Raw genomic sequence first — 114,285 nt, 5'->3', positions numbered from 1 at the left:
CCTGATCACGCCTTTGCTGCTGGCCGACGGTTTGCAGCAAGGCGAGGGTGGCTGGTTGCTGTTCGAATTTATCGAGGGTGCCGAAAGCCTGGCCGATGCCTGGCAGGCGGTCCAAGGTTTGCCGCCCTTGGCTGATGAGCAAACGGCGGTGCTCGCCGAAGCACTGGGCGCGATTGCGCAAATGCACGCCAAAGGCTTGTGGCAGGAAGACCTGCACCTGGACAACCTGCTGCGCAAGGACGGCAAGCTGTACCTGATCGATGGCGCCGGAATTCGCGTCGAAGAAGCCGGCAAGCCGCTGTCGCGCAACCGGGTGCTGGAAAACCTCGGGGTGTTTTTTGCGCAATTGCCGAAGAATCTTGAGCCGTTTACCGAAGAGTTGCTGGTGTATTACCTGCTGAGCAACAGCGAACATGCCTTGCCCCTGGAAGCCCTGGAAAAACAAGTACGCAAGGTCAGTGCCTGGCGTTTGAAGGACTTTCTGGAAAAGGTCGGCCGCGAATGCACGCTGTTCAGTGTCGTGCGCGGTGCTTTTGCCTTGCGCGCGATCAGGCGCGAGGAAGTGCCCGCAATGCTGCCGGTGCTGGAGCAGGCCGATGTGTTGCTGGACCAGGGCCATTTGTACAAGACCGGCGGTGCGGCCAGTGTGGCCAAAGTCGAGGTGGCCGGTCGGCCGCTGGTGATCAAGCGTTACAACATCAAGGGCTTCGCCCATTGGCTCAAGCGTTTTTGGCGCCCGAGCCGCGCCTGGCATTCCTGGCGCGAAGGCAATCGCTTGGCCTTCCTCGGCATCGCCACGCCCAAGCCGTTGGCGGTATTGGAGAAGCGTTTTCTCTGGCTGCGCAGCCGTGCGTACCTGATCACCGAATACCTGCCGGGCCCAGACATCATCGAGCGTTTCGCGCCCTACGTTGAACACGGCGACGCGCCGGAAAACGAGCTGCAGGCGCTGGATCATTTATTCGCCGAGCTGATCCGCGAGCGCATCAGCCACGGGGATTTCAAGGGCCATAACCTGTTTTGGCACGAAGACCGTTGGGCCCTGATCGATCTCGATGCGATGTGCCAGCACCGCAGTCTCGCCAGCTTCGCCCCGGCCTACGCCAAGGACCGCGCGCGGTTTATGCGCAACTGGCCGCAGGACAGTGCGTTATATCAACTGATCGACCAGCGGTTGCCCAAGCAACCCACCTGATCGCTCTGACCATCAGAATGGAGGCTCGGCGTCGGCAGTCGCGCCGGTTTTTGCTCAACCCGTCGCTGCCCGCCAGGGTGGCAGCGCCAGGGTTAAGCGGGTGAGGCCGCTCATCGAACAGTCGTAAATCAGTGGCGTTTTGGAAGTGAGCGCACAAAGGGGCGCGACTTTAGTGAACCGGGCGATTTCTTTCATTCGGGAATCTTCCTACGCGGCTAATCGACGCGTCCGTACTGGGACTTCATGGCGGGCGGTGCTAGCGTGGCCGTTCCTGAGTAAATGGACCAAAGGAGCGGACATGCGGCATTTATCGAGGGTCATCTGGCTGGTTGGGATACTGGCATTGGTCGGTTGCGGCACGATCAACACCGTGTTTCGCCCGGACGCCGTGACCAGCCAGAATCTCAAGGACTCGCGCAGCCATTGCGAAAACGTGCCGCGCATCTACAGCGGCGTGCTGTACGGGTTTTGTACGCTCAACGGTGAACCCAAGCCTGAAAGAAGCCTGAACGATCCAAGCCTGTCGAACAGTACCGGCAACGCTCTACCGATCATCGCCATCGAATTCCTGGGGTCCGGCGTGCTGGATACCCTGGTCCTGCCTTATACGATCTACCGCCAGAACAAAGACGGCAGCATCGAGATCTACCGCTAGGCCCACTTGCCGCTTGCCGCTAACAGCTTCCCACTGCTTTTAAGCTATAATCCCGCCCTTTAGCTGTTTCCCGCCCGCGCGGGAGGCACACTTTTTTCAGGCGCGACCCGCCTGCATGCAGACTAAAAGAGGCTAGACCCCTGTGGCATTGACGATTCTTGGCCTGTCCGGCGCCCTTAGCCATGATCCTTCCGCAGCCCTGTATATCGACGGCAAGCTGATTGCGGCCGCCGAAGAAGAGCGCTTCGTACGCGACAAACATGCAAAGAACCGCATGCCCTACGAATCGGCGAAGTTCTGCCTGGAACAGGCCGGCATCAAGCCTTCCGACGTTGACGTGGTGGCGATCCCATTCGCCCCGATCAGCCTGTTCGGCGAGGCGCGCTGGCACTACGCCAAGCGTTACTGGTACGCCCCGGACCGCGCCCTCGACGCGATCCTGATGGGCAACCGCCGCTACAAGCGCTACCGCAACAAGATCGTGTGGTGCCTGGAGCAACTGGGCTTCGATCCGAAGAAGATCAAGATCGAGCCGGTTGAGCACCACCTGGCCCACGCCTCCAGTGCCTACCACTGCTCGGGCTTCCAGGAAAAAACCGCGATCCTTGGCATCGACGGCAAGGGTGAGTACGCCACCACGTTCTTCGGCTACGGCGAGAACGGCAAGATCCACAAAATCAAAGAATTCTACGACCCGGATTCCCTCGGCGGCCTGTACGGCGCGATCACCGAGTTTCTCGGTTTCGAGATGCTCGACGGCGAGTTCAAGGTCATGGGCATGGCGCCCTATGGCGATGCCAGCAAATACGATTTCTCGCGTTTGGCTTCCTTTGAAAACGGCGAGCTGGTGATCAACACCGATTACGCCAACGTCATCGGCCTGCGTCGCTACAAAGAGAAGGGCAAGGGCTTCTACTTCTCGCCGAAACTGATCGAGTGGCTGGGCCCCAAGCGCGAAGGCGACATCGCCGACGAGCCGTACATCCACTACGCCGCCAGCATGCAGGCGCTGTTCGAGAAGCTGGCCCTGCAGATGATCGACCATTACCTGGGCGACATCCTCAAGGACACCGGCAAGCTGGCCTTCGCCGGCGGTTGCGCGCTGAACGTCAAACTGAACCAGAAAATCATCGCCCGTGACGACGTGAAAGAGCTGTTCGTGCAGCCTGCGTCCGGCGATGCCGGTACCGCCGTCGGTGCGGCCGCCTATGTATCCCACGCTCGTGGTGTGCCGGTGGAGAAGATGGAACACGTCTACCTCGGCCCGTCCTACAGCAACGAAGATGTGATTGCCGCGTGCGCCAAGCACGAGAGCAAGCCGAACTGGCGCAAGATCGAAAACATGCCGCAGCGCATCGCCAAGATCATGGTCGACGGCAACCCGGTGGCCTGGTTCCAGGGCCGCATGGAGTTTGGCCCGCGTGCGCTGGGCGGTCGTTCGATCATCGGTTGCCCGAGCGCCACCGGCGTGGCCGACCGCATCAACCACCAGATCAAATTCCGCGAGCGTTGGAGGCCTTTCTGCCCGTCGATGCTCGACACCGTGGCCCCGCAAATGATCAAGGTCGATCACCCGGCGCCGTTCATGACCTTCACCTTCGAAGTGGCTGAAGAGTGGAAGACCCGCGTGCCGGAAGTAGTCCATGAAGATGGCACCTCCCGCGCCCAGGTGCTCAAGCGCGAATACAACCCGCGCTACTACGACATGATGAAAGAGCTGGAAGTACTGACCGGCAACGGCGTGTCCCTGAACACCTCGCTCAACCGCCGTGGCGAAGCGATGATCTGCTCGCCGACCGACGCGCTGAACATGTTCTTCGGCTCCGACCTGCAATACCTGATCATGGAAGACATCCTCGTGGTCAAGGACGGTGTGGACCCTTATGACGCGCTCGGCTGATCGCCACGTCCTACAGTTCTGCCATGGCTATGACGGGCCTTTCCTCGATTGTGCGCGACAGTACGCCAGTTTGTTTGCAGGCTCCGGCTATAAGGTGACCACGGTGTTTCTCACCGGGGTCCCCGACCCTGCCGTGGCCGCGGCGTGTGCCAGCGATGAAGTGCTGTTCATGGCGTTCAGTTCCAAGGCTATCCGTGGCCTGAAGCTGTCGGCCATCGCGCAGTTGCGCAAAATTGCCGCGTCGCGCCATTTCAGTTTTTGTATCGCCCACCGATTCAAGCCGATCTATATCGCCTTGCTGGGCAGCCGTTTGCCCGTGATCGGTGTGCATCACGCCTTCGGCGACTACCAGCGCCGCAGCCGCAAGCTGTTCGCCGGGATTTTCCGTAAACGCCTGAGTTTGCTGGGTGTGTCCGATGCGGTGCGCGACGATATGCGGCGTTGCCTGCCCGACTGGCCCAGCGAGCGTATCCAGACCTTGTACAACCGCGTTGATGTCGACGCGTTGCAGGCCAGCCAGGTCTCGGTAGGCGAGGCGCGCGATGCCTTGGGGCTGTCGCCGGATGCGTGGGTGGTCGGCAATGTCGGCCGCCTGCACCCGGACAAGGACCAGGCCACGCTCCTCAAGGGCTTCGCCCTCGCGTTGCCGCACCTGCCGGCCGCAAGCCGTCTGGCGATTCTTGGCAAAGGGCGCCTGGAGCAAAGCCTCAAGCACCTGGCACAGGAGTTGGGTATTGCCGACCAGGTGTTGTTCCTCGGTCAGGTGCCGGATGCGCGTCGATATTTCCGTGCGTTCGATGCCTTTGCCCTGAGTTCCGATCACGAACCCTTCGGCATGGTGCTGCTCGAAGCGATGGCGGCGGGCGTGCCGCTGCTGGCTACGGCGTGCGGCGGGGCGCGGGAAGTGGTCGAAGGCGTGGGCGTCCTGTTTCCCTTCGGCGATGCCGAACATCTCGCTCAGGGGCTGCGGCACTTGGCTGCGATGGATCAGCAACAGCAGCGGCAGTGTGCCCAAATGATGCTGGAGCGCCTGCGCACGCGTTTCTCGGATCGGGCGGTACGCGATACTTTCTGGCAATTGCCGCACGTTATTGAACTGACCGCGGGGGCTTGATGCTCAATCGATTCCAAGGCTGGCGCGAGCGCGGCTGGTCCGTCGTCGACGCCCCTGTCTACAGCGAGGCCTGGGGGCGTTTTGGTGGCAGTGTCGCCACTCATCCGCAAATCGTTGAGCGCCTGGCGGGGCTGGCGGATATCCCGGTGCGTTATCTGGCATGGGAGCAAGGCGGTGAGCTGCAAGCTTGCATCGCGACCTGGGGGCGGGATTTGGCACTGTCCAAAGACGTCCTCAAGCAGCGGGGTAAAAAGGGGCTGTTCGACCTGGGCAACGCTGAATTGATCCTACCGGCCTGCGCCCAGGCACAGGCACCGTTAAGGCACCGGGCGCGCTACCTTTCAGCCCTCAATGAAGGTCGTTTCAGCGGTCTCAAGCTACAGGCCGAACAACTGGCCATGGCACGGCCCCCGGAAGAGCTATCGAAAAAATTCCGCTACAACCAGCGCCGCGAACTGCGTCTGCTGGAGGAAGCTGGTGGCTCGGTACGGCCGGTGAGTGAGTTTTCCAGCACCGAACTTGGCGCGATGTACTGCGATTTATTTTTACGCCGCTGGGGCTTTGTCGCTACGGGCGCCGAGCGCATGGCCGAGGTGATCGAGTTACTGCGCGAGTGGTTGATCGGCTCGGTGATTTTTCTCAACGATGCTCCTGTTGCCATCCAGTTGGTATACCGGGTCGAGTCACCCGAGTGGATCAGTGTGGAATACGTCAACGGTGGCGTCGATCCCGAAACCCGGGCATTCAGCCCAGGCAGCGTGCTCAGTTTCCTCAACACTCAAAGTGCTTGGGAGCAGGCTCGTGAGGTCGGCAAACCCTTGCGTTTTTCCTTTGGGCGTGCGGATCGGGAGTACAAGGATCGCTGGTGCAATCCCGTGCCGGTGTACACCGTATGAGCCAATCCCAGAACCGTAAGCAGGCACTGCTCAAGCGTCATCGCCGTAATAAGCGGCTGGGGCTGGTGGTTGCGTTGTTGCTGTTGGTCGTGGTGGGAGTAACGGTGGCGTGGTGGCTGCCGCTTTTATTAGCGGTCTTGGCGTGGGTTGCCCATGAGGCCTGGTTTGCCGACCATCTCTTCTACTCGCCCAAGGACGACTATCGGTATCAGTTCGCAGCCGATGCCGAGCAGCCCTCCGTCATTCTGGACAAGGGGCGGCTGATGCTCTGCGAGCCGCTGGCGTTGTCGGGGGATGAGACCCTGATCCTGGCGCTGCGCATCAAAAGCAGCCTGGCAGGGCGTTTTATCGACCCCTTCATTGCTCTGTCGACGGATGATCGCCAAACGTTCGAGCGGGGCGTGGACGGCCTGCGTTATCTGAACCTCACGGGTCAGGCGCACGCGTTGCTTGAGGGCGGTCTGGCGCTAAAAGGGCGATGGTGCCGGGTACTGGGTGAGCCTGTGCTTTCGGTATGGCGCCAGCCTGATGTGCGACAGCAGCGAGTAATGGTCATTGCGCCCCATGCCGACGATGCCGAACTTGCCGCGTTTGGTTTGTACAGCCAGGCGACCCAGCCGTGGATCGTCACATTGACCGCTGGCGAGATCGAAGCCGAGCATTATCAGCGAATGGGCCTGACCACACGGGATGCAGCACGGCTCAAGGGCCGCTTGCGTGCCTGGGACAGCGTTGCCGTACCTCGTTGGGCAGGTGTGCCCCAGGAAAACTGCGTGCAGCTTGGGTATTTCTGCCTGCAATTGGCGGCAATGCAGGCCGAGCCTGATCTGGCAGTGGGCTCCCGGGAGGCAGAATTGAGTGATATCCGCCCGTTTCGCCAGTTCAACCCCTTCCCGCTACCGGCTGATGGGGATGGGCGGCCAACCTGGAACAATCTGTTGGCCGACTTACGCGCGGTGTTGTTGAAGGCGCGTCCTGAGGTCATCGTGCTGCCCCATCCGGTGCTCGATCCCCATCCTGACCACGTCTGCGCGCAGGAGGCGGTTTTGCAAGCTTTGCAGGGACTGGAGTGGCAACCCACCACATTGCTGGGCTATGCCAATCACCTGCACGACAACGATCGCTGGCCGATGGGGGACTCTGGAAATGGTGTCGCTTTGCCACCATCCTTTGATCCGGCTTACACTCTGCGGCCCTACTGCTTGTCGCTACCCGCAGAGATTCAACGTGACAAGGCTATGTCGCTGGGGATGATGCATGACCTGCAGCCGAAGATGCCGTTGAAACGGCGCGTGCGACGCGTCATACAGTGTTTGTTGGCCGGTAGGAAGGTGTCTCCCTGGGGGGAAAACGAGTTTTTCCGCAAAGCCGTTCGGCGCCATGAACTCTTCTGGGTCATAAAACCCAAGTAACGTTACGCAACGTGAGGGGCGCAGAGTGCCCCCGTTAATATGACAGTGAGTCCGTTTTGAATAATCCGTGCCCCAGCATTCTCTTTCTTATTCCGTATTTTGGCCGCTGGCCATTCTGGATGCCTTTCTTTCTGGAAAGCTGTCGGCGCAACCCGGATATTGACTGGCTATTATTCAGCGACTGCCCTATTCCGGAAAACGTCCCGGAGAATGTCAGGATCGAAAGCACGACATTTGACGAATACTGCGCGTTGGTATCCCAACGCTTGAGCATCCGCTTCGGGCCTCAGGCGCCTTACAAACTGTGCGACATCAAACCCGCGCTGGGGTACATCCATGCGGATCGCCTCACGGGTTATGATTTTTGGGCATTTGGTGACCTGGACCTTATCTACGGCAACCTGCGTCGCTATTTCACTGCCGAGCGGTTGGCCGGCTATGACCTGTTCTCTACCCATGAACGGCGGGTCGCTGGCCATTTGTGCCTGATTCGCAACACCGCTGAGATGCAGCGTGTTTTTATGCGGATCAAGGATTGGGAGGCGCGCTTTGCTGATGAAGCGCATCATGCGCTGGATGAAGGTGCCTTCAGCCGAATTTTTCTGTGGCGTAAGAATTTCCCGAAGCCGCTGTTTGAGTTGGTGGGAAAGTTCAACCCCTGGCGTCGACGTAGCGATTTCACTGAAGCGTTCAGCACACCGGGTGGCGTGATCAAGTGGCACGACGGCAGTGATCGCTTTCCCCATCAGTGGTTCTGGAAGGACGGTCGCTTGACCAACGACAGGGACGGCGAGCAGGAATTTCCCTATTTCCATTTCGTGTGTTGGAAACGAAATCAGTGGCCGTTGTTGCCAGAGTCGAGCGCGGAGTACATCCAGGCGCTGGCTGCTGAGCCATCCTGGGTCGTTGATGCCACCGGTTTCCATCGAGGAGAGTTATGAGTCGGCGTTTCAAGGTCCTGCAATTACAGCCTGACTACAATGTCAAATCCCATGATTTTGCCGACCTGGCTGAGCAGATCGTCAAGGCATTGCCCGCAGAGCGCTATACAGTCACGGCGGCATTCCTGCGCGGCCGTCCTGGGCCGACGGACCCGGTCAGTCGCGCCGAAACGTCCGTTTATTTCGAGTTTTCCGACAAGTCCCTTAAAGGGATGAGGCTGCGCGCGATGTGGCGGCTCTATCAATTCTGCCGCAAGGAAAAGTTTGATGCCGTCGTGTGCAACCGCTTCAAGCCGGTCAACATGATGTTGCAGTTGAACCGCTGGTTGAAAATTCCTCTGTGTATCGGCATTTCCCACGGCTTTGGTGAATATGATCGTCTGTACCGGCGCAAGCAGGCCTCGCGCTGGATCGACGAACACTGGCGGTTTGTCGGAGTTTCGCCTGCGGTCAAACAGTACCTGCTGGATTGCCAGTGCGGATTTACCGACCAGAACACCTACGCCATTACCAATGCTATCGATATCGAACAGGCCGAAGCCTTGCAGCATCCGCGGGAGCGCGCGCGTCAGTTGTTGGGCATCGACCCTTCGGTGCGCTTGATCGGTGCCTTGGGGCGTCTGGTCCCCGTGAAGGGCCATACCTATTTGTTGCAGGCATTCGCGGCGCTTAAAGATAAATACCCTAATGCGCAGCTCGCCATTATTGGTGCGGGACGTGAGCAGTCCAACCTCGCGGCCCAAATCCAGAGCCTTGGCCTGGCAGGCCGAGTCCATTTGCTGGGATTCAAGGAGAACGCACTGCAATATGTGCGGGCCTTCGATATCTGGGCAATGCCCTCGCTGGCAGAAGGTCTCGGACTGGCCTTGCTGGAAGGCATGAGCGGCCGCTTGCCGGTGATCGCCTCCAGCGTGCCGGCCATGCTTCCGCTGATCGAAGGCGCGGGTGGCCTGGCGGTGGAACCGGCCAATGTGCCCGACCTGACACAGGCGCTGGATACCTACTTGGCGTTGCCCGATGAAGCCCTCGCTCAAAAAGGCGAGCAGGCTTACCAGTACCTCCAAGCGCAACACGATATTGAAGTGTTTCGCCAGCAATACCTGAAGTTGATTGATTCAGGCTTGGCTCAAGTAGACAGGAACAACGTATGAACCAGAGTCAGCCCTTGGTCACTGTGATCATTGCGTCTTACAACCACGCTCCCTATATCGAGCAGAGCATTCTCAGCGTCCTGAATCAGACCTACTCCAATATCGAGTTGCTGGTGATTGATGACGGTTCGACCGACGACAGCGTAGAGCGTATTCGTCGCTTGCAGGAGCGTTACTCGTTCGACTTTCGTGTCCAACAGAATCAAGGTCTTACCAACACGCTCAATGGCGCTGTGGCACGGTCCCAGGGGCCGTTGGTTGTGCCGTTCGGTTCTGATGACATCATGTTGCCGGAGCGCATAGCCACCCAAGTCGCCTATATGGACGGTAAGCCCGAAGTCGGTATCTGTGCCGGCAATATAGAGCTGATCGATTCGAACGGCGAACTGTTCCCAGAGAAACGCCAGCGCCGGGATGTACCCTTCCGGCGGCTTGATTTCGATGACATGTTTCTGGAGCGCAAACCTTATCCGCCAGCGCCCACGCTGATGATTCGGCGCGAGGCGCTGGAAAAGGTCGGCGGGTTCGACCCCGAGATCCGTCTGGAAGATTTGTTGATCGAGCTGAAGATCACCCGCGCCGGGTACTTCATCGATGGCCTGAATGTGCTGATGGCTCGCTACCGCAAACACGCCACTAACTCATACAAGAATCATCGATTCATGATCGACAACATCCTGCGCTCATACGCGCTGTTCAGCGATCATCCTCGCTATGACGAGGTGCGTTACAAGTTTCTCAGCTCGATGTTCCTCAAAACCGCCAACCGCGATCGCACATTGGCGCGTGAGCTGCTCGCGCAGATTCCGTTCCGCGCGTGGAACAAGAAAACCTGGCGTGGTTTGAGCCGGCTGTATCTTTCTCCATTGGAAAAAGACTGACATCGCTGCCCGGCGCCCCAGCTTCGAGGCGCCTCTTGCTAGGGCCTCAAGTCGCGGGGCGAGTGAGCGTCAGCACCTGTTCGCGGATTTTGCCAGTGGCGTGTGCCGATGCAACCGATGCGTAGCCGCTGACCAATGGTTCGAAGTGCGTGTCGAATAGCCAGTTACGGTCCTGCGGATAGCGTTGCATGTGCTTCAAGTTACGCTGTCGCAGGGCGCTGCGAAGCGCTGACGGGTAGATGCGCATGTCGGCCAGGTCTATAAGCCCGAACTCACCGTCCTCCAAGAGCAATACATTGCCCAAATGCAGGGAGCGGAAATAAACGCCGCGCTCATGCAACACGGCCATGAATCGGCCTAGTCGCTCCACCAGCGCTTCTCGAACGCCGCTGTCGAGGCTTTGCAGGGCCTGGCGTACCGTCAAGCCGGTCAGGGGCTGATAGCGCACAGCACTGCTGCCATCGCGCAAGCTATACACATCGAGAATGCGTGGCGCAGCAATGCCCAGTTGCTGCAGATGTTGGCTGTTGGTGGCGAAGCGCTGGGAGTAGGGGTTGAACCCGCCGGAGGTATACCAGCGCCGAGCCCTGAACAGTTTGAGGAAACTGCCGTCCTCCAGGCGCAATACTTTGGGGCCGAGACCGTCCTCTTCTATCACCTGCGCGCCTTTGGATAGCGCTTCGAACGCCTGTGGGGCAGGTGTCTGCACCGCCATACCCAGCAGACTGCGACGGCGCTGTGCAATGCTCAGGCCGGCGATCAGCGCCAGGGGGATCCACAGCAGGAACCAGTGTTCCTTAGGGCGCGACAGGATGCCGCCACCTTCGGTCAAGCCGGCGCCGATGCCGTACGCCAATAGGGCCGATGTCAGCAGGAACAGCGGTTGTGCGCGTTCCTTGAAGCCTATGTACAGCCCCCAGCCCAGCATGAAGATCCATGGGATGAACCCGATGATGCCGACGTAATAGAGCACGCCGAGGGCAAAACTGTGAGGTTCGTACAGCTCGTAAGCGTCCACGACCAGCGACAGATCCGAGTTGAAACTGTGGCCGATCCACGGGTGTTCCGCGATGCGGTGTAGCGTCATGCTCCACAATTCAAGACGGTACGAACTGCCTCGTTCGGTAATCGCCTCGGGATAAAACAGCAAAAGCGCCGCAGCGCCCAGTACCAGCGTGGCGATCATCATTGCCGAACGGCGATTACGTCGCACGAAGGCGATCCAGAAGGCTGCCAATGTCAGGGCAACCAGCGGGGTGCGTGAGCCGGTCGCCAATACCGCGAGCGTCATCACCGCCAGCGCGGGAGCGCTGAACCACAGTACTCGCAACCGCTGGGCGGTTATGCAGATGTACAGCCAGTAGATGCAGAAGAAGCCGAATACGTGGGAGCTGAGCAGCGGGTTATCGAGGGCGCCGCGACCGCCGATCATGCGCATGCTCGGCTCGAAGCCTTTGGCGAACGCAATCAGGTTGGCCAGGCAGACGATCAGCGCAATTACCGCCGCACTGAAGAAGATCGGTTTGAACATGTCGTTGCGGTAATGCAGCAGCAGCCCACAGCCGGCAAACAGCATGAATGTGTGCAGCGGTCGCTTGAACAGGTCGGAATCCACCGTGGGTTGCGGGCTCCAGAGCAGCGTGGTCAACGCCCACGCACAAAACACCAGAAACGCGATCACCAGCGGCTCGCGCAACAGCTCCTTGATTTCCCTGGGGCGCAGGCACAGCAACAGCAAGGTCGGCGCGCTGAAAAGTCCGTAGTAGAACTTGTGCAGCACATTGCGGTTGGTCACGAAGAACAGCGAACTTAAAAGCAGTAATAAACCTATGGGTAGAATCCATAGAACCAGGAAGTCGAAAACGCGATTTGCGCCATAGCTGAGGCGGTTGGAGTGCATACAGAAAGCCATTCCAGAAAGAGAAAGCCGACCATCTTAAAGTAGTGGCTATATAATGTCGCCGATTGAGGCCGGCCGGGTGTTGGGTCATGCCGGGTGCAAGTACAACAGAGAAGCTGTGCTAAAGTCAGCCTCCTTTTTTAAAACGCCGCGTGATATGACCGACTCCAGTCCGAGCGCAAGCCCTTCGAGCTTGAAAATATATTTCCGCCTGCTCAGTTACGTGAGGCCCTACGCGGGCTTGTTCGCGTTGAGTATCGTCGGATTTCTGATTTTCGCGTCGACCCAGCCGATGCTGGGTTACATCCTTAAATATTTTGTCGACGGCCTCTCCAACCCAGAAGCGGTGCTGTTCCCAACAGTGCCATACCTGCGTGACCTGCAATTGCTGCAGGCTGTGCCGCTGTTGATCATTTTGATCGCGGCCTGGCAGGGCCTGGGGTCTTTCCTGGGTAACTACCTGTTGGCCAAGGTCTCTCTGGGGCTGGTTCACGACCTGCGGGTGCAGTTGTTCAACAACCTGTTGACGCTGCCCAACCGCTACTTCGACAACCACAACTCCGGGCACCTGATCTCTCGCATCACCTTTAACGTGACCATGGTCACCGGTGCGGCGACAGACGCGATCAAGGTGGTAATCCGCGAAGGCATGACAGTGATCTTCCTGTTCGCCTCCCTGCTGTTCATGAACTGGCGCCTGACATTGGTGATGATCGCCATCCTGCCGTTGATCGCGGTGATGGTCAGCACGGCCAGCAAGAAATTCCGCAAGCAGAGCAAGAAGATCCAAGTCGCCATGGGCGATGTGACCCATGTGGCTTCGGAGACCATCCAGGGCTATCGCGTCGTGCGCAGCTTCGGCGGCGAAGTCTACGAGGAGAAGCGTTTCCTCAAGGCCAGCCAGAGCAATACCGACAAGCAACTGCGCATGACCCGCACCGGAGCCATCTATACACCGGCGCTGCAACTGGTGATCTACACCGCCATGGCCGTGTTGATGTTCCTGGTGCTGTACCTGCGTGGCGATGCGTCGGCGGGCGATATGGTGGCTTACATCACCTTGGCCGGTCTGTTGCCCAAGCCGATCCGCCAGCTGTCGGAAGTCAGCTCGACCATCCAGAAAGGCGTGGCCGGTGCCGAAAGTATTTTCGAACAGCTCGACGAAACACCGGAAGTCGACCGCGGTACTGTCGAGCGTGACAAGGTCAGCGGCCGCCTGGAAGTGCGTCAGCTGAACTTCACTTACCCAGGCACCGATCGCCATGTGCTCAAGGACATCAGCTTTACCGCCGAGCCTGGGCAGATGATCGCCCTGGTGGGGCGTTCCGGCAGCGGCAAATCGACGCTGGCCAGCCTGATCCCGCGTTTCTATCACCATGAAAGCGGTGAAATCCTGCTCGACGGCGTAGAGATCGAAGATTACAAACTGCTCAACCTGCGCAAGCACATCGCCCAGGTGACCCAGCACGTAACCCTGTTCAGCGACACCGTCACCAACAACATCGCCTACGGCGATCTGGCCGGCGCGCCCCGGGCCGATGTTGAAGCGGCGGCGGCGGACGCCTATGCCAAGGACTTCATCGATCAGTTGCCCAAAGGCTTTGATACCCAGGTGGGTGAAAACGGTGTGCTGCTGTCAGGCGGCCAGCGCCAGCGTCTGGCAATTGCCCGTGCCTTGTTGAAGAACGCGCCGCTGCTGATTCTGGACGAGGCCACATCGGCCCTCGACACCGAATCGGAACGGCATATCCAGGGCGCGCTGGATAAAGTCATGCAGGGCCGCACCACCCTGGTGATCGCCCATCGTCTGTCCACCATCGAGAAGGCCGACTTGATTCTGGTGATGGACGACGGTCGGATCGTCGAGCGTGGCACCCATGCCGAGTTGCTGGCCCAGAACGGCTATTACGCCCGTCTGCATGCCATGGGCCTGGATGCCCCGGTCTCGGCGGATATCACTTAAGCCCGCCTGCGCTACGGCTGACGATGGCGGGGGAGTGCGCTCCCTCGCCATACCATCTTCTGTCACACCCCCCACAAGCCTGCTGTAACCCTGTGCTAATATCGCGCCCCTGTTCATTTTGTATGTGGGTTGCTCCATGAAGTTGTCCATGCCGCGATTCGATCAAGCCCCTGTCTTGGTGGTCGGCGATGTCATGCTCGACCGTTACTGGCATGGTGGTACCTCACGGATTTCCCCTGAGGCACCGGTACCGGTAGTCAAGGTCGAGCAAATCGAAGACCGTCCAGGTGGCGCTGCCAACGTTGCCCTCAATATTGCCGCCCTCGGCGCTCCGGCCTCGCTGGTCGGTGTGACCGGCGACGATGAAGCCGCCGACAGCCTGGCCAACAGCCTGCGCGGTGCCGGCGTGCGTGCGCTGTTCCAGCGCATCGCCCATCAGCCGACCATCGTCAAGCTGCGGGTCATGAGCCGTCACCAGCAGTTGCTGCGAATCGATTTCGAAGAGCCCTTCGCCACCGACGCCCTGGCCCTCAGCGGTCAGGTCGACGAACTGCTCGAAGGCATCAAGGTGCTGGTGCTGTCCGACTACGGCAAAGGCGCGTTGAAGAACCACCAAATGCTGATCCAGGCCGCCAAAGCCAAGGGCATCCCCGTATTGGCCGATCCCAAGGGCAAGGACTTCTCGATTTATCGAGGTGCCAGCCTGATCACGCCGAATCTCAGCGAGTTCGAAGCTATCGTCGGCGGTTGTGCCGATGAGCACGACTTGGTGAGCAAGGGCGCCACGCTGATGGCCGACCTTGATCTGGGCGCCTTGCTGGTCACCCGTGGCGAGCACGGCATGACCCTGCTGCGCCCCGGCCACCCGGCGATGCACCTGCCGGCGCGGGCCCGTGAAGTGTTCGATGTCACCGGCGCCGGCGACACAGTGATTTCCACCCTGGCCGCGTCCATCGCCGCTGGCGAAGAACTGCCCCACGCGGTGGCCCTGGCCAATCTGGCGGCGGGCATCGTGGTCGGCAAGTTGGGCACCGCGGCCATCAGTGCTCCGGAATTGCGTCGCGCGATCCAGCGTTCCGAAGGCTCGGAGCGAGGTGTGCTGAGCATCGAGCAATTGTTGCTGGCGATTGATGACGCCCGTGCCCACAACGAAAGCATTGTGTTCACCAACGGCTGCTTCGACATCCTCCACGCTGGTCATGTGACGTACCTGGAGCAAGCCCGCGCCCAAGGCGATCGTCTGATCGTCGCGGTCAATGACGATGCGTCGGTCAGCCGTCTGAAGGGCCCCGGCCGTCCGATCAATAGCGTCGACCGGCGCATGGCGGTCCTGGCCGGTTTGGGCGCGGTGGACTGGGTGATCAGCTTCCCTGAAGCGACCCCTGAAAATCTGTTGGCCCAGGTCAAACCCGATGTGCTGGTCAAGGGCGGCGACTACTCCGTCGACCAGGTGGTCGGCGCCGATATCGTCAGCGCCTACGGCGGTACGGTCAAAGTGCTGGGCCTGGTGGAGAACAGCTCGACCACGGCAATCGTCGAGAAGATCCGCAACAATGAATAAGGCTGAACCGTTGGTTTTGATCACCGGGGGCGCGGGCTTTATCGGCTCGCACCTGGTCGATGCACTGCTTGCCAAAGGCTATGCCGTGCGGGTGCTGGATAATCTGTCCACCGGCAAACGCAGCAACCTGCCCCTGCACAATCCGCGCGTGGAGCTGCTCGAAGGCGATGTGGCCGACGCCGAACTGGTGGGTCAGGCTGCCCTCGGCGCGACGGCGGTCGTACACCTGGCCGCCGTGGCCTCGGTGCAGGCCTCGGTGGACGACCCGGTCAGCACGCACCAGAGCAATTTCGTCGGCACCTTGAATGTGTGCGAAGCCATGCGCAAGGCCGGGGTCAAACGCGTGGTGTTTGCGTCCAGCGCGGCGGTGTATGGCAACAATGGCGAAGGGGCCTCGATCGACGAAGAGACCACCAAGGCGCCGCTGACGCCCTACGCGTCCGACAAGTTGGCCGGCGAATACTACTTTGATTTCTACCGTCGCCAGCATGGTCTGGAGCCGGTGATGTTCCGTTTCTTCAATATCTTCGGGCCGCGTCAGGACCCGTCCTCGCCGTACTCCGGTGTAATCAGCATCTTCTGCGAACGTGCCCAGCAGGGCCTGCCCATCAGCGTGTTCGGTGATGGCGAGCAGACTCGCGATTTCATGTACGTGGAAGACCTGGTGGACGTATTGGTGCAGGCCATCGAAGCGCCGGATGCGCCGCTGGGTGCGATCAACGTGGGCTGGAACCGCACCACCACCCTCAAGCAGGTCTTGCAGGCATTGGAAGAAGCGGTGGGCTCGTTGCCCGCCGTGACTTACGGGCCGGCGCGTTCGGGAGATATCCGACATTCGCGGGCGAACAACCAGCGGTTGCTGGCCAGCTTCACCCTGCCTGAACCCACGCCGTTGAAGGTCGGTTTGCAGCGCCTGCTTAACGGCTGAATCCTGTGGCCAGTACGCTAATTGCTTGATTAGCGGCTGGCCTTTTTCCTCGGCACAATCTTGCCCAGCATCCGCCGCGCTTTGCCGGTCAGGCGTTTGAGTTTCGATTCTTTCTCCGGCTGCGCCAGCCCCTGCTGGCGCAGCCAATCCTTCCAGCGAATCCGCTCTTCTCGCACCACCCAGCCGTCCTGCTGGGCGAAGCTCTCCGCCAGGAACAGGCCCCGTGTGCTGGCCGGGTGCAGTTGGTCTTTCTTGACTGTGTACAGCTCGGCCAAGGGCTGGCCGTCCTTGAGCGGCATCAGGTACAGGTCAGGGCGTTGTCGGTTAAGGCGCGCCACCAGCTGGTCGCCTTCCAGGCGCTCATCCACATGGAACAGGCTCAGGGACTTGGCTTCCTTGGGCACTTCCAGGCGCAGGTCGTAAATCAATTGCAGCGAGGCGGTGGGCAGGTGCACATAGGCCCGTGGGCGTTCGATCAACTGGGTGGTGGCGCAGCGGACCGGGCGCGCGGCGCCGGACAATGGGCTGAGGCGAAACGGCAGCGCCTCGCGGTAATGCAGGGCGGCGGAGTAGGGCGCCGGCAGCCAGGTATCGTTGAAGCGCCCGCCGAGCCAGCCTTCGGGGGTTTCCAGTAGGCACTCTTCGGCGATTTCCTGGATGGCGGTGTGCAGCGGCAGGTTCAATTCGTGAGCCGGGACGTAGCCGGAAATCAGCTTGAGCACCACGTCGCCCCGGTCCTGGCGGCGCTGGCGCACCAGCACCCAATAATCGCGGTTCTGCCAGTGCAAGGTCAGACGCACCGAGACCCCAAGGTTGGCCAGCTCCACCGCGAAGCGCTCGGCGTCCGGCACATCCACCGGTTTGCGCCGTTGCAGGGTCTGGGCGAAATTGAGCGGCATGCCGACGCTCTGGTAACTCAGGCCTTCGGGGGTGGCTTCAACGTGCAGCGGCAGTGTCTTGAAGTTGCTGGGGTTTTTTCTTATGAGCGTGCGCGGCATGTCGGCTCCTTCTTGCGACGGGGTCGGCCGCGTGGGCGGCATCAGCGTTGACGAATGACCTGGGCAGCGGTCGCCACGTTATGGGCCAGGTGCAGCGGGTTAATGGTCCCGACAATAGCACTGGCGACGCCCGTTTGCGCAAACAACAACGTGAAACTGGCGCGTATTGGATCCATTCCGGGTTCCAGGCAGACATGGCCGCTGGCCAAGGCTTTTTTGACCAGGATGCCCTTGCCGTGGGTCGCTGCATAATCAATGACGGCTTTCTCTGCCTGTTCGTTCAGATTGTAGGTGACCATCGCGCAGTCGCCTTGCTCCAGGGCCTTCAAGCCGCCTTCGACGGTTTTGCCGGAGAAACCGAAACCGCGAATCTTGCCCTCTTGCTTGAGCTGCGCCAGGGTCTGGTACACCTCGCAGTCGTTGAGGATCTGCAAGTCGTTGCCGTCGGAATGCACCAGTACCAGGTCGATAAAATCCGTTTCAAGTCGTTTCAAGCTGCGTTCTATCGACATGCGCGTATGCGCTGCACTGAAATCGTGACGGGAGACACCCGCTTCGAACTCTTCACCCACCTTGCTGACGATCACCCAGTCCTGGCGCTGACCACGCAACATCGGCCCCAGGCGTTCTTCACTCATGCCATAGGCCGGCGCGGTGTCGATCAGGTTGATCCCCAGCTCGCGAGCCTGGCGCAACAGCATGCGCGCCTCGTCATCCCCTGGAATCTGAAAGCCGTTGGGGTATTTCACCCCTTGATCGCGCCCCAGTTTGACGGTGCCCAGGCCCAGCGGCGAAACAAGCAGGCCGGTGTTGCCCAGCGGGCGATGCAGGTCGTGCAGGGTCGGCAGGCTCATGGCAACAGGGTCTCCCAGACGGGTACGCCGAGGGCGGGTTTGGGCAACTCCGGCAGCGGTTGCGTGGGGCCTGGCTGGATGCCATCGCGTTCCAGGCTGTGCAGCACGCGGTCGGCGAAATCTGGCGCCAGGGCCAATTTGGTCGGCCAGCCCACCAGCAGGCGGCCCTGTTCGGCGAGGAAAGCGTTATCGGGACGGCTCAGGCCCGACTGCAGCGGCTCCGCACGGTCGACTCGCAGGGTGGCCCAGCGGGTCTGGTGCATGTCGATCCACGGCAGCAAATGCGCCAGCTCTTTCTGTGCTGTGGCGATTTGTGCTTCCGGTGTGCGCGCCACGCCATCGGCCTCGGCGATGTCGCCGCCCATGTACCACACCCATTCGCCATTGGCGGCCGGGTGCGTGGTGATGGTCAGGCGCGGCTTGGTGCCGCCGCCCAGGCAATGGGCATACAGCGGCTTCAGGCCGGGGCCCTTGGCGAGGATCATATGCAGTGGCCGCGTCTGCATGGCCGGCTGGCTCAAGCCCAGGGCACTGAGCAAGTCGGCAGTGCCGGCGCCCGCGCTCAATACGATGCGTTGGGCGCGAATCTCGCGGCCGTCCACCTTCAGGCCCACCAAGGTGCCACCGTCCTGCAGCGGTTCGATGTGCTGCCCGGCGAGCAGGCTGTCACCGCCCAGTTGTGCCAGGCGCTCGATCACACTGGGCACGTCCACCACCAGTTCGGCCAGGCGATAGACCTTGCCTTTGAAGCGCTTGTCTTGCAGAGCCGGCGGCAAATCGTCGCCTTTGACCTGATCCACACGGCCACGCACAGCCTTGCTGGCGAAGAAGCTGGTGAGATTGCCGGCGAGGGTGCCGGGGGACCACAGGTAGTGCGCCTGGGACAGTACGCGCACCCCGGACAGGTCCAGCTCGCCGCTGCCGGCCAGGGCCTCGCGCCAGCGGCGCGGCATGTCGGCGATGGCTTCGGAGGCGCCGGTGAGGGCGCCGTGCAGGGCGTATTTAGCGCCGCCGTGAATGATCCCCTGGGACTTCACACTTTGTCCGCCGCCGAGGGTGGCGCTTTCCACCAGCACCGTGGAAAACCCCTGGCGGCGCAGGCGCGCGTTGAGCCAGAGGCCGGCAACCCCGGCGCCGACAATCAGAACGTCGGTGGAAATAGGCATGCGCGCGGGACCTCTGCGTTGGAAATGGGCGCCTAGTATAGCGCGCTGCGCTGCCTCATCAGTGCGACACGTTGGCCGCGACTCAATGCCCAGCCGTTTTCGAGAACAGCTGAATCACCACCACCCCCAGCACAATCAGGCCCATGCCCAGCATCGCAGGCAGGTCGAGCTTCTGCCCGTAGATAAACAGCGCCGCAACGCTGACCATCACGATCCCCATCCCGGCCCACACGGCATAGGCCACGCCCACCGGCACCGTGCGCACCACCAGGGTCAGCATCCAGAACGCCACGCCGTAGCCGACAATCACCAACAGCAGTGGGATCGGCGTGCTCCAGCCCTTAATGGCTTTCATGGATACCGTAGCGATCACTTCCGAGCAGATGGCGATGGCCAGGTAGCAGTAGGCGGCATTCATAGGTCAATCCTCGGCGTAGGGCGGGTCAATAGGCCGGCATTTTAGCGGCTGCTTAGATGGGGTAAAGTCATTACCTATCAGTATGAGAGATAGGTTGCTCCATGAGCGTTCAATGGAATCTGGAACAAATGCGCCTATTTGTGAACGTTGCCGAGCAGCGTTCTTTTTCGGCGGTGGCGCGGGGGCAGCGCAAGGCGCAGTCGGCGGTCAGCAGTGGGATTGCAATGCTGGAGGCTGACCTGGGCGTGAGCTTGTTCGAGCGCAGCAGCGGCCGCCAGCCGCGGCTGACCGAAGCCGGCGCTGTGTTGCTCGAAGAGGCCCGGGAAGTGTTGCGCCAGTGCGAACGCCTTAACGGTCGTGCCTTGTCATTGATGCGCGGCGAAGAAGCCTGCCTGCGCCTGGCTCAGGACGAGGCCATGCTGTACCAGCCAGTGCTCGACAGCCTGGACGCCTTGGCCGGGCAATTTCCCAATCTGGAAGTGCAGCTTTCCAGTGCAGCCCAGGGCGATGTCGCACGCAAATTGGTGGAGCGCAAGGCTGACCTGGGCATGCTGTTCTATCACGATCAAATCCCCGAAGCGCTGGAGCGCCGCGTGGTGGGCAGTGTGGAGATGGTCACGGTCTGCGGGCGCCACCACCCGCTGGCGGCGCAGAATCGTGTGGATTGTCAGGGCCTGGCGCAATACCGTCAGTTGCTGATGTCGACCCAGACCAGTGTCTACCCCGGCAGTGAAGCCGCCAGCCCGCAGGTCTGGCGGGCCGACAGCTTCTACGTGCTGGCCGAATGGCTGATCCGTGGCCTGGGTTGGGCCTGGCTGCCCCGGCACGTGGTGCAATACCCCGCGTATCAGAACCTGATGGTCGAACTCGACAGTGAATGGACTCCGCCGGCGCTGGTGGTGGAGCTGGTCTGGCGGCGCGATGAACCCCTGGGGCCCGCCGCGAGATTTCTCGCTGAACGTTTTGCCGAGTGCCTGCGGGCGATTGACTGAAAAAGCCGATAAACTCCGCCGCCATGAATAGAACTCTCTACACCTGCCTGTTTTACCTGGCGCTGCCATTGGTGGCTTTACGTCTGTGGCTGCGCGCACGCAAGGCGCCGGCCTATGCCCAGCGCGTGGGCGAGCGGTTTTCCTACGGTTTGCCGGCGATGCAGCCGGACGGGATCTGGGTGCACGCCGTCTCGGTGGGCGAAAGCATCGCGGCTGCGCCCATGGTGCGCGGGTTGCTGGCGCGTTATCCGGACTTGCCGATCACGCTCACCTGCATGACGCCCACCGGCTCCGAGCGTATCCAGGCCCTGTTCGCCAACGAGCCGCGCATCCAGCACTGCTATTTGCCCTATGACGTGCCGTGCGCGGCCAAGCGTTTTCTGAATCGCGTGCAGCCGAAACTGGCGGTGATCATGGAAACCGAGCTGTGGCCCAACCATATTCACGCCTGCGCCCAGCGCGGCATTCCGGTGGCGCTGGCCAATGCGCGGCTGTCGGCGCGTTCGGCCAAGGGCTATGGGCGCTTCGCCAAGTTGACCGCACCGATGTTGTCCGAGATGAGCCTGCTTGCGGTGCAGACGCAGGCCGAGGCCCAGCGTTTCCTGAGCCTGGGCGCACGCCCCGAGACCGTGGAAGTGACCGGTTCGATCAAGTTCGACCTGACCATCGACCCGCAGTTGCCGGCCCGCGCCGCCGCGCTGCGTGCGCAATGGGGTGCCACTGAGCGGCCGGTGTGGATCGCCGCCAGCACCCACGCCGGCGAAGATGAAGTGGTACTTGCCGCCCATCGTCAACTGCTCGACAGCTACCCCAATGCGCTGTTGATCCTGGTGCCGCGCCATCAGGAACGCTTCGGGCCGATGTTCGATCTATGCCAGCAGCAAGGCTTCGCCACGGTTCGGCGCTCCAGCGGCGAGCCCGTCACGGCGCAGACGTCGGTGCTGCTGGGCGACACCATGGGGGAGTTGCTGTTTCTGTACGCCCTGGCCGACAGTGCTTTCGTCGGCGGTAGCCTGGTGGCGACCGGAGGGCACAACCCATTGGAGCCGGCAGCGTTGGCGCTGCCGGTGATCATGGGGCCGCATGTGTTCAACTTCCTGGAAATCACCGCGATGATGCGCGAAGCCGGTGCGTTGCGCGAAGTGGATGACGCCGAAGGGTTGGCCGAAGCCGTGCGGCAGTTGTTCGAGCTACCCCAGGATGCCCGCAAGATGGCGCAGGCGGGGCTCAAGGTGATGCAGGCCAACCAGGGCGCGCTTGAGCGCTTGCTCAATGGTCTGGGCCGATTGATCGCGATTTAAAGGGCGAAAGGGGATTGCCCTTGATGACGATCTGTCAGGCCAAATAGTGTTGGCTGTCTTGCGCTATCGGGGGCAAGTCGAATCGTTGCACCGCCCCTCCCGCATGATCAAGCCCCTCACACATGATTTAGCAGCGTGATTAATTATTCGGGCGGGCCTTGAGCTGTTCGGCGGCGGCCTTGGCCAGGTCCGGCGGCAGGAAGTCGCGGTCCGGGTTGTAGTCAGCCTTGAGGTAGCGCGCCAGGTCCTGCAGATCCCCAGGGTTCAACGTGCCCGCGGCCTGCTTCAAACGCAGGTTGTCGAGGATGTAGTCGTAGCGGCTGTTGTTGTAGTTGCGTACGGAGGCATAGAGCTGGCGCTGGGCGTCGAGCACGTCGACGATATTGCGCGTACCCACCTGATAGCCGATTTCCGTGGCTTCCACCGCGCTCTGGTTGGAGATGATCGACTGGCGGCGCGCCTGTACCTGTTCCACATCAGTGTTAACCGCGCGGTGCAGGTTGCGTGTGTTTTCCACCACCTGGCGGCGCAAGCCTTCGCGTTGCTGCTCGGTCTGGCCCAGGCGCGAGTACGACTCGCGGACCTGCGAGCTGGTCAGGCCGCCGCTGTAGATCGGGATATTCAGGCGCAGGCCGATGGTGCGTTGTTCCACATCGCCGCGATAGGGCGTGCCGAAGGCATTCGGGTTGCTGAACCCCAGCGCATCGTTATCGCCTTTTTCGTATTGCGCCACCGCGTCCAAGGTTGGCGCGTGACCGGCCTTGCGCTGCTTGAGGACTTCCTCGGCGGCGGTGACAGCATAGTTGCTGGCCAGCAGGTTGAGGTTCTGGCGCCCAGCGGTCTCGACCCAGGCCTTGGCGTCGTTCGGCAGCGGCGGCAACACCGGCAGCGTGTGGACAATGCCCTGGATCGAGTTGTACTGACGGTTGGTCAGGGTGATCAATGCTTCAAACGCATCTTCTACCTGACGCTGCGCCAGAATCCGGTTGGCCCGCGCGGTGTCGTAGCTGGCTTGGGATTGCAGCACGTCGGTCTTGTCCGACAGGCCCACGTCGAAGCGCTCGTTTGACTGATCAAGTTGGCGTTTGAAGGCGTTCTCTTCGGCCTTGGTCGAGGCCAGGTTGTCCTGGGCGCGCAGCACGGCGAAGTAGTTCTCTGCGCTCTGCAGAATCAGGTTCTGTTCGGTGGCCGACAGTTGCAGCGCTGCCTGTTCATTGGTGGCTTCAGCCGCCTGCAACTGGAACCAACGGTCGGCGCGGAACAGCGGCTGGCTGAGGGTCGCGCGCCAGGAGTGGGCATCGCGGTTGGCGGTGGCGGCCGGTGTGTCGATCTGGGTGCGTACATTGTTGATGTCGGCGCCGCCGGAGAGGTTCGGCAGCAAGCCGGCGCGGGCCTGAGGCACCACTTCTTTTTGCGCGCCGTATTGGGCGCGGGCGGCGGCCAGGTCGGCGTTGTTATCCACCGCTTCCTGATAGACGCTGACCAGGTCGGTTCTGGCGGACAAGGGCGCTTCAGCTGCCCAGACCATTCCGTTGGTCGCACAAGACACGGCAATAGCCAGTGAGAGTTTGCGCAGCATGAGGCGATCCCTGAATAAATATTACGGTGATAATTCGACGGCCAAGGCTACGGCGGCTGTTTCAGAGCGTCAAGCCTTGGGCAGTAGCCGAGTGTAGTGGCGCCGACCCGACGCAACAATCCTGCAATCATGCCATTCATCACGCTGAAAGCAGCACCATTGGCAATTTGCCCATTCCATGGTCTAGACTGGCCGCGTTCTTGTCGGGGTGCCTTGTTGGAAGGCTGAGATCGGTAAATACCGGATCCCGTTGAACCTGATCAGGTTAGCGCCTGCGTAGGGAACAAGATTTCTCGTCACCCGGCGAGTCCTCTTGTGCTTCGTCCGGGATGTTGTTCGTTTACCGAGCAGCCCTCGTGCGCCAAGCACAGCACTGGTTCCAGTGCGTCCATCCGTCACAGGTTCGCTCCGACAAACATCCACCGCCTGGATAAGTTGGAGAGCCCGTGATGACTACAAAACTAAAAAATACCGTGCATTTGAGTGAATCGGCCAAGGTCGACTCTGGCTCCGTGCAGCCGTTTACCCGCTCGCAAAAAATCTACGTGCAGGGCACTCGCCCGGATATCCGCGTCCCCATGCGCGAAATCAGCCTGGACGTGACCCCCACCGATTTCGGCGGTGAAATGAACGCCCCTGTCACCGTGTACGACACCTCGGGCCCCTACACCGACCCTAATGTGATCATCGATGTGCGCAAAGGCTTGGCCGATGTGCGTTCGCCGTGGATCGAATCCCGTGGCGACACCGAACGGCTGGCCGGCCTGACCTCGCATTTCGGCCAGCAGCGCCTGAGCGATGCCGAGCTGACCGCCCTGCGTTTTGCCCATGTGAAGAACCCGCGCCGCGCCAAGGCCGGTGCCAACGTCACCCAGATGCACTACGCGCGCAAAGGCATCATCACCGCCGAGATGGAATACGTCGCCATCCGCGAGAACATGAAGCTCGAAGAAGCCCGGGCCAGTGGCTTGCTCGACCAGCAGCACGCCGGCCACAGCTTCGGCGCCAGCGTGCCGAAGATCATCACCCCGGAATTCGTGCGCGAAGAAATTGCCCGTGGCCGCGCAATCATCCCGGCCAACATCAACCACACCGAACTGGAACCGATGATCATCGGCCGTAACTTCCTAGTGAAGATCAACGGCAATATCGGCAACAGCGCCCTGGGGTCGTCCATCGAAGAAGAAGTGGCAAAACTCACCTGGGGCATCCGCTGGGGCTCGGACACGGTGATGGACTTGTCCACCGGCAAACACATCCATGAAACCCGCGAGTGGATCATCCGCAACTCGCCGGTGCCGATCGGTACCGTGCCGATCTACCAGGCCCTGGAAAAAGTCGGCGGCGCCGCCGAAGACCTGACCTGGGAGCTGTTCCGCGACACCCTGATCGAACAGGCCGAGCAGGGCGTCGATTACTTCACCATCCACGCCGGCGTGCTGCTGCGCTACGTGCCGCTGACCGCCAAGCGCGTCACTGGCATTGTGTCCCGTGGCGGTTCGATCATGGCCAAGTGGTGCCTGGCGCACCATAAAGAGAATTTCACCTACACGCATTTCGACGAAATCTGCGAAATCATGAAGGCCTATGACGTCAGCTTCTCCCTGGGCGACGGCCTGCGCCCCGGTTCGATTGCCGACGCCAACGACGCCGCGCAGTTCGGCGAGTTGGAAACCCTCGGCGAACTGACCAAGACCGCCTGGAAGCACGACGTGCAAACCATGATCGAAGGTCCCGGCCATGTGCCGATGCAGTTGATCAAGGAGAACATGGACAAGCAGCTCGAATGCTGCGACGAAGCGCCGTTCTACACCCTCGGCCCGCTGACCACCGACATTGCGCCTGGCTACGACCACATCACCTCCGGCATCGGTGCGGCGATGATCGGCTGGTTCGGTTGCGCCATGCTCTGCTACGTCACGCCCAAGGAGCACCTGGGCCTGCCGAACAAGGATGACGTAAAGACCGGCATTATCACCTACAAGATCGCCGCCCACGCGGCCGATCTGGCCAAGGGGCATCCGGGCGCGCAGATCCGCGATAACGCCTTGAGCAAGGCGCGATTCGAGTTCCGCTGGGAAGACCAGTTCAACCTCGGCCTGGACCCGGACACCGCGCGCTCCTATCACGACGAAACCCTGCCTAAGGACTCGGCCAAAGTCGCGCATTTCTGCTCGATGTGCGGGCCGAAGTTTTGCTCGATGAAAATCACCCAGGAAGTGCGTGAGTACGCGGCCAACCAGCGCATTGACGCGGTGGATGTGGACGTGGCCAAGGGCCTGGCGGAGCAGGCAGAGCGGTTCAGACAGGAAGGCAGCCAGTTGTACAAGAAGGTCTGATCCAGAGACGGCGGTGCCTGTACCGCCGTTATCGGGGGCAAGCCCCCTCCCACACCTGAATGTGGGAGGGGGCTTGCCCCCGATTGCAATCTCCCCAACAAAAAAGTCCCCAAGAGATACCCACCTTGAGCATTCAACCGAGTACCTATTCTCCTGACATCGCGGTGCCTGCTGACAAAAGAGTCTTCGGCGCCCGCGACCTGTTTTCCCTGTGGTTCTCCCTCGGCATCGGCCTGATGGTCCTGCAGACCGGCGCATTACTCGCGCCGGGCCTGGGCTTGTCGGGTGCCTTGCTGGCGATTTTCCTCGGCACTCTGGTCGGCGTGCTGTTGCTGGCCGCTGCCGGTGTGATCGGTAGCGACACCGGCTTGTCCGCCATGGCTGCGCTCAAGCTCAGCCTTGGGGCCAAGGGCGCCAGCCTGCCCGCGCTGCTCAACTTGTTGCAGTTGATCGGCTGGGGCTCGTTCGAAATCATCGTGATGCGTGATGCCGCCAGTCTATTGGGCACGCGGGCGTTCGGCGAGGGCAGCCTGTTGGTCAGCCCGCTATTGTGGACGCTGTTTTTCGGTGGTCTGGCAACCTTGCTGGCAGTCAGCGGGCCGCTGACGTTCGTGCGCCAGATCCTGCGTAAATGGGGCATCTGGCTGCTTTTGGCGGCCTGCCTGTGGCTGACCTGGAACCTGTTCGCCAAGGCCGACCTAGGCGCACTCTGGGCCCAGGCCGGTGACGGTTCGATGCCCTTTGCGGTGGGGTTTGATATCGCCATCGCCATGCCGCTGTCCTGGCTGCCGCTGATCGCCGATTACTCGCGCTTCGGCAAACGCGCCAAAAGCGTATTCGGCGGTACCGCGCTGGGCTTTTTTACCGGTAATTTCTGGCTGATGAGCCTGGGCGTGGCCTACACCCTGGCGTTCGCGCCGAGCGGTGAAGTAAATGCGCTGCTGCTGGCATTGGCTGGGGCTGGACTGGGGGTTCCGCTGCTATTGATCCTGTTGGATGAATCGGAAAACGCCTTTGCCGATATCCACTCGGCGGCGGTGTCCAGCGGGATGTTGCTGCGTTTGAAAGTCGAGCACCTGGCATTGGCTATCGGCGTGATCTGTACTCTGATCGCCTGCCTGGCGCCGCTGGCGCAGTACCAGAATTTCCTGCTGTTGATCGGTTCGGTGTTCGCGCCGCTGTTCGGCGTGGTGCTGGTGGCTCATTTTGCCCTGCGCCGTCGTGGCCAGGGCGTACCGACTGCTCTGCGCTGGCCGGCGCTGTTGGCCTGGTTGGGTGGGGTTGGCACCTATCACCTGCTGGCCAATCTCTACCCGGATATCGGCGCGACCCTGCCGGCGCTGGTGCTGGCAGGGTTGCTGCAGTTCATGCTCGGGCGGGCCTTCAGCGGCGCGCGGGCACCAGTTCGGGCTTAAGGATGCCTTCCAGGCGTGAGTAGGGGATCTGCAACTCGACGTGGCCCAGGGCGTACGGCGCGATGGTCGAGGTCGGGTATTTGAGGATCACGCCGCCGTAGGTCAGCGCCACGTTCGGGGTTTTCTGGAAGGGGTAGGTCTTCACGAACTCCTGCTCCAGGCTCAGACGGGTGCTGATCAACCAGCTATTGTGGGCGACCTGGGCGGCTTTCCAGAATGCGTCTTCCTTGCCCGGCAGCAGCATGTCGGTCAGGGACAGGGCTTTTTGCTGCTGGCGCGAATAGTTGATGAACGCGCGGCCCGGCTCGCCATGGGTGGCGCCTTGGTCCAGATAGCTGGACAGTTCGATGATCACCAAGCCGTCATGCTGCTCGCGTACCTTGGCTTGCAAATACATGCTGTTGCGCGGCGCGGCGGTTTTCAGGAACTGCTCGCGGTACGTTTCCAGGCTTGTGGGCAAGGGCTCGTTCGGGGTGGTGCGGGTCATGTCCAGCAGGCGCTGCTCGATCAAGGCGTCGAGCTTGGGCTCTTTGGCAAAGTGCACGGTGTCGATGTTCACCAGTGGGCAGTCGGCGCTGGCGCAGCCCGGCTTGCTCTGCTCGGTGGCGTCGCGAGTGGCTTCCAGCGGGGTGCGATAGCTCGGTTGGAACAGGCTTTGGCAGGCACCGAGGGTCAATGCGATGCAGGCCACGGAGGCAATCTTTAAGAGCGACATGGATGTCCTTCGTCTAACGATAAGAGCGAAATTTGTGGTGCTTCGACTGCCAGCGAGGCAGTCAGTTCGCCACTAAGCTATTTAGAGTGAGTTTGACGTCCGCCGTCTATCCCGGCAACCGGAAAGGGGCTGCACCAAGGGGCGCGAGCGCGTTAGGATGGCGCGAATCGCCCAGGCATAACGAGGAAGGGATATGACGGACACTGCAAAATCGACGCCGAGTACGATTGAAATCGTTAAGCGCGACAATGCCTACAAGGGCTTCTACCAACTCGATCGCGTGCAACTGCGCCACGAGAAATTCGATGGCGGCATGAGTCGGGTGATCAACCGCGAAGTCTTCGTCCGTCACGACGCCGTGTGTGTATTGCCCTACGATCCGCAGCGCGACGAGGTGGTCTTGATCGAGCAGTTTCGCGTAGGCGCCATGGGCCGCGCGAGCAACCCGTGGCTGGTGGAGATGGTCGCCGGCTTGATCGATAAGGATGAGCAACCGGAGGAGGTTGCCCACCGTGAAGCCGAGGAGGAAGCTGGGCTGACCTTCTCCGCGTTGTGGCCGATCACCAAGTATTTCCCGTCGCCCGGCGGCAGCACCGAATTCGTCCACTTGTACCTGGGCCGTTGCGACAGCACGGGCGCAGGCGGCGTTCACGGCCTGGAAGAAGAAGCAGAAGACATCCGCGTCACCACCTGGGCCTTCGAAGACGCCCTGCAAGCGGTGCGCGACGGCAGAATTTCCAACGCAGCCAGCATTATCGCCCTGCAATGGCTAGCGCTTAACCGCGCGGAAGTGAGGGGGTTATGGCAGTAAAGGCACGGGAACGTTATCGGGTCGACCTGATCGGGCTGCAAGCGGCCTGCGAGGCCAACTATGCGCGGCTGATGCGCTTGCTCCCCGACATGCGCCACGCCCCCGAGGCGCGGCGCATCGGCGTGACCCATGGCGACCAGATGCTCGGCGTACTGGCCCTGGAAGTCATCGTCAATTGCCCGTACACCACCACCCTGCGCGTGCGCCAGGAACACAGCCTGCCATGGTTGCCGGTACCGCAACTGGAAGTGCAGGTGTACCACGATGCACGCATGGCCGAAGTGATCAGCGCCGAACATGCGCGCCGCTTTCGCAGCATCTATCCTTACCCGAATGTGTTCATGCATCAGCCCGATGAAAAAGCCCAGCTCAATGTGTTCCTCGGTGAATGGCTGAGCCATTGCCTGGCACTGGGGCACGAGTTCGAAGTCGTGCGGTAGATGTGAACTGCGTCTGCTTCCTTAGGTTTCCTCTTTGTGTCCTGCCCAGCATAATCGCGCCAACCGTCCATTTCTGTGATTGCCTTGGGAGAGCGCCTTGCCGAGCGTATCCACCGTGAGCCCCGACGCTTCGGCGTTGCTGGTGCAACTGTCCGACAGCCACCTGTTTGCCGAGGGCGACGCCACGTTGCTGGGCATGAATACCCGCGAGAGCCTGCAACGGGTGGTCGAATTAGTGTGCGAGCAACAGCCGTCTATCGACCTGATGTTGGCCACGGGGGATCTGTCCCAGGACGGTACGCTTGAGTCGTATCAGCAGTTTCGCGCTATGACCGCGGCCATCGACGCTCCCGCGCGCTGGATCCCCGGTAATCACGACGAACCGCTCCTCATGGCCCAAGCCGCCGAGCACAGTGATTTGCTGGAACCGGTGGTCGATATCGGCCACTGGCGCATTACCCTGCTGGACTCCGCCGTACCTGGCTCCGTGCCGGGTTATCTGGAGGACCAGCAGCTGCAATTGCTCGCTCAATCCTTGAGCGAGGCGCCGGATCGTCATCACCTGGTGTGCTTCCACCACCATCCGGTGTCGTTCGGCTGCGCATGGATGGAGCCCATCGGCTTGCGCAACCCCGAGGCCCTGTTTGCCGTGCTGGACCGCTTTCCCCAGGTAAAGGCCGTGCTCTGGGGCCACGTGCACCAGGAGATCGACCGCGAGCGCAATGGCGTGCGCCTGCTGGCGTCGCCGTCCACCTGCATCCAGTTCGCGCCGGGCAGCGAGGATTTCAAGGTCAGCGAGCAGGCACCGGGCTATCGCTGGTTGCGTTTGCATGCCGATGGGAGTTTGGAGACCGGGGTGGAGCGGCTCAAAGATTTCGCCTTTACCGTCGATTACGGCAGCAACGGCTATTAAAGACCGCAAACACTCCTCATAACGGTGGGAGATAGCTTGCGCCCAGTTGGATCATCGGCTGCTCACGCCACCTCGATCCCTGTAAACTGCGCCTTTTTCGCGTAAGCATGGAGAGCCCGGCATGTCGGCTTCGATCCTGTATATCCACGGCTTCAACAGCGCGCCGGCGTCCAACAAGGCCAGCCAGTTGATGGGTGTCATGGACGCTCTGGGCCTGGCCGATCAGTTGCGCGTGCCGGCCCTGCATCACCATCCACGTCAGGCAATTCCTCAATTGGAACAAGCCATTGCCCAGTTGGGGCGGCCGCTGCTGGTCGGCAGCTCCCTCGGCGGCTACTATGCAACCCATCTTGCCGAGCGCCATGGCCTAAAGGCGCTGCTGGTCAACCCGGCGGTCAGCCCCCATCGGATGTTCGACGGTTACCTGGGCACCCAGAAGAACCTCTACACCGATGAAACCTGGGAACTGACCCAGGACCATGTGACGGCGCTGGCCGAGCTGGAAGTGCCGGCTCCCCAGGATGCCGCGCGTTATCAAGTGTGGTTGCAGACCGGCGATGAAACACTGGATTATCGCCTCGCCCAGCAGTATTACCGGGCCTGTGCCTTACGCATCCAGGCCGGTGGCGATCATGGTTACCAGGGGTTTGCCCGGCAACTGCCGGCGCTGCTCAGTTTTGCCGGCATTGGCGCAGATCAGTATCAATCCTTCGATTTCTCGGCACTGTAATTGCCTTGCAAACCGCAGGTTACTTTTTAATCGAACGACTCACGATGAGACCCCATGGCCACTCCCAGCGCTAGCTCTTATAACGCCGACGCCATCGAAGTCCTCTCGGGCCTCGACCCGGTGCGCAAACGCCCCGGCATGTACACCGACACCAGTCGGCCGAACCACCTTGCCCAGGAAGTCATCGACAACAGCGTCGACGAAGCCTTGGCCGGGCACGCCAAATCGGTGCACGTCATTCTTCATGCAGACCATTCCCTGGAAGTGTCCGACGATGGTCGCGGCATGCCCGTGGACATCCACCCAGAAGAAGGCGTGCCGGGCGTCGAGCTGATCCTTACCAAGCTGCACGCCGGCGGCAAGTTCTCCAACAAGAACTACCAGTTTTCCGGCGGTTTGCACGGTGTGGGTATTTCCGTGGTCAACGCCTTGTCCACTCTGGTGCGGGTCAAGGTCAAGCGCGATGGCAACGAGTACCAGATGACCTTCGCCGATGGCTACAAAGCCACCGACCTGGAAGTGATCGGCACTGTCGGCAAGCGCAACACCGGCACCAGCGTGTACTTCGCGCCGGACCCGAAATACTTCGATTCGCCGAAATTCTCCATCAGCCGCCTCAAGCACGTGCTCAAGGCCAAGGCCGTGTTGTGCCCGGGGCTGCTGGTCACCTTTGAAGACAAAGGCACCGGCGAGAAGGTCGAGTGGCATTACGAAGACGGCCTGCGTTCCTATTTGGAAGACTCGGTCAGCGACTTCGAACGCCTGCCCAACGAGCCGTTCTGCGGCAGCCTGGCGGGTAACAAGGAAGCCGTCGACTGGGCTCTGCTGTGGTTGCCCGAGGGCGGCGACAGCGTGCAGGAAAGCTACGTCAACCTGATCCCGACCGCCCAGGGCGGTACTCACGTCAACGGTCTGCGTCAGGGCTTGCTGGATGCCATGCGCGAATTCTGCGAATACCGCAGCCTGCTGCCGCGCGGCGTGAAGCTGGCGCCGGAAGACGTGTGGGAGCGCATCGCGTTCGTGCTCTCGATGAAGATGCAGGAGCCGCAGTTCTCCGGGCAGACCAAGGAGCGCCTGTCGTCCCGTGAAGCGGCGGCGTTTGTCTCCGGGGTGGTCAAGGATGCCTTCAGCCTTTGGCTCAACGAGCATCCGGAACTGGGCCTGGCCCTGGCCGAGCTGGCGATCAACAACGCCGGGCGTCGCCTCAAGGCCAGCAAGAAAGTCGAGCGCAAGCGCATCACCCAGGGCCCAGCGCTGCCGGGCAAACTGGCCGATTGCGCCGGGCAGGATCCGATGCGCTCGGAACTGTTCCTGGTCGAAGGTGATTCCGCCGGCGGCTCCGCCAAACAAGCGCGGGACAAGGAATACCAGGCGATCCTGCCGTTGCGCGGCAAGATCCTTAACACCTGGGAAGTCGACGGCAGCGAAGTCCTGGCCAGCCAAGAAGTGCACAACATTGCCGTGGCGATCGGTGTCGACCCCGGAGCGGCCGACATGAGCCAGTTGCGCTACGGCAAGATCTGCATTCTCGCCGACGCCGACTCCGACGGCCTGCACATCGCCACCTTGCTCTGCGCGCTGTTCGTGCAGCACTTCCGCCCGCTGGTGGATGCCGGCCACGTCTACGTCGCCATGCCGCCGTTGTACCGGATCGACCTGGGCAAGGAGATCTTCTACGCCCTGGACGAAGCCGAGCGCGATGGCATCCTCGACCGTCTGGTAGCCGAAAAGAAACGCGGCAAGCCCCAGGTCACCCGATTCAAGGGCCTGGGCGAGATGAACCCGCCGCAACTGCGTGAAACCACCATGGACCCGAACACCCGGCGCCTGGTGCAGTTGACCCTGGACGATTTCGCCGCCACCAGTGAAATGATGGACATGCTGCTGGCGAAGAAGCGCGCCGGGGACCGCAAATCCTGGCTGGAATCCAAGGGCAACCTGGCCGAGGTTCTGGGCTGATGCGCACAGGCTTCGCCCTGGCGATCCTGATGTTGAGCGGGCTGGCAGCGACCACCGTCGCCGCCGCGCCCGTGGCGGAACTCAAACTGGTGTCCGAACACCCGGTGGACGGCATGCGCGGCGGCAACCTGTCGGGGCTGGCGCAGTGCGGTAACGAACTGTTTACGGTGTCCGATCGTGATGACGATCAGATCTATCGCCTGGATACCAGTGCGCCCACTTGGCAGGCCGAAGCGGTAAAGATCGAGGTGCCGCCGGTGCCGGACTCCGGCTTGCCCTGGGGGCTGCGCTCGCGTACCAAGGCCGCTTCGTTCATTCGCGGCGGTGACTTGGACTTTGAAGGCATCAGCTGTGATGGCATGGGTAATCAGTACATTGTCAGCGAAGCCCATGCCGCGGTGCTGAAGGTGCCAGTGAGCGGCGCGCCGCAATGGCTGAAAATCGCCCCGAGCATGGTGCGAGAGGCCCGCGCCAGCGGCATGTTGCTGCACTTCAATGCGTTATTTGAAGGATTGGCGATCAACCCGGAAGGCAACCAGCTCTGGCTGGCGGCCGAGCGCGAGCGGCGCGGGCTGATCTCCATCAAGCGTGCGCAAAGCCTCTGGGATTGCGATGGCCCGTGCGTTCTGCTGAGCGAGGCCGGCCAGGAAGTGCAGCCGGCCAAGTTCACCGATGCCAAGGCGGTGTCCAAGGATTTTTCCGACCTGGCGCTGTACAACGGCAAATTGTTTACCCTGGAGCGTAATGCGTTCCAGATTTGCCGGCGCGATGCGGTCACGGCCAAGGTCGAGCTGTGCTGGTCGTTCGCCGACGAAACCCTGACCCCCGAACGCCGCTACGCCCAGCCCTATGGCTTGGCCGAGGCGCTGGTCATTGACGACAGCGGGGCCTGGCTGGGCATCGACAATAATTTCGGCCCCCGGGCCGATGGTGAAAAACGCCCCATGGTCTATCGTTTCGCCGCCCCGGCCGGCGGCTGGAGCGCCCAGCCATGAATCGGCCCCTTTTTGAATCGAATCAGCGCAGCGGCCGTTCCGCTGCGCCTTACCCACTATTGATGAGGCCCGCATGAGTGACATCCTCGCAGACAGCTTAGATGGCGTAGAACGCCGGTCGCTGGCTGACTTCACCGAAAATGCCTACCTCAACTACTCCATGTACGTGATCATGGACCGTGCCTTGCCGCATATCGGCGACGGCCTGAAGCCTGTGCAACGGCGCATCATCTACGCCATGAGTGAGTTGGGCCTGGATGCCGACTCCAAGCACAAGAAGTCCGCGCGTACCGTCGGTGACGTGCTCGGCAAATTCCACCCCCACGGCGACTCGGCTTGCTACGAAGCCATGGTGCTGATGGCGCAGCCGTTCAGCTATCGCTACACACTGGTAGACGGCCAGGGTAACTGGGGTGCGCCGGACGATCCCAAGTCCTTTGCCGCCATGCGTTACACCGAAGCCCGCCTGTCGCGTTACTCCGAAGTGCTGCTCAGCGAGCTGGGCCAGGGCACGGCGGATTGGGGGCCGAACTTCGACGGCACCCTCGACGAACCCTTGGTATTACCGGCACGTTTGCCGAATATCCTGCTCAATGGCACCACCGGTATTGCGGTGGGCATGGCCACTGACGTGCCTCCGCACAACCTGCGCGAAGTGGCCACCGCCTGCGTGCGCCTGCTGGATGAGCCGAAGGCCACCGTGGAGCAGCTCTGCGAGCATATCCAGGGGCCGGACTACCCGACCGAAGCGGAAATCATCACGCCGCGCGCCGATCTGCTGAAAATGTACGAAACCGGCAAGGGCTCGGTGCGTATGCGCGCCGTGTACCACGTCGAGGATGGCGACATTATCGTCACCGCGCTGCCGCACCAGGTGTCCGGCGCCAAGGTGCTGGAGCAGATCGCCGCGCTGATGCAGGCCAAACCGTCGAAACTGCCGCAGGTCGCCGACTTGCGTGACGAGTCCGACCATGAAAACCCGTGCCGCATCGTGATTATCCCGACCAATAGCCGGGTCGATCATGAAGTGCTGATGCAGCACTTGTTTGCCAGCACCGATCTGGAGTCCAGCTACCGGGTCAACGTCAACATCATTGGTCTGGACGGCAAGCCGCAGTTGAAGAACCTGCGCAACCTGCTGGTGGAGTGGCTGGAGTTCCGGATACAAACCGTTCGGCGCCGCCTGCAGTTCCGTCTGGACAAGGTCGAGCGCCGTCTGCATCTGTTGGACGGTTTGTTGATCGCTTACCTCAACCTGGATGAAGTGATTCATATCATCCGCACCGCCGAGCATCCGAAGGCCGAACTGATCGCCCGTTTCGAGCTGAGCGAGATTCAGGCGGACTACATCCTCGACACCCGCCTGCGGCAGCTGGCGCGTCTGGAAGAGATGAAGTTGCGTGATGAGCAGGATGCCTTGCTCAAGGAACAAGCCAAACTGCAAGCCCTGCTGGGTAGCGAAGCCAAGCTGAAAAAGCTGGTGCGTAGCGAACTGATCAAAGACGCCGAAACTTACGGCGATGACCGCCGCTCGCCCATCGTCGAGCGCGCCGAAGCGAAAGCTCTGACAGAAACCGAGCTACTGCCCAACGAGAAAATTACCGTCGTTCTGTCGGAAAAGGGTTGGGTTCGCTCCGCCAAAGGGCATGATATTGACGCCACTGGCCTGTCGTACAAGGCCGGTGACGGGTTCAAGACCGCAGCCGCTGGGCGTTCCAACCAGTTTGCGGTGTTTATCGACTCCACCGGGCGCAGTTACTCGGTGCCGGCCCATACCTTGCCGTCGGCACGGGGGCAGGGCGAGCCGCTGACCGGGCGTCTGACACCGCCACCGGGGGCAAATTTCGAGTGTGTGCTGCTACCGGACGATGACGCGCTGTACGTGATTGCGTCCGATGCGGGATATGGCTTCGTGGTCAAGGGGGAAGACCTGCAAGCCAAGAACAAGGCGGGCAAGGCGCTGTTGAGTCTGCCCAACAACGCCAAAGTGATCCTGCCGCGGCCGGTGCACGACCGTGAGAACAACTGGCTGGCGTCGGTCACTACCGAAGGGCGTCTGCTGGTGTTCAAGATCAGCGACCTGCCGCAATTGGGCAAAGGCAAAGGCAACAAGATTATTGGAATCCCCGGGGAGCGGGTGGCCAGTCGCGAAGAGTACGTGACCGACATCGCCGTGATTCCGGAGGGCGCCACCCTGGTGCTCCAGGCGGGTAAGCGCACTTTGTCGCTGCGCCCTGACGACCTTGAGCACTACAAGGGCGAGCGTGGCCGCCGGGGTAATAAATTGCCTCGTGGCTTCCAGCGGGTGGATGCTTTGTTGGTTGAAACGCCCGTTTAAGGCGTTTTAGAGCCCTCGATCTACGATTTAACCCGTAGATCGACGCTTTGGCGCTGGAGTCATGGCGCATATTCACGGATGATATGGCCTCTTCAGCGCCGGCGTGGCCGAGCGTGTACAGGTTATTTTTTAGTATTACATTGTGGTTCGCCTTGTGGCAGCCACCTGGATGGGATGATGACTGCTCCACGCCTTCCTTTTATTTTTATGCTCGCTGGCCTTTTGGGGCTGGCGGGTTGCAGCACACATCAACCGGTGTCGCTGTACCAGCTGGACAGCGGAAGTCCGGCTCAGCCAGCTCAAACCGCCGGCATGGCGGTGTTGCTGGGGCCGGTAATCGTCGCCGACTACCTGCAACGCGAGACCCTGCTGCAACGTCAGAACGACGGCAGCCTGCAAGGTTCCACCGATGGTCGTTGGGCGGGCAGTTTATCGTCCGACATCAACCAGCTGATGCTGCGCCAGGTGGCCGGTCAGTTGGACAGCCAACGTGTGGTCCTGGCCCCCGCGCCTGTCGGCTTTACGCCGGACGTGCAGGTGCTGTTGACCATCACCCGATTGGACTCGGGTGCTTCGCAACCGGCAATTCTCGATGCGCAGTGGCGCTTGATCGATCGCCGTGGCCAGGTGCGTGACAACCGTATCGTGCACTTGCAGGAACAGCACACCGGCACCACCGCGTCCCAGGTCCAGGCCCAGGGCGTGCTGTTGCAGCATTTGGCGCAGCAACTGTCGGTGGCGCTCAAGCCATTGGCCAACCAGCCACCGATTGCCGCCGAGGCCCCGCGCAAACAAGCGCCGGCCCAGGCCAAGCCGGTTGCTCCGGAAAAGCCCAAGATGCCGATGGCCACGCCGATTCGTACCGATATGGAAGTGTTCCGGTTTTGATCTGAATGCCACGCAAACAAAAGGCCCGCTGATTCAGCGGGCCTTTTGTTTGCGTGCGATTTACTTGAAGTTTTTAGGGATCCAAATGTGGGAGAGGGCTTGCCCCCGATAGCAGTGGGTCAGTCAGCCCAGCTGTCACTGACACATCGCCATCAGGGGCAAGCCCCTCCCACACTGATTTTGCGGTTTGCTTCAAGGCTTGGTACGGGTCTCGTGCATCCGCGCTAACTGACGCTCCAGCATCGACGGATACGGTTCCATCAAACGTTCCACACAGCTTGCGCCTTCGGGGCTGGCAATCGGGCGGATACGGGCGCGCTGGCGAATCAGCGGGTCTTCGCTGATCTTGCGCTCCACCAGCAGCAGGTTGCGGCTGTGTTGGGACAAGGCCAGCGCGTCCTGGGCGATTTCGGTGAGCAGCAGGTCGATCTGGCTCATGCCGAACAGATCGTCGCCCACTGTCAGGCCCAGTTGCAGTTGCAGGGTGATGCCACTGTCCGCCACTTCGATCTGCAGGGCATGGCCCAAGGCGCGCAGCAGCTCGCCGCAGCAGATGGCGTTGGTCAGGTAGTCTTCACCGCTGTCTTCGCTGTGGAACAGCATCAAGGTGCTGCCATCGTTGAGGGTGTGCAGTTCGCTCTGGTACAGCGAAGCGGCCTGGTCGAGGCAGTCGCGGTAGCGCTCCAGCAATTCCGTCAGGCGTGCGCGGGGCAAGCGACGCAGTTGGTCCTGGGCGCCGAGTTGTACGGCCAGTACCGCGCTGTGCTGAGGCTCGGCGTTTTTCGCCGGCACCGCTTTGGGCGCGACGGCCGGGCTGCTGGCCGCGGTATCGCGCAGATCAGCGAACGGGTCTTCGTCGTCCAACTCATCCTCTTCGGCGATAAGTGCCCTGCGTGTCGCCGGCTTGAGGCCCGCCACCGGCGGCTTTTCGTCGAAGCCCGGATCGCGCAGGTCGCGCACCTCGAACTCGGGTTCGTCGTCGTAATCGGTGTCGTCGAATTCGGGTTCCGGTTCAACTTCGCGAACCACCGGCTCCGGGGCGAAGCTGGCGTGGAGTTGGCGGGCAAGGTCGCCGATTTCATCCTGGCGGTCGGTGGCCGGGGTGTGTTCGTCGATATCCCGCAGCCAGATGCGCAGTTGCATCAGCGGTGTCGAGATATGCCGACCCAGGCGCAGGCTCAAGGCCAGGGCCAGGGCCAGCAGAATCGCGCTCAGGATGCCCATGCTTTGCAGGCTGATGGTCATCGGCTGCTGGAATTGCTGCATATCCAGGCTGATGCGCAACTGGCCGGCCTTCACGTCCTGAAAGGTGATATTGCTTTGATACAGGCCTTCGGCCTCACCCAACAAGCCGTTCTTCGGGCGCTGGCCGGCTTCGGCCATGATCCGGTTGTCGACGCTGTAGATGGCGGCGTGAGCCACCAGCGGGTTCTTGGTGAGGTTATTGAGCAGCACGTTGAGACTGAGGATGTCGTTGGACACCAGCAGCTCGGTCGCCGAGGTGGCGGTCTGGGTGGTCAAGCTTTCGCCCAGGGCGTCGGCTTGCTCGTGCATGGCCTGTTTGAACTGCAAACCCATTACGCAGGCGTAGATCACCAGGGCCAGGGCGACCAGGATCACGTTATGGCTGGCGATGCGTAATGCGATCGGTACACGGCGGTGGCGCAGTGCCCGGAAGATCAGCAGGAAGAAGTTGTCGGTTTTTACTGGCGTGGGCCGGTTCACTTGAGCTCGGCTCTTGGTCCGTGAAGTTGACGCGCAGTATAGCGACAGGCCCATGACCGGCAAAGCGCTGGCTGTGCCCGATGGTCACTGAAAGTGGGTAGAATGCGGTTTTTTTCCAGCCTGGGGGTGCGCCTTGCGCGAAATTGTCCTGATTAACATCACTGGGGAAGACCGCCCGGGTCTTACCGCTGCCATTACCGGTGTGCTGGCCCAGGGTGGTGTGAACATTCTCGACATCGGCCAGGCCGTGATCCACGACACCCTGTCGTTCGGCATCCTGGTGGAAATTCCCAGCAACGAGCAGTCATCGTCCGTGCTCAAGGACATCCTGTTTACCGCGTACAAGCTGGATCAACAGGTGCGTTTCACTCCGGTATCCGAAGCGGACTACCAGCATTGGGTGGCCGGCCAAGGCAAGAAACGCCATATCGTCACATTGTTGACTCGCAAGGTCACCGCAGAACAACTGCAGCGCGTCAGCTCCATCACCGCGCAGTACGGCTTGAATATCGACCACATCGACCGTCTGTCGGGGCGCATGCCATTGGACACGCCGGCCGACCAGGGCAAAGGCTGCATCGAGTTTTCCGTGCGTGGCGAGCCGGCTGACCCGCAGGCCCTGCGCGCGGAATTCCTCAGCGTCGCCCAGGAGTTGAATGTCGATATCGCCTTCCAGGAAGATTCGCTGTTCCGCCGCAACCGCCGCCTGGCGGTGTTCGATATGGACTCCACCTTGATCGAAGCCGAAGTCATCGACGAACTGGCCAAGGCTGCCGGTGTGGGCGATCAAGTCAGCGCCATCACTGAGCGTGCCATGGCCGGCGAGCTGGACTTCCGCGCCAGCTTCAAGGAGCGCTTGGCACTGCTCAAAGGCCTGGATGTGAGCGTGCTGGATTCCATTGGCGCTTCCCTGCGCCTGACCGAAGGCGCCGAAACCCTGTTCGCCGAACTCAAGCGCCTGGGTTACAAAACCGCGATCTTGTCCGGCGGCTTTACCTACTTCGCCAAGCAATTACAGGCCAAACTGGGCATCGATTACGTATTCGCCAATGAGTTGGAAGTGGTCGACGGCAAAGTGACCGGCGTGGCGGTCGAGCCGATTGTCGACGCGCAACGCAAGGCCGACCTGCTCAAGGAGCTGGCGCACAAGGAAGGGTTGCGTCTGGAGCAGACCATCGCGGTAGGCGACGGTGCCAACGATTTGCCGATGCTGGCGATTGCCGGGTTGGGCGTAGCGTTCCGGGCCAAGCCGCTGGTCAAACAGTCGGCCAAGCAGGCCATTTCGACCCTGGGGTTGGACGGTGTGCTGTATCTGTTGGGCTTTCGCGACCGCGATGGCCAGCTCTGACTGACTCAATACGGTCAGAAAATGTGGGAGGGGGCTTGCCCCCGATAGCAGTAGATCAGTCACTTTGATGTTGACTGACACTCAGCTATCGGGGGCAAGCCCCCTCTCACATTGGGTCTCTGCAAATATTGGATCAGGCTTTCGGCAGGCCGATCCCTTGACCCATCTGCACCGGCGAACCGGCCAGCAGCGCTTCTGACCACTGCACTTGATCCGGCCCGAACAGCACGATCGCGGTGGAACCCAACTTGAAACGTCCCAGCTCCGCACCTTTTTCCAGGTGGATCGGCGCGCGGGCGGCTTCGTCATAGCGGAAGGTTTTCAGCTCGCGCTTGGGTGGCGTAACCAGGCCGGCCCACACGGTTTCAATCGACGCCACGATCATTGCGCCCACCAGCACCACAGCCATCGGGCCGCGTTCGGTGTCGAACAGGCAGACCACCCGCTCGTTGCGCGCAAACAGCTCCGGCACGTTTTCGGCGGTGGTCTGGTTGACCGAGAAAATCCGCCCAGGCACATAGACCATCTCGCGCAGCGTGCCGGCCAGCGGCATGTGCACGCGGTGATAGTCCTTCGGCGACAGGTAAATAGTGGCGAAATCGCCGCCCATGAAAGGCGCCGCCATGGCTGCATCGCCGCCCAGTAATTCCAATACGCTGAAGCTATGGCCTTTGGCCTGGAACACACGGCCATGCTCGATCGGGCCCAGTTGGCTGACTGCGCCGTCGGCGGGGCTCAGCACGGCGCCGGGGGTGGGGTCGAGTGGGCGCGCGCCGTCTTTCAAGGCACGGGTGAAGAACGCGTTGAAGTGCTCATAAGCGGTCACGTCCTCCACCAGTGCCTGGGACATATCCACTTGATAGCGCTTGGCGAACCATGTGGTGAAGGCATTTTTGAACCAGCGCACGCGGCACTCGGCCACGCAACCGGCCAGACGCGACAGTAAGTGGTGCGGCAGCAAGTACTGGCTGAGGATAAACAACTGCTTTTTCATAACTGTCCTTAAACCTTAAGTCTTTTCAACGGGCGTGTCGGGGTGATTACCCCATTCGCCCCAGGAACCGGCATAACCTTTGACTCGCGGATAACCGAGCGCCTTGGCCACCAGGTAGGTGAAGCCAGAGCGATGGTGAGTCTGGCAATGGGTGATGATTTCTTTGTCGGGCGTCAGGCCCAGGTTTTCAAGAATCTGTGGCATGTCGCGGCGGATGCGCAGGTTGCGCGCCTTATCCATGCCTTCAGTCCATTCGAAGTTGACCGCACCGGGGATATGCCCGCCCTTGGCCGCGAGCACCTTCTCGCCGGAATACTCCAGCGGGCCGCGCGCGTCCCAGATGCCCAGGTCGGCAGCGCCAAGACGGCTTTGCAGGTATTCGCGGGTGGCGGTGGGGCCATCGTGCAACGTGACGCTGACCGGGCCGCCGGCCGACGGGGGGACGTCGGTGGAGACGGGCTGGCCGTCTGCCAACCATGCCAGCAGGCCGCCGTCGAGATAGTGGTATTTCTGATGGCCGATCACGTCGAGCAACCAGATAAAACGCCCGGCCCAGCCGCCGCCTTCGTCGTCGTAGACCACGTAGGTCGCATCCGGCGTGTGGCCGAGTTCGCCAAACAGCTTTTCCAGGTCGGCCTTGTTCGGCAGCAGGCCCGGAGCCGGCGGTTGGCCCAGTTGGGTGCGTTTGGGGTCAACGAAGTGCGCGCCGGGGATATGCCCTTCGGCGTAGCGGGCGGCGCTGGTGAGGTCCACCACAATCAGGTGTTCGGCACCCAGGCGACTTTGCAGGTCGGCGGATTCGATCACCAGCGGCAAGCCAGAGAAGTCAGGCATGTGAGGTCTCCTGGGCATAAAAGTTGGCGATAAAGGATGGCGATTGTAGCGCAAGCATCAGGCGCCGCGGTTGGTAAAGCAGTGCAGGGCCTTTTCGATGCATTGAGCGGTTTTGCCGAACGCCTGCACGGTGGTTTCCGAGAACGGACCGCCGCCCTGGTCGGCCACCATCAGCATCACGACTTTGCCGTTGCAGCTCAGGGAGCGCAGCAGCAAGTGTTCGCCATTGAACAGGCGGCGCAGGATCGGCGGCAGCAGCGCGGAGAACTGCGCGTGGTTGTCCGGTGTGAAGCGCACCTGGGCGGATTTCTCCAGCAGACGCTGGAGCATTGTGCTGTGGACCACATCCAGGCTCAGGTTGGCGGCATCCTTGGGTAGGCCGTCGACCTGATGCACGCGCAGGGTGCTTTGGGCGCGGTCGGTCATCAGCAGCATCACCCGTTGCATGCCGCTGGCGACCAGCGCCTCTTTGGCACAGGTGGTCAGGTGCATGGCGTTGGCAAAGCGGCTCGGTTCCATCAGCAGTTCGGTGCAGCGGCTGCGCCACACGGCCAGCGCCTCGGCGGTGGGCGGCGGGGCGGGCAGCAAACCACGGTGGATCTTCTGCACATGCCACGGCCAGATCAACGACAGCGCCGGGTGCCAAAGGTCGGGCATCAGCGTGGTGCGGGCGCTGGTCACTGCCTGTTGATGGACTTGCTGCTGCACTTCGGCCAAGGGTTGTTGCAGGTACAGAGCGGTGAGGAATTGCCAGCGCTGCGTGTGCGGGCAGGTCCAGGATTCTTGGGCGGACATCGCTAGGCCATTGGCCAGCAGTACGGTGTTGGCCGGCTGGTTCAGCCAGCGGCGCAGATGGGGGGCGGCGTCCAGCAATTGCTGTTGGTGCAGTGGGTCTTCGTCACGGGCGATACGCAGCGCTTTGACCAACATGCGTTGCTCATTCAGCAGCAGGGTATAACCCTGGGATACCCACATCGGCAGGTGCCAGGCTTCGGTCAGGCCGATGCACAAGTCCAGCAGGCGTACGCCGAATAACTGCTGTTCAACCACGCGCGCCGACTCACCCTTGTGGATAACCCGCAGCTCCCATTCTTCCAGCAGCTTGGGATAAGCCACCGCCATCGGCCACAGCGGCGACAAAAACAGCAGGCTGCCCCAATGAATGTCTTGCCACAGTCGCGCCAATCGGCTGCCAAACAGACCGTTGGCTTGCTGCGAGGCGTGCTGACTGACCAACAATAGCTGGCGCAACGCCACGGGAATGTCTTGGTCGGGCACCGACGGCAAGCGTGCCAGCAGTTCCTCGGCGCGCTTGAGGCCCAGGCGGTTGAGCGCCACTTCGAGGTTTTCCGCCGGTTCGGCTAGGCTGCCATGGGTATGGCTGTTGGCCTCGCGCATCACGCTGAGCACCAGCGCCGGGCTGTTTTGCATCAGCTCGGCAATATCTCGCAACGAACTGCGGTTGTCGCGGATGGCTTTGCACACACGGTCGTGGCTGGTCTGTGGAACGGGCAGGCGCACCTCGTCCAGACGCTTGATCCAGTCGGGGAGGGAAGCAGGTTTTGCAGTTGGGTCGATTTTTTGTTTGGCCATGGTAGGGGCGCGATCATCACTTGCGGTCAACACGCCCAGAGCGGGCCGAACTGGCTTTTCGCCTTAACGGGCTATAGTCTGGCGCAGTTTTGCCGATAAGTAGAACAAGAGTTTTTCAGTTCCCCCAAATATGTCCATGAACCTGACGGCGCAAGTACTCATCTCCTATGGCTAAAATTATCGGCATCATCGTCGTCCTCGCGAGCGTGCTCGGCGGTTACGTCCTTTCCCACGGTAAGATCGCCGCGCTGATCCAACCTTTCGAAGTGATGATCATCGGCGGGGCGGCATTTGGTGCATTCCTGCAAGCCAACCCTGGGTACATGACCATGCACGTGGTCAAGAAGTCCCTGAGCATGTTCGGCTCGCGCTTCTCCCACACGTTCTATCTGGAAGTGCTGGGCCTGGTCTACGAGATCCTCAACAAGAGCCGCCGCGAAGGCATGATGGCCATCGAGGCCGACATCGAAGACGCCGCCGCCAGCCCGATTTTCGCCAAGTACCCGGCCGTGCTCAAAGACGAGCGCATGACCGCCTATATCTGTGATTACCTGCGCATCATGTCCTCCGGCAACATGGCCCCCCATGAGCTGGAAGGGTTGTTCGACATGGAACTGTTCAGCCTCAAAGAAGAACTGGAGCACCCGTCTCACGCGGTGACCGGCATCGCCGACGGCATGCCCGGCTTCGGTATCGTGGCGGCGGTACTCGGTATCGTGGTGACCATGGCCTCGCTGGGCGAGGGTGATCAGGCGGCCATCGGTATGCACGTAGGTGCGGCCCTGGTGGGTACCTTCTTCGGTATTCTCGCGGCTTACGGGTTCTTCGGTCCGCTGGCGACCTCCCTGGCCCACGACGCCAAGGAAGAGATCAACCTGTACGAATCGATCAAGGCCAGCCTGGTGGCGTCCGCTTCCGGCATGCCGCCTTCGCTGGCGGTGGAGTTCGGTCGCAAGGTGCTGTACCCCAAGCATCGCCCAAGCTTCGCCGAGCTGGAACAAGCGGTTCGCGGTCGCTAAGCCATGGAAAACAACCAGCCGATAATCATCAAGCGCGTCAAGCGCTTCGCTGCGGGGCACCATGGTGGTGCCTGGAAAATCGCCTTCGCCGACTTTGCGACGGCGATGATGGCGTTCTTTCTGGTGCTGTGGCTGATGTCTACCGCCACGCCTGAGCAGAAGATCGCCATCGCCGGCTACTTCAAAGACCCCATCGGTTTCTCGGAAAGCGGCACGCCCTTTGTGATCGACCTGGGCGGCTCGCCTCAACTGGCGCCTGAACGCACCATCAACCCGGAAGTGAAGACCGAGGCGCCTCAGGAGAAAATCCCGATTGAGCGCGATACGGTCGAGTCCATGGCCGAACAGGTCGAGCAGGAGCGTCTTGAGCTACTGCTGCAGGAGTTGCAGAACAAGGTTGAGGAAAACCCGCAACTGCTGAAGTTCAAGGACCAGATTTCTTTCGAGATCACCCCCGAGGGTTTGCGCATCCAGATCACCGACGCCGCCAACCGGCCGATGTTCGATTCCGGCAGTGCGCGTTTGAAGCCGTACTTCGAGGACATCCTGCTGGCCATGGCCGACACCATCAAAGCGGTGCCGAACAAGATCAGCATCAGCGGCCATACCGATGCCAAGCCTTACGCGGGCCAGGGCGACTTTGGCAACTGGGAGCTTTCGGCCAACCGCGCCAACGCGGCCCGTCGTGCCCTGGTGGCCGGCAGCTACCCGGATGCGCAAGTGGCGCGAGTGGTGGGTTTTGCCTCTTCGCAACTGTTTGATGCGAAGGATCCGTACAACCCGGTCAACCGGCGTATCGACATTGTCGTGCTGACCAAAAAGGCTCAGCGTGCGATCGAAGGCGATCAACCGCCTGCGACGCCGGCTCCAGGCGCCGGCGCGCCAGGTGAAGTGCCCACTGACCCGAACGCTATCCCGCCAGGGCAGGAGCCGTTGCCGGCCCATGAACTGCGGCAGAAGTTGAATTTGTTCGATGACGGTGGGGTGAAAGACCCGACGGTGCCCAAAGCGGGCTCATAAGCTGTATATAAAAGGCCGCGATCATCGCGGCCTTTTCACGTCTGCTTCGCAGGGCAAGAAACCGGTCAGTAGCTGCTCTCAGGCAAGCTCGCAATGATCGACCGATAGCTATTCATCCGCTGCTGTTGCACGCGGCCATCTTCCAGGGCCTTGAGCAGGGCGCAGCCCGGTTCGCGGTCGTGCTTGCAGTCACGGAAGCGGCAGGTGCCGATCAGGTCGTTGAACTCGATAAAGCCGGCTTCCACATCGCTGCGGCTGACGTGGCCGAGGCCGAATTCGCGGATACCCGGGGAGTCGATCAGCTCGCCGCCGCCGGGGAAGTGAAACAGTCGCGCGGTGGTGGTGGTGTGGGTTCCCTGGCCGGACAGCTCCGACAGCGGCCCCACTCGGGTGTCGACTTCCGGCAGCAGGCTATTGACCAGCGACGACTTGCCGACGCCGGACTGGCCTACGAACACGCTGATGCGCCCGTCCAACTGTTGTTGCAGTTGTTCCATGCCATTGCCGTGATGGGCCGAGACTTCCAGCACCGGGTAGCCCAGGGTGCGGTAGACCGCCAGCAACGCATTGAGCGCCGGAGCATTCTGTTCGTCGATCAGGTCGAATTTGTTCAACAGCAGCAGTGGGCGAATGCCGGCGTGCTCGGCGGCCACCAGGTAGCGGTCGATCAGGTTGGCATGGGGCTCGGGCAGTGGCGCGAAAACAATCACGATCATGTCGACGTTGGCCGCCACCGGCTTGAGCTGGCCGCGACTGTCGGGGCGGCGCAGTTCGGTGCTGCGGGGCAACTGGGCGACGATCACGCCGATCCCTTGGTTGCCAGCACGCCAGACCACGCGGTCGCCGGTGACCAGCGCCGGCAGGTTGGCGCGCAAGTGACAACGGAACACCTGGCCAGCGAGTTCGCCTTCCAGCGCCTCGACTTCGACCTGCACGCCAAAGTGCGCGATCACCAGACCCGTTTGTTCGGGGCCCAGGTCGCCGCCCTCGAGCGCTTCCACGGCGGAGGATTCACGTTTGGCGGCGCGGGCAGCGCGTTCGCCTTGAATCTTTTCGATGCGCCAGTTTTGGCGACGGTTGAGCTGGCGTTTGGCCATTGGTGTTCCGTATCGATAATGCAAAGGTTTGGGTGAAACGGTCGCGAGTCTAGCACGCCCCCGCCTGCTAAACTGCGCAGCTACGCCAAGGTGCCAAGAGAAACGAGCCATGCAAAACCCACAGAACCTGATTTGGATCGATCTGGAAATGACCGGTCTGAACCCCGACACCGACGTCATCATCGAGATGGCGACGATTGTTACCGACAGCAACCTCAATACCTTGGCCGAAGGTCCGGTGATCGCCATCCACCACAGCGACGCAGTGCTAGCCACCATGGATGAGTGGAATACCCGCACCCATGGCAATTCCGGCCTGACCCAGCGCGTGCGCGACAGTCGCATCAGCATGGCCGAGGCTGAAGCCCAGACCATCGCCTTCCTGGAGCAGTGGGTACCCAAAGGCAAGTCGCCGATCTGCGGCAACAGCATCTGCCAGGATCGTCGCTTCCTTTATACCCATATGAAAGCGCTGGAAAGCTACTTCCATTACCGCAACCTGGACGTGTCCACACTCAAGGAACTGGCTGCGCGCTGGGCGCCGGAAGTCAAAGACAGCTTCCACAAGGGCAGCACTCACCTGGCGCTGGACGATATTCGCGAATCGATTGCCGAGCTGCAGCATTACCGTAAGCATTTCATCAAGGCTTGAAACGGTTTCTTACCGTGTCCGGGCTTCCTGTTGTGAGCGGGCTTGCCCCGCGCTGGGCTGCGTAGCGGCCCCACTGCTGTTGCCGCATTTTTCCCTATAGATATCATCGCCAAGTATTTGGGGCTGCTGCGCAGCCCGGCGCGGGGCAAGCCCGCTCACTACAAGGATCGCCATCATGCTGCTGATGCTTTACCTCATCGCCATCACCGCCGAAGCCATGACCGGCGCCTTGTCCGCCGGTCGGCGCGGCATGGACTGGTTTGGGGTGGTGTTGATTGCCTGCGTGACGGCGCTGGGGGGCGGTTCGGTGCGGGATGTGTTGCTGGGGCACTACCCGCTGACGTGGGTCAAGCACCCTGAATACCTGGTGCTGACCTCGGTGGCCGCGCTGGTGACGATCTTTATCGCGCCGCTGATGCGACGCCTGCGCTCGGTATTCCTGGCCCTGGACGCCGTGGGCCTGGTGGCGTTCACCTTGATTGGCTGCATGACCGCCCTGGAAATGGGGCACGGCATGCTGGTGGCGTCGGTCAGCGGCGTGATCACCGGGGTGTTCGGTGGCATTCTGCGGGATATCTTCTGCAACGACATCCCGCTGGTCTTCCGCCGCGAGTTGTACGCCAGCGTGTCGTTCCTCGCCGCTTGGTTCTATCTGTTGTGCCTGCATCTGGAGCTGCCCGGCGAGCAAGCCATCCTGCTGACGTTGTTCAGTGGCTTTCTATTGCGTCTACTGGCGATCCGCTTTCACTGGGAAATGCCCAAGTTCGTCTACAACGATGATGTGCACTGACGCTCGGCATGCTGCTTGAGCGCCCATTCCACATGCTCGCGCACCAGCTCCGACGGGTACTCGCGCCGCGCTTTCAGGGCCTCCAGTACCGGAATGCTTGATGGCGCATTGCCCAGTCCTACCGCCAGGTTGCGCAGCCAGCGCTCATAACCGGCGCGGCGCAGAGGTGAGCCTTCGGTGCTGCTGAGGAATTTATCCTCGTCCCACATAAACAGTTCGGCCAGCTCTGCGTTATCCAGGTTATGCCGTGGCTGGAAATCGCCTTCGCCAGTGGGGCGAGCGAAACGATTCCACGGACAAACGATCTGACAGTCATCGCAGCCGAAGACGCGATTACCGATCAGCGGGCGCAGGTCTTCCGGGATAGCCGTTTTCAGCTCAATGGTGAGGTACGAGATACAGCGCCGGGCGTCCAGTACATACGGGCCGACGAAGGCATTGGTGGGGCAGATATCCAGGCAGGCGGTGCAGCGTCCGCAGTGCTCGGTGCTATGGGGCGGATCGACTGGCAAGGGCAGGTCGACGAACAATTCGCTGAGGAAGAAATAACTGCCGGCTTTGCGGTTGAGTACCAGGGTGTTCTTGCCGATCCAGCCCAGGCCGGCTTGCTCGGCGATGGCTTTTTCGAGCACTGGCGCGCTGTCGACGAATGCGCGAAAGCCAAAGGGGCCGATCTGGGATTGGATGCGATCGGCCAGTTGCTGCACGCGTTTGCGGATCAGCTTGTGGTAATCGCGACCCAGGGCATAGCGCGAGATGTAGGCTTTTTCCGGCTGGGCCAGTAGATGCGCCATCTGGGTGTCGCCCGGCAGGTAGTCCATGCGCAGCGACACCACGCGCAGGGTGCCGGGTACCAGTTCTTCGGGGTGGGAGCGTTTGCTGCCGTGGGCGCCCATGTAATCCATCTCGCCGTGGTAGCCCGCGTCGAGCCAGCGTTGCAGGTGCTGCTCATGCTCGGCCAAGTCCAGGCCGCTGATGCCGACTTGCTGAAAGCCCAGCTCGCGGCCCCAGTCTTTGATCGATTGGGCGAGGGCGGGCAGATCGGAGGTAATAGCGGGCATGAGACACGGGAAACCACAGGTTAGATGCGTATAATTCTGCCAGACATCGGAGCTTGAAGACGCATGCCGCAGACAAAACACGAAATTACCGACGTTCAGCCACTGTTGCCCGGCCATTTGCCGCCACTGGCTGCGCGTTCCCCGCACGCCCATAAAGGCCAGTTCGGCCACCTGCTGGTGATCGGCGGCGACCTTGGTTTTGGCGGCGCCGCGCTACTGAGCGCTGAAAGTGCCTTGCGCAGTGGTGCGGGCATGGTGTCTCTGGCCACGCGCCTTGAGCACGTGCCCGCGGCGCTGGCCCGTTTGCCGGAAGTCATGACCCTTGGCGTCAGTTCTGCCAACCAATTGATGGGCTTGCTGGAAAAGATCTCGGTGATCGTCATTGGGCCTGGCCTGGGTGCTGCCAGTTGGGGCAAAAGTCTGTTGTCTGTCGCGGCCAATGCCCGCCAGCCGCAGGTGTGGGACGCCGACGCGTTGAATCAACTGGCCGACGGCGGTGTAAGCCTGCCGGCCAACTGCGTTATCACCCCGCACCCGGGCGAAGCGGCGCGATTGTTGGGGATCTCGACAGCCGACGTTCAGGCCGACCGTCTTAAGGTAGCGCGCGCGTTGAGTCTGAAATTCAATGCCGTCGCCATTCTTAAGGGTGCAGGCAGTTTGATTGCCTGCCCGGATGGGCGCGTTTCCCGCTGCGATCAAGGCCATCCGGCCATGGCCACCGCAGGGCTGGGCGATGTATTGGCAGGCCTGGTCGGGGCCTTGCTGGCTCAGGGCATGCCCGCGTACGAGGCCAGTTGCCTGGCTGTTTGGCTGCACGCCACGGCTGGGGAACGACAGGGCACCTTGGGTCGCGGGCTCGCCGCCAGTGACCTGATCCCCGCCATTCGTCAATTGCTGGAGGAGCAGTCACCGTGCCTGAAGTAATTCTTTTTCTGGCCGATGAAGACGCCATGGTTGCGTTGGGCCATCGCCTTGCGCAACTGACGGCCGGCAAGGGGCTGGTTTTCCTGCAGGGTGACCTGGGGGCCGGCAAGACCACGCTGTCCCGTGGGATTATTCGCGGATTGGGTCATCAAGGGACGGTAAAAAGCCCGACGTTCACACTGGTGGAGCCCTACGAGATTAGCGCGGTGCGTGCCTTTCACTTCGATCTTTATCGCCTGGTGGACCCTGAGGAATTGGAGTTCATGGGTATCCGTGATTACTTCGATGAAGATGCTTTATGCCTGATCGAATGGCCAGATAAAGGTGCAGGCTTTTTGCCAAAGCCGGACCTGACCATTACCATTACGCCGCATGAGCATGGACGTCAGCTGAAGTTGTTGCCCCAGAGCGCGCGCGCCGAGTCGTGGTGTGCCGCTTTGGCTTTGGAATTCAAATAATTGGTGGGGTTAGGTATGCGCTTTCGCGCGTTGGTTGCTGTCGTAGGGGTGTTGCTTGCGGCAATGACTGTCAATGCTCTGGCTGCTTCACAGGTAAAGAGTGTGCGCCTGTGGCGAGCGCCGGATAACACGCGACTGGTGTTCGACCTGTCTGGCCCGGTCCAGCACAGCGTCTTTACCCTGACGGCGCCTGATCGCCTGGTGATCGACATCAATGGTGCGACCCTGGCCGCGCCGCTGAAAGTCTCCACCGCCAATACCCCGATTACCGCCATGCGCTCGGCACAGCGTACGCCGACCGATCTGCGCGTGGTTATCGACCTGAAAAAAGTCGTGACGCCCAAGAGTTTCTCCCTGGCGCCGAATGCTCAGTACGGCAACCGACTGGTGGTCGACCTGTTTGACAACGCCGCCGACGCCGCGCCGCCGCCCGCGCCGACCCCGAGCGTGGCAACTGTACCGGCGGTGCCGGTCAACCCTTCGCAGCCTCAGGTCAAGCTGCCACCGCCGCCGCCAGCCCCGGCCGGCAAGCGCGACATCATCGTGGTCATCGACGCTGGCCACGGTGGTGAAGACCCGGGCGCATCCGGCTCGCGTGGTCAGCATGAAAAAGACGTGGTACTGGCCATCGCCCGCGAGTTGCAGCGCCAGGTCAATGGCATGAAAGGCTACCGTGCGGAACTGACCCGCACCGGCGACTATTTCATCCCGTTGCGCGGCCGTACCGAAATTGCGCGTAAGAAAGGCGCCGACCTGTTCGTGTCGATCCACGCCGACGCCGCGCCGTCGACGGCCGCCTTCGGTGCTTCGGTGTTCGCGCTGTCGGACCGTGGTGCCACGTCCGAGACCGCGCGCTGGCTGGCCGACAGTGAAAACCGGTCCGACCTGATCGGCGGAGCTGGCAATGTGTCCCTGGACGACAAGGACAAAATGCTCGCTGGCGTACTATTGGACCTGTCGATGACGGCCTCCCTGACGTCCAGCCTGAACGTCGGCCAGAAAGTATTGAGCAACATTGGGCGCGTCACGTCGTTGCACAAACAGCGTGTAGAACAGGCGGGGTTCATGGTGTTGAAGTCGCCGGATATTCCGTCGATCCTGGTGGAGACTGGCTTTATCTCCAACGCCAACGAAGCGTCCAAACTGGCCAGCGCCAGCCACCAGCAGGCACTGGCACGTTCCATCAGCGCTGGCGTGCGCCAGTTCTTCCAGCAGAACCCGCCTCCTGGCACTTACATCGCCTGGCTGCGTGACTCCGGCAAGATCGCCCAAGGCCCGCGTGATCATCGCGTACAGCCCGGCGATACCCTGGCCATGCTGGCGGTGCGTTTCCAGGTATCGCCCGCGACCTTGCGCAATGCGAACAACCTGAAAACCGATGAGTTGAAAGTCGGCCAGGTGTTGACCATCCCAGGCACAGAATTGGCGGCACAGTAATGAGCGAATCAAACCTCACCAGCGGGTCGCGCATTGAATTGCTCAGCCCGCGCCTGGCCAACCAGATCGCTGCGGGCGAAGTGGTGGAACGACCGGCATCGGTGATCAAGGAGTTGCTGGAAAACAGCATCGACTCCGGTGCCAAGCGCATCGATGTGGATGTGGAGCAGGGCGGTGTAAAACTCCTGCGCGTACGTGACGACGGCAGCGGTATTTCCTCCGACGACCTGCCGCTGGCCCTGGCCCGTCACGCCACCAGCAAAATTCGCGATCTGGAAGACCTTGAACGGGTGATGAGCCTGGGCTTTCGCGGTGAGGCCCTGGCGTCCATCAGCTCCGTAGCGCGCCTGACGTTGACCTCGCGCACCCGCAGCGCCGATCAGGCCTGGCAAGTGGAAACCGAAGGGCGCGACATGGCGGCCAGAGTCCAGCCGGCGGCGCATCCGGTGGGCACCTCGGTAGAAGTGCGCGATTTGTTCTTCAACACCCCGGCGCGGCGCAAATTCCTCAAAGCCGAAAAAACCGAATTCGATCACCTGCAGGAAGTCATCAAACGCCTGGCCCTGGCGCGTTTCGATGTGGCGTTTCACCTGCGCCACAACGGCAAGACCATTCTCAGCCTGCACGAAGCCAATGATGACGCCGCCCGTGCGCGTCGAGTCGCGGCGGTGTGCGGCGCGGGCTTCCTGGAGCAGGCGCTGCCGATCGAAATCGAGCGCAACGGCTTGCGTCTGTGGGGCTGGGTGGGCTTGCCGACTTTCTCCCGCAGCCAGGCGGATTTGCAGTATTTCTTTGTGAATGGCCGCGCGGTGCGCGACAAATTGGTGGCCCACGCGGTCCGCCAGGCTTATCGCGACGTGCTGTTCAATGGGCGGCATCCGACGTTTGTGCTGTTTTTCGAGGTCGACCCGTCGGTGGTGGACGTCAACGTGCACCCGACCAAACACGAAGTGCGTTTCCGTGATGGGCGCATGGTGCACGACTTCCTTTATGGCACGTTGCACCGCGCGCTGGGCGATGTGCGCCCGGATGACCAACTGGCGGCGCCAATCGTAACCGCGGTGGTGCGGCCAAGTGGGCCCGAGGCCGGTGAATTCGGCCCCCAGGGCGAAATGAGCCTGGCAGGCAACCTGCTGCAATCGCCGCAACCGCAGCCGGCTTACACAGCACCGAACGCTGGCTCGGGTGCGGGTTATCAATATCAATACACACCGCGGCCGCAGTCAGCGGTGCCGGTGGCCGAAGCTCAGGCCGCTTATCGCGAATTCTTCGCGCCGCTGCCGGGCGCACAGCCGAGTGCGGCGGCCTTGCCCGAAGGCGGCGGTGATATTCCGCCGCTGGGTTATGCGTTGGCGCAGCTCAAAGGTATCTACATCCTGGCGGAAAACGCCCATGGCCTGGTGCTGGTCGATATGCACGCCGCCCATGAGCGGATCATGTATGAGCGGCTAAAGGTCGCCATGGCCAGTGAAGGTCTCAGCGGCCAGCCGTTGCTGGTGCCCGAATCCCTGGCGGTCAGCCAGCGTGAGGCCGATTGCGCCGAAGAGCATCACGAGGTTTTCCAGAAGCTGGGCTTTGAGCTGCAGCGTCTGGGGCCGGAAACCCTTGCGATCCGGCAGATCCCTGCGCTGCTCAAGCAGGCCGAGGCCAACCGGCTGGTCGCCGATGTGTTGGCGGACCTGATGGAGTACGGCACCAGCGACCGTATTCAGGCCCACATCAACGAATTGCTGGGCACCATGGCCTGCCATGGTGCCATCCGCGCCAACCGCCGCCTGGCGTTGCCGGAAATGAACGGGCTACTGCGCGACATGGAAAACACCGAGCGCAGCGGGCAGTGCAACCATGGCCGACCGACCTGGACCCAGATGGGCCTGGACGATCTGGACAAACTGTTCCTGCGCGGTCGTTGATGAGTGCCTTGCCCCCCGCAATCTTCCTGATGGGCCCCACGGCCGCCGGTAAGACCGATCTCGCTATCGAGCTGACCAAGGTGCTGCCATGCGAGTTGATCAGCGTCGACTCTGCCCTGGTTTACCGGGACATGGACATCGGCACGGCCAAGCCCTCCAAGGCGTTGCTCGCGCAGCATCCGCACCGGCTGATCGACATCATTGACCCCGCCGAGAGTTATTCGGCGGCGGATTTTCGCACCGATGCCCTGGCCGCCATGGCTGAGATCACCGCACGGGGCAATATTCCCCTGCTGGTGGGCGGCACGATGCTCTATTACAAGGCTTTGCAGGAAGGTCTGGCGGATATGCCGCCAGCGGACGCCCAGGTGCGCGCCGAGCTTGAAGACGAAGCTGCACGCCTTGGCTGGCAAGCCCTGCATGATCAGTTGGCAGCGGTAGATCCGGTGTCGGCGGCGCGCATTCATCCTAATGACCCTCAGCGCCTGACGCGGGCACTGGAAGTCTGGCGTGTCAGCGGGCTGACCATGACCGAGCATCGGCAGCGACAATCTGCGCAAAGTGCTGATGCAGGCGCATCTGGGAAGTCACAATTGCCCTATACTGTGGCCAATCTGGCCATCGCTCCGGCAAATCGCCAGGTGCTGCATGAACGAATTGCACAAAGATTCACAATTATGTTGGAACAGGGGTTTGTGGAAGAGGTCGTAGCACTGCGTTCCAGAGGTGACCTGCATCCAGGGTTGCCTTCGATACGTGCTGTAGGCTATCGCCAAGTCTGGGATCATCTGGATGGCAAGCTGACGTCAGCCGAAATGCAGGAGCGCGGCATCATCGCCACGCGCCAATTGGCGAAACGCCAGTTCACCTGGTTGCGCAGTTGGAGCGATTTGCACTGGCTGGACAGCCTGGACAGCGACAATCTGTCACGCGCCTTGAAATACTTGGGAACGGTCTCCATATTGAGCTGAGTCCTTGCAATTGCCGTCTATCCTTGGGGGTGTGACGGTTAAAGCTTTCTATTTTCCGATTTTTATTATTGATCCTTAAAGGAGTGCGGCACATGTCAAAAGGGCATTCGCTACAAGACCCTTACTTGAATACCTTACGTAAAGAGAAAGTGGGGGTTTCCATTTATCTGGTCAACGGTATCAAGTTGCAAGGTACGATTGAGTCGTTCGACCAGTTCGTGATCCTGTTGAAAAACACCGTCAGCCAGATGGTTTACAAACACGCTATCTCAACAGTCGTCCCTGTTCGCCCAATCCGCCTGCCTAGCGCAGCGGGTGACGAGCAAGCTGACGCTGAGCCAGGTAACGCCTGATAGGAGTCTCCTTTGTTCTTTGAGCGCCACGGTGGTGGTGAGCGAGTAATCCTCGTTCACTTGGATGGACAGGACCCTGAGGCGCGCGAAGATCCGCAGGAGTTTCAGGAGCTGGCAAATTCGGCCGGCGCCGAGACCGTTGCGTTTTTTAACGTGCCGCGTCATCGGCCAACCGCCAAATACCTGATCGGCAGCGGCAAGGTCGAGGAATTGCGCGACCTGGTTCACGCCGAAGAAGCCGATCTGGTGATCTTCAATCACACCCTCACGCCCAGTCAGGAACGTAACCTCGAACGTGTTTTCGAGTGTCGCGTGATTGACCGCACCGGTCTGATTCTCGATATCTTCGCCCAGCGCGCCCGCACCCATGAAGGTAAGCTTCAGGTCGAATTGGCCCAGCTTGACCATATGAGTACGCGTCTGGTGCGCGGCTGGACTCACCTTGAGCGTCAGGGTGGCGGTATCGGCATGCGTGGGCCGGGTGAAACCCAACTCGAAACCGACCGCCGTCTGCTGCGGGTTCGCCTGCGTCAGATCAAGGGGCGGCTGGAGAAAGTCCGCAGCCAGCGCGAGCAGTCGCGCCGTGGGCGTTCGCGTGCGGATATTCCTACCGTGTCTCTGGTGGGCTACACCAACGCCGGCAAGTCCACGCTATTCAACAACGTGACGAAGTCCGACGTGTACGCGGCGGACCAACTGTTCGCCACCCTCGACCCTACTTTGCGTCGTCTGGATCTGGCCGACCTGGGGCCGATCGTGTTGGCCGATACCGTGGGTTTTATTCGTCACTTGCCGCACAAGCTGGTCGAGGCATTTAGGTCTACGCTCGAAGAGTCGAGCAATTCCGACTTGCTGCTGCATGTAATCGATGCGGCCGAGCCGGATCGCATGTTGCAGATCGAGCAGGTGATGCTGGTGCTGGGCGAGATTGGTGCCCAGGACTTGCCGATCCTCGAGGTCTATAACAAACTCGATTTGCTTGAAGGCGTGGAGCCGCAAATCCAGCGCGATGAGAACGGCAAGCCCCAGCGGGTCTGGCTGTCGGCGCGCGATGGCAGTGGCCTGGAGCTGCTTGAACAAGCGATTGCCGAGTTGCTCGGCAGTGATTTGTTTGTCGGCACCTTGCGCTTGCCCCAGCGTTTTGCTCGACTGCGTGCACAGTTTTTCGAGCTGGGCGCGGTACAGAAAGAAGAACACGACGAAGAAGGTGTCAGCTTGCTGGCCGTTCGATTGCCGCGCTCGGAGCTGAATCGGCTGGTCAGTCGTGAAGGTGTGGTGCCGACAGAGTTCATCGAACAACACACTTTGCAATAAAAGCCTCCGAAAGCGGTTGTGCCGCAGTAGCAGGCATTCTGTAGCATTGGTCGGCGCGCCGTGGGTGCGTCTTTGCTTTATCAGATGGAGAGCGCTATGGCTTGGAATGAGCCGGGTGGCAACTCGAATAATCAGGATCCTTGGGGTGGTAAGCGCCGCAATAATGGCGACCGCAAGGGGCCACCAGATCTCGACGAGGCCTTCCGAAAGCTGCAGGAAAGCCTGAATGGGTTGTTCGGTGGTGGAAAAAAACGTGGTGGTGACGACGGCGGTCGCACGGGCAAGGGCGGTGGTTACGGCCTGCTCGGCTTGGGCCTTGTGGTGCTGGCGGCTGTCTGGCTGTACAGCGCGGTCTACGTGGTGGACGAGCAGGAGCAGGCCGTGGTGCTGCGCTTCGGCAAGTACTACGAGACTGTTGGTCCGGGCCTGAATATCTATTTCCCGCCGATCGACAAGAAGTACATGGAGAACGTCACGCGTGAGCGTGCCTACACCAAGCAGGGCCAGATGCTGACCGAAGACGAGAATATCGTCGAGGTGCCGCTGACCGTGCAGTACAAGATCAGCAACCTGCAGGACTTCGTGCTGAACGTTGATCAGCCGGAAATCAGCCTGCAACACGCAACCGAAAGTGCACTGCGCCATGTGGTGGGCTCCACCGCCATGGATCAGGTGCTCACCGAAGGTCGTGAGCTGATGGCCAGCGAGATCAAGGAGCGCCTGCAACGGTTCCTCGATACCTACCGCACCGGTATCACCGTCACCCAGGTGAACGTACAGAGCGCAGCTGCACCGCGTGAGGTGCAAGAAGCCTTCGACGACGTGATCCGTGCCCGTGAGGACGAACAGCGTTCGCGCAACCAGGCTGAAACCTACGCCAACGGCGTCGTGCCGGAAGCCCGTGGTCAAGCTCAGCGCATCATCGAAGATGCCAACGGTTATCGCGACGAAGTAGTGTCTCGCGCCAAGGGTGAGGCCGATCGCTTCACCAAGCTGGTGGCCGAGTACCGCAAGGCGCCCGAGGTTACCCGCGAGCGTCTGTACCTGGACACCATGCAGGAAGTTTTCAGCAATACCAGCAAGGTTCTCGTGACCGGCAGCAAGGGCGGGCAGAACAATCTGCTTTACCTGCCGCTGGACAAGATGATCGAAGGTGGTCGTAGCAGCACCAGCGCGCCGTCTACCGGTTCCAATGCCGCTGCCAATGAAGCGAGCGCCCGTGCGGCTGCTGACTTGCTGCAACAGCAAACACGTACCAGGGAGAGTCGTTGATGAGCAATAAATCGCTGACCGCCCTGATTGTGGGTGTCGTCGTGGTCATCGCTGCCTGGAACTGCTTCTACATCGTGGCTCAGACCGAGCGTGCGGTGCTGCTGCAATTCGGTCGCGTGGTCCAGGCGGATGTCCAGCCGGGTCTGCATGTGAAAGTCCCCTACGTCAACCAGGTGCGCAAGTTCGATGCACGCCTGATGACTCTGGATGCACCGACACAGCGCTTCCTGACCCTGGAAAAGAAAGCCGTGATGGTTGACGCCTACGCCAAGTGGCGCGTCAAGGACGCCGAGCGCTTCTACACCGCAACTTCCGGTCTCAAGCAGATTGCCGACGAACGTTTGTCGCGTCGTCTGGAATCGGGCCTGCGTGACCAGTTTGGTAAGCGCACCCTGCACGAGGTGGTGTCCGGTGAGCGTGATGCGCTGATGGCGGATATCACGGCTTCGCTGAACAAGATGGCGGAAAAAGAACTGGGCATCGAAGTGATCGATGTTCGGGTCAAGGCCATCGACCTGCCGAAGGAAGTAAACCGCAGCGTGTTCGAGCGTATGAGCACCGAGCGTGAGCGTGAAGCGCGTGAGCATCGCGCCAAGGGTAACGAGTTGGCCGAAGGTATCCGCGCGGATGCCGATCGTCAGCGTCGTGTACTGCTGGCCGAAGCCTATCGCGAGGCTGAAGAGGCCCGTGGTGATGGCGACGCTCAAGCTGCGGCGATCTACGCCAAGGCCTACGGTCAGGATCAGGAGTTCTACGCGTTCTATCGCAGCCTGCGTGCCTACCGTGAAAGCTTCGCCAACAAAACCGACGTCATGGTGCTGGACCCAAGCAGCGATTTCTTTCGCTACCTGGAAAAAGCCAAGTAAGCGCCTGTGACTGCGTAGGGCACACTCCGTCGGGCGGGTAAAACGCCTGGCGGGGTGATCCTTTCAGAAAACGGGTGTATGATGCGGCAGCCGGGAAATTCCCGGCTTTTTTGCGTCTGCATGTTTGATTCGGCAGGCGTGACAGGTTTTTCGAGGAAAGTGCCCGACGAGGCCGCTGGCAGGCCGTTCGTCACGTCGCTCTTGCGCGTGGTTTATGCAGGCGGCGGGCATTTTCTGCTTCACTCAAGGCTCGGCCGAGGGCTGGCCGCCCGGATCAAAGGGGAATGGCGTAATGGCAACGGTAGACCGCTGGCTGCTGCCAGATGGCATCGAAGAAGTACTGCCACCGGAAGCTGCGCGCATCGAAGTAGCGCGCCGCCAGGTGTTGGATCTGTTCCAGAGCTGGGGTTATGACTTTGTCGTAACCCCTCATATCGAGTACCTCGAATCCCTGCTGACCGGCGCGGGCCAGGACCTGGATCTGCGCACCTTCAAGGTTATCGATCCGCAGTCGGGTCGGCAGATGGGATTCCGTGCCGACATCACGCCGCAGGTGGCGCGCATCGACGCACACACCCTGCGTCGCGAAGGCCCGAACCGCCTGTGCTACGCCGGCAGCGTACTGCATGCGAAGCCCCGCGCCTTGTCGTCTTCCCGTAGCCCGATCCAGCTGGGCGCCGAGCTGTACGGCGACGCCAGCCCGAGCAGCGACGTGGAAGTCATCAGTTTGATGCTGGCCATGCTGCAACTGGCTGACGTCCCAGATGTGCACATGGACCTGGGCCACGTCGGTATCTACCGCGGCTTGGCCCGTGCGGCCGGTTTGTCTGGTGAAGTGGAGCAACAGTTGTTCGATGCCTTGCAGCGCAAGGCCATCGATGAAGTCATCGCGCTGACTGAAGGTGTGCCCGCCGATCTGGCCCGCATGCTACGCGCGCTGGTGAACTTGTGTGGCGGCCGCGAAGTGCTTTCGGCTGCCCGTGAACAACTGGCGAGCGCGCCGGCGGCGGTTTTGGCGGCATTGGATGATGTGGTGGCCATTGCCGAGCAGTTGTCGGCACGTTTCCCGCAGTTGCCGCTGTATTTCGATTTGGGCGAGCTGCGCGGTTATCACTACCACACGGGTGTGGTGTTCGCGGTGTTTGTTCCGGGCGTTGGCCAGGCCATCGCCCAAGGCGGTCGTTATGACGATATCGGTGCCGACTTCGGTCGCGCGCGTCCGGCCACCGGCTTCTCCACCGATTTAAAAACCCTGGTGACCCTGGGGCGTGCTGAGGTCGAGCTGCCGTCTGGTGGCATCTGGATGCCCGACAGTACGGACGCAGCACTCTGGCAGCAGGTCTGCCAGTTGCGCAGTGAGGGTCAGCGTGTCGTCCAGGCATTGCCTGGGCAGCCATTGGCCGCCGCCCGTGAAGCGGACTGCGACCGGCAATTGATTCTGCAGAACGGGCTTTGGCAAGTATCGCCACTGGCTTCTTGAGTTTTCCTGCCGGCCATCGCCGGCACCAAGTTTGCGCGAATGAGGACAAGTGTTATGGGTAAGAATGTCGTAGTCCTGGGCACCCAATGGGGTGATGAGGGCAAAGGCAAGATCGTTGATCTGCTGACCGAACATGCTGCCGCCGTAGTGCGCTACCAAGGTGGTCACAACGCTGGCCACACCCTGGTCATCGATGGCGAAAAAACCGTTTTGCACCTGATCCCGTCGGGCGTGCTGCGCGAAGGTGTGCAGTGCCTGATCGGTAACGGCGTGGTGGTTGCACCGGACGCCCTGCTGCGGGAAATCACCAAGCTGGAAGAGAAAGGCGTACCGGTGCGCGAGCGCCTGCGTATCAGCCCGTCCTGCCCGCTGATCCTGTCGTTCCACGTCGCGCTGGACCAGGCCCGTGAAAAGGCCCGCGGCGAGCTGAAGATCGGCACCACCGGTCGTGGCATCGGCCCGGCCTACGAAGACAAGGTTGCACGTCGTGGCTTGCGTGTGGGCGACCTGCTCAACATGCCGCGCTTTGAAGACAAGCTGCGTGAACTGGTGGATTACCACAACTTCATGCTGGTCGGTTACTACAAAGAGCCGGCCATCGAGTTCGACAAGACCCTGGCCGAGTGCAAAGAATACGCTGAGCTGCTCAAGCCGTTGATGCTGGACGTGACGGCTGAGCTGCACGACCTGCGTCGCGCCGGCAAGGACATCATGTTCGAAGGTGCCCAAGGTTCGTTGCTGGACATCGACCACGGCACCTACCCGTACGTGACCAGCTCCAACACCACGGCTGGCGGCGTTGCTACCGGTTCGGGCGTGGGCCCAATGTTCCTGGATTACATCCTGGGCATCACCAAGGCGTACACCACGCGCGTCGGTTCGGGCCCATTCCCGACTGAGCTGTTCGACGAAGTAGGCGCGCACCTGGCCAAACAAGGCCATGAGTTCGGTGCAACCACCGGCCGTGCTCGCCGTTGTGGCTGGTTCGATGCCGTTATCCTGCGTCGCGCTATCGATGTGAACAGCATCTCGGGCATCTGCCTGACCAAGCTGGACGTACTCGATGGTCTGGAAACCATCAACATCTGCACCGGCTACAAAGATGCAAACGGTAACGACGTTGCGCCGACTGATGCCGACAGCTACGTAGGCCTGCAGCCTGTGTACGAAGAAGTGCCGGGTTGGACCGAGTCGACCGTGGGCGCCAAGTCCCTGGAAGAGCTGCCGGCCAATGCCCGTGCCTACATCAAACGCGTTGAAGAACTGATCGGCGCACCGATTGACATTATTTCGACGGGCCCTGACCGCAACGAAACCATCGTTCTGCGTCATCCGTTCGCTTAATAAGCTGTTGATCTAAAATGCAAAGGGCTCCTTCGGGAGCCCTTTGTCGTTTCCAGGCAATAAACGGCACGACCCTTGCTGTATTTCCTTCTTTCGCGGTGCTATCAAATTAATGGCACCCGTGGTGGAGGGAATTTCCGATGTCTGCCGTTCTTTCATTGTTACAAAGCCGATTGCTGCGCCCGGTGTTCGTTACCCTGGGTATCGCCCTTTTGGTGCAGGTGCTGGTGGCCGTCGCGCTGACGCGGAGCACCGTCACGGCGTTGGAAGCCGATCTGGGCAACCGCCTAGGCATCGACAGTCAAAAACTGTCGAACGAGCTGGCGCAAGCCGGGAAGGAAGTCACTTCCAGTCTCGACAGCCTGTCCTCCAGTACGCGTCAGCGCTTGACCAGCGGTTTGTCTTCGCGTTTGCAGGAAGAGCAGAAGCAACTGCGCGCAACCCTGGAAAAAGACCTGCAAGACTCCGCCAATGATATGGCGCAGCTGCTGGCTTCGGTGGCGCCGCGGGCCATGTGGGACAGCGATGTGCCGACTTTGTCCGAGTTTGCCCGGCGTGCTCAGCGCAATCCCAACGTGTTGTTCGTGGTCTACGACGACGCGACCGGTGAGCATTTGACGCGTTACCTGAACCGCGAAAACCCAATCAACAAAGCGCTGTTGGAAAAAGGCCAGGGTGATCGTGCCTTGGACAAAGTGCTCAATGCGGCCAAGACCGACCCGTCGGTTTACTACGTTGAGGCGTCCATCAGTCCGAATGGCGTGGAGATCGGCAAGGTGCTGATGGGGGTGTCCACCGCTTCGGTGGAAGCCGACCTGCAGGCGTTGGATAAGCGTTTTGCCGCCCTGATCGCCAGCGGCGACCAACTGGTGGGCGACAGCCTCAAGGGCGCGGCGGCGGACAGCGCGGCCGCCATGGGCGCCAAGTTGCAGTCGGCGCAGGCCACTGCCACCCAGATGACGGCCAATACCACCAATGCCGTGCAGGAAGCGGCCGGTACGCTGCGCTGGCGCATCGGCATGGGCCTGGCGTTGGTGGGGCTGGGGGTTCTGCTGCTGATTGCGGTGGTGCTCGGGCGCCGCGTGGTCAATCGTCTGAAGTTGCTGATCGCGGCCATGGATGATCTGGCGGCGGGCGAAGGTGACCTCACCAAGCGCGTGCAAATCAGCAGCAAAGACGAGATCGGCGACATGGCCTCGGCGGTTAATCGCTTTGTGGATAAGTTGCAACCGATCGTGCGTGAGGCGGGCGATGTGGCCCAGCGTACCGGGGTTGAGATCGGTGCGATGACCTTGCGTAATGCCGGTGCCGATGCGGCAGCCGGTTTGCAGCGTGATGAAGTGGCCGAAAGCCTGCGTGCCCTCTCGGAAATGGCCGACGAGGCTCAGGCCGAAAGCCAGGCTATGCAGGCTGCTTTGCAGCAGGTGGTGGATATCCGCCAGGCTACGGACCAGAACTCACGCACTTCGGCCGAAGTAGGTAGCTTGATTGAGGCATTGGCTGGGCAGGTCGAGGCGGGCGCGCAGGTTATCGAGCGTCTGGCGCAACAGAGCGAGCAGATCGAGGTGGTGTTGACGGTGATTCATGGCATTGCCGAGCAGACCAACCTGCTGGCGCTTAACGCGGCCATCGAGGCTGCGCGGGCCGGCGAGACCGGGCGCGGCTTTGCGGTGGTGGCGGATGAGGTGCGCGCCTTGGCGAGCAAGACTCAAAGCTCCACTGGGGATATCCAGGCGCATATCGTGGCCTTGCAGCAGGGCGCTCGCGAGGCAGTGGAAACCATTGGCAAGGCCGGTCGCCAAGCCAATGAGGGTTTGTTGGTGCTGCGCGATAGCGTGCGCTTGCAGCAGACGGTGCAGGCGTCGGTGGAGCAGGTGCACGCCGCGATTGGCCTGGCCACTCGTGCCGCTGAACATCAGGCTAAAGGCGCCCAAGCCGTGCGTGGACGGGTCGAGGTGATCCATGCCCAGGCCGAGCGTGCCGCACAGGCAGTGGTGGAAACCACCGCCAGCGGCAAGGTGTTGGATGGGTTGGCTGCGCAGTTGAAGGCGAGTCTGGGTCAGTTTCGGGCTTAGCGTTGCCTGCCGTACAACCTGTGGGAGGGGGCTTGCCCCCGATAACGCTTTCAGCGACTCAAATACATCCGCGTCGTGAGCAAATAGACCGGCAGCCCCGACACCACGATCAACAGCGCCGCATAAGGCGCTGCCGCCGCGAATTCCACATTTGAGGTGTGCGCCCACACGGCTGTCGCTAACGTATTCAGCCCGGTCGGGCTGAGCAGCAGCGTCGCGGTCAGCTCTTTCATGGCATCGAGAAATACCAGTGCGAACGCTGCGCCCAATGCCGGAAAGATGATCGGCAGGGTTACCCGGCAAAACGCGCTGAATGACGATGCCCCCAGCGTGCGCGCGGCCTCTTCCAGTTGCGGTGCCGCCTTGTTCAGCGCGGTGCGGATCGGCGCCTGGGCCAGTGGCAGGAACAGCAGCGCATACGCGATCAGCAGCAACGCCGAAGTCTGGTACAGCACCGGCACATAGTGCAGGGCGAAGTACACCAGCGTCAGCGCAATCACCAGCCCAGGCAGGGCGTGCAGCAAGTAGGGCAAGCGTTCCGCCCAGATCGCCAATTGGCCCTTGTAGCGCACCACCAGCAGCCCGACCGGCACCGCGAGCACCAGGCACAGCGCCGCGCCGCCCAGCGACAGGGCCAAGGAGGAGAGCAGCGCCTCGCTGATTTCAGCCAGCGGAAACGCCGCCGACGAACCTACCGCCAACCAATAGCCGAGCATCCCCAGGGGAATACCGCTGCCAATGATCGCCAGCGCCAGGCAATACACCTGGCCCAGCGGCGCCCACTTGCCAAGTTTGACCGGCTCGGCATGGCGCGCGGCGCCTTGGCCGATACGCACATGTCGACCTTTGCCACGCACGCGCAGCTCCAGCCACAGCAGGGTCAGGCACATCACCAGCAGCACCGCCGAGAGCATCGCGGCATTGGCGTTGCTGAATTCCAGTTCGAATTGCTGATAGATCGCGGTGGTAAACGTCTGTAGACCGATGATCGACAGCGCACCGAACTCCACCAGCATATGCAATGCGATCAGCAGCGCCCCGGCCAGCAAGGACGGCCATAACAACGGCAGCGTGACGCGCAGGAATATGCCCCAGCGATTCAGCCCCAGGGTGCGCGCCGATTCTTCCAGTGACGGGTCGAGGTTACGCAACGTTGCCGCCACCGGCAGAAACACCAATGGGTATTTGGACAGGCTCATCACCAGAATCGCCCCGCCCAGCCCCTCGAAGTCGGCGCTCAGCGACACCCAGGTGAAACTGCTGACAAACGCCGGCACGGCAAATGGCAGGCACAGGATCACGCCCCAGATACGCCGCCCGCGCAGGTTGCTGCGTTCCAGCAGCCACGCCAGGGACAGGCCGATCACACCGCAGGTCAGCGTCACACCGACCATCAGCGCCAAGGTGTTGCGCAGCAATCCGAACACGTAAGGCCGCCACAGCAGATGCACCGCTTGCGCCCAGCCCGCCTCCCAGGCCTTCAGCCCCACATAGGCCAGCGGCAACAGGCTCAAGCCAACCAGCAATAGCACGGGAATCAGCAGCCAGATCGAAGGGCGCTTGCGTCGAGGGCTGAATCCCCCGCCCATGGCGCGGAGCGATGGGTTCATCAGTTCAGGCCAACTTCACGTTCCAGCTCCAGGGCTTCTTCGGCGTTGCCCAGGTCGGCGGGGGTGACTTTTGGCGGTTGCAGTTCGTTGAACGGCTTGAGCCCGCGATTGGACTGCATACCTTTGCGCAACGGGTATTCCGCCGAGGTGTTGGTGATCACACGCTGGCCTTCTTCGCTGGCCATGAACGCCAGCAGTTGCTGCGCTTCCTTGGGATGCTTGCTCGACTTCAGCGCCGCAGCGGAGGACACGGTGATCAGGCCGCCGGCGTCGCCATCGGTGAAGTAATGCAGTTGGGAGTCGAGATTGGTTTTTTCTTTCTTCAAGGCAAACCAGTAGTAGTTGTTCACCAGGACCGTAGCCACTTCGCCGTTTTCCACCGCCTTCAATGCCACCATGTTGTTGCTGTACACCTTGCCGAACGCGCGTAGGCCGGTGAGCCATTCTTCGGCGGCTTCGCGGCCGTGCAGCTTGATGATTGCCACGGCTTGTTCCTGGAACGCACCGCTGGTGGGGACGAAGCCGACTTTGCCTTGCCACTCGGGGCCGGCGAAATCCAGCACCGACTTGGGTAGGTCTTTCTCGGCGATCAACTTGGGGTTGAACGCCACGACGCGGGTGCGTGCGGTTACGCCCATCCAGTCGCCATTGCTGCCCACGTAGTCCTTGGGCAAGACGTCCAGAGTGCTGGCGTCGATCTTGGCCAGCAGGCCTTGCTCGCCGAGCTTGTTCAGCGGTGGGGATTCTTCGGTGTAGATCACGTCGGCGGGAGAGCGCTCGCCCTCTTCCACGACCTGGCTGGCCAGCTGGTTGCTGCTGCCTTTGCGCACATTGACGTGGATGCCGGTCTTGGCTTCGAAGGCTTTGGCGAGTTCGTCGCCGACTTCTTTGTGTTGGCCGTTGTACAAGGTCAGGGAGACCTTGTCGGCGGAATAGGCAGTGGGGGAGAGCAGAGTCAGGCCGAGTAGAGTGATGGTCAGGCCACGCAGAAGGGATGTCTTGGGACGGGTATCGCGGATCATCATCCGGGGTTTTCCTCACTTGAGTGCAACAAATCATTGCAAGGATAAACGATAAAACTTCTCAAGTGCGGGTGAGGGGGCAATTGCGGGAAAAGTTTTCAAGCCCCGGAAACGAAAAAACCCGCTTTCGCGGGTTTGATCTGAATATGGTGCCCAGGAGAAGACTCGAACTTCCACGACCGTAAGGTCACCAGCACCTGAAGCTGGCGTGTCTACCAATTTCACCACCTGGGCATTCTCAGCAGCGTTACCGCCGTTGATGGGGCGAACTATACGGTGGGCTTTTTGATCTGTAAACCCCTGATTCAAAAATATAAATCAAGTTTTTCGTTAGAAATCAAAGGCCTGTAACGCAAAAACCCGCTTTCGCGGGTTTTTGTGAGACTCAAGGCGAACCTCAAGTTTTGAATTGGTGCCCAGAAGAAGACTCGAACTTCCACGGCCTTGCGGCCACCAGCACCTGAAGCTGGCGTGTCTACCAATTTCACCATCTGGGCAGTATCTGCGACGTTGCCGTCGTCGATGGCGCGCACTATACGGAGCGCTTTTTGAGCTGTAAACCCCCGCCATGAAAAAACCCTGGAAAATTTCGCCAGTGGTCGTGCAAGGTGCCCGGCGAGGGCTTTAAAGGGCGTTTAAACGCTTGTTGATGCCTGAAATTTCCCGTTTCAATACGCGTATGCCAAACTAACCCGCATATAGACAAGGTGAAAACTCTCTAATGGCCGATTGGCAGTCCCTCGATCCCGAGGCCGCTCGTGAAGCGGAAAAATATGAAAACCCTATTCCTAGCCGCGAACTGATCCTGGCGCATCTCGCCGACCGGGGTTCGCCTGCTAGCCGCGAGCAGTTGGTTGAAGAATTCGGTCTGACCACCGAAGACCAGCTCGAAGCCCTGCGCCGCCGCCTGCGCGCCATGGAGCGCGACGCTCAACTGATCTACACCCGCCGTGGCACCTACGCGCCTGTGGACAAGCTCGACCTGATCCTCGGTCGCATCGCCGGCCACCGTGACGGCTTCGGCTTCCTGATCCCGGACGACGGCAGCGATGACCTGTTCATGAGCCCTGCGCAGATGCGTCTGGTGTTCGACGGCGACCGTGCCTTGGCACGCGTTTCCGGCCTCGACCGTCGCGGTCGTCGCGAAGGCGTGATTGTCGAAGTGGTATCCCGTGGTCACGAGACCATCGTCGGCCGGTACTTCGAAGAGGGCGGTATTGGTTTTGTCGTTCCGGACAACCCCAAGGTGCAGCAGGAAGTGCTGATCACCCCAGGCCGCAACGCCAACGCCAAGGTCGGTCAGTTCGTCGAGGTGAAAATCACCCACTGGCCAACCCCGCGCTTCCAGCCTCAGGGCGATGTGATCGAAGTGGTCGGCAATTACATGGCGCCGGGCATGGAAATCGATGTCGCGCTGCGTACCTACGATATTCCTCACGTCTGGCCCGAAGCCGTGGTGAAGGAAGCGCGCAAGCTCAAGCCGGAAGTTGAAGAGAAGGACAAAGAGAAGCGTATCGACCTGCGCCATCTGCCGTTCGTGACCATCGACGGCGAAGATGCCCGCGACTTCGACGACGCGGTCTACTGCGAAGCCAAGCCGGGCAAGCTGCGCCTGTTCTCCGGCGGCTGGAAGTTGTACGTGGCGATCGCCGACGTTTCCAGCTACGTGAAGATCGGCTCGGCCCTGGATAACGAGGCCCAGGTGCGCGGTAACTCGGTGTACTTCCCTGAGCGCGTGATTCCGATGCTGCCGGAGGAATTGTCCAACGGCCTGTGCTCGCTGAATCCGAAAGTCGACCGTTTGGCCATGGTGTGCGAGATGACTATCTCGAAAACCGGCGAAATGACCGACTATCAGTTCTACGAAGCCGTGATCCATTCCCAGGCTCGCCTGACCTATAACAAGGTCAGCACTATCCTGGAAACGCCGAAATCCAGCGAAGCCAAGGCTCTGCGTACCGAGTATGCGGGTGTAGTGCCGCACCTCAAGCAGCTGTATGCGCTGTACAAGGTGCTGCTGGGCGCGCGTCATGTGCGTGGCGCCATCGACTTTGAAACCCAGGAAACCCGGATTATTTTCGGTTCCGAGCGCAAGATTGCGGCGATCACACCCACGACCCGCAATGATGCACATAAGCTGATCGAAGAGTGCATGCTGGCGGCCAACGTGGCCACGGCTGAGTTCCTCAAGAAGCATGAGATCCCTGCGCTGTACCGTGTGCATGACGGCCCACCGCCGGAGCGTCTGGAGAAACTACGCGCTTTCCTCGGCGAGCTTGGGCTGTCCCTGCATAAAGGCAAGGAAGGCCCGACGCCGAAGGATTATCAGGCACTGCTGGCGAGCATCAAGGATCGTCCGGATTACCATGTGATCCAGACCGTGATGCTGCGCTCCCTGAGCCAGGCGGTGTACAGCGCCGACAACCAAGGCCACTTCGGCCTGAATTACGAGGCGTACACTCACTTCACTTCGCCGATCCGTCGTTACCCGGACCTGCTCACGCACCGCGCGATCCGCAGTGTGATCCATTCCAAGATGAACACCCCGCACGTCAAGCGCGCCGGTGCCATGACCATTCCGAAGGCGCGCATCTATCCGTACGACGAAGCGGCTCTGGAGCAGTTGGGCGAGCAGTGCTCCATGAGCGAGCGCCGCGCCGACGAAGCCACGCGCGATGTGGTGAACTGGCTCAAGTGTGAGTTCATGAAAGACCGCGTGGGCGAGTCCTTCCCGGGCGTGATCACTGCCGTAACCGGTTTTGGTCTGTTCGTCGAGCTGACCGATATCTATGTCGAGGGCCTGGTGCACGTCACCGCCTTGCCAGGCGACTACTACCACTTCGACCCTGTGCATCACCGTCTGGCGGGCGAGCGCACCGGTCGCAGCTTCCGTTTGGGCGACACGGTGGAAGTGCAGGTCATGCGCGTCGATCTCGACGAGCGCAAGATCGACTTCGGTATGCCTGATAAACCGGTCGAGCCGACTGGCCGTAAAAAACGTGGCGGCGATACCGCTGCGCCAGTTAGCAAGGGCAAAGGTACGGCTGCCAAGACGGCTGAACCTGAGCCGGCTAAAGCCGCTCGCCGTTCGTCCGCCAAAGACAAAGCTCCCGATGCCTATCGCCCAAGCGACGCGGCGGCGAAAAACGCCGAGCTGCGCAAGAGTCGCGAGTTGAAACAGCAGTTGCTCAACGAAGCCAAAAGTGGTGGTAAAGCGGCGTCTGGGGGAAAGTCCCACGGCGCGGAAAAACCGTCGAGCAAACCGAGTAAACATCGTAAAGGCCCGCCGAAAGCGGGTTCGGCTCCCGCGAAAAGCGGCGGGTCGCGCAAACCTAAGGCCAAGTCATGAGTCTGGAAAAAATCTACGGCGTACACGCCGTAGAAGCCCTGCTGCGTCACCATCCCAAGCGCGTCAAGCAGGTATGGCTGGCGGAAGGTCGCAGCGAACCGCGCGTGCAGGCGCTGGTTGAGTTGGCCAATGAAAACCGTGTCGCCATCGGCCAGGCCGAGCGCCGTGAGATGGATGCGTGGGTCGAAGGCGTTCACCAGGGTGTCGTGGCCGATGTCAGCCCAAGCCAGGTGTGGGGCGAGGCCATGCTCGATGAGCTGCTCGACCGTACCGAGGGCTCGCCGCTGTTGCTGGTGCTGGACGGCGTGACCGATCCGCACAACCTCGGCGCCTGTCTGCGTTCAGCGGATGCTGCCGGCGCGCTGGCGGTGATTGTGCCTAAAGACAAGTCCGCCACCCTGACGCCGGTGGTGCGTAAGGTGGCCTGCGGCGCAGCGGAAGTGATTCCGCTGGTGGCCGTGACCAACCTGGCGCGCACCCTGGAGAAACTCCAGCAACGCGGTTTGTGGGTCGTGGGCACGGCGGGCGAGGCCGAGGTCAGCATTTATGACCAAGACCTCACCGGCCCGACCATTCTGATCATGGGTGCCGAAGGCAAAGGCATGCGCCGCCTGACCCGCGAGCACTGCGATTACCTGGTGCATTTGCCGATGGCCGGTAGCGTCAGCAGTCTCAACGTTTCGGTCGCGACCGGCGTGTGCTTGTTTGAAGCCCTGCGTCAGCGTGGGGCCAAAAAGGCGGTCGCTTCGCGTAAGTCCTAAGCTTCAAGCTGCAAGTTAACAGCACGGTGGTTGACCACTTGTAGCTTGTAGCTTGCAGCTTCCCCCCTGCTCCTCTACTATTGCGCCCCTTGCCTTCCTGGCAGGCATCGATGTGCCTCCCTGCGGCAAGATCCATAAGTGTCATTCACTCCTTGTCTGACCGTTTTTGAGCGGCAGGCTACAACCCGTAAGGAGCATTCATGCGTCATTACGAAATCATCTTTTTGGTCCACCCGGATCAAAGCGAGCAAGTCGGCGGCATGGTTGAGCGTTACACCAAGCTGATCGAAGAAGACGGCGGCAAAATCCACCGTCTGGAAGATTGGGGCCGTCGTCAACTGGCCTACGCAATCAACAATGTTCACAAGGCTCACTACGTGATGCTGAACGTTGAGTGCACTGGCAAGGCCCTGGCCGAGCTGGAAGACAACTTCCGCTACAACGATGCAGTGATCCGTAACCTGGTCATCCGTCGCGAAGAAGCCGTTACCGGCCAATCCGAGATGCTCAAGGCTGAAGAAAACCGCAGTGAGCGCCGTGAGCGTCGCGACCGTCCTGAGCACGAAGGCGCTGATAGCGCTGACAGTGATGACAGCGACAACAGCGATAACGCTGACGAGTAATCCACGGACCTTTTAAGGAGCCTATCAAATGGCACGTTTCTTCCGTCGTCGTAAATTCTGCCGCTTCACCGCTGAAGACGTGAAAGAGATCGATTACAAAGATCTCAACACTCTGAAAGCCTACGTATCCGAGACCGGCAAAATCGTTCCAAGCCGTATCACCGGTACCAAAGCACGTTATCAGCGTCAGCTGGCCACCGCTATCAAGCGCGCCCGCTTCCTGGCCCTGCTGGCCTACACCGACAGCCACGGCCGCTGAGACCGGGCAGTCGACAAGTAGTAAGGGATTGAATGCATGCGCGCCTTAGCTGAGTTCATCATGCGCGGTCGTATGCAGGCCACTCTGGTAGTGGCTGGCTGTGCGGCGTTGCCGTTGCTTTATTGGTTGGGTGCTGCCGCGGGTTGCCTTGTGCTGCTGCGGCGCGGTTTGAAGGACGCCGTTGGCGTTCTTGCCCTGGGTTTGTTGCCGGCCTTGATCTGGTGGCTGCAAATGGGTGATCCACGAGTGCTTCTGGTACTGCTGGGGTCATCGAGCCTTGCGTTGGTTTTGCGCGCAAGCGAGTCCTGGGTCCGCACGCTGCTGGTCAGCGTGGCATTGGGGTTGGTGTACTCAGTGATGCTTGGCGCGGCTTTCCGCCCGCAAATCGAGGCGCTGGCACAGGAGATCGTCAAGATCCTGCCGCTGGCCCTCGGGGATCTCTACCAGCAATTGTCGGTAGATGAGCGAGCGCGGTTTGCGTCACTGATTGCCCCGGTCCTGACCGGCCTGATTGCGGCATTGTTGCAGGTCGTCAGCGTGCTGAGCCTGATTCTTGGGCGTTATTGGCAGGCGTTGTTGTACAACCCGGGTGGTTTTGGTCGCGAGTTTCGCAGTATCAGAGTCCCCGCGGGACCGGCGATGTTGCTGCTGGCGTGCATGGTTGTCGGACCGAACTTCGGTCCACAGATGGCCTTGTTGGCGCCGATTTGCAGTGTACCGCTGGTGTTTGCCGGGCTGGCCCTGATCCATGGGCTCGCCGTGCAGAAGCGCCTGGCCAAGTTTTGGCTGGTGGGGTTGTACGTGACGCTGTTGCTGTTCATGCAGCTGATCTATCCGTTACTCGTGGTTCTGGCCATTGTCGACGGCCTGATTGATTTTCGCGGTCGTCTGGCGCCGAAAGACGCCGATAACGCGAACGGTGAAGGTTAAAAGTTAGAGGATTTTCACATGCAACTGATCCTTCTGGAAAAAGTCGCCAACCTGGGCAACCTGGGCGACAAAGTGAACGTTAAGGCCGGCTACGGTCGTAACTACCTGCTGCCATACGGCAAAGCCACCGCTGCAACCGCTGCCAACCTGGCTGCGTTTGAAGAGCGTCGCGCTGAGCTGGAAAAAGCCGCAGCAGACAAAAAAGCATCGGCCGAAACTCGCGCTGCCCAACTGGCTGAGCTGGAAGTGACTATCACTGCCACCGCCGGTGACGAAGGCAAGCTGTTCGGTTCGATCGGCACCCACGACATCGCTGATGCACTGACCGCCTCCGGCGTTGAAGTGCAGAAGAGCGAAGTTCGTCTGCCGAACGGCACCATCCGCAACGTAGGTGAATTCGACGTAGCCGTGCACCTGCACGCCGAAGTTGAAGCCACCGTACGCGTTGTTGTGGTAGCTGCTTAAGGCTGTACCTAACTGACTGGCACCTCGCGTGTCAGCCAGTTAACATCGGGCACGATCCTGTTTACAGGTCGTGCCTTTTGTTTTTCTACACACCCCAAATTCCAAGTGGCCATGAACGATATTTCCGCTCCTGAGCAATACGATCTGCAAACCGCTGCCCTGAAGGTGCCGCCGCATTCCATCGAGGCCGAACAGGCCGTGCTCGGTGGCTTGATGCTGGACAACAACGCCTGGGAACGCGTGCTGGATCAAGTCTCGGACGGGGACTTCTATCGTCATGACCATCGCCTGATTTTCCGCGCCATCGCCAAGCTGGCCGACCAGAACTCCCCGATCGACGTGGTGACCCTGGCCGAGCAGCTCGATAAAGAAGGCCAGACCTCCCAGGTCGGCGGCCTCGGTTACCTGGGCGAGTTGGCGAAAAACACGCCGTCCGTCGCCAACATCAAGGCCTATGCCCAGATCGTGCGTCAGCGCGCCACGCTGCGTCAGTTGATCGGCATCAGCACTGAAATCGCCGACAGCGCCTTCAACCCCGAAGGCCGCACCGCAGAAGAAATCCTCGATGAAGCCGAGCGCCAGATCTTCCAGATCGCCGAAGCCCGGCCGAAAACAGGCGGCCCGGTAGGCGTCAACGAGCTGTTAACCAAAGCCATTGATCGGATCGACACCTTGTTCAACACCGATGCGGCCATTACCGGTATTTCCACCGGCTACACCGACCTCGACGAGAAGACCAGCGGCCTGCAGCCGGCCGACTTGATCATCGTGGCCGGCCGTCCGTCGATGGGTAAAACCACCTTCGCGATGAACCTGGTGGAAAACGCCGTGTTGCGCAGCGACAAGACCGTGCTGGTGTACTCCCTCGAGATGCCAGGCGAATCGCTGATCATGCGTATGCTGTCGTCCCTGGGCCGCATCGACCAGACCAAAGTGCGTTCCGGTCAGTTGGAAGACGACGACTGGCCGCGCCTGACCTCGGCGGTCAACCTGCTCAACGACCGCAAATTGTTTATCGATGACACGGCGGGCATCAGCCCTTCGGAGATGCGTGCGCGTACCCGTCGTTTGGTGCGTGAGCACGGCGACATCGCCTTGATCATGATCGACTACCTGCAGCTGATGCAGATCCCGGGCTCCAGCGGCGATAACCGCACCAACGAAATTTCCGAGATCTCCCGTTCCTTGAAAGCCTTGGCCAAGGAATTCAACTGCCCGGTGGTGGCACTGTCCCAGCTCAACCGTTCCTTGGAACAGCGCCCCAATAAACGCCCGGTGAACTCCGACTTGCGGGAATCGGGTGCGATCGAGCAGGACGCCGACGTGATCATGTTCGTATACCGCGACGAGGTGTATCACCCGGAGACCGAGCATAAAGGCATCGCCGAGATCATCATCGGCAAGCAGCGGAACGGGCCGATCGGCTTTATCCGCCTGGCGTTTATCGGCAAGTACACGCGCTTCGAAAACCTGGCGCCGGGCAGCTACAACTTCGACGACGACGAATAAAGCCTTCTGCTCAATTCCGACCATTACCGTCGGAATTGGTCATATTTTGTGCTATATTCCGCGCCCGCGATTTTTCATCTCAACACCGGTCACCGTCATGCAAACAGCCAAGCCGTTATTTGACTATCCCAAGTACTGGGCCGAATGTTTCGGCCCTGCGCCATTCCTGCCGATGAGCAGGGAGGAGATGGATCAGCTTGGCTGGGATTCCTGCGACATCATCATCGTCACCGGTGATGCGTACGTTGACCATCCGTCGTTCGGCATGGCGATCATCGGCCGGCTGCTGGAGTCCCAGGGCTTCCGCGTCGGGATCATTGCGCAACCGAACTGGCAGTCCAAAGACGACTTCATGAAGCTCGGCGAGCCGAACCTGTTCTTCGGTGTCGCGGCCGGCAACATGGACTCCATGATCAACCGTTACACCGCCGACAAGAAAATCCGCTCCGACGACGCCTACACCCCTGGCGGCATGGCCGGCAAGCGCCCGGACCGCGCCAGCCTGGTGTACAGCCAGCGTTGCAAGGAAGCCTACAAGAATGTGCCGATCGTGCTCGGCGGCATCGAAGCTTCCCTGCGCCGCATCGCCCACTACGACTACTGGCAGGATCGCGTGCGCAACTCGATCCTGATCGACGCCACCGCCGATATCCTGCTGTACGGTAACGCCGAGCGGGCCATCGTCGAGGTGGCCCAGCGCCTGTCCTGGGGCCACAAGATCGAAGACATCACCGATGTGCGCGGCACCGCGTTTATCCGCCGTGACACGCCGGCGGGCTGGTACGAAGTGGACTCCACCCGCATCGACCGTCCGGGCAAGATCGACAAGATCATCAACCCGTATGTGAACACCCAGGACACCCAGGCCTGCGCCATCGAGCAGGAGAAAGGCCCGGTCGACGACCCGGAAGAAGCCAAGGTCGTGCAGATCCTGGCCAGCCCCAAGATGACCCGCGACAAAACCGTGATCCGCCTGCCGTCGGTGGAAAAAGTGCGCAATGACGCGGTGCTCTATGCCCACGCCAACCGCGTGCTGCACCTGGAAACCAACCCAGGCAACGCCCGCGCCCTGGTGCAAAAGCACGGTGAAGTGGACGTGTGGTTCAACCCGCCGCCCATCCCGATGACCACCGAAGAAATGGACTACGTGTTCGGCATGCCTTACGCACGCGTCCCGCACCCGGCGTACGGCAAGGAGAAGATCCCGGCCTACGACATGATTCGCTTCTCGGTGAACATCATGCGTGGCTGTTTCGGTGGCTGCACCTTCTGCTCGATCACCGAGCACGAAGGCCGCATCATCCAGAACCGTTCCGAAGAGTCGATCATTCGCGAGATCGAAGAGATCCGTGACAAAGTCCCAGGCTTCACCGGGGTGATCTCGGACCTCGGCGGCCCGACCGCGAACATGTACCGCATCGCCTGCAAGAGCCCGGAAATCGAATCCGCGTGCCGCAAGCCATCGTGCGTGTTCCCTGGCATCTGCCCGAACCTGAACACCGACCATTCGTCGCTGATTCAGCTGTACCGCAGCGCCCGTGCATTGCCGGGAGTGAAGAAGATCCTGATCGCCTCCGGTCTGCGCTACGACCTCGCCGTGGAATCGCCGGAATACGTGAAAGAGTTGGTGACTCACCACGTCGGTGGTTACCTGAAGATCGCCCCGGAACATACCGAGGAAGGTCCGCTCAACCAGATGATGAAACCGGGCATCGGCAGCTATGACAAGTTCAAGCGCATGTTCGAGAAGTACACCAAGGAAGCGGGCAAGGAACAGTACCTGATCCCGTACTTCATCGCCGCTCACCCCGGTACCACCGATGAAGACATGATGAACCTGGCGCTGTGGCTCAAGGGCAACGGTTTCCGCGCCGACCAGGTGCAGGCGTTCTACCCGTCGCCGATGGCCACCGCCACCGCGATGTATCACTCGGGCAAGAACCCGCTGCGCAAGGTCACTTACAAGAGTGACGCAGTAACCATCGTCAAGAGCGAGGAGCAGCGCCGTCTGCACAAGGCTTTCCTGCGCTACCACGACCCGAAAGGCTGGCCGATGCTGCGCGAAGCGCTGACCCGCATGGGCCGCGCCGACCTGATCGGGCCGGGCAAGGACCAACTGATCCCGCTGCATCAGCCGAGCACCGACAGCTACCAGAGCGCCCGTCGCAAGAACTCGACGCCGGCCGGTAGCCACAAGGTCGCCAAGCAGACCACCACCAAGATCCTCACCCAGCACACCGGCCTGCCACCTCGTGGCAGCGACGGCGGCAACCCGTGGGACAAGCGTGAACAAGCCAAGGCCGCGGCCCAGGCGCGTAACAAGCAGGCGGCTAAGGAGCGTAGCGATGCGGCCAAGGGCAAGGGTAGCAAGCCAGCCCGTAAGCCGGTGGTGCCGCGTTGATCGTCGCTTGAAAATGCAAAACGCCAGCCTTGTGCTGGCGTTTTGCTTTCTGGTCGGGGGTGAGGCTGTTTGGTAAGGTGGCGCCCATTGAAGCGCTATCGGGGGCAAGCCCTCTCCCACGCTTGACCGCATTCACGCTCCAATTGTGGGAGGGGGCTTGCCCCCGATAGCGTCAGTCCAGTCTCCACCCTTCAAGGAAGAACTCCTCATGGGCAATCCTCTGGCCGGCATCGGTATGGACTCCAACCGCTCCCAGTTCATGGCGCGCCAGCGCATCGAAAGTCAGATCAACTTGCCACGCTTATTCGCCGCCATTGACGCCGACCCCGGCATCGTCGGCGCAGGCGTGGTGTATATCGACGCCGACTTCAACGTCGTCACCCTGCGCGAATTCAAGCCCATTTGCAGTATCAAGCCCAAGCGCATCATTTTGCGTGAAGCGCAGAAGTACATTTCGCCTGCCCAGTTTGTAGAGCAGGTGAAGACCGACCCCCGTGAAGGTCGCCTGCAGAAGGAGGCGTTTGATATGGGGCTTTCCTGCGGCGCGGCGGTGATTGGCTGGATTGTGGTGTTCAGCGGCAGTGTCGCTGTACCGTTCACCGCCGGCGCCAGTGCTTTTGTGGTGGGCATTGGCGTCACGGCGGCATTGGCCAGCAGCGCGCAATGCGGTTTTGGCGTGGCGCGTACTTACAACGAAGTGCTTGACCCTGAAGCCAACGATCGCATGGACGACGCGGAATGGTATGGCGCCGTTTCCCCAGTTCTCGATGCCGCGTCGCTGGTGGGCATCGGCACGGGCGCCTTGACCACGTTCCGGCTGCTCAAGGCCAAAAAAGCTGCCGCATTAGGCAAGAGTTGGTACGAGTTGCTCAAAGGTCTGACGCGCCAGGAGCGTAAGAAGTTGACCAAGGAGTTGCTCAGCCTGAGAGACCCGAGCCTGACCCCCAAATTGATCAAATTGCAGCAGCGTGCCGGCAAACTGACCAAAAGCTACAGTTCGACGCAAATCCGTCATGCCACGCTGACGCAAATCAAGGATGCATTGGGGGGCCTGCTGGGGATCTGGGGCAGCTATCGAACCGGCCATGTGGGCACGGCTGAAACCATTGCGATCGGTCTGTTCGAGGATTTGACGGAATGAAGGGCTTTCCCGACATGGGCAGCTTCCTGGCGCGCTATTTTCCCGTATTCATGGGTACCGTGTTCATGGCGATCTTTTCCGGCTCGGCCGCAGTGTCGATGGCGGGCGTGACGTACCTGCGCGGAGTTGATCCCGCGCTCAAGTCCAGCTATTCAGGGGCTGCGATCCTGGTATTGGTGGCGGTGCTAGTGTTTGGCAACGTGATGATCGCTCGAGGCTATCCCTGGGCGACCAGGCTGGTGGCAGGCTACCTGGTGTGCTGCCTGTTGTTCGTCGTGCCGATGATTCAATACGACCTTCACTTGCTGGTATACGGCTCGGCGTTGTTGTTTCCTTTGCTGGGGTTGCTATTGCTCAACAGCAAGCGCCACCGCGAAATGCGCCACAGACTCCTCGAAATACGTCGTCTGCGCCAAGCCGTCGTTGCGCAGCGAAAAGCCCGTTGATTGGCTGGATTTGCCCTTCATTCGCGTACTCGCGTCACAAATAGGTGCAACGCTTGCACTATTGCCCTCTACGATGGCGCCGTTTTGGTGCTGTACTGCACCGGGTCTTACGATAACGCGCAATGACCGCTGCTCTGGCATAAGTCTTGCGCGCTATGTGCCCATGCCCTGGCTCGCAGGAGGCCGCCGTGTCGATTCATGTCGCGTTGCACCACGTTACGCATTACCGCTACGACCGTGCTGTCGAACTCGGCCCGCAAATTGTGCGCTTGCGCCCGGCGGCCCACAGCCGTACGCGGATTTTGTCCTATGCGCTGAAAGTGCTGCCCGAGCAGCACTTCATCAATTGGCAGCAGGATCCCCAGGGCAATTACCTGGCGCGCCTGGTGTTTCCGGAAAAAACCGCCGAACTGCGTATTGAAGTCGATCTGGTCGCCGAGATGGCGGTGTTCAATCCGTTCGACTTTTTTCTTGAGCCCTACGCCGAAAACATTCCCTTCAACTACGCCGTCGACGAGCAGCGCGAGCTGGCGCCGTACTTGGAAACCCTGCCACTGACGCCGAAGTTCGCTGCTTACCTGGCCGGTATCGACCGCACGCCGCTGCCGGCGGTGGACTTTCTGGTGGGCCTCAATCAACGCCTGGCGGCGGACATCGGCTATCTGATCCGCATGGAACCCGGTGTGCAGACCCCGGAATTCACTTTGGAAAACGCCTCGGGTTCGTGCCGCGACTCGGCCTGGCTGCTGGTGCAACTGTTGCGCAACCTGGGGCTGGCGGCGCGGTTTGTGTCGGGTTATCTGATCCAGCTCACCGCCGACGTCAAAGCCCTGGACGGGCCGTCCGGCACCGATGTGGATTTCACTGACCTGCACGCCTGGTGTGAGGTGTACTTGCCTGGTGCCGGCTGGATCGGCCTGGATGCCACCTCCGGCCTGTTCGCGGGGGAAGGGCATATTCCGTTGGCTTGTAGCCCCGATCCTTCCTCTGCCGCACCGATCAGTGGGCTGGTGGAGCCTTGCGAGTGCGAGTTTGCCCATGAAATGTCGGTGGAGCGGATCTGGGAGGCGCCACGCGTCACCAAGCCTTACACCGAAGAGCAGTGGCACGCGATCCAGGCCCTGGGCCGGCAGATCGACGGCGACCTGCTCAAGCACGACGTGCGCCTGACCATGGGCGGCGAACCGACCTTCGTGTCCATCGACGACCCCGACGGCGCCGAGTGGAACACCGCCGCGCTCGGGCCGGACAAGCGGCGCCTGTCCGCCCAATTGTTCCAGCGCATGCGCCAGCACTACGCGCCCCAGGGCCTGGTGCACTTCGGCCAAGGCAAGTGGTACCCAGGCGAACAACTGCCGCGCTGGTCGCTCAATTGCTATTGGCGTCGCGACGGCGTGCCGATCTGGCACAACAGCGCACTGATCGCCGACGAGCAGCAGGACTACGGCGCCAATGACGAGTTGGCTGGGCGCTTCCTGGCCAGCGTCGCCGAGCGCCTCAAATTGCCGGCGCGTTTCGTGTTCCCGGCCTTCGAAGATCAGTTTTATTACCTGTGGCGCGAAGGTGCACTGCCGCAGAACGTCACGGCCCAAGACCCGCGACTCAGCGACGAACTGGAACGCGAGCGCCTGCGCAAAGTGTTCAGCCAGGGTTTGGATAAAGTCATCGGCCATGTGCTGCCGCTGGCGCGCACGGCGGCCAATGACCGCTGGCAGAGCGGGCGCTGGTACCTGCGCGATACCCATTGCCGGTTGGTGCCGGGGGACTCGCCCCTGGGCTACCGCCTGCCATTGGCGTCGCAGCCCTGGGTAACGGCGGCGGAGTATCCGTTCGTGCACCCCACAGACCCTAACCAGGATCTGCCGGAGCTGCCGGATAACGCGCAACTGCACCATCACGCCGAGCCGGCCCCCAGCGACGAACGCATGCCGCAGGTGGACGAGTCCGCCGATTGGCTGACCCGCACCGCGCTGTGCGCCGAGGCTCGCGAAGGGCGGCTGTACCTGTTTATGCCGCCGCTGGAGCGCGTGGAAGATTATCTGGAACTGGTCGCCGCCATCGAAGCCAGCGCAGAAGAACTGCATTGCCCGCTGCTGCTGGAAGGCTACGAGCCACCGGCCGATACGCGGCTGAGCAACTTCCGGGTCACGCCGGACCCGGGCGTGATCGAGGTCAACGTGCAACCGTCCGCCACTTGGGATGAGTTGGTAGAGCGCACCGAGTTTCTCTACGAAGAGGCGCGACAAACCCGACTGACCACGGAAAAATTCATGATCGACGGGCGCCACACCGGCACCGGCGGCGGCAACCACTTCGTACTCGGCGGCGCCACGCCCAAGGATTCGCCATTCTTGCGTCGTCCGGATCTGCTGCGCAGCCTGATCAGTTACTGGCATAACCACCCGTCGTTGTCCTACCTGTTTTCCGGGCTGTTTATCGGCCCCACGTCCCAGGCGCCGCGGGTGGACGAAGCGCGCAACGATGCGCTGTACGAGCTGGAGATCGCCTTCGCGCAAATGCCCGAACCCGGTGAGGAATGCCCGCCGTGGCAGGTCGACCGCCTGCTGCGCAACCTGCTGATCGATGTCACGGGCAATACCCACCGCGCCGAGTTCTGTATCGACAAACTCTACTCCCCCGACGGCGCCACCGGTCGTCTGGGCCTGTTGGAACTGCGTGCCTTTGAAATGCCGCCCCATGCGCGCATGAGCCTGACCCAGCAGTTGCTGCTGCGCGCCTTGGTCGCGCGGTTCTGGCGTGAACCCTACGCCCCGGCCAAGCTGGCGCGCTGGGGCACCGAGCTGCATGACCGTTTCCTGCTGCCGCACTTTATCGAGCAGGACTTTGCCGACGTTATCGTCGAACTCAATGCCGCAGGGTATCCGCTGCGGGCCGAATGGTTTGCCGCGCACTTGGAGTTTCGTTTTCCCAAGGTCGGCGACTATGCCGTCAGCGGTATCGAGCTGGAATTGCGTCAGGCCCTGGAACCCTGGCATGTGCTGGGCGAAGAGGGCGCGGCGGGCGGCACGGTGCGTTATGTGGATTCGTCCCTGGAGCGCCTGCAAGTGAAGCTCACCGGCCTGCCGCCGCAACGATACCTGTTGACCTGCAACGGCATCCCGGTGCCGTTGCAACCCACTGGTCGTGTCGGTGAGTTCGTCGCGGGTGTGCGCTACCGCGCCTGGCAACCGGCCAACTGCCTGCAACCCACCATCCCGGTGCATGCGCCGCTGGTGTTCGACCTGCTCGACACCTGGATGCAGCGCTCGCTGGGCGGCTGCCAGTACCATGTTGCGCATCCGGGCGGGCGCAATTACGACAGCTTGCCGGTGAATGCCAACGAGGCGGAGAGCCGGCGCATGGCGCGGTTTTTCCGGCTCGGCCATACACCCGGAAAGCTCCCCGTACCGACCATCGTGATCAACGATGAATTACCGATGACCCTGGATCTACGACGCTTTGCCAATAAGAATGACTGACTGCGATTGAAAGGTGGGAGGGCCCAGCTCCTGCCCACCGTTGATTGCAATGAATCTGAGTTAACCTGAGCCCCTTTGCCTCTGCCGAGCGTTCCATGTCCGACTTGCTCGACCGTTACCCGCTGACCGCGGGCACTTATCATGAATTGCTGGACGACAGCGGTGTAGTACGTGCCCATTGGCGACGCCTGCTCGATCACCTGCAGCGCAGCACCCCGGCGCAGCTGGCCCAGCGTCAGGCGCTGTTGACCCGGCAGATCCAAGAAAACGGCGTGACCTACAACGTCTACGCCGACCCTAAAGGCGCCGACCGCCCATGGGAATTGGACCTGCTGCCCCATGTGCTGGCCTTTGACGAGTGGCAGCATCTGGCGGCGGGTATCGCCCAGCGTGCGCGCTTGCTCAACGCGGTGCTGGCCGATCTGTATGGCCCGCAGCGCTTGATCAAGGAAGGTCTGCTGCCGGCGGAACTGGTGTTCGGGCATAACAACTTTTTATGGCCGTGCCAGGGCATCCAGCCGCCCGATGGCACGTTTTTGCACCTGTATGCGGTTGACCTGGCGCGCACCCCGGATGGCCGCTGGTGGGTCACCGCCGACCGCACCCAGGCGCCGTCGGGTGCCGGCTACGCCTTGGAAAACCGCACCATCGTGTCCCGTGCCTTCCCGGACCTGTACCGCGACTTGCAGGTGCAGCACCTCACCGGTTTTTTCCGCACACTGCAGGAAACCTTGGCGCGCCAGGCCCCCGGCGATGATCAGACGCCGCTGATCGTGCTGCTTACCCCAGGGCGTTTCAACGAAAGCTACTTCGAACACCTCTACCTCGCCCGTCAGCTTGGTTACCCGCTGGTGGAGGGGGGCGATCTCACTGTGCGCGACAGCCGCGTGTTCCTCAAAACCCTCAGTGGCCTGCGCCGCGTGAACGCGATCATGCGCCGCCTGGACGACGACTTTTGCGACCCGCTGGAGCTGCGCACCGACTCAGCCCTCGGCGTGCCCGGCCTGCTCGATGCGGTGCGCCAGGGCAATGTGCTGGTGGCCAATGCCCTGGGCAGCGGCGTGCTGGAGTCTCCGGGTTTGCTGGGCTTTCTGCCGAAGATCAACCAGTTTTTGTTTGGCGAAGAACTGATCCTGCCGTCCATCGCCACTTGGTGGTGTGGCGAGGCGCCAGTGCTTGCCGAAGCCTTGGAAAAACTGCCGGAGTTGCTGATCAAGCCGGCATTTGCGTCGCAGAGTTTTACCCCCGTGTTTGGCCGCGATCTGGATGATGCGCAGCGCCAGGCCCTGACCGAACGCATGCGCGCGCGCCCTTACGCGTACGTGGCCCAGGAGCTGGCGCAACTGTCCCAGGCGCCGGTGTGGCACACCGAAGAGGATCACCTGCAACACCGTGCCATCGGCATGCGCGTTTACGCCGTGGCCAGCGACGACGGCTATCGCGTGCTGCCTGGCGGCCTGACGCGCGTCGCCGCCGAGGCCGATGCCGAGGTGGTGTCGATGCAGCGCGGTGGCGCGAGCAAAGACACCTGGGTGCTCGGCGAGCGGGCGCCCGGCGGCGAACAGTGGCGCGCACAGCGTTCCATCGGCGCCCATGACCTGGTGCGCCGCGACCCGTATCTGCCCTCGCGGGTGGTGGAAAACCTGTTCTGGTTCGGCCGGTATTGCGAGCGCTGCGATGACAGCGCGCGCTGGCTGCGGATCGTGCTGGCGCGCTATGTCGACGGCGACGACCCGCTGGCGTTGCAGGCGGCGGTGGAACTGGGCGAGAACTTGCGCTTGTTGCCGGAGGAGGGCGACCTGCCCGAGCGTCTGCTGGCCGCGTTGCTGGGTGACGACTGGCCGTCGAGCCTGCGCGCCAACCTGCAACGCTTGCAATGGGCGGCGTCCCAGGTGCGCGGCAAGTTGTCCCGGGAAAACTGGCAGGCCCTGGTGGAGCTGCAGCGCGAAGCCTTGGAGTTGGAGCGCGAAACGGCGGACTTCGGCGAGTTGCTGGACTTTCTCAACCGCCTGGTGATGTCCCTCGCGGCGCTGTCCGGGTTCGCCCTGGACGACATGACTCGCGATGAAGGCTGGCGCTTCTTGATGATGGGGCGGCGCATCGAGCGCCTGCAGTTTCTCAGCAGCAGCCTTGCGGCGTTCCTGCGCGGCGTGGCGGTGTTCGATCAAGCGGGGCTGGAATGGTTGCTGGAATTGGGCAACAGCAGCATCACCTACCGCTCGCGCTACCTGGCGGTGCCGCAACTGATCCCGGTGCTCGACCTGTTGCTGCTGGACGAGCAGAACCCCCATGCGGTGTTGTTCCAGCTCAAACTGGTGAGCCGCACCTTGCGGCGGCTCAACGACGACTTTGGCGTGCCGCGGGAAACCGGCCTGGGGCCGTTGGTGGAGCGCCTTACGCGCTTCGACCTGAGTTGCCTGGAGAACCCGCTGTTCGGCGAGTCCGGCGTACGCGCCGCGCTGGATGGCCTGGCCGACCTGCTGCAAGCGGTGGCCGATGAGAGTGGGCAAGTGTCGGATCGCCTGGCGCTGCGCCACTTTGCCCATGTGGATGATGTGAGCCAGCAAACGGTGTCGCTGTGATGAGTGCGCGCTATCAGGTTTTCCACGATACCCATTACCACTACGACAGCCCGGTGTCCCTGGCCCAGCAGTTGGCGCATCTGTGGCCGCGTGCGTGTGAGTGGCAGCGCTGCAGCGCGCAACAGTTGGATATCAGCCCGCAACCGTCTTCACGCCGCGACGAGCTGGATGTGTTCGGCAACCCCATCACGCGCCTGGCGTTCGAGCGGCCCCATGACGAACTGCTGGTCAACGCCGGATTGACCGTGGAAGTGCTGGCGCGCCCGGCGCCGGATTTCGCCCGGTCACCCGCCTGGGATCAAACCCGCGACAGCCTGACCTACAGCAGTCGCCCGATGTCGCCCGAGGTGATCGAAGCGTGCCGTTATCGCTTCGAGTCGCCCTATGTGCATTTGAAACACACCTTCGTAGACTTTTCGGAAAGCTGTTTTGCGCCGGGGCGACCATTGCTGCTGGGCGTGCAGGCGTTGATGCAGAAGATCTTCAGCGAATTCACCTTCGATGCCGAAGCCACCCAGGTCGCTACACCGCTGGTGGAGGTGCTGGAACGCCGTCGCGGCGTGTGCCAGGACTTCGCCCACCTGATGCTTGCGTGCCTGCGCTCCCGTGGCCTGGCGGCGCGTTATATCAGCGGTTACCTGCTCACCCAGCCGCCACCCGGCCAGCCACGGCTGATCGGCGCCGATGCGTCCCATGCGTGGGTTTCTGTGTATTGCCCGGTGTCGGGCTGGGTGGATTTCGATCCGACAAATAACGTACAGCCGGCACTGGAGCACATCACCCTGGCCTGGGGCCGGGATTTTTCCGATGTGTCGCCGTTGCGTGGGGTGATTCTGGGGGGAGGGAGCCATGACCCGGAAGTGCGGGTGACGGTGATGCCGCTGGAGTAACGGTGGATTGTGGTGAACAGGGCGGGCCTGTTCACCACAAAGAAAATTATTCAGCCGGATCTTTTGGTGTTTCGGTCTCGTCGCTCGTCTCTTCACCATCGGCATCCGGGTTCAGCGCGCCGGCTTCTTCATCGGCGGCGGCTTTCTTGCGTTGCAGCTTTTCCTCTTTCTTCTGTTCCTTGGCCAAGTCTCTCTGACGTTTGGCGAAGGAGTAATTAGGTTTGGCCATGGGCAATCCTCTAGGGTCGAAGGTGAGGGTGGGCGGCACGCGGCTGCCTCGGGTCGCCATGGTAGCAGCTTAGCAGCGCGCTTGGCCTTCACTTACCGCAGGCGTAGGCGGCCAGCAGGCCGTTGAACAGTTGGTTGAGGCGCATGGCTCGGACTCCAGTGGATGAGGGAGCCGATCATAAGCAGGCTGCGGCACTTTGGCCGGTTGATTATGTCGATAGGTCTGATAGCCTAAAGTTGTATACAATTTGTTGATTCAGATCATAGGAAATCGTGCCTGTCTCAGGCACCCTTGCCGCATCATGCGTTTTTAACCCTGCCTTGGAGATTCACATGTTTGCCAAAATCGTTGCTGTTTCCCTGCTGACATTGGCCAGCGGCCAGTTGCTGGCTGCAGAGTGCAAGATTACCGTCGACTCCACTGACCAGATGTCCTTCAACACCAAGGAAATCACGATCGACAAGAGCTGCAAAAAATTCACCGTCGAATTGACTCACTCCGGCAGCCTGCCAAAAAACGTCATGGGCCATAACTGGGTGCTGACCAGCGCCGCTGACATGCAGCCGGTCGCGACCGATGGCATGGCCGCCGGTATCGAAAAGAACTACCTGAAAGAAGACGACGCCCGCATCATCGCCCACACCAAGATCATCGGTGCCGGCGAGAAAGATTCCGTGACCTTCGACGTGTCGAAGCTGGCCGCGGGTACTGATTACGCATTCTTCTGCTCGTTCCCAGGCCACATCTCGATGATGAAAGGCACTGTGGTCGTCAAGTAAGCGCGCGTAATCGTTCATCGGGGGCAAGCCCCCTACCACCTTGGATTGTGAATACAGTCAACTGTGGGAGGGGGCTTGCCCCCGATGACGTTCTGCCTGGTTCAACTCACGGCGCAAACGGCATGACCCGCTTGTGTTCGGTCTTGCGATACGTCTCGCAGATGATCCTGAACGCCTCTTCCCGCACCGGCTCGCCATGCAGGAACGCATCGATCTCAGCGTAAGTCACCCCATGTGACGCCTCATCCGGCTTACCCGGCGACAAGTCTTCCAGGTCGGCGGTCGGCACCTTCTCCACCAGGGATTCCGGCGCGCCAAAGTGCCGTGCAATCGCACGTACCTGGTTTTTTACCAGCCCGCTCAACGGCGCCAAGTCGCAGGCCCCGTCGCCGAACTTGGTGAAAAAGCCCATCACCGCTTCCGCCGCATGGTCGGTACCGATTACCAGGCCGCCCGCCGCCCCGGCGATGGTGTACTGCGCCACCATGCGCATCCGCGCTTTGGTGTTGCCCAACACGAAATCGCGGGACACTGCCGCCTTGCCTTCAAACGCCGCCACTTCATTGGCCAGGGCTTTGACCGCCGGGCCGATATTGACGGTGTGGCGCTCGTCCGGGTCGATAAAATCCACTGACGCCTGGGCGTCGATTTCATCGAACTGGGTTTCATAGGGCAGGCGCACGGCGATGAAGCGGTAGGCCTCGTCGCCGGTGCTGGCGCGTAGTTCCTGCATCGCCCGTTGAGCCAGCAGGCCGGCGGTCAGGGAATCGACGCCGCCACTGATGCCCAGCACGAGGGCCTTGAGCCCGGAGTTGCGCAGGCAGTCCTGAATAAACTTCACGCGCCGCGCCACTTCGGCTTCAAGCGCGGCCTGGTCGTTGAATGGCGCTTGGACCTTGAGCTGCTGCGCAATCTCACGCTGTACGGCTTGCATGGTTCACTCCTTGCTGGATAGGGCAGGTACTTTGAAAACGTGACGCAAATAGGCGACGAAATTCGGGTCGGTGCATTGGGTCTTGCCCGGTTCATCGGAAATCTTCGCCACCGGTTGGCCATTGCAGGCGGTCATTTTAAGCACAATGCTCATGGGCTCCACCCCCGGAATGTCACAGGTCAGGTTGGTGCCGATACCGAAGCTCACATTAATGCGACCCCGCAATGCGCGGAAAATCTCCAGGGCCTTGGGCAGCGATAGGCTGTCGGAAAACACCAGGGTCTTGCTCATCGGCTCGATGCCCAGCTTGTGATAGTGAGTGATGGCTTTTTCTGCCCACTGCACCGGGTCGCCGGAGTCGTGGCGCAGGCCGTCGAAGAGTTTGGCGAAGTACAGATCGAAGTCGCCGAGGAACGCGTCGGTGGTGATGCAGTCGGTCAGGGCGATACCCAACAGGCCACGGTATTCGCGAACCCAGCAATCGAGCGCGGCGATCTGGCTGTCGATCAGGCGCGGGCCGAGCTGCTGATGGGCCATGATCCATTCATGGGCCATGGTGCCCAGGGGTTTCATGTCGAACTCGCGGGCCAGGTGCACGTTGCTGGTGCCGACGAATCGCCCGGGGAAGTCATGTTTGAGCACACTGACCACTTCTTCCTGCACCCGGTACGAGAAGCGCCGACGGGTGCCGAAGTCGGCCACTTGCAGCTCCGACAGCTCGTCGCTGCTGGCGTTGGCCGTCAGCCAGTCGAACTTGCGGTACAACTGCTCGCGCGCTTGTTCGAGGATCACCGTCTGGTAGCGGTAGCGGTTGCGCACTTCGCTGACAATGGCAAGCAACGGCACTTCGAACAGGATCACATGCAGCCATGGCCCGCGCAGGCGGATAAACAGCTCGCCGTTCTCGATGCCGGTCTGCACGTAGCGCAGGTTGAAGCGGAACAGCCCGAGGAAGCGCAAAAAGTCCGGCTTCATAAAGCTGATGCGCTCCAGAAAACCCAGCTGATCCGGGCTCAGGCTCAGCTCGGCGAGGCGCTCGATCTGGTAGCGAATCTCCGCCAGGTAGGGGCGCAAGTCTTCGCTGTTACGGCAACGGAATTCCCATTCAACTTCCACGTTGGGGTAGTTGTGCAGCACCGCCTGCATCATGGTCAGTTTGTAGAAGTCGGTGTCGAGCAGGTTCTGCACGATGCGATCGGCAAACACACTCTCGCTCATAACGGGAATCTCCAGATGGGTCGGCGAGGGGGCCGACCTTTACGCACAATTAAGGAAGGGGGCTAGTGGCGCATAGACCTGAGGGGTTTTGCCAGACATTTTTTCGGTGAGGCCACTGGCCTAATCGCGGCAAGCCCCCTCCCACATTTGAAATGCATTCCACTCCAGGCACTAAATCACCTGCTCCATCATCCACTTCACAAATTCGCGCACCTTGGGCACTTCGGCCGCGTGCTCCGGGTAAGCCAGGTAATACGCATCCTGGCTAGGCATCGCATGCTGCCAGGGGATCACGAGCTTGCCGTCGGCCAGTTCTTCTTCCACCAGAAAACGCGGTAACAACGCCACGCCGCACCCCACCTGCGCCGCTCGGATGCACATATAGAAAGTGTCGAAACGCGGGCCGTGGTAGCTGTGTTCGGTGTGGTAGCCCTGGCTGGCGAACCAGTCGTGCCAGCCTTGAGGCCGCGAAGCGTTTTGCAGCAGTACCAGTTCGCTCAATTGGGTCGGGTCGGTAAAGGGCTGCGGGGGCAGGCTTTCCGGGGCGCACACCGGTACCAGCTCTTCGCTGAACAGCTTCAGGCTCTCGGTGCCGGGGCGTGAGCCTGGGCCGAAGTAGAAGGCCATGTCGGCCTTGCCTTGCAGCAGTTCGTCCGGCTCCTGCTCGTTGCACAGGTCCAAATGGATCTGTGGGTGCCGCAAGCGCCAGCCCTTGAGGCGTGGCACCAGCCAGCGCGCGCCGAAGGTGTAGGGCGTGGACACCCGCAGCACTTCGGTCTCGCCGCCGTAAGAGCGCAGGTAATGGGTGGACATCTCCACCTGCGTGAGGATCTTGCGCACTTCCACCAAATACAGATCGCCCGCCGGGGTCATCTGCAAGCGCCGGCGCACGCGGCGGAACAGCAGGTGTTGCAGCAACTCTTCCAATTGCGCCACCTGTTTGCTCACCGCGCTCTGGGTGAGGTTCAGCTCCTCGGCGGCGCGGGTGAAGCTCAGGTGGCGCGTGGCGGCCTCGAAGCACTGCAAGGCGGTGATCGAAGGCAAATGTCGTTTGTTCAGCACGGGGTGCCTCTTTTAATTCTTGGCATGAATAAACGGAATGATATCTCGCCTAATCGTCGTTTGTTGGCAAGTCTTGGGCCAGCTACAAATAAGCTTTGGATCGCCGCGCCGGTCGCGGCGCATTTTTTGTACGCAGATTGAAGGAGTGACCCATGGTTGCCGCATTGCTTGATCGTCTCGGGGTGAACCCGGCGTTGTACCAGTCGGGGAAACAGCCCGTGCATTCGCCGATCGATGGCAGCCGTATCGGCAGCGTGCACTGGGAGGGTGCCGCCGAGGTGGAGCAACAGGTCAGTCGCGCCGAGCATGCATTCGAGGCCTGGCGCAAGGTGCCCGCACCGCGTCGCGGTGAGCTGGTGCGCCAGTTCGGTGACGCACTGCGCCAGTACAAGGCCGACCTGGGTGAGCTGGTGTCCTGGGAAGCCGGCAAGATCACTCAGGAAGGTTTGGGTGAAGTGCAGGAAATGATCGACATCTGCGACTTTGCCGTCGGCCTGTCGCGTCAGTTGTACGGTTTGACCATCGCCTCTGAGCGCCCTGGCCACCATATGCGTGAAACCTGGCACCCGCTGGGTGTGGTCGGCGTGATCAGCGCGTTCAACTTTCCGGTCGCGGTGTGGGCGTGGAACACCGCGCTGGCACTGGTGTGCGGCAACGCGGTGATTTGGAAACCGTCGGAAAAGACCCCGCTCACCGCCCTGGCCTGCCAGGCGCTGTTCGAGCGCGTGGTGAAAAACTTCAGCGATGCCCCCGAGTACCTGAGCCAGGTGATCATCGGCGGCCGCGACGCCGGCGCCGCGCTGGTGGATGACCCCCGCGTGGCCCTGATCAGCGCCACCGGCAGCACCCGCATGGGCCGCGAAGTGGCGCCTAAGGTCGCCGCGCGCTTTGCCCGCAGCATTCTCGAGCTGGGCGGCAACAATGCCATGATCCTTGGCCCGAGCGCCGACCTGGACATGGCGGTGCGCGCTATTTTGTTCAGCGCCGTCGGCACCGCCGGCCAGCGTTGCACCACCCTGCGTCGTTTGATCGCCCATGAGTCGGTCAAAGAAGAAATCGTCACCCGCCTCAAGGCCGCGTATGCCAAGGTGCGCATCGGCCATCCGCTGGAAGGCAACCTGATCGGTCCGCTGATCGACAAACACGGCTTCGACGCTATGCAGGATGCCCTGGAGCAAGCCTTGAGCGAAGGCGGCAAGGTATTCGGCGGCAAGCGCCAGCTGGAAGACAAGTACCCCAACGCTTACTACGTGTCGCCGGCCATTGTGGAAATGCCCGAGCAAAGCGATGTGGTGTGCACTGAGACCTTTGCGCCGATCCTCTACGTGGTTGGCTATACCGATTTCGCCGAAGCCCTGCGCTTGAACAATGCCGTGCCGCAGGGCCTGTCCTCGTGCATTTTCACCACCGACGTGCGTGAAGCCGAGCAGTTCATGTCGGCGGTGGGCAGTGACTGCGGCATCGCCAACGTCAACATCGGCCCCAGCGGCGCGGAGATTGGCGGCGCGTTTGGCGGTGAGAAAGAGACCGGCGGCGGGCGTGAATCGGGTTCGGATGCCTGGCGCGGCTATATGCGGCGCCAGACCAACACCGTGAACTATTCGCTGGAGTTGCCGTTGGCGCAGGGCATTACTTTCGACTGATTACTGCACGTTGGACTGAATCTTGGGAGAGGGCTTGCCCCCTCCCACATTTAATCGCACTAGCACATCAAGATGGTTGTTTGTTGGGTCTCATCGGAGTCTGGCAATGGCATTACGCGAAACATGTTTGTGGGAACACCTCACCCCCAGCCGGCCGGATCGCGCCGCGCTCAAGGGCGAGGTCAACGTGGATGTGTGCGTAATCGGCGCCGGGATCACCGGCCTGTCGGCGGCCATTCATTTGCTGGAACAGGGAAAGAGCGTCGCCGTGCTGGAGGCTCATCGCACCGGGCACGGTGGTTCGGGGCGCAACGTCGGGCTGGTCAACGCCGGCTTGTGGATTCCCCCGGACGATATCGAAGCCGGCTTCGGCGAAGCGGTGGGCAGCCAGCTCAACCGCATGTTGGGTGCGGCGCCGGCGCTGGTGTTCAGCCTGATCGACAAGTACAACATCGATTGCCAGCTGCGTCGCGAGGGCACGTTGCACATGGCGCATAACGCCCGTGGCGAGGCGGATCTGCGCAGTCGTGAAGAACAATGGAAGCGCCGTGGCGCCCCGGTGGAATTGCTCACCGGCCAGGCGTGCGAGCAAGCCACGGGCACCAAAAAGATCGCTGCTGCGTTGCTGGATCGGCGCGCGGGGACCTTGAACCCGATGGCCTACACCAGTGGTTTGGCCAACGCCGCCATGGGGCTCGGCGGTCAGTTGTTTGACCATTCTCCGGTGACTCAACTGGAACGCCAGGGCTCGAACTGGTCGGTGCAAACCGAGCACGGTGCGGTGCAGGCGGCACAGGTGGTGATCGCTTCCAACGCCTACACCGAAGGCGAATGGACCGAGCTGCGCCGCAACTTTTTCCCCGGTTACTACTACCAGGTCGCATCGGCGCCTTTGAGTGACGACGCTGCGCGGCAAATCCTGCCTGGCGGTCAGGGCTCCTGGGACACCCGCCAGGTCTTGAGCAGCATCCGCCGCGATGCCGATGGCCGACTGTTGCTGGGCAGCCTGGGCAACGGCAACCAGAAACCGGCATGGTTTCTCAAGGCGTGGGCCGATCGGGTGCAGCAGCACTATTTTCCTTACCTCAAATCGGTGCAGTGGGAGTACACCTGGACCGGCTGCATTGCCTTCACCCCCGACCATTTGATGCGCCTGTTCGAACCGGCCCCGGGGCTGGTGGCGGTCACTGGCTACAACGGCCGCGGCGTGACCACCGGCAGTGTGGTGGGCAAGGCGTTTGCCGACTACCTCTGTCACCAGAATCCCCAGACATTGCCGATTCCGTTTGCGCCGATGCAGCCGTTGGCGGCAGTGGGCCTGCGCAGCTGTCTGTATGAGGCAGGATTCTCGCTGTATCACGCGGGGCAGTGCTTGAGGATTGTCATCTGATCAGCGAAATACCCTTCAAATCCCTGCGTTTTCTTAGCAGGCTACTAATCTGTATTGGTGCAAGTCGTAGCAATCACGCACTGTAAATGTGCAGTTCCGTTACGCCTTGGGTTACCGCTGTAGGAACTGTCGTTTGTGGTTCTGGTTGCAGGTGGCACCGGTAGAGGTTGTACCTTTTCGGGCTTGCGGTTGCGCCTGCGCGCGCCAGGGGGTTGCACGTCCTGGCGAGCGGAGCCGAAACACCTGTAATAACAATGACACCGTGTCTTTTTGAAGAATAAAAACGTAATGGCACGAGGCTTGCTCTGAGCTTTCGGTGAAAGGTTTGAATGCAAGTTGTCGTGCCAATAATCAAAAATATCGGAGCACCACTCATGTCCCAGACGTTTTACAAGAAAGGCTTTCTTGCTCTCGCCGTTGCAGCGGCGCTGGGTGTTTCTACGTTTGTTCAAGCTGATGTGAAGATCGGCGTAGCGGGGCCGATGACCGGCGCCAACGCGTCGTTCGGTGAGCAGTATATGAAGGGTGCCCAGGCGGCGGCCGACGCCCTGAACAAGACTGGCGGTATCAACGGCGAGAAAATCGTGCTGGTAGCCGGTGACGACGCATGCGAACCCAAGCAAGCCGTGGCCGTGGCCAACCGCCTGGTGGACCAGGACAAAGTGATTGGCGTGGTCGGGCACTTCTGCTCGTCGAACACCATCCCCGCGTCCGAGGTGTACGACGAGGCCGGCGTGATCGCAATCACCCCAGGCTCCACCAACCCCCAAGTGACCGAGCGCGGCCTGGGCGCCATGTTCCGTATGTGCGGGCGTGACGACCAGCAAGGCATCGTGGCCGGCGACTACATCGTCGATGTGCTCAAGGGCAAGAAAGTCGCGGTGATCAACGACAAGGACACCTACGGTAAAGGTCTGGCCGACGCCACCTCGGCGCAGTTGACCAAGCGTGGCGTCAAGCCAGTGCTGGAAGAAGGCCTGACCCGCGGCGAGAAAGACTTCAGCGCCCTGGTCACCAAGATCCGTTCCACCGGTGCCGACGTCGTGTACTTCGGCGGCCTGCACCCGGAAGCCGGCCCGCTGGTGCGTCAGCTGCGCGAGCAGGGTCTCAAGGACGTCAAGTTCATGTCCGATGACGGTATCGTCACCGACGAGCTGGTGGCCACTGCCGGTGGCGCGCAATACGTCGACGGCGTGTACATGACCTTCGGTGCCGACCCGCGTCTGCTGCCGGACAGCAAGGCCGTGGTGGAAGAGTTCCGCAAAGCGGGCTACGAGCCGGAAGGCTACACCCTGTATGCCTATGCCTCGCTCCAGGCCCTGGCCGCCGGCTTCAATGGCGCCAAATCCAACAAAGGCGAAGACGCGGCCAAGTGGCTCAAGGCCCACCCGGTCAAAACCGTGATGGGCGAGAAGAACTGGGATGCCAAAGGCGACCTGAAAGTCTCCGACTACGTGGTTTACCAGTGGGATAAAGACGGCAAATACCATCAGTTGGAAAAGCAGAAGTAATCCATGCGAGAGGGGGCTTGCCCCCGATAGCGGTGTGTCAGTCAACGGTTGTCTAGCTGACCCACCACGTCGGGTGCAAGCCCCCTCCCACATTGGGACTGCGTTGTGATTGAGATCTGACTTTTCCTCCAGAAGCGCCGCGCACCTCCGGGTGTGCAGGTGCTCACCGCGTGAGATTGCGTTATGGATGGTATTTTCCTGCAGCAACTGGTCAACGGCCTGACCCTCGGGTCGGTCTATGGCCTGATCGCCATCGGCTACACAATGGTCTATGGCATCATTGGCATGATCAACTTCGCCCACGGCGAGGTTTATATGATTTCCGCTTACCTCGCGGCGATCAGTCTGGCACTGCTGGCTTACTTCGGCATCGAATCCTTCCCGCTGCTCATTCTCGGCACCTTGATCTTTACCGTGGTCGTCACCGGCGTTTACGGGTGGGTCATCGAACGTGTCGCCTATAAACCGCTGCGCAACTCCACCCGACTGGCGCCGCTGATCAGTGCCATCGGCATCTCATTGATCCTGCAGAACTACGCACAGATCGCCCAGGGCGCCAAGCAACAAGGCGTGCCGACGCTGCTCGCCGGCGCATGGCGTGTCGATATCGGCACCGGCTTCGTGCAGCTCACCTACACCAAGGTGTTCATCCTGCTGGCGGCCTTCGCCGGCATGGCATTGCTCACCTACGTCATCAAGTACACCAAACTCGGCCGCATGTGCCGCGCCACTCAGCAAGACCGCAAGATGGCCTCGATCCTGGGGATCAACACCGACCGCGTGATCTCCTACGTGTTTGTGATCGGTGCCGCCATGGCGGCCCTGGCCGGCGTATTGATCACCCTCAACTACGGCACGTTCGACTTCTATGCCGGCTTCATCATCGGCATCAAGGCGTTTACCGCAGCGGTACTCGGCGGCATCGGCTCCCTACCTGGGGCGATGCTCGGCGGGATCATCCTCGGGATCTCCGAATCGCTGTTCTCGGGGTTGATCAACTCTGACTACAAAGACGTGTTCAGTTTCTCCCTGCTGGTGGTGATTCTGATTTTCCGTCCTCAGGGCCTGCTGGGTCGTCCGCTCGTGGCTAAGGTGTAAAACATGTCTGCTGCCAAACCCATCGATATCAAGAAAAGTGTCGTCGATACGGTCCTTGCCGGGCTGATTTCGCTGATCGTGTTCGGTCCGATCGTCGGCGTGGTCCTCGACGGCTACAGCTTCAACCTGGAACCGGCCCGTGTGGGCTTGCTGGTCGCCATTGTGATGGTCGGCCGCTTTGCCATGAGCCTGTTCCTGCAAACCCCCAAGGGCGTGAAGATCCTGCAGGGCTTCGAAAGCAGTGGCTCCGGCGTGCATGTGCTGGCACCGGACTACAAATCGCGGCTGCGCTGGATCATTCCAGCATTGATCGTGATCGCCATCGTGTTCCCGATCTTTGCCAACAAGTACCTGCTGACCGTGGTGATCCTCGGGCTGATCTACGTGTTACTGGGCTTGGGCCTGAACATCGTGGTTGGCCTGGCCGGACTGCTCGACCTGGGTTATGTGGCGTTCTACGCCATCGGGGCCTACGGTCTGGCGCTGGGTTACCAATACCTGGGCCTGGGCTTCTGGTCGGTGCTGCCATTGGCGGCCGTCGCGGCGGCGCTGGCGGGGTGTATCCTCGGCTTCCCGGTGTTGCGCATGCACGGCGACTACCTGGCCATCGTGACCCTGGGCTTCGGTGAAATCATCCGGCTGGTGCTCAATAACTGGCTGTCGTTCACCGGCGGCCCGAACGGCATGCCCGTGCCTTCGCCGACCTTTCTGGGTCTGGAGTTCGGGCGCAGAGCGAAGGAGGGCGGGGTACCGTTCCACGAGTTCTTCGGCATCGATTACAACCCCAATATCAAGTTCATGTTCATCTACATCGTGCTGTTCCTGGTGGTGCTGGCTGTGCTGTACATCAAGCACCGCCTCACGCGCATGCCGGTGGGCCGCGCCTGGGAGGCCCTGCGCGAAGATGAGATTGCTTGCCGCTCCATGGGCCTGAACCACGTGCTGGTCAAGCTCTCGGCGTTCACCATAGGCGCCTCGACGGCCGGTTTGGCCGGGGTGTTCTTTGCCAGTTATCAGGGGTTCGTCAACCCGTCGTCGTTCACCTTCTTCGAGTCGGCGCTGATCCTGGCCATTGTGGTGTTGGGCGGTATGGGCTCGACGGTGGGCGTAGTGATCGCGGCGTTCGTGTTGACCGTGGCGCCGGAACTGCTGCGCAGTTTCTCCGAGTACCGTGTATTGCTGTTCGGGGTGTTGATGGTGGTGATGATGATCTGGCGACCGCGCGGTTTGATCCGCATCAGCCGTACCGGCGTGACACCACGTAAAGGAGTGGCGCCATGAGCAAGGAAGTTGTGCTTTGCGTGGAACACCTGATGATGCACTTCGGTGGCATCAAGGCCTTGAGCGATGTGAGCCTCAAGGTCGAACGCAACTCGATCTTCGCCCTGATCGGCCCCAACGGCGCCGGCAAGACCACGGTGTTCAACTGCCTCACCGGTTTCTACAAAGCCAGTGGCGGCAAGATCGAGCTCAACGTGCGGGGCAAGCAGACCAATGTGATCCAACTGCTGGGCGAGCGCTTCCAGGCCACCGATTTTGTATCGCCGAAAAGCTTCCTCAGCCGCGTCTACTACAAGATGTTCGGCGGCACCCACCTGGTGAACCGGGCGGGGCTGGCGCGTACGTTCCAGAACATTCGCCTGTTCAAAGAAATGTCCGTGGTGGAAAACCTGCTGGTGGCCCAGCACATGTGGGTCAACCGCAATATGTTGGCGGGCATCCTCAACACCAAGGGCTACCGTAAGGCCGAGAGTGATGCCCTCGATCACGCGTTTTACTGGCTGGAAGTGGTGGACCTGGTGGACTGCGCCAACCGTCTGGCCGGCGAGCTTTCCTACGGCCAGCAGCGGCGCCTGGAAATCGCTCGGGCCATGTGCACCCGGCCGCAGATCATCTGCCTGGACGAGCCGGCGGCGGGCCTCAACCCCCAGGAAACCGAAGCTCTGAGCGCGATGATTCGCCTGTTGCGCGACGAACACGACCTGACGGTGGTGCTGATCGAACACGACATGGGCATGGTGATGAATATTTCCGACCACATCGTGGTGCTGGACCACGGCAACGTGATCGCCGAGGGCGGGCCGGATGCGATCCGCAACGACCCGAAAGTGATCGCTGCTTACCTGGGCGCTGACGAAGAGGAGCTGGTATGAGTGCACCTATCCTCGAAATGAAGGAGCTGGACGTGTTCTACGGCCCGATCCAGGCCCTGAAAAAAGTCTCGCTGCACATCAATGAAGGCGAAACCGTCAGCCTGATCGGCTCCAACGGTGCGGGTAAGTCCACACTGTTGATGTCGATCTTCGGCCAGCCTCGGGCCGAGTCCGGGCAGATCCTCTACAACGGCGTCGACATTACCCACAAGTCGTCCCACTACATCGCCTCCAACGGCATCGCGCAGTCGCCGGAAGGGCGGCGGGTGTTCCCCGACATGACCGTCGAGGAAAACCTGCTGATGGGCACCATCCCGATCGGCGACAAGTTCGCCAGCGAAGACATGCAGCGCATGTTCGAGCTGTTCCCGCGCCTCAAGGAGCGGCGTAACCAGCGCGCCATGACCATGTCCGGCGGCGAGCAGCAAATGCTCGCCATTGCCCGTGCGTTGATGAGCCGGCCCAAGTTGTTGCTGCTGGATGAGCCGAGCCTGGGGCTGGCGCCGATTGTGGTGAAGCAGATCTTTTCCACCCTGCGCGAATTGGCGGCTACCGGGATGACGATCTTCCTGGTGGAACAGAACGCCAACCACGCGTTGCGTCTGTCGGACCGCGCCTATGTGATGGTCAACGGTGAGATTCGCCTGACCGGCACCGGCAAGGAGCTGTTAGTGAACGAGGAAGTGCGCAACGCCTATCTCGGCGGCCACTGAGTACGTGGGGGAGGGGGCAAGCCCCTCCCCGCATTTCTTTTGAGTGATCCACAAGGCTGATCCAAATTGTGGAAAACAAATCCAGCCTCCCTCCAAAGCGCGACATATAGCCCCCGCAAATCGCTGTTTTGTCACAGTTTTGACTTGTCCCCATCCACTGTGGAACCGGCTGTGGGTAACGTGGGAGTAGCTGGCTGAAAGCCTCTGTTTTCGCGGCTTGTAGCCTTGCGGTTGTTTTTTGAGCAGTGGTTTTTTCGGGAGCGTTCGAGGGGTTTGTCAACCTGTTTAAAGACACAGGTATATGACCGAATTATGTCCGTTAAGCCTGTGGATAAGTCTGTGATTAAACTCTGGAAAGACCTCCGCAGAGGCCGAAATAACTGGCCTGGAGCCATCGCGCGGATTTTTCAGCGTGTGTCGGGGCTACATAGGCCTCGCTGAAGGTCAAGCAAAATACTTTCCGAAACAGCCCGCAGCCCTTGTATACAGCGGGTTTGGTCGGTTTGAACTTGCCCCCAAAGACTGTGGGCGCAGCTGTGGATAACCTGCGTGCATAAGGCTACAGGCTGCGCAGTACAAGGGTTTGCGCCAAGTGATCATAAAATAACCAGTCATGCCGCAGTGCGTGTGCGTAGCGGTTGCCGCAACGGCGGTGGACGGGCATTCTGCTGGCTGATTTTTTCCCGTCGCTCGCAAGGAGAACACCATGTCCGACACGCTGTTTATTACTGGCGCCACTTCAGGTTTCGGCGAAGCCTGTGCTCGTCGCTTCGCCCAGGCTGGCTGGAAACTGGTGCTCACTGGCCGGCGTGCCGAGCGTTTGAATGCGCTGGTGGAAGAACTTTCCAAGCAGACCGAAGTGCATGGCCTGGTGGTGGACGTACGTGATCGCAAGGGCATGGAAGACGCGATCGCTAACCTGCCACCGTCGTTCGCCACCCTGCGCGGCTTGATCAACAACGCCGGCCTGGCGGTGGGCACCGACCCGGCGCCCAAGTGCAACCTGGACGACTGGGAAACCATGGTCGACACCAATATCAAAGGCCTGCTGACCACCACCCATCTGCTGCTGCCACGTTTGATCGCCCATGGTCGTGGCGCGGGCATCATCAACCTGGGCTCCATCGCCGGCAGCTACCCGTACCCCGGCAGCCATGTGTACGGCGGCTCCAAGGCGTTCGTCAAACAGTTCTCCCTGAACCTGCGCTGCGACCTGCAAGGCACTGGCGTGCGCGTGACTAACATCGAGCCGGGCCTGTGCGAAAGCGAGTTCTCCCTGGTACGTTTCGGCGGTGACCAGGCGCGATACGACGCCACCTACGCCGGCGCCGAGCCGATCCAGCCCCAGGACATCGCCGACACCATTTTCTGGGTGCTCAATACCCCGGCCCACGTCAATATCAACCGCCTGGAGTTGATGCCGGTGAGCCAGAGCTGGGCGGGGTTTGCGATTGAGCGGGGGGCCAAGTAAAGCGTTAGACCGAGTCGCTGCTATCGGGGGCAAGCCCCCTCCCACACTCGACCGTGTTCACAAACCTAAGATGTGCACTGGTCAACTGTGGGAGGGGGCTTGCCCCCGATGGCGTCAAATCGGCCAAAACACGACATAAGGTACACTCCCTGTCTGAAAGCCCCTCCGCATCGTGCGGATTCAGGGTTTTGACGGGAGGCTATGTGAGTAACCGAGGTGAGCAGGCACTGCTCAAACAATCGACGATTCTGATGTTCGCAGTCGCGATCGCCGGGATTGTCACGGGCGTGATATCCGGCGCCCAATCCATTCTGTTCGACGGCTTTTTCTCGCTGATCGCCACCGCCATCAAGGTGCTGATGCTGATCACGGCCAAGCTGATCGCCAAGAAAAGCAACGAGCGTTTCCAATTTGGCTACTGGCACCTGGAACCCATGGTGCTGTTGATCGAAGGCAGTTTCCTGCTGCTGATCGCTATCTATGCGTTTCTCAACGGTGTGTTCGGCATTATCAATGGCGGGCGTGAGATCGAGTTGGGGCTGGTGATCATCTATGCGGCGGTGTTTACCGTCGTCGAATTCGCTTACTTCTTCTATGTGCGCTACCGCAATCGCAAGCTCAAATCATCGCTGATCCAGTTCGACAACATCAGTTGGCTGGTGGACGCGATGCTGTCGGTGGGGCTGCTGATCAGCTTTCTGGCCGCGCTGTTGCTCAAGTCCCATGGCTATGGCGAATGGGCGGTGTATGTCGACCCCATGATCCTGATCCTGCTGGCCCTGAGCATGCTGGCGCCAGCGTTCAAGATCCTGCGCCCGGCGTTGCGCGACGTGCTGGGGATTGCCCCGGATCATCTGGACGACAAGGTGCGCGAGGTCATGGACGCCGCGACGGCGAGACATGGTTTCGAAGAGTACGTGTCGTACGTGCAGAAGCATGGACGCGCTCGGTTTATCGAAATCCATGTGGTATTGCCGGTGGATTACCCGGTGAACAACGTTGCGACTCTCGATGCATTGCGTGAGGAGATATCCACAGGGCTCGGCACGCCGGATGCGGCGCGCTGGTTGACGATCAGCTTTACCGCAGATCGTAAGTGGATTGCGTAAGGCCCTGGTAGCAGGTGGCCAAGTGATACGGCGTGGTCGACGGCATGTCCCGTCGGCTCACGGCGCCATTGGCATCCAGGCATTCGTGCCAGCCTTTGTCGTGCAGGAAGTGCTGCTGCAGCGCCAGCAATTGGCGTTGCAACACCGCTTGGCTGTTGGGGCGCAGGGTCAGCGCGCGCAGGTATTCGGCCTGGGCCCAAATGCGTTGGGTGCCGTCGCGCACGCTGCCATCGGGGGCAAGCATGCCGCTGACCGCGCCGGTCACGTTATCCACACCCTTGAGTTCGGCATAGGCAAACGCCCGCGTCAGTGAGGCGTGCAACGGCGTACCGCGCAGCACATCCGACGATTCCAGCAAAAAGAACCATTCGAACTGGTGCCCCGGCTCAAACCAGTTATCCACAGCACCCAGCGGTTTCTCCATCATCACGCCGTGCTGGCGGTCGATGAAGTGCTGTTGCATAGCGGTTGCCAGGCTGAGCAGAGCGGCTTGCACGGCGGCGTCCTCACGCACAGCGAGGGTGGCCAGAAAGCCTTCGGCCAGATGCATCAACGGGTTCTGCAGCGGGCCGGAATCGAGCGACGACCAGTTGCGCTCCAATACGGCTTCGTACAGGCCGTCATCTGTGGCGAAGCGTTGCGCGACGACTTCCAGGGCCGCGTTGAGTACCGATTCCACCAACGGTTCGCGCACCTTGGCCCAGTAATGGGCACAGGCGAAGATGATGAACGCGTGGGTGTAGAGGTCTTTGCGCATGTCCAGCGGCTGGCCGGCGGGGTCGATGCTGTAAAACCAGCCGCCGTGTTCGGCGTCGTGGAAATGTCGCTGCAAGGAGCGAAACAATGCGGCTGCCCGCCCTTGGGCAAACTCGGCATCGGGTTGGCCGATCAGGCTGGCGAACAGATACAACTGCCGGGCGCAGGCCATGGCGCGGTAGCGTTGCGGCGGCAAAGGATGGTGATCGGCGTCCAGCGCCTCGTAAGGCAACGCCAGCTCGGCATTCCAGCCTGGGCCCTGCCACAGCGGCACGATCAGGTCATGGAAGTGGGTGAGCACGGTGTTCAAAGAGGGTTGGGAAGCGCTGGGCATTGGCTGGCGTCGTCACGGCAGAGGTGTAGGCGCGCATGGTAGCAGGCTTGGGTTCTGTGGTGTCTGTGGCACAGCTATCGGGGGCAAGCCCCCTCCCACCTTTTGATAGCAATGCAGCCAAATGTGGGAAGGGGCATGCCCCCGATGAGGCCTTTAGCCGCACTGCCAATCAGCCCGCCAGCCACCAGACCCCCCCCCACCGTTTGATAGCGCTGCAGCCAAATGTGGGAGGGGGCTTGCCCCCGATGAGGCCTTCAGCCGCACTGCCAATCAGCCCGCCAGCAACCAGGCCTCTCATACCTTTTGATAGCAATGCAGCCAAATGTGGGAGGGGGCTTGCCCCCGATGAGGCCTTCAGCCGCGCTGTAAATCAGCCCGCCAGCAACCAGACCCCAGTCGCCGCCGAAGCCGCACCGGCCACTCGCACCAATGGCGCCGCTGCCGCCGGCAGGAAGCGCACGAGTGCATAACCGGCTGCGTGCAGTGCTGCCGTCGCGCCGATAAAACCGGCGGCGTATGCCCAAGGGCTGGACATCTCCGGCAGTTCCAGGCCATGGGCCACACCGTGAAACAGCGCAAACAACGCCGTGGCGCCCATCGCCATCAACAGCGGCGGCCGCACCGCCAGCGCCACGGCCAGGCCCAGGGCCAGCACCGAGGCAGCAATCCCGTTTTCCAGCGCCGGCAGCGCCAGGCCTTCGAAACCCAGCAAGCCGCCGATCAGCATCGTGCCCACAAACGTGCACGGCAGCGCCCAGCGCGCGGCGCCTTTTTGCTGGGCGGCCCACAAGCCCACCGCCAGCATGGCCAGCAAATGATCGAGGCCGCCCAAGGGGTGGCTGATACCGGCCACCAGGCCGTTATCGCCGTGGCCGGGGTGGGCGAAGGCCAGCGCCGGAGCGAGAAGCAGGGCAGCGGTGGCAAAGAGTTTGTTGAGGCTCATAACTAGCTTCCTTGAAGAGAGATCAGGCGGCGGTCAGCAGACCCTGGCGTTCGATAAAGGCCACGATATCGTCCAGGCCGACCCCGGTTTTTTGGTTGCTGAACACAAAGGGTTTACCGTTGCGCATGCGCTGGGTGTCGCTGTTCATCAGTTCCAGCGAGGCGCCGACCAAGGGGGCGAGGTCGATCTTGTTGATCACCAATAGGTCGGATTTGCAGATGCCCGGGCCGCCTTTGCGCGGCAGCTTGTCGCCGGCGGACACATCGATCACGTAGATGGTCAGGTCCGACAGTTCCGGGCTGAAGGTCGCCGACAAGTTATCCCCACCGGATTCCACCAGGATCAGGTCCAGGCCGGGGAAGCGGCGGTTGAGTTGATCCACCGCTTCGAGGTTGATGGAGGCGTCTTCACGAATCGCCGTGTGCGGGCAGCCGCCGGTTTCCACGCCGATGATGCGCTCGGGCGCCAAAGCCTGGTTGCGCACCAGAAAATCGGCGTCTTCGCGGGTGTAGATGTCGTTGGTGACCACCGCCAGGTTGTAGCGATCGCGCAGGGCGAGGCATAGGGCCAGGGTCAGGGCGGTCTTGCCGGAGCCTACCGGGCCGCCAATGCCGACGCGCAAGGGTTGTGTGTGCATGTGCTTCTCCGAAGTAAAGGGCGCCAAAATTAAAAGAACCTATGAACGAAACAGGCGGCTGTACTGGCGCTCGTGGGCCATGCACGCCAGGGACAGGCCAAACGCGGCGCTGCCGCAGTGGTCGGGGTCGATGCGACTGGCGTCCTGCTGGGCTTGTTGCAACAGCGGCAGCAGTTCGCTGGTCAGGCGCTGGGCAGCTTGCTGGCCCAGGGGCAGGGTTTTCATCAGCACGGCCAATTGGTTTTCCAGCCAGCTCCACAGCCACGCGGCGAGGGCGTCTTCGGCGCTGATGCTCCAGGCGCGCGCGGCCAACGCCCAGCCAAGGGCCAGGTGTGGTTCGCTGAGGTGGTCGAGAAAGTGACGTGCGGCGGCGTCCAGTTCGGGCAATCCGTTGAGCAGTTGTTGCAGGGAATAGCCCATCTGCCGACTTTCTTGATACAGCTCGCGAGTCTCACGGCTGGCGCGGTGTTCTTCGCACAATTGCGTCAGCCGCGGCCAATCCTGAGCGGCGGCCGCCCGGCAGTGGGCGAGCAGCAAAGGCGCTTCGAAGCGCGCCAGGTTGAGCAGCAACTGGTCGCCGATCCAACGCCTGGCGCTGGCCGCATCGCAGACGCGGCCGTTCTCCACGGCCATCTCCAGGCCCTGGGAATAGCTGTAGCCGCCAATCGGCAATTGCGGACTGGCCAGACGCAGCAACGCCCAAGCTGGGTTCATAGACGCACGCCGAACTGATGCAGCTTGGGCGGGTAGTTGAAATCTTCATCGCCATGGCGCGAGTGGTGATGGCCGCCGCCGTAGGCACCGTGCTCCGGTTGAAAGGGCGCCTCGATGGTTTCGGCGTGGGCGCCCAGTTGTTCGAGCATGGCCTTGAGCACGTAGTCATCGAGCAGGCGCAACCAACCATCCCCGACCTGCAGCGCCACATGGCGGTTGCCCAGGTGATAGGCGGCGCGGGTCAGCTCATAAGCGCTGCTGCAGGTGACGTGCAGCAGCTGTTCAGGGCGTGCAGTGACGCGTACGACACGTCCGTCTTCCGCCTGTAGGCATTCGCCATCGTGCAGCGGCGGCTGGCCACGCTCCAGAAACAGGCCGACGTCTTCACCATCGGCACTGAAACAGCGCAGGCGGCTTTTGCTGCGCGCTTCGAAATTCAGCTGCAACTCAGCGGCCCAGAGGGCTTGGGGGGCAATTCGGCGATGGATCACCAGCATCAGAAAGCTTCCAGCTAGGGGCAATGAACCAGCTAGAGCAAGGGCCTTGCCAACCCCGCAAAAGCGTAGGAATTACCTGTAGGTGGGGAGGCGGCTGCCACCGAATGGGGCAGTGCTGTGCGCAGGGAGCGCCTCAATATGGTGCGTCTGCCGGTGGCTTGCCCCGGACATGGGCGCTTTGGGATTTTTCCTACGACATCTCGGGATTCGGCGCTCAGCGCGCTACACGGCCGGTGATTAGGCTTTGCGCCGTGTTTAATCCGCTGCGATGTTCATCATGTTTAAGTCATTTTTATGTTCGTTTTTTATCGGCTTGTCGTTTGTTGTGTCGTCGGCTTCAGCCAACTATCAACCGCGTTCGACCCTCGGCGCGTCACTGCAAAGCCTGCCGTCTGCCTCGATTACCAATGTGATCGACCGGGCCCATGAATTGTTGGGCACACCTTATAAGTGGGGCGGCATGTCGGTAGAGCAAGGCTTCGATTGCAGCAGCTTGCTGGTCTACCTGTTCAAGACCCAAGCCAATATCCAGATCCCACGCACCACGGCGGCGATGCACCGTTCAACGGCCGCCACCATCCAGCGCAACGCCCTCAAACCCGGCGATGCGGTGTTTTTCAAGGGCAATGGTCGCGGGCAAGTCAGTCACGTAGGGCTTTACATTGGCGAGGGCAAATTCATTCACTCGCCCCGTACCGGCAAGAACGTACGCATCGACTCGTTGAGCAACAGTTATTGGAACAAGCACTACACCACCGCCAAGCGTTTCCACGCGGCGGGTTGATTGGTCTACTCGGTGCTGCCCAGCCCTTGCCAGTGCTTGAGGCCGATAAAGATAAAGCGCAGCTGTTGAGTGATCTTCGCCTGGGGCGTGAGGTGGGCCGGCAGAGCCTGGGCCGGAGGGTCGATGATATCGGGCAGGGTGGCGAACACGCTCTTGACGATCAGGTCGGCCATCACATGCAAGCCTTCGGCATTCAGGTGTTGCAGCTTTGGCATCAGCGTCAGGTCGGCCGCCAGGTCGCGGGTAATGTCTTCGCGCAGTGCGGCGATGGCCTGACGCACGGCGAGGCAGCCGCCATATTGCTCGCGGGCCAGAAACAGGAATTGCGAGCGATTGGCCGACACCACATCGAGAAAGATGCGTACGGAGGCATCAATGATGCCGCCCATGACGAATTCGTTATGGCGCACCAGGCGAATGGTGGCGCGGAAGGTCTGGCCGACTTCGCTGACCAGCACCAGGCCCAGTTGATCCATATCGGCAAAGTGTCGATAGAAGCCGGTGGGGACAATGCCGGCCGTTTTGGCCACTTCGCGCAGGCTCAAGCTGCCAAACCCACGGCCGCACTCCATCAGATGACGAGCAGCGTCCATCAGGGCAAGGCGGGTCTGTTGCTTTTGTTCGGCACGGGGCAGCATGGGCGGGCGGGCTTTGTGGACAAGTACAGCGACGCACTCTAGCAAAACCGCTTGATCGGCGTCGAACTTGGCGGGGTCAGTGGCGAGACAGGTTCTGCAGAAAGTCAAAAGCCCGATCGGCGGATCGGGCTTTTTTCTGGGCCACCACAGGCTCAGCTCTGTGCTTGATGCATTTCTTCCAGGCGGTCGGCACCACCTTCGGCAACGGCATTGCGTTTCAGCAGACGATCAGCACCACCTTCGGCAACACCGTCAGTGTAGGTGCGTTTGTTGGCACGGTCGGAACCACCTTCGGCCACTGCGTTGCGCTCCATCAAACGATCCGCGCCGCCTTCGACCAAACCTTTTTCTTGCAGGCGATTAAAGCCGTTTTCAGCAACAGCGCCTTTGGCGTAGTCGCGGTTCTCTTCTTCTTGCGAACCGCTGCGTGCCAGGGTTTGGCTGGTCTGCACGGCTTGGGCTTTATTTTGTGGGATCGCTTGTTCGGCAGCTGGCAGGGCGAAAGCGCTCGAAGCCAGGACAGATAACAGGGCGGTAGCGAGTATTTGGCGTTTCATGATCAGTTGCTCCTTGGGAGGGCGATAAAGTGGGTACGTGGCTAATGCTACTCTCGATAAGTCGATATAAAAGTTCATAAACACAATGGTAATAATCAACAGAATTGATTGTTCCCGCCGAAGGCTCTAGATCGCGCCTCTCAAGCACGCGGTTTTGCACCGTGGTGGGTATTTTCGACACGTTGGCGGGTAACATTGGTGCGCCATCGATGGTAGAAACTGTCGGTCCGGTCAGGAAAACCAATTTTTTGCGCGACTTCTCGCCCTTAAAACGCGATCGGGTTAAACCCGTGGGCGGTTTGCCAGTCGTAGTCTTGTAAGCTGTTCTAAAGGCTGTGACCCAGCCGGTCGTATTCAGGAGTTCTGTGCAATGACGCGCACTCGTAAAGTCGTGGTTTGGAGCTGCGCCAGCTTCGTCGTGTTAATCGCTGCGGTAGTGCTGTTTCTAGTGTTTTTTGATTGGAACCGCATCAAACCGCCCCTCAATGCCAAAGTGTCCGAAGAGCTGCATCGCCCGTTTGCCATCAATGGCAACCTTGCCGTGAAGTGGCAGCGCGAGCCCGACGAAGGCGGCTGGCGCGCCTGGGTGCCGTGGCCCCATGTGATTGCCGAAGACCTGACCCTGGGCAACCCCGACTGGTCGAAAAAGCCGCAGATGGTCACCCTCAAAAAAGTGGAGCTGCGCATTTCGCCCCTGGCATTGTTGGCGCAACGGGTGGTTATCCCACGTATCGACCTCACTGAGCCGAGCGCCGAATTGCAGCGCCTGGCCGATGGCCGCGCCAACTGGACCTTCACGTTCGACCCTAAAGACCCCGACGCCGAGCCCTCCAATTGGGTGGTGGACATTGGCACCATCGGGTTCGACAAAGGCCATGTGACGCTCGACGATCAAACCCTCAAAACCCAGCTCGACGTGATCATCGACCTGTTGGGCAAACCCATTCCCTTCGGCGAAATCGTCGGCGATGCCGATGCCAAAAAAGCCTTGGAAAAAGGCTCGGCTCCTCAGGACTACGTGTTCGCCCTCAAGGTCAAAGGCCAGTACCACGGCCAGAAGCTCGACGGTGCCGGCAAAATCGGCGGGCTGTTGGCTCTGCAGGACGCAAACAAACCGTTTCCGCTGCAAGCTCAGGTCAAGATCGCCGACACCAGCATCGCTCTGGCCGGCATGCTGACCGACCCTCTTAACCTTGGCGCCCTCGACCTGCGCCTCAAGCTCGCCGGCACCAGCTTGAGCAACCTGTACCCGCTGACCGGCGTGACCTTGCCCGATTCACCGGCGTACGCCACCGACGGTCACCTGATCGCCAAGCTGCACGACGCCAGTGGTGCGTCGTTTCGCTACGAGAACTTCAACGGCAAGATCGGCAACAGTGATATCCACGGCGACCTGGCCTATGTCGCCAGCCAGCCAAGGCCCAAACTCAGCGGTACGCTGGTGTCCAACCAGTTGCTGATGACCGACCTCGCGCCCCTGATCGGCGCCGATTCCAATGCCAAGCAAAAGGCCCGTGGCGGCGACAGCAAGCAGCCGGCGACTAAGGTGCTGCCGGTGGAAGAGTTCCGCACCGAGCGCTGGCGCGACATGGACGCCGATGTGGAATTCACCGGTAAGCGCATCGTGCACAGCGCCGACTTGCCTTTCACCGACCTCTACACGCACCTGGTGCTCAACGATGGCGAACTGAGCCTGGAACCCCTGCGTTTCGGCGTGGCCGGCGGCAAGCTCGATGCGCAGATTCGCCTGAATGGCCGCACCACGCCCATGGAAGGTCGCGCCCGGCTCACCGCGCGCAACTTCAAGCTCAAGCAACTGTTCCCCAGCTTCGAACCGATGAAAACCAGTTTCGGCGAACTCAACGGCGATGCGGATATTTCCGGGCGCGGCAACTCCGTCGCGGCGCTGCTGGGCACCTCTAACGGTGATCTGAAGATGCTGATCAACGACGGCGCCATCAGCCGTGGCCTGATGGAAATCGCCGGCCTCAACGTGGGCAATTACGTAGTGGGGCGCCTGTTCGGCGACAAGGAAGTAAAGATCAACTGCGCGGCGGCGGACTTCGGCGTCAAGAGCGGCTTGGCCACCACGCGGCTGTTCGTGTTCGACACCGAGAACGCGATCATCTATGTCGACGGCACGGCCAACATGGCCACGGAGCAGTTGGACCTGACCATCACCCCTGAGTCCAAAGGCTTTCGCCTGTTCTCCCTGCGCTCGCCGCTGTACGTCAACGGCCCATTTATCAAGCCCAACGCGGGCGTCAAAGCCATTCCCCTGGCCCTGCGCGGTGCAGGCATGGTGGCACTCGGTGTGATCGCCGGCCCGGCCGCCGGCCTGCTCGCCCTAGTGGCCCCGAGCGGTGACGCGCCGAACCAGTGTGCGCCGTTGTTGCAGCAGATGAAGGAAGGCAAGGCGCCGAAGACGGTGAAGGGTTGACGTGACGCACGTTGAATAAGTGGGAGCAGGCAGGCCCTCTGCCACACAAACAAAAGGGGAGCTGACTGATCAGCTCCCCTTTTGTTTGTGTGGCGTTTTACAGGCTTTCGAGAATATCCGCCATATCGTCCGCGTGCTCTTCTTCCTGGGCCAGGATGTCTTCGAAGATGCGGCGGGTGGTCGGGTCTTTGTCGCCGATGTATTGGATGATCTCGCGGTAGCTGTCTACGGCGATGCGCTCGGCGACCAGGTCTTCGTAGACCATTTCTTTCAGGGTGTTGCCCGCCACGTATTGCGCGTGGGAGTTCTTCGACAGCAGGTCGGGGTTGAACTCAGGTTCACCGCCCAATTGCACGATGCGCTCGGCGAGTTTGTCGGCGTGTTCGGCTTCCTGGGTGGCGTGTTCGAGGAATTCCTGCGCGGCGACGGCGGCTTTGATGCCGCTGGCCATGAAGTAGTGGCGCTTGTAGCGCAGCACGCACACCAGTTCAGTGGCGAGGGAGGCGTTGAGCAGGCGAATGATTTCTTCGCGGTCAGCGTCATAGCCCTCGGTCACGGCACCGTTTTCGACGTTCTGGCGGGCGCGGCTGCGCAGGGTGGCAACGTCGGTCAAGTTTGCTTCAGTCATCTCAATCTCCTGGGGCTAATCCGGGTTACGCCACGCTCTGTCGGCGTGATCGCTCCAAGTTGTGAGTGCTGGGCGAGGCAAAAAGTTTTATCGGATTTGCCGCCGGCGTCATCAGCCGGACTTGCAGTTGGGCTAGGCTGCACGGTATCCAAGTATTTTCGAGGACGTTCGCTTCATGCCGCAGTCGTTAGCCACACGTTATCCGTTGGTACTGGTGCCCGGCATGCTGGGGTTCGTGCGTATTGGGCTGTTCCCCTATTGGTACGGCATCGTCCCGGCCCTGCGCGCGGGTGGGGCGCAAGTCTTCGCGGTGCAGGTGGCGCCGTTGGATTCCAACGAGGTGCGCGGCGAGCAATTGCTGGTGCAGATCGAGCGCATCCGCCGCGAGACCGGCGCAGAGAAGGTCAACCTGATTGGCCATAGCCAGGGCTCGCTCACCGCACGCTATGCGGCGGCCAAACGGCCGGAGTGGGTGGCGTCGGTGACGTCGGTGGCTGGGCCCAATCACGGCTCGGAACTGGCCGACTACTTCCACACCCATTACCCCATCGACAGCGTCAAGGGGCGGCTGGTGAGCGCGTTGTTGCACTTGGTGGCCTGGCTAATGGGCCTGCTGGAAACCGGCTATCGCGGCCCGCGCTTCAAGGCGGACTTGCAGGCGTCGCACCAGTCCCTGACCAGTACCGGCGTGGCGCTGTTCAATCGCCAATACCCCCAGGGGCTGCCCGACACCTGGGGCGGCCAGGGCGCGGCGCAGGTCAACGGCGTGCGTTATTACTCATGGTCCGGCACCTTGCAGCCAGGCAAGACCGACCGCGGGCGCAACCTGTTCGATGGCACCCACCGCAGTTGCCGCCTGTTCGCCCGCAGTTTCGTACGGGAGAAAGGCCAGTGCGATGGCATGGTTGGGCGATACAGTTCGCACCTGGGCGTGGTGATTGGCGACGACTATGCGCTGGACCACTTCGACATCGTCAATCAGTCCCTGGGCCTGGTGGGCAAGGGCGCCGAGCCGATCCGCCTGTTTGTCGAGCACGCACGACGCTTGAAGGCGGCGGGGGTTTAAGCGGATCGACGCACCGGTGTGGTCCAGCGTTCCGACAGAACCACGCCGCCCAGGGTCAGCAACCCACCCACCAAGTGATACAACGCCAGTTCTTCCTTGAGCACCGCCGCCGCAATGAGTGCGGTGATCAACGGCAGCAGGTTGAAAAACAGCGTGGTGCGGCTCGGCCCGAGGGTTTTGACCGAATGCATCCACGCCAGCGGTGCGAGCATCGACGCCAGCACGCAGGCGTACAGCACCAACGGAATATTCGCCCAGCCCAGGCCGGCCTTTGCGGAGAACAGGTACAGCGGCAACAGCACCACCACTGCCACCAGTATCTGCAAATACAACAACACCAACGGCGGCAGGCGCAGCTGCCATTTTTTCAGCAGCGTGCTGTAGACCGCGTAGGCCAGGGTGGCCACCAGCATCATCGCGTCGCCCAGGTTGACCCCATGTTGCAGCAGGGCGCCGAGGCTGCCGGCCGACACCACCACTGCCACCCCGGCAAACGACAGCACCGCACCCGTGAGCGCGCCGAAGGTCAGGCGCTGGCCGAGGCTGATAATGGCGGCGGTCAACGCCATCAACGGCATCAGCGACAGAATGATGCCCATATTGGTGGCGCTGGTCAGCGACGCGGCGTAATACGCCAGGCTCTGGTACACCGCCATGCCTAGTACGCCGAGGATGCAGACCTTGCCCAGATTGGGGCGGATGGTCGGCCAATGAGCGATCACCGGTTTGAGCATGAACGGGGTAAACAGCAGGGCCGCCAGCAGCCAGCGGTAGAAACCGATTTCGGCAGGGAAGATCGAACCCACGGCCAATTTGTTGACCACGGTGTTGCCGGCCCAGATAAAGATGGCCAGCAAGGGATAAGCGTATTGCATGACAGCGCCGCATGGATGAATGAGCGGGGATTATCCTCTCTCAGCGCCGGAAGGTGTAACAAGGTTTGACTACACTCTCCACAGGCCGTGCCCTCCGCATGGTAACCGGGAGAAAACTCCATGAAGATGCTGCGTATTCCGTTGTTGATGATGGGCCTGCTGCTGTGTGCCCAGGGCTTTGCCGCCACTGCCCAGCAGACCAAGATGACCACCTGCAACGCCGAAGCCACCACCAAGACGCTCAAGGGCGATGAGCGCAAGGCGTTTATGAAAACCTGCCTGTCGGCCCCGGCCGCCAACGATGCCAAGACGCTGACGCCGCAGCAGCAGAAAATGAAGGATTGCAACGCGTCGGCGAAAACCAAGGCGCTGACCGGTGATGCGCGCAAGACCTTTATGAGTAGCTGCCTCAAGGGCAGTTGAGTAGGCGACTCCTCTTGGGTGAGGGCGACTCATCGACTTGCCCCGATAACGGTGTATCAGTCAGCTCTTGCGTCCACTGATGCACCGCAATCGGGGGCAAGCCCCTTCCCACGCTTGATCGCACTCGCTTGATTCCCTTAAGGCTGGCAGACTGCCCATCCTTTAACGCCGTTCGTTTTGAGGCTGTATGCCAACGTTTTCTCAGCGTCATATGTTGTTGCTGGCCAGCTACATCATTATTTTTGGCGGATTGCTGCTGGTATTGCCGCTCAAGTTGCTACCCAGCCTGCTGGCCGGTCTGTTGGTCTACGAACTGGTCAACATGCTCACCCCTCAACTGCAACGGCTGATCGAAGGCCGGCGCGCGCGCTGGCTGGCGGTGGCCTTGCTGGGCACCGTGATCGTCAGCGTGCTGACGCTGATCTTTGCCGGCGCTATCAGCTTCCTGCTCCACGAAGCGGAAAACCCTGGCGCTTCCCTCGACAAGTTCATGGGCGTGGTCGACCGTGCGCGCGGCCAACTGCCGCCGTTCCTCGACGCCTACCTGCCTGCCAGCGCCGCCGAGTTCCGCGTGGCCATCGGCGACTGGCTGAGCAAGCACCTGAGCGAACTGCAACTGGTGGGCAAAGACGCGGCGCACATGTTCGTGACGCTGCTGATCGGCATGGTGCTCGGCGCGATCATCGCCCTGCAGCGCATCCCTGACCTGACCAAGCGCAAGCCCCTGGCCGCGGCGTTGTTCGACCGCCTGCACCTGCTGGTCCAGGCGTTTCGCAATATCGTCTTCGCGCAAATCAAAATCGCCGCCCTCAACACCGCCTTCACCGCCGTGTTCCTGGCCGTGGTGCTGCCGCTGTGCGGCATCCACTTGCCGCTGACCAAGACCCTGATTGTGCTGACCTTCCTGCTCGGCCTGTTGCCGGTGATTGGCAACCTGATGTCCAACACCCTGATCACCATCGTCGCGCTGTCGTTGTCGATCTGGGTCGCCGTGGCTGCGTTGGGCTATCTGATCGTGATCCACAAGGTCGAGTACTTCCTCAACGCCCGCATCGTGGGCGGGCAGATCAGTGCCAAGTCGTGGGAATTGTTGTTGGCGATGCTGGTGTTCGAAGCGGCATTCGGTTTGCCGGGGGTGGTGGCGGGGCCGATTTACTATGCGTACCTCAAGAGTGAGTTGAAGCTGGGGGGGATGGTTTAGGCTTTGTGGTGCCTGGGCTGACGCCATCGGGGGCAAGCCCCCTCCTACCTTTGAATGCGTTCACAAAGCAAAATGTGGGAGGGGGCTTGCCCCCGATAAACTCACCTCGGTATCCCAGGTGAAATTCAGCAGCCGTAGCGCTTACTCGCCTCAATCGCCAACCCGCTGCCGATACTGCCGAAAATATTCCCTTCCACATGCCGCGCATTCGGCAACATCGCCGCGATGCTGTGGCGCAGTGCCGGGATGCCGCTGGAGCCGCCGGTGAAGAACACGGTGTCTACCTGCGCCACGCTGACCGAGGCATCGTTGAGCAGTTGAGTCACGCTGCCACGTACACGTTCGAGCAGCCCGTCGATGGCTGACTCGAACAAGCTGCGGCTCAGGTCCACGCTCAAGCCGCGCTCGATGCGGTCGAGCGGCACATGGCGATTGTCGTCGTGGGTCAGCTGGATCTTGGTTTCTTCCACTTCCATCGCCAGCCAGTGCCCGGCGCGCTGTTCGATCAGCTTGAACAGGCGGTCGATGCCGCCGGTGTCTTCGATGTCGTAGCGCATGCTGCCCAGGGCCAACTGGGATTTTTGCGAGTACACCGAGTTGATGGTGTGCCAGGTCGCCAGGTTCATGTGGTGGCTGGTGGGCATGTAGGCGCCGCTTTTCATGCGGCTGCCGTAGCCGAACAGCGGCATCATGCCGGCCAGCGACAGTTGCTTGTCGAAGTCGGTACCGCCGATGTGTACGCCGCCGGTGGCGAGGATGTCATCGTGGCGGTTGTCGTTGTGGCGACGCTCCGGTGACAGGCGCACCAGCGAGAAGTCGGACGTACCGCCGCCGATGTCGACGATCAGCACCAGCTCTTCCTTTTCGATGGTGGATTCGTAGTCGAACGCTGCGGCAATCGGTTCGTACTGGAACGAGATGTCCTTGAAACCGATCTTGCGGGCCACATCTACCAGTGTGTTTTCCGCTTCCTGGTCGGCCAGCGGGTCGTCATCGACAAAGAACACCGGGCGCCCCAGCACCACTTCTTCGAACTCGCGGCCGGCGTTGGCTTCGGCGCGGCTCTTGAGCTGGCCGATAAACAGCGCCAGCAGGTCGGTGAACGGCATCGCCGTGCCCAATACGCT

Annotated in this window: 98 protein-coding genes, 2 tRNA genes, 1 pseudogene and 1 riboswitch (2 of these 102 running past the window's edge); of the genes and pseudogenes, 70 read left to right on the top strand and 31 right to left on the bottom strand. The window is 61.2% G+C overall.

The window, feature by feature from the left end:
* The 9 genes from QRN41_RS12405 to QRN41_RS12365 form a co-directional block, all read left to right on the top strand.
* A protein-coding gene (locus tag QRN41_RS12405; protein ID WP_167416780.1) for a lipopolysaccharide kinase InaA family protein crosses the window boundary here: on the top strand, positions 1–1,195 show its 3' portion. The gene continues 248 nt to the left of window position 1, outside the view; the window shows 1,195 of its 1,443 coding nt (coding positions 249–1,443); the start codon falls outside the window, past its left edge; the stop codon is at positions 1,193–1,195.
* Positions 1,196–1,493: 298 nt separating this feature from the next.
* On the top strand, positions 1,494–1,850 hold the full coding sequence (locus tag QRN41_RS12400) for a YceK/YidQ family lipoprotein (RefSeq protein WP_123479568.1): 357 nt from the start codon (positions 1,494–1,496) through the stop codon (positions 1,848–1,850).
* A 142-nt stretch (positions 1,851–1,992) separates the two neighbouring features.
* Positions 1,993–3,750: a carbamoyltransferase family protein gene (locus QRN41_RS12395; protein ID WP_034136622.1), complete on the top strand. Its 1,758-nt coding sequence runs from the start codon at positions 1,993–1,995 to the stop codon at positions 3,748–3,750.
* On the top strand, positions 3,734–4,864 hold the full coding sequence (locus tag QRN41_RS12390; RefSeq protein ID WP_167416781.1) for a glycosyltransferase: 1,131 nt from the start codon (positions 3,734–3,736) through the stop codon (positions 4,862–4,864). The genes QRN41_RS12395 and QRN41_RS12390 overlap by 17 nt, the downstream gene beginning before the upstream one ends.
* Positions 4,864–5,760: an antimicrobial resistance protein Mig-14 gene (locus QRN41_RS12385; protein ID WP_034136624.1), complete on the top strand. Its 897-nt coding sequence runs from the start codon at positions 4,864–4,866 to the stop codon at positions 5,758–5,760. The genes QRN41_RS12390 and QRN41_RS12385 overlap by 1 nt, the downstream gene beginning before the upstream one ends.
* Entirely contained in the window at positions 5,757–7,172 is a 1,416-nt protein-coding gene (locus tag QRN41_RS12380) for a PIG-L deacetylase family protein (protein ID WP_167416782.1), read from the top strand. The genes QRN41_RS12385 and QRN41_RS12380 overlap by 4 nt, the downstream gene beginning before the upstream one ends.
* 56 nt (positions 7,173–7,228) lie before the next feature.
* On the top strand, positions 7,229–8,113 hold the full coding sequence (locus QRN41_RS12375; RefSeq protein ID WP_034136626.1) for a DUF6625 family protein: 885 nt from the start codon (positions 7,229–7,231) through the stop codon (positions 8,111–8,113).
* Entirely contained in the window at positions 8,110–9,264 is a 1,155-nt protein-coding gene (locus tag QRN41_RS12370) for a glycosyltransferase family 4 protein (protein ID WP_123479566.1), read from the top strand. The genes QRN41_RS12375 and QRN41_RS12370 overlap by 4 nt, the downstream gene beginning before the upstream one ends.
* A complete protein-coding gene (locus tag QRN41_RS12365) occupies positions 9,261–10,145 on the top strand; it encodes a glycosyltransferase (protein ID WP_034136628.1) in 885 nt (294 codons plus the stop codon). The genes QRN41_RS12370 and QRN41_RS12365 overlap by 4 nt, the downstream gene beginning before the upstream one ends.
* A gap of 46 nt (positions 10,146–10,191) precedes the next feature.
* Here the strand turns inward: QRN41_RS12365 and QRN41_RS12360 are convergent, their stop codons facing one another.
* The gene (locus tag QRN41_RS12360; RefSeq protein ID WP_167416783.1) at positions 10,192–12,045 is read right to left on the bottom strand and encodes a bifunctional O-antigen ligase/aminoglycoside phosphotransferase family protein; all 1,854 of its coding nucleotides are present in this window, start codon (positions 12,043–12,045) and stop codon (positions 10,192–10,194) included.
* 157 nt (positions 12,046–12,202) lie between these two features.
* Between QRN41_RS12360 and msbA the strand changes: the two genes are divergently transcribed.
* From msbA to pgnE, 3 genes are all read left to right on the top strand, one after another.
* Positions 12,203–14,008 (top strand): lipid A export permease/ATP-binding protein MsbA, encoded by a 1,806-nt coding sequence (msbA, locus tag QRN41_RS12355; RefSeq protein WP_034136630.1) that lies wholly within the window; start codon positions 12,203–12,205, stop codon positions 14,006–14,008.
* A 136-nt stretch (positions 14,009–14,144) separates the two neighbouring features.
* Complete coding sequence (gene hldE / locus QRN41_RS12350; protein ID WP_034095569.1) at positions 14,145–15,569, top strand: bifunctional D-glycero-beta-D-manno-heptose-7-phosphate kinase/D-glycero-beta-D-manno-heptose 1-phosphate adenylyltransferase HldE; 1,425 nt, start codon at positions 14,145–14,147, stop codon at positions 15,567–15,569.
* A complete protein-coding gene (pgnE, locus tag QRN41_RS12345; protein WP_167416784.1) occupies positions 15,562–16,497 on the top strand; it encodes a UDP-N-acetylglucosamine epimerase PgnE in 936 nt (311 codons plus the stop codon). Before hldE ends, pgnE begins: the two co-directional genes overlap by 8 nt.
* Before the next feature lie 29 nt (positions 16,498–16,526).
* Here the strand turns inward: pgnE and QRN41_RS12340 are convergent, their stop codons facing one another.
* From QRN41_RS12340 to QRN41_RS12325, 4 genes are all read right to left on the bottom strand, one after another.
* The gene (locus QRN41_RS12340; protein ID WP_167416785.1) at positions 16,527–17,495 is read right to left on the bottom strand and encodes a metal ABC transporter ATPase; all 969 of its coding nucleotides are present in this window, start codon (positions 17,493–17,495) and stop codon (positions 16,527–16,529) included.
* 41 nt (positions 17,496–17,536) lie between these two features.
* Positions 17,537–18,349, bottom strand: coding sequence for an aldo/keto reductase (locus QRN41_RS12335; protein ID WP_167416786.1), 813 nt, complete (start codon positions 18,347–18,349; stop codon positions 17,537–17,539).
* On the bottom strand, positions 18,346–19,515 hold the full coding sequence (locus QRN41_RS12330; RefSeq protein WP_040265851.1) for an NAD(P)/FAD-dependent oxidoreductase: 1,170 nt from the start codon (positions 19,513–19,515) through the stop codon (positions 18,346–18,348). Before QRN41_RS12330 ends, QRN41_RS12335 begins: the two co-directional genes overlap by 4 nt.
* 82 nt (positions 19,516–19,597) lie before the next feature.
* Positions 19,598–19,933, bottom strand: coding sequence for a DMT family transporter (locus QRN41_RS12325; protein ID WP_034095574.1), 336 nt, complete (start codon positions 19,931–19,933; stop codon positions 19,598–19,600).
* Positions 19,934–20,034: 101 nt separating this feature from the next.
* Here QRN41_RS12325 and QRN41_RS12320 point away from each other — a divergent pair, with 101 nt between their 5' ends.
* Positions 20,035–20,925 carry a LysR family transcriptional regulator gene (locus QRN41_RS12320; protein ID WP_034095575.1) on the top strand — a complete coding sequence of 297 codons (891 nt, stop codon included), beginning with the start codon at positions 20,035–20,037 and terminating at the stop codon, positions 20,923–20,925.
* Positions 20,926–20,948: 23 nt separating this feature from the next.
* Entirely contained in the window at positions 20,949–22,226 is a 1,278-nt protein-coding gene (gene waaA / locus QRN41_RS12315; RefSeq protein ID WP_167416787.1) for a lipid IV(A) 3-deoxy-D-manno-octulosonic acid transferase, read from the top strand.
* A gap of 139 nt (positions 22,227–22,365) precedes the next feature.
* Here waaA and QRN41_RS12310 read toward each other — a convergent pair whose 3' ends face one another.
* Positions 22,366–23,805, bottom strand: coding sequence for a TolC family outer membrane protein (locus QRN41_RS12310; protein ID WP_034095577.1), 1,440 nt, complete (start codon positions 23,803–23,805; stop codon positions 22,366–22,368).
* A 194-nt stretch (positions 23,806–23,999) separates the two neighbouring features.
* A riboswitch (TPP riboswitch) is annotated at positions 24,000–24,105 on the top strand.
* 149 nt (positions 24,106–24,254) lie between these two features.
* Here QRN41_RS12310 and thiC point away from each other — a divergent pair.
* Positions 24,255–26,144, top strand: a complete 1,890-nt coding sequence (gene thiC / locus QRN41_RS12305; protein ID WP_167416788.1) for a phosphomethylpyrimidine synthase ThiC — start codon at positions 24,255–24,257, stop codon at positions 26,142–26,144.
* Between the two features lie 125 nt (positions 26,145–26,269).
* On the top strand, positions 26,270–27,559 hold the full coding sequence (gene cytX / locus QRN41_RS12300) for a putative hydroxymethylpyrimidine transporter CytX (protein WP_167416789.1): 1,290 nt from the start codon (positions 26,270–26,272) through the stop codon (positions 27,557–27,559).
* Here cytX and QRN41_RS12295 read toward each other — a convergent pair.
* Positions 27,528–28,274 (bottom strand): RsiV family protein, encoded by a 747-nt coding sequence (locus QRN41_RS12295; RefSeq protein ID WP_034095580.1) that lies wholly within the window; start codon positions 28,272–28,274, stop codon positions 27,528–27,530. The genes cytX and QRN41_RS12295 overlap by 32 nt on opposite strands.
* Positions 28,275–28,467: 193 nt before the next feature.
* On the opposite strand from QRN41_RS12295, the gene QRN41_RS12290 reads away from it, so the two are divergent.
* The 8 genes from QRN41_RS12290 to QRN41_RS12255 all read left to right on the top strand — a co-directional run bounded on the left by QRN41_RS12290 (position 28,468) and on the right by QRN41_RS12255 (position 37,348).
* The gene (locus QRN41_RS12290; protein WP_034136640.1) at positions 28,468–29,085 is read left to right on the top strand and encodes an NUDIX domain-containing protein; all 618 of its coding nucleotides are present in this window, start codon (positions 28,468–28,470) and stop codon (positions 29,083–29,085) included.
* Positions 29,076–29,525, top strand: coding sequence for a DUF1249 domain-containing protein (locus QRN41_RS12285; RefSeq protein WP_003171323.1), 450 nt, complete (start codon positions 29,076–29,078; stop codon positions 29,523–29,525). The genes QRN41_RS12290 and QRN41_RS12285 overlap by 10 nt, the downstream gene beginning before the upstream one ends.
* 97 nt (positions 29,526–29,622) lie before the next feature.
* Positions 29,623–30,438 (top strand): 3',5'-cyclic-AMP phosphodiesterase, encoded by an 816-nt coding sequence (gene cpdA, locus QRN41_RS12280; protein ID WP_167416790.1) that lies wholly within the window; start codon positions 29,623–29,625, stop codon positions 30,436–30,438.
* Between the two features lie 121 nt (positions 30,439–30,559).
* On the top strand, positions 30,560–31,168 hold the full coding sequence (locus QRN41_RS12275) for a YqiA/YcfP family alpha/beta fold hydrolase (RefSeq protein ID WP_040265862.1): 609 nt from the start codon (positions 30,560–30,562) through the stop codon (positions 31,166–31,168).
* A gap of 54 nt (positions 31,169–31,222) precedes the next feature.
* The gene (gene parE, locus QRN41_RS12270) at positions 31,223–33,127 is read left to right on the top strand and encodes a DNA topoisomerase IV subunit B (protein ID WP_034095584.1); all 1,905 of its coding nucleotides are present in this window, start codon (positions 31,223–31,225) and stop codon (positions 33,125–33,127) included.
* On the top strand, positions 33,127–34,122 hold the full coding sequence (locus tag QRN41_RS12265; protein ID WP_285421620.1) for an esterase-like activity of phytase family protein: 996 nt from the start codon (positions 33,127–33,129) through the stop codon (positions 34,120–34,122). Before parE ends, QRN41_RS12265 begins: the two co-directional genes overlap by 1 nt.
* A 73-nt stretch (positions 34,123–34,195) precedes the next feature.
* On the top strand, positions 34,196–36,460 hold the full coding sequence (gene parC / locus QRN41_RS12260) for a DNA topoisomerase IV subunit A (protein WP_034095586.1): 2,265 nt from the start codon (positions 34,196–34,198) through the stop codon (positions 36,458–36,460).
* 177 nt (positions 36,461–36,637) lie between these two features.
* Positions 36,638–37,348, top strand: a complete 711-nt coding sequence (locus QRN41_RS12255) for a PqiC family protein (RefSeq protein ID WP_285421619.1) — start codon at positions 36,638–36,640, stop codon at positions 37,346–37,348.
* A gap of 192 nt (positions 37,349–37,540) precedes the next feature.
* Here the strand turns inward: QRN41_RS12255 and QRN41_RS12250 are convergent, their stop codons facing one another.
* Entirely contained in the window at positions 37,541–39,073 is a 1,533-nt protein-coding gene (locus tag QRN41_RS12250; protein ID WP_034111508.1) for an AhpA/YtjB family protein, read from the bottom strand.
* Positions 39,074–39,206: 133 nt separating this feature from the next.
* On the opposite strand from QRN41_RS12250, the gene serB reads away from it, so the two are divergent.
* Positions 39,207–40,421 (top strand): phosphoserine phosphatase SerB, encoded by a 1,215-nt coding sequence (gene serB, locus QRN41_RS12245; RefSeq protein WP_034095589.1) that lies wholly within the window; start codon positions 39,207–39,209, stop codon positions 40,419–40,421.
* A 133-nt stretch (positions 40,422–40,554) separates the two neighbouring features.
* Here the strand turns inward: serB and asd are convergent, their stop codons facing one another.
* The 3 genes from asd to QRN41_RS12230 are packed head-to-tail and all read right to left on the bottom strand — an operon-like array spanning position 40,555 to position 43,842.
* Positions 40,555–41,415 carry an archaetidylserine decarboxylase gene (gene asd / locus QRN41_RS12240; RefSeq protein WP_034095590.1) on the bottom strand — a complete coding sequence of 287 codons (861 nt, stop codon included), beginning with the start codon at positions 41,413–41,415 and terminating at the stop codon, positions 40,555–40,557.
* A 15-nt stretch (positions 41,416–41,430) separates the two neighbouring features.
* A complete protein-coding gene (locus QRN41_RS12235; RefSeq protein WP_040265873.1) occupies positions 41,431–42,249 on the bottom strand; it encodes a rhodanese-like domain-containing protein in 819 nt (272 codons plus the stop codon).
* Between the two features lie 57 nt (positions 42,250–42,306).
* On the bottom strand, positions 42,307–43,842 hold the full coding sequence (locus tag QRN41_RS12230) for an HDOD domain-containing protein (protein WP_034095592.1): 1,536 nt from the start codon (positions 43,840–43,842) through the stop codon (positions 42,307–42,309).
* A gap of 167 nt (positions 43,843–44,009) precedes the next feature.
* Between QRN41_RS12230 and motA the strand changes: the two genes are divergently transcribed.
* Positions 44,010–44,861: a flagellar motor stator protein MotA gene (motA, locus tag QRN41_RS12225; RefSeq protein WP_034095593.1), complete on the top strand. Its 852-nt coding sequence runs from the start codon at positions 44,010–44,012 to the stop codon at positions 44,859–44,861.
* A 3-nt stretch (positions 44,862–44,864) separates the two neighbouring features.
* Positions 44,865–45,881 carry a flagellar motor protein MotB gene (gene motB / locus QRN41_RS12220; protein WP_034136649.1) on the top strand — a complete coding sequence of 339 codons (1,017 nt, stop codon included), beginning with the start codon at positions 44,865–44,867 and terminating at the stop codon, positions 45,879–45,881.
* 65 nt (positions 45,882–45,946) lie between these two features.
* Here the strand turns inward: motB and rsgA are convergent, their stop codons facing one another.
* Positions 45,947–46,978, bottom strand: a complete 1,032-nt coding sequence (gene rsgA, locus QRN41_RS12215) for a small ribosomal subunit biogenesis GTPase RsgA (RefSeq protein WP_034111514.1) — start codon at positions 46,976–46,978, stop codon at positions 45,947–45,949.
* 109 nt (positions 46,979–47,087) lie between these two features.
* On the opposite strand from rsgA, the gene orn reads away from it, so the two are divergent.
* Positions 47,088–47,630 (top strand): oligoribonuclease, encoded by a 543-nt coding sequence (gene orn, locus QRN41_RS12210; protein WP_034095596.1) that lies wholly within the window; start codon positions 47,088–47,090, stop codon positions 47,628–47,630.
* A gap of 172 nt (positions 47,631–47,802) precedes the next feature.
* Entirely contained in the window at positions 47,803–48,420 is a 618-nt protein-coding gene (locus QRN41_RS12205) for a trimeric intracellular cation channel family protein (RefSeq protein WP_173603573.1), read from the top strand.
* Here QRN41_RS12205 and queG read toward each other — a convergent pair.
* Entirely contained in the window at positions 48,399–49,481 is a 1,083-nt protein-coding gene (queG, locus tag QRN41_RS12200; RefSeq protein ID WP_040265879.1) for a tRNA epoxyqueuosine(34) reductase QueG, read from the bottom strand. The two genes, QRN41_RS12205 and queG, sit on opposite strands and share 22 nt — an antisense overlap.
* Positions 49,482–49,544: 63 nt before the next feature.
* Here queG and QRN41_RS12195 point away from each other — a divergent pair, with 63 nt between their 5' ends.
* From QRN41_RS12195 to QRN41_RS26310, 13 genes and pseudogenes are all read left to right on the top strand, one after another.
* Complete coding sequence (locus QRN41_RS12195; RefSeq protein WP_285421618.1) at positions 49,545–50,405, top strand: NAD(P)H-hydrate dehydratase; 861 nt, start codon at positions 49,545–49,547, stop codon at positions 50,403–50,405.
* The gene (gene tsaE / locus QRN41_RS12190; RefSeq protein ID WP_285421617.1) at positions 50,393–50,863 is read left to right on the top strand and encodes a tRNA (adenosine(37)-N6)-threonylcarbamoyltransferase complex ATPase subunit type 1 TsaE; all 471 of its coding nucleotides are present in this window, start codon (positions 50,393–50,395) and stop codon (positions 50,861–50,863) included. The genes QRN41_RS12195 and tsaE overlap by 13 nt, the downstream gene beginning before the upstream one ends.
* Before the next feature lie 15 nt (positions 50,864–50,878).
* Entirely contained in the window at positions 50,879–52,300 is a 1,422-nt protein-coding gene (locus QRN41_RS12185) for an N-acetylmuramoyl-L-alanine amidase (protein ID WP_034095601.1), read from the top strand.
* A complete protein-coding gene (gene mutL, locus QRN41_RS12180; protein WP_285421616.1) occupies positions 52,300–54,213 on the top strand; it encodes a DNA mismatch repair endonuclease MutL in 1,914 nt (637 codons plus the stop codon). The genes QRN41_RS12185 and mutL overlap by 1 nt, the downstream gene beginning before the upstream one ends.
* Positions 54,213–55,184 carry a tRNA (adenosine(37)-N6)-dimethylallyltransferase MiaA gene (miaA, locus tag QRN41_RS12175; RefSeq protein WP_285421627.1) on the top strand — a complete coding sequence of 324 codons (972 nt, stop codon included), beginning with the start codon at positions 54,213–54,215 and terminating at the stop codon, positions 55,182–55,184. Before mutL ends, miaA begins: the two co-directional genes overlap by 1 nt.
* Positions 55,185–55,276: 92 nt before the next feature.
* Complete coding sequence (gene hfq / locus QRN41_RS12170) at positions 55,277–55,537, top strand: RNA chaperone Hfq (RefSeq protein ID WP_034095604.1); 261 nt, start codon at positions 55,277–55,279, stop codon at positions 55,535–55,537.
* A 12-nt stretch (positions 55,538–55,549) separates the two neighbouring features.
* Entirely contained in the window at positions 55,550–56,851 is a 1,302-nt protein-coding gene (gene hflX, locus QRN41_RS12165) for a ribosome rescue GTPase HflX (RefSeq protein WP_034095605.1), read from the top strand.
* Between the two features lie 96 nt (positions 56,852–56,947).
* The gene (hflK, locus tag QRN41_RS12160) at positions 56,948–58,123 is read left to right on the top strand and encodes an FtsH protease activity modulator HflK (protein ID WP_034136656.1); all 1,176 of its coding nucleotides are present in this window, start codon (positions 56,948–56,950) and stop codon (positions 58,121–58,123) included.
* Complete coding sequence (gene hflC / locus QRN41_RS12155; RefSeq protein ID WP_285421615.1) at positions 58,123–58,989, top strand: protease modulator HflC; 867 nt, start codon at positions 58,123–58,125, stop codon at positions 58,987–58,989. The genes hflK and hflC overlap by 1 nt, the downstream gene beginning before the upstream one ends.
* Positions 58,990–59,281: 292 nt before the next feature.
* Positions 59,282–60,469, top strand: coding sequence for an ATP phosphoribosyltransferase regulatory subunit (locus QRN41_RS12150; RefSeq protein ID WP_034136657.1), 1,188 nt, complete (start codon positions 59,282–59,284; stop codon positions 60,467–60,469).
* 54 nt (positions 60,470–60,523) lie between these two features.
* The gene (locus QRN41_RS12145; protein ID WP_034095609.1) at positions 60,524–61,813 is read left to right on the top strand and encodes an adenylosuccinate synthase; all 1,290 of its coding nucleotides are present in this window, start codon (positions 60,524–60,526) and stop codon (positions 61,811–61,813) included.
* A 140-nt stretch (positions 61,814–61,953) separates the two neighbouring features.
* Positions 61,954–62,982: pseudogene (locus tag QRN41_RS26315) on the top strand (methyl-accepting chemotaxis protein); the annotation flags it as partial.
* 21 nt (positions 62,983–63,003) lie between these two features.
* Positions 63,004–63,888 carry a methyl-accepting chemotaxis protein gene (locus tag QRN41_RS26310; protein ID WP_371263975.1) on the top strand — a complete coding sequence of 295 codons (885 nt, stop codon included), beginning with the start codon at positions 63,004–63,006 and terminating at the stop codon, positions 63,886–63,888.
* Positions 63,889–63,938: 50 nt separating this feature from the next.
* Here the strand turns inward: QRN41_RS26310 and QRN41_RS12135 are convergent, their stop codons facing one another.
* The 4 genes from QRN41_RS12135 to QRN41_RS12120 all read right to left on the bottom strand — a co-directional run bounded on the left by QRN41_RS12135 (position 63,939) and on the right by QRN41_RS12120 (position 67,017).
* Complete coding sequence (locus tag QRN41_RS12135) at positions 63,939–65,498, bottom strand: ABC transporter permease (RefSeq protein ID WP_123479549.1); 1,560 nt, start codon at positions 65,496–65,498, stop codon at positions 63,939–63,941.
* Positions 65,498–66,523, bottom strand: a complete 1,026-nt coding sequence (locus QRN41_RS12130) for an extracellular solute-binding protein (protein ID WP_034111524.1) — start codon at positions 66,521–66,523, stop codon at positions 65,498–65,500. The genes QRN41_RS12135 and QRN41_RS12130 overlap by 1 nt, the downstream gene beginning before the upstream one ends.
* A gap of 144 nt (positions 66,524–66,667) precedes the next feature.
* Positions 66,668–66,754 (bottom strand) — tRNA-Leu (locus QRN41_RS12125).
* Between the two features lie 176 nt (positions 66,755–66,930).
* A tRNA-Leu gene (locus tag QRN41_RS12120) sits at positions 66,931–67,017 on the bottom strand.
* Between the two features lie 224 nt (positions 67,018–67,241).
* Between QRN41_RS12120 and rnr the strand changes: the two genes are divergently transcribed.
* From rnr to QRN41_RS12055, 13 genes are all read left to right on the top strand, one after another.
* Positions 67,242–69,869, top strand: a complete 2,628-nt coding sequence (gene rnr / locus QRN41_RS12115) for a ribonuclease R (RefSeq protein WP_167416801.1) — start codon at positions 67,242–67,244, stop codon at positions 69,867–69,869.
* A complete protein-coding gene (rlmB, locus tag QRN41_RS12110) occupies positions 69,866–70,630 on the top strand; it encodes a 23S rRNA (guanosine(2251)-2'-O)-methyltransferase RlmB (protein WP_285421613.1) in 765 nt (254 codons plus the stop codon). Before rnr ends, rlmB begins: the two co-directional genes overlap by 4 nt.
* A gap of 200 nt (positions 70,631–70,830) precedes the next feature.
* A complete protein-coding gene (gene rpsF, locus QRN41_RS12105) occupies positions 70,831–71,253 on the top strand; it encodes a 30S ribosomal protein S6 (RefSeq protein ID WP_003236224.1) in 423 nt (140 codons plus the stop codon).
* A 28-nt stretch (positions 71,254–71,281) separates the two neighbouring features.
* Positions 71,282–71,512, top strand: coding sequence for a 30S ribosomal protein S18 (gene rpsR / locus QRN41_RS12100; protein ID WP_002551829.1), 231 nt, complete (start codon positions 71,282–71,284; stop codon positions 71,510–71,512).
* A 36-nt stretch (positions 71,513–71,548) separates the two neighbouring features.
* Positions 71,549–72,442, top strand: coding sequence for a YybS family protein (locus tag QRN41_RS12095; protein ID WP_285421612.1), 894 nt, complete (start codon positions 71,549–71,551; stop codon positions 72,440–72,442).
* An 18-nt stretch (positions 72,443–72,460) separates the two neighbouring features.
* Positions 72,461–72,907 carry a 50S ribosomal protein L9 gene (gene rplI / locus QRN41_RS12090; RefSeq protein ID WP_003171376.1) on the top strand — a complete coding sequence of 149 codons (447 nt, stop codon included), beginning with the start codon at positions 72,461–72,463 and terminating at the stop codon, positions 72,905–72,907.
* Positions 72,908–73,018: 111 nt separating this feature from the next.
* The gene (dnaB, locus tag QRN41_RS12085; protein WP_034095616.1) at positions 73,019–74,416 is read left to right on the top strand and encodes a replicative DNA helicase; all 1,398 of its coding nucleotides are present in this window, start codon (positions 73,019–73,021) and stop codon (positions 74,414–74,416) included.
* A gap of 97 nt (positions 74,417–74,513) precedes the next feature.
* Positions 74,514–76,817 (top strand): YgiQ family radical SAM protein, encoded by a 2,304-nt coding sequence (locus QRN41_RS12080; RefSeq protein WP_285421611.1) that lies wholly within the window; start codon positions 74,514–74,516, stop codon positions 76,815–76,817.
* Positions 76,818–77,025: 208 nt separating this feature from the next.
* Positions 77,026–77,958: an Ssp4 family T6SS effector gene (ssp4, locus tag QRN41_RS12075; RefSeq protein WP_034095618.1), complete on the top strand. Its 933-nt coding sequence runs from the start codon at positions 77,026–77,028 to the stop codon at positions 77,956–77,958.
* Positions 77,955–78,404, top strand: a complete 450-nt coding sequence (locus tag QRN41_RS12070) for a hypothetical protein (protein ID WP_034136663.1) — start codon at positions 77,955–77,957, stop codon at positions 78,402–78,404. The genes ssp4 and QRN41_RS12070 overlap by 4 nt, the downstream gene beginning before the upstream one ends.
* A gap of 188 nt (positions 78,405–78,592) precedes the next feature.
* Positions 78,593–81,883, top strand: a complete 3,291-nt coding sequence (locus QRN41_RS12065; protein ID WP_285421610.1) for a transglutaminase family protein — start codon at positions 78,593–78,595, stop codon at positions 81,881–81,883.
* Positions 81,884–81,978: 95 nt separating this feature from the next.
* Positions 81,979–84,465, top strand: a complete 2,487-nt coding sequence (locus QRN41_RS12060; RefSeq protein WP_034095621.1) for a circularly permuted type 2 ATP-grasp protein — start codon at positions 81,979–81,981, stop codon at positions 84,463–84,465.
* Positions 84,465–85,355 carry a transglutaminase family protein gene (locus tag QRN41_RS12055; protein WP_285421609.1) on the top strand — a complete coding sequence of 297 codons (891 nt, stop codon included), beginning with the start codon at positions 84,465–84,467 and terminating at the stop codon, positions 85,353–85,355. Before QRN41_RS12060 ends, QRN41_RS12055 begins: the two co-directional genes overlap by 1 nt.
* 46 nt (positions 85,356–85,401) lie before the next feature.
* Here the strand turns inward: QRN41_RS12055 and QRN41_RS12050 are convergent, their stop codons facing one another.
* Entirely contained in the window at positions 85,402–85,584 is a 183-nt protein-coding gene (locus QRN41_RS12050; RefSeq protein WP_034095623.1) for a hypothetical protein, read from the bottom strand.
* 332 nt (positions 85,585–85,916) lie between these two features.
* Here QRN41_RS12050 and azu point away from each other — a divergent pair, with 332 nt between their 5' ends.
* Positions 85,917–86,363, top strand: coding sequence for an azurin (gene azu, locus QRN41_RS12045; RefSeq protein WP_034111536.1), 447 nt, complete (start codon positions 85,917–85,919; stop codon positions 86,361–86,363).
* Positions 86,364–86,469: 106 nt separating this feature from the next.
* On the opposite strand, the gene nadE is transcribed toward azu, so the two are convergent.
* The 3 genes from nadE to QRN41_RS12030 form a co-directional block, all read right to left on the bottom strand.
* Positions 86,470–87,297, bottom strand: a complete 828-nt coding sequence (nadE, locus tag QRN41_RS12040) for an NAD(+) synthase (RefSeq protein WP_285421608.1) — start codon at positions 87,295–87,297, stop codon at positions 86,470–86,472.
* A 3-nt stretch (positions 87,298–87,300) separates the two neighbouring features.
* Positions 87,301–88,515 carry a nicotinate phosphoribosyltransferase gene (gene pncB / locus QRN41_RS12035; protein ID WP_034095626.1) on the bottom strand — a complete coding sequence of 405 codons (1,215 nt, stop codon included), beginning with the start codon at positions 88,513–88,515 and terminating at the stop codon, positions 87,301–87,303.
* A gap of 171 nt (positions 88,516–88,686) precedes the next feature.
* Entirely contained in the window at positions 88,687–89,577 is an 891-nt protein-coding gene (locus QRN41_RS12030; RefSeq protein WP_034136669.1) for a LysR family transcriptional regulator, read from the bottom strand.
* Between the two features lie 152 nt (positions 89,578–89,729).
* On the opposite strand from QRN41_RS12030, the gene amaB reads away from it, so the two are divergent.
* From amaB to QRN41_RS11985, 9 genes are all read left to right on the top strand, one after another.
* Positions 89,730–91,220, top strand: coding sequence for an L-piperidine-6-carboxylate dehydrogenase (gene amaB / locus QRN41_RS12025; protein ID WP_034095628.1), 1,491 nt, complete (start codon positions 89,730–89,732; stop codon positions 91,218–91,220).
* A gap of 106 nt (positions 91,221–91,326) precedes the next feature.
* A complete protein-coding gene (gene amaA / locus QRN41_RS12020; RefSeq protein WP_285421607.1) occupies positions 91,327–92,610 on the top strand; it encodes an L-pipecolate oxidase in 1,284 nt (427 codons plus the stop codon).
* Between the two features lie 374 nt (positions 92,611–92,984).
* Positions 92,985–94,121 carry a branched-chain amino acid ABC transporter substrate-binding protein gene (locus QRN41_RS12015; RefSeq protein ID WP_034095630.1) on the top strand — a complete coding sequence of 379 codons (1,137 nt, stop codon included), beginning with the start codon at positions 92,985–92,987 and terminating at the stop codon, positions 94,119–94,121.
* Between the two features lie 183 nt (positions 94,122–94,304).
* Positions 94,305–95,219 carry an ABC transporter permease subunit gene (locus tag QRN41_RS12010; RefSeq protein WP_034095631.1) on the top strand — a complete coding sequence of 305 codons (915 nt, stop codon included), beginning with the start codon at positions 94,305–94,307 and terminating at the stop codon, positions 95,217–95,219.
* Between the two features lie 3 nt (positions 95,220–95,222).
* The gene (gene livM, locus QRN41_RS12005) at positions 95,223–96,500 is read left to right on the top strand and encodes a high-affinity branched-chain amino acid ABC transporter permease LivM (RefSeq protein WP_034095632.1); all 1,278 of its coding nucleotides are present in this window, start codon (positions 95,223–95,225) and stop codon (positions 96,498–96,500) included.
* Entirely contained in the window at positions 96,497–97,372 is an 876-nt protein-coding gene (locus QRN41_RS12000; protein ID WP_034095633.1) for an ABC transporter ATP-binding protein, read from the top strand. The genes livM and QRN41_RS12000 overlap by 4 nt, the downstream gene beginning before the upstream one ends.
* Positions 97,369–98,085: an ABC transporter ATP-binding protein gene (locus QRN41_RS11995; protein ID WP_034095634.1), complete on the top strand. Its 717-nt coding sequence runs from the start codon at positions 97,369–97,371 to the stop codon at positions 98,083–98,085. The genes QRN41_RS12000 and QRN41_RS11995 overlap by 4 nt, the downstream gene beginning before the upstream one ends.
* 706 nt (positions 98,086–98,791) lie before the next feature.
* Positions 98,792–99,556, top strand: a complete 765-nt coding sequence (locus QRN41_RS11990) for an SDR family oxidoreductase (RefSeq protein ID WP_034095635.1) — start codon at positions 98,792–98,794, stop codon at positions 99,554–99,556.
* Positions 99,557–99,759: 203 nt separating this feature from the next.
* On the top strand, positions 99,760–100,665 hold the full coding sequence (locus QRN41_RS11985) for a cation diffusion facilitator family transporter (RefSeq protein WP_167416807.1): 906 nt from the start codon (positions 99,760–99,762) through the stop codon (positions 100,663–100,665).
* On the opposite strand, the gene QRN41_RS11980 is transcribed toward QRN41_RS11985, so the two are convergent.
* The 5 genes from QRN41_RS11980 to ureE form a co-directional block, all read right to left on the bottom strand.
* The gene (locus QRN41_RS11980; RefSeq protein ID WP_167416808.1) at positions 100,637–101,755 is read right to left on the bottom strand and encodes an AGE family epimerase/isomerase; all 1,119 of its coding nucleotides are present in this window, start codon (positions 101,753–101,755) and stop codon (positions 100,637–100,639) included. The two genes, QRN41_RS11985 and QRN41_RS11980, sit on opposite strands and share 29 nt — an antisense overlap.
* A 370-nt stretch (positions 101,756–102,125) precedes the next feature.
* Positions 102,126–102,698 carry a HupE/UreJ family protein gene (locus QRN41_RS11975; protein ID WP_167416809.1) on the bottom strand — a complete coding sequence of 191 codons (573 nt, stop codon included), beginning with the start codon at positions 102,696–102,698 and terminating at the stop codon, positions 102,126–102,128.
* 22 nt (positions 102,699–102,720) lie between these two features.
* Positions 102,721–103,335, bottom strand: a complete 615-nt coding sequence (ureG, locus tag QRN41_RS11970) for an urease accessory protein UreG (protein WP_034095639.1) — start codon at positions 103,333–103,335, stop codon at positions 102,721–102,723.
* 39 nt (positions 103,336–103,374) lie between these two features.
* Positions 103,375–104,049, bottom strand: coding sequence for an urease accessory protein UreF (locus tag QRN41_RS11965; protein ID WP_123479538.1), 675 nt, complete (start codon positions 104,047–104,049; stop codon positions 103,375–103,377).
* Complete coding sequence (ureE, locus tag QRN41_RS11960; protein WP_167416810.1) at positions 104,046–104,546, bottom strand: urease accessory protein UreE; 501 nt, start codon at positions 104,544–104,546, stop codon at positions 104,046–104,048. Before ureE ends, QRN41_RS11965 begins: the two co-directional genes overlap by 4 nt.
* A 277-nt stretch (positions 104,547–104,823) precedes the next feature.
* Here ureE and QRN41_RS11955 point away from each other — a divergent pair, with 277 nt between their 5' ends.
* A complete protein-coding gene (locus QRN41_RS11955) occupies positions 104,824–105,330 on the top strand; it encodes a C40 family peptidase (RefSeq protein ID WP_123479640.1) in 507 nt (168 codons plus the stop codon).
* Between the two features lie 5 nt (positions 105,331–105,335).
* Here QRN41_RS11955 and QRN41_RS11950 read toward each other — a convergent pair whose 3' ends face one another.
* A complete protein-coding gene (locus QRN41_RS11950; RefSeq protein ID WP_034095642.1) occupies positions 105,336–105,968 on the bottom strand; it encodes a TetR family transcriptional regulator in 633 nt (210 codons plus the stop codon).
* Positions 105,969–106,120: 152 nt separating this feature from the next.
* Positions 106,121–106,525 carry a hypothetical protein gene (locus QRN41_RS11945; protein WP_285421626.1) on the bottom strand — a complete coding sequence of 135 codons (405 nt, stop codon included), beginning with the start codon at positions 106,523–106,525 and terminating at the stop codon, positions 106,121–106,123.
* A 370-nt stretch (positions 106,526–106,895) separates the two neighbouring features.
* On the opposite strand from QRN41_RS11945, the gene QRN41_RS11940 reads away from it, so the two are divergent.
* Positions 106,896–108,965: an AsmA family protein gene (locus tag QRN41_RS11940; RefSeq protein WP_167416811.1), complete on the top strand. Its 2,070-nt coding sequence runs from the start codon at positions 106,896–106,898 to the stop codon at positions 108,963–108,965.
* A 97-nt stretch (positions 108,966–109,062) separates the two neighbouring features.
* Here the strand turns inward: QRN41_RS11940 and QRN41_RS11935 are convergent, their stop codons facing one another.
* Complete coding sequence (locus tag QRN41_RS11935) at positions 109,063–109,593, bottom strand: ferritin-like domain-containing protein (RefSeq protein WP_034095645.1); 531 nt, start codon at positions 109,591–109,593, stop codon at positions 109,063–109,065.
* Between the two features lie 175 nt (positions 109,594–109,768).
* Here QRN41_RS11935 and QRN41_RS11930 point away from each other — a divergent pair, with 175 nt between their 5' ends.
* Complete coding sequence (locus QRN41_RS11930) at positions 109,769–110,659, top strand: esterase/lipase family protein (RefSeq protein WP_167416812.1); 891 nt, start codon at positions 109,769–109,771, stop codon at positions 110,657–110,659.
* Here QRN41_RS11930 and QRN41_RS11925 read toward each other — a convergent pair.
* Entirely contained in the window at positions 110,656–111,534 is an 879-nt protein-coding gene (locus tag QRN41_RS11925) for a DMT family transporter (RefSeq protein ID WP_034111555.1), read from the bottom strand. The genes QRN41_RS11930 and QRN41_RS11925 overlap by 4 nt on opposite strands.
* A 120-nt stretch (positions 111,535–111,654) precedes the next feature.
* On the opposite strand from QRN41_RS11925, the gene QRN41_RS11920 reads away from it, so the two are divergent.
* Positions 111,655–111,957, top strand: coding sequence for a PsiF family protein (locus QRN41_RS11920; protein WP_034095648.1), 303 nt, complete (start codon positions 111,655–111,657; stop codon positions 111,955–111,957).
* A 187-nt stretch (positions 111,958–112,144) separates the two neighbouring features.
* Positions 112,145–113,158, top strand: coding sequence for an AI-2E family transporter (locus QRN41_RS11915; protein WP_034095649.1), 1,014 nt, complete (start codon positions 112,145–112,147; stop codon positions 113,156–113,158).
* A gap of 125 nt (positions 113,159–113,283) precedes the next feature.
* Here the strand turns inward: QRN41_RS11915 and QRN41_RS11910 are convergent, their stop codons facing one another.
* Positions 113,284–114,285, bottom strand: the 3' portion of a protein-coding gene (locus tag QRN41_RS11910) for an Hsp70 family protein (RefSeq protein WP_034095650.1). 267 nt of this gene lie beyond the right edge of the window; 1,002 of the gene's 1,269 nt are visible here — the last part of the coding sequence; the start codon falls outside the window, past its right edge — the gene reads right to left on this strand; the stop codon is at positions 113,284–113,286.

Source organism: Pseudomonas sp. efr-133-TYG-23 (assembly GCF_030209215.1).
Taxonomy (GTDB): domain Bacteria; phylum Pseudomonadota; class Gammaproteobacteria; order Pseudomonadales; family Pseudomonadaceae; genus Aquipseudomonas; species Aquipseudomonas rhodesiae.
The sequence above is the reverse complement of the archived record's forward strand: the minus strand, read 5'-3'. Positions and strand labels throughout refer to the sequence as shown.

What these genes read in the sequence shown, in the direction of transcription:
- QRN41_RS12400 (WP_123479568.1), top strand. Translation starts at nt 1,494, where the DNA reads ATGCGGCATTTATCGAGGGTCATCTGGCTGGTTGGGATACTGGCATTG.
- QRN41_RS12390 (WP_167416781.1), top strand. Translation starts at nt 3,734, where the DNA reads ATGACGCGCTCGGCTGATCGCCACGTCCTACAGTTCTGCCATGGCTAT.
- QRN41_RS12385 (WP_034136624.1), top strand. Translation starts at nt 4,864, where the DNA reads ATGCTCAATCGATTCCAAGGCTGGCGCGAGCGCGGCTGGTCCGTCGTC.
- QRN41_RS12380 (WP_167416782.1), top strand. Translation starts at nt 5,757, where the DNA reads ATGAGCCAATCCCAGAACCGTAAGCAGGCACTGCTCAAGCGTCATCGC.
- QRN41_RS12370 (WP_123479566.1), top strand. Translation starts at nt 8,110, where the DNA reads ATGAGTCGGCGTTTCAAGGTCCTGCAATTACAGCCTGACTACAATGTC.
- QRN41_RS12365 (WP_034136628.1), top strand. Translation starts at nt 9,261, where the DNA reads ATGAACCAGAGTCAGCCCTTGGTCACTGTGATCATTGCGTCTTACAAC.
- QRN41_RS12360 (WP_167416783.1), bottom strand. Translation starts at nt 12,045, where the DNA reads ATGCACTCCAACCGCCTCAGCTATGGCGCAAATCGCGTTTTCGACTTC.
- msbA (WP_034136630.1), top strand. Translation starts at nt 12,203, where the DNA reads ATGACCGACTCCAGTCCGAGCGCAAGCCCTTCGAGCTTGAAAATATAT.
- hldE (WP_034095569.1), top strand. Translation starts at nt 14,145, where the DNA reads ATGAAGTTGTCCATGCCGCGATTCGATCAAGCCCCTGTCTTGGTGGTC.
- pgnE (WP_167416784.1), top strand. Translation starts at nt 15,562, where the DNA reads ATGAATAAGGCTGAACCGTTGGTTTTGATCACCGGGGGCGCGGGCTTT.
- QRN41_RS12340 (WP_167416785.1), bottom strand. Translation starts at nt 17,495, where the DNA reads ATGCCGCGCACGCTCATAAGAAAAAACCCCAGCAACTTCAAGACACTG.
- QRN41_RS12335 (WP_167416786.1), bottom strand. Translation starts at nt 18,349, where the DNA reads ATGAGCCTGCCGACCCTGCACGACCTGCATCGCCCGCTGGGCAACACC.
- QRN41_RS12330 (WP_040265851.1), bottom strand. Translation starts at nt 19,515, where the DNA reads ATGCCTATTTCCACCGACGTTCTGATTGTCGGCGCCGGGGTTGCCGGC.
- QRN41_RS12325 (WP_034095574.1), bottom strand. Translation starts at nt 19,933, where the DNA reads ATGAATGCCGCCTACTGCTACCTGGCCATCGCCATCTGCTCGGAAGTG.
- QRN41_RS12320 (WP_034095575.1), top strand. Translation starts at nt 20,035, where the DNA reads ATGAGCGTTCAATGGAATCTGGAACAAATGCGCCTATTTGTGAACGTT.
- waaA (WP_167416787.1), top strand. Translation starts at nt 20,949, where the DNA reads ATGAATAGAACTCTCTACACCTGCCTGTTTTACCTGGCGCTGCCATTG.
- QRN41_RS12310 (WP_034095577.1), bottom strand. Translation starts at nt 23,805, where the DNA reads ATGCTGCGCAAACTCTCACTGGCTATTGCCGTGTCTTGTGCGACCAAC.
- thiC (WP_167416788.1), top strand. Translation starts at nt 24,255, where the DNA reads ATGACTACAAAACTAAAAAATACCGTGCATTTGAGTGAATCGGCCAAG.
- QRN41_RS12295 (WP_034095580.1), bottom strand. Translation starts at nt 28,274, where the DNA reads ATGTCGCTCTTAAAGATTGCCTCCGTGGCCTGCATCGCATTGACCCTC.
- QRN41_RS12290 (WP_034136640.1), top strand. Translation starts at nt 28,468, where the DNA reads ATGACGGACACTGCAAAATCGACGCCGAGTACGATTGAAATCGTTAAG.
- QRN41_RS12285 (WP_003171323.1), top strand. Translation starts at nt 29,076, where the DNA reads ATGGCAGTAAAGGCACGGGAACGTTATCGGGTCGACCTGATCGGGCTG.
- QRN41_RS12275 (WP_040265862.1), top strand. Translation starts at nt 30,560, where the DNA reads ATGTCGGCTTCGATCCTGTATATCCACGGCTTCAACAGCGCGCCGGCG.
- parE (WP_034095584.1), top strand. Translation starts at nt 31,223, where the DNA reads ATGGCCACTCCCAGCGCTAGCTCTTATAACGCCGACGCCATCGAAGTC.
- QRN41_RS12265 (WP_285421620.1), top strand. Translation starts at nt 33,127, where the DNA reads ATGCGCACAGGCTTCGCCCTGGCGATCCTGATGTTGAGCGGGCTGGCA.
- parC (WP_034095586.1), top strand. Translation starts at nt 34,196, where the DNA reads ATGAGTGACATCCTCGCAGACAGCTTAGATGGCGTAGAACGCCGGTCG.
- QRN41_RS12255 (WP_285421619.1), top strand. Translation starts at nt 36,638, where the DNA reads ATGACTGCTCCACGCCTTCCTTTTATTTTTATGCTCGCTGGCCTTTTG.
- asd (WP_034095590.1), bottom strand. Translation starts at nt 41,415, where the DNA reads ATGAAAAAGCAGTTGTTTATCCTCAGCCAGTACTTGCTGCCGCACCAC.
- QRN41_RS12235 (WP_040265873.1), bottom strand. Translation starts at nt 42,249, where the DNA reads ATGCCTGACTTCTCTGGCTTGCCGCTGGTGATCGAATCCGCCGACCTG.
- QRN41_RS12230 (WP_034095592.1), bottom strand. Translation starts at nt 43,842, where the DNA reads ATGGCCAAACAAAAAATCGACCCAACTGCAAAACCTGCTTCCCTCCCC.
- motA (WP_034095593.1), top strand. Translation starts at nt 44,010, where the DNA reads ATGGCTAAAATTATCGGCATCATCGTCGTCCTCGCGAGCGTGCTCGGC.
- motB (WP_034136649.1), top strand. Translation starts at nt 44,865, where the DNA reads ATGGAAAACAACCAGCCGATAATCATCAAGCGCGTCAAGCGCTTCGCT.
- rsgA (WP_034111514.1), bottom strand. Translation starts at nt 46,978, where the DNA reads ATGGCCAAACGCCAGCTCAACCGTCGCCAAAACTGGCGCATCGAAAAG.
- orn (WP_034095596.1), top strand. Translation starts at nt 47,088, where the DNA reads ATGCAAAACCCACAGAACCTGATTTGGATCGATCTGGAAATGACCGGT.
- queG (WP_040265879.1), bottom strand. Translation starts at nt 49,481, where the DNA reads ATGCCCGCTATTACCTCCGATCTGCCCGCCCTCGCCCAATCGATCAAA.
- QRN41_RS12195 (WP_285421618.1), top strand. Translation starts at nt 49,545, where the DNA reads ATGCCGCAGACAAAACACGAAATTACCGACGTTCAGCCACTGTTGCCC.
- QRN41_RS12185 (WP_034095601.1), top strand. Translation starts at nt 50,879, where the DNA reads ATGCGCTTTCGCGCGTTGGTTGCTGTCGTAGGGGTGTTGCTTGCGGCA.
- mutL (WP_285421616.1), top strand. Translation starts at nt 52,300, where the DNA reads ATGAGCGAATCAAACCTCACCAGCGGGTCGCGCATTGAATTGCTCAGC.
- miaA (WP_285421627.1), top strand. Translation starts at nt 54,213, where the DNA reads ATGAGTGCCTTGCCCCCCGCAATCTTCCTGATGGGCCCCACGGCCGCC.
- hfq (WP_034095604.1), top strand. Translation starts at nt 55,277, where the DNA reads ATGTCAAAAGGGCATTCGCTACAAGACCCTTACTTGAATACCTTACGT.
- hflK (WP_034136656.1), top strand. Translation starts at nt 56,948, where the DNA reads ATGGCTTGGAATGAGCCGGGTGGCAACTCGAATAATCAGGATCCTTGG.
- hflC (WP_285421615.1), top strand. Translation starts at nt 58,123, where the DNA reads ATGAGCAATAAATCGCTGACCGCCCTGATTGTGGGTGTCGTCGTGGTC.
- QRN41_RS12150 (WP_034136657.1), top strand. Translation starts at nt 59,282, where the DNA reads ATGGCAACGGTAGACCGCTGGCTGCTGCCAGATGGCATCGAAGAAGTA.
- QRN41_RS12145 (WP_034095609.1), top strand. Translation starts at nt 60,524, where the DNA reads ATGGGTAAGAATGTCGTAGTCCTGGGCACCCAATGGGGTGATGAGGGC.
- QRN41_RS26310 (WP_371263975.1), top strand. Translation starts at nt 63,004, where the DNA reads ATGGCCTCGGCGGTTAATCGCTTTGTGGATAAGTTGCAACCGATCGTG.
- QRN41_RS12135 (WP_123479549.1), bottom strand. Translation starts at nt 65,498, where the DNA reads ATGAACCCATCGCTCCGCGCCATGGGCGGGGGATTCAGCCCTCGACGC.
- QRN41_RS12130 (WP_034111524.1), bottom strand. Translation starts at nt 66,523, where the DNA reads ATGATGATCCGCGATACCCGTCCCAAGACATCCCTTCTGCGTGGCCTG.
- rnr (WP_167416801.1), top strand. Translation starts at nt 67,242, where the DNA reads ATGGCCGATTGGCAGTCCCTCGATCCCGAGGCCGCTCGTGAAGCGGAA.
- rlmB (WP_285421613.1), top strand. Translation starts at nt 69,866, where the DNA reads ATGAGTCTGGAAAAAATCTACGGCGTACACGCCGTAGAAGCCCTGCTG.
- rpsF (WP_003236224.1), top strand. Translation starts at nt 70,831, where the DNA reads ATGCGTCATTACGAAATCATCTTTTTGGTCCACCCGGATCAAAGCGAG.
- rpsR (WP_002551829.1), top strand. Translation starts at nt 71,282, where the DNA reads ATGGCACGTTTCTTCCGTCGTCGTAAATTCTGCCGCTTCACCGCTGAA.
- QRN41_RS12095 (WP_285421612.1), top strand. Translation starts at nt 71,549, where the DNA reads ATGCGCGCCTTAGCTGAGTTCATCATGCGCGGTCGTATGCAGGCCACT.
- rplI (WP_003171376.1), top strand. Translation starts at nt 72,461, where the DNA reads ATGCAACTGATCCTTCTGGAAAAAGTCGCCAACCTGGGCAACCTGGGC.
- dnaB (WP_034095616.1), top strand. Translation starts at nt 73,019, where the DNA reads ATGAACGATATTTCCGCTCCTGAGCAATACGATCTGCAAACCGCTGCC.
- QRN41_RS12080 (WP_285421611.1), top strand. Translation starts at nt 74,514, where the DNA reads ATGCAAACAGCCAAGCCGTTATTTGACTATCCCAAGTACTGGGCCGAA.
- ssp4 (WP_034095618.1), top strand. Translation starts at nt 77,026, where the DNA reads ATGGGCAATCCTCTGGCCGGCATCGGTATGGACTCCAACCGCTCCCAG.
- QRN41_RS12070 (WP_034136663.1), top strand. Translation starts at nt 77,955, where the DNA reads ATGAAGGGCTTTCCCGACATGGGCAGCTTCCTGGCGCGCTATTTTCCC.
- QRN41_RS12060 (WP_034095621.1), top strand. Translation starts at nt 81,979, where the DNA reads ATGTCCGACTTGCTCGACCGTTACCCGCTGACCGCGGGCACTTATCAT.
- QRN41_RS12055 (WP_285421609.1), top strand. Translation starts at nt 84,465, where the DNA reads ATGAGTGCGCGCTATCAGGTTTTCCACGATACCCATTACCACTACGAC.
- QRN41_RS12050 (WP_034095623.1), bottom strand. Translation starts at nt 85,584, where the DNA reads ATGGCCAAACCTAATTACTCCTTCGCCAAACGTCAGAGAGACTTGGCC.
- azu (WP_034111536.1), top strand. Translation starts at nt 85,917, where the DNA reads ATGTTTGCCAAAATCGTTGCTGTTTCCCTGCTGACATTGGCCAGCGGC.
- nadE (WP_285421608.1), bottom strand. Translation starts at nt 87,297, where the DNA reads ATGCAAGCCGTACAGCGTGAGATTGCGCAGCAGCTCAAGGTCCAAGCG.
- pncB (WP_034095626.1), bottom strand. Translation starts at nt 88,515, where the DNA reads ATGAGCGAGAGTGTGTTTGCCGATCGCATCGTGCAGAACCTGCTCGAC.
- amaB (WP_034095628.1), top strand. Translation starts at nt 89,730, where the DNA reads ATGGTTGCCGCATTGCTTGATCGTCTCGGGGTGAACCCGGCGTTGTAC.
- amaA (WP_285421607.1), top strand. Translation starts at nt 91,327, where the DNA reads ATGGCATTACGCGAAACATGTTTGTGGGAACACCTCACCCCCAGCCGG.
- QRN41_RS12015 (WP_034095630.1), top strand. Translation starts at nt 92,985, where the DNA reads ATGTCCCAGACGTTTTACAAGAAAGGCTTTCTTGCTCTCGCCGTTGCA.
- QRN41_RS12010 (WP_034095631.1), top strand. Translation starts at nt 94,305, where the DNA reads ATGGATGGTATTTTCCTGCAGCAACTGGTCAACGGCCTGACCCTCGGG.
- livM (WP_034095632.1), top strand. Translation starts at nt 95,223, where the DNA reads ATGTCTGCTGCCAAACCCATCGATATCAAGAAAAGTGTCGTCGATACG.
- QRN41_RS12000 (WP_034095633.1), top strand. Translation starts at nt 96,497, where the DNA reads ATGAGCAAGGAAGTTGTGCTTTGCGTGGAACACCTGATGATGCACTTC.
- QRN41_RS11995 (WP_034095634.1), top strand. Translation starts at nt 97,369, where the DNA reads ATGAGTGCACCTATCCTCGAAATGAAGGAGCTGGACGTGTTCTACGGC.
- QRN41_RS11990 (WP_034095635.1), top strand. Translation starts at nt 98,792, where the DNA reads ATGTCCGACACGCTGTTTATTACTGGCGCCACTTCAGGTTTCGGCGAA.
- QRN41_RS11980 (WP_167416808.1), bottom strand. Translation starts at nt 101,755, where the DNA reads ATGCCCAGCGCTTCCCAACCCTCTTTGAACACCGTGCTCACCCACTTC.
- QRN41_RS11975 (WP_167416809.1), bottom strand. Translation starts at nt 102,698, where the DNA reads ATGAGCCTCAACAAACTCTTTGCCACCGCTGCCCTGCTTCTCGCTCCG.
- ureG (WP_034095639.1), bottom strand. Translation starts at nt 103,335, where the DNA reads ATGCACACACAACCCTTGCGCGTCGGCATTGGCGGCCCGGTAGGCTCC.
- QRN41_RS11965 (WP_123479538.1), bottom strand. Translation starts at nt 104,049, where the DNA reads ATGAACCCAGCTTGGGCGTTGCTGCGTCTGGCCAGTCCGCAATTGCCG.
- ureE (WP_167416810.1), bottom strand. Translation starts at nt 104,546, where the DNA reads ATGCTGGTGATCCATCGCCGAATTGCCCCCCAAGCCCTCTGGGCCGCT.
- QRN41_RS11955 (WP_123479640.1), top strand. Translation starts at nt 104,824, where the DNA reads ATGTTTAAGTCATTTTTATGTTCGTTTTTTATCGGCTTGTCGTTTGTT.
- QRN41_RS11950 (WP_034095642.1), bottom strand. Translation starts at nt 105,968, where the DNA reads ATGCTGCCCCGTGCCGAACAAAAGCAACAGACCCGCCTTGCCCTGATG.
- QRN41_RS11945 (WP_285421626.1), bottom strand. Translation starts at nt 106,525, where the DNA reads ATGAAACGCCAAATACTCGCTACCGCCCTGTTATCTGTCCTGGCTTCG.
- QRN41_RS11940 (WP_167416811.1), top strand. Translation starts at nt 106,896, where the DNA reads ATGACGCGCACTCGTAAAGTCGTGGTTTGGAGCTGCGCCAGCTTCGTC.
- QRN41_RS11935 (WP_034095645.1), bottom strand. Translation starts at nt 109,593, where the DNA reads ATGACTGAAGCAAACTTGACCGACGTTGCCACCCTGCGCAGCCGCGCC.
- QRN41_RS11930 (WP_167416812.1), top strand. Translation starts at nt 109,769, where the DNA reads ATGCCGCAGTCGTTAGCCACACGTTATCCGTTGGTACTGGTGCCCGGC.
- QRN41_RS11925 (WP_034111555.1), bottom strand. Translation starts at nt 111,534, where the DNA reads ATGCAATACGCTTATCCCTTGCTGGCCATCTTTATCTGGGCCGGCAAC.
- QRN41_RS11920 (WP_034095648.1), top strand. Translation starts at nt 111,655, where the DNA reads ATGAAGATGCTGCGTATTCCGTTGTTGATGATGGGCCTGCTGCTGTGT.
- QRN41_RS11915 (WP_034095649.1), top strand. Translation starts at nt 112,145, where the DNA reads ATGCCAACGTTTTCTCAGCGTCATATGTTGTTGCTGGCCAGCTACATC.